The 112,710-nt window shown below is 60.9% G+C and carries 109 protein-coding genes and 1 tRNA gene (2 of these 110 only partly in view); 40 read left to right on the forward strand and 70 right to left on the reverse strand.

The window, feature by feature from the left end; translation table 11 throughout:
• The 3 genes from O3S81_RS14200 to O3S81_RS14210 form a co-directional block, all read right to left on the reverse strand.
• Positions 1 to 654 carry the 5' portion of an ABC transporter permease gene (locus tag O3S81_RS14200; protein WP_269344118.1) on the reverse strand. The gene continues 165 nt to the left of window position 1, outside the view, so the window shows 654 of its 819 coding nt (coding positions 1–654); its start codon is at positions 652 to 654; its stop codon lies off the left edge, out of view.
• Positions 651 to 1,439 (reverse strand): ABC transporter ATP-binding protein, encoded by a 789-nt coding sequence (locus O3S81_RS14205; RefSeq protein WP_269344120.1) that lies wholly within the window; start codon positions 1,437 to 1,439, stop codon positions 651 to 653. The genes O3S81_RS14200 and O3S81_RS14205 overlap by 4 nt, the downstream gene beginning before the upstream one ends.
• A gap of 141 nt (positions 1,440 to 1,580) precedes the next feature.
• Positions 1,581 to 2,624, reverse strand: coding sequence for an ABC transporter substrate-binding protein (locus O3S81_RS14210; RefSeq protein WP_269344121.1), 1,044 nt, complete (start codon positions 2,622 to 2,624; stop codon positions 1,581 to 1,583).
• 291 nt (positions 2,625 to 2,915) lie between these two features.
• On the opposite strand from O3S81_RS14210, the gene O3S81_RS14215 reads away from it, so the two are divergent.
• The 6 genes from O3S81_RS14215 to O3S81_RS14240 all read left to right on the forward strand — a co-directional run bounded on the left by O3S81_RS14215 (position 2,916) and on the right by O3S81_RS14240 (position 10,920).
• Complete coding sequence (locus O3S81_RS14215; protein WP_269344122.1) at positions 2,916 to 4,475, forward strand: VOC family protein; 1,560 nt, start codon at positions 2,916 to 2,918, stop codon at positions 4,473 to 4,475.
• Between the two features lie 166 nt (positions 4,476 to 4,641).
• Positions 4,642 to 7,416, forward strand: coding sequence for a DUF2339 domain-containing protein (locus O3S81_RS14220; RefSeq protein WP_269344124.1), 2,775 nt, complete (start codon positions 4,642 to 4,644; stop codon positions 7,414 to 7,416).
• 61 nt (positions 7,417 to 7,477) lie between these two features.
• Entirely contained in the window at positions 7,478 to 8,119 is a 642-nt protein-coding gene (locus tag O3S81_RS14225; protein WP_269344126.1) for an HD domain-containing protein, read from the forward strand.
• An 11-nt stretch (positions 8,120 to 8,130) separates the two neighbouring features.
• Positions 8,131 to 8,982, forward strand: a complete 852-nt coding sequence (locus tag O3S81_RS14230) for an MOSC domain-containing protein (protein WP_269344128.1) — start codon at positions 8,131 to 8,133, stop codon at positions 8,980 to 8,982.
• 63 nt (positions 8,983 to 9,045) lie between these two features.
• Positions 9,046 to 9,552: a hypothetical protein gene (locus O3S81_RS14235; protein ID WP_269344130.1), complete on the forward strand. Its 507-nt coding sequence runs from the start codon at positions 9,046 to 9,048 to the stop codon at positions 9,550 to 9,552.
• A gap of 153 nt (positions 9,553 to 9,705) precedes the next feature.
• The gene (locus tag O3S81_RS14240; protein WP_269344132.1) at positions 9,706 to 10,920 is read left to right on the forward strand and encodes an MFS transporter; all 1,215 of its coding nucleotides are present in this window, start codon (positions 9,706 to 9,708) and stop codon (positions 10,918 to 10,920) included.
• A 30-nt stretch (positions 10,921 to 10,950) separates the two neighbouring features.
• Here O3S81_RS14240 and recO read toward each other — a convergent pair whose 3' ends face one another.
• The 11 genes from recO to rpoZ form a co-directional block, all read right to left on the reverse strand.
• Positions 10,951 to 11,715, reverse strand: a complete 765-nt coding sequence (recO, locus tag O3S81_RS14245; protein ID WP_269344134.1) for a DNA repair protein RecO — start codon at positions 11,713 to 11,715, stop codon at positions 10,951 to 10,953.
• Positions 11,716 to 11,771: 56 nt separating this feature from the next.
• On the reverse strand, positions 11,772 to 12,149 hold the full coding sequence (locus tag O3S81_RS14250) for a response regulator (protein WP_269344135.1): 378 nt from the start codon (positions 12,147 to 12,149) through the stop codon (positions 11,772 to 11,774).
• A 135-nt stretch (positions 12,150 to 12,284) separates the two neighbouring features.
• Complete coding sequence (locus O3S81_RS14255) at positions 12,285 to 13,037, reverse strand: Crp/Fnr family transcriptional regulator (protein ID WP_269344136.1); 753 nt, start codon at positions 13,035 to 13,037, stop codon at positions 12,285 to 12,287.
• A 365-nt stretch (positions 13,038 to 13,402) separates the two neighbouring features.
• On the reverse strand, positions 13,403 to 14,353 hold the full coding sequence (gene era / locus O3S81_RS14260) for a GTPase Era (RefSeq protein ID WP_442864921.1): 951 nt from the start codon (positions 14,351 to 14,353) through the stop codon (positions 13,403 to 13,405).
• A gap of 85 nt (positions 14,354 to 14,438) precedes the next feature.
• Positions 14,439 to 15,152, reverse strand: coding sequence for a ribonuclease III (gene rnc / locus O3S81_RS14265; RefSeq protein ID WP_269344139.1), 714 nt, complete (start codon positions 15,150 to 15,152; stop codon positions 14,439 to 14,441).
• Complete coding sequence (lepB, locus tag O3S81_RS14270) at positions 15,149 to 15,895, reverse strand: signal peptidase I (protein ID WP_269344141.1); 747 nt, start codon at positions 15,893 to 15,895, stop codon at positions 15,149 to 15,151. The genes rnc and lepB overlap by 4 nt, the downstream gene beginning before the upstream one ends.
• Positions 15,896 to 16,105: 210 nt before the next feature.
• Positions 16,106 to 16,510, reverse strand: coding sequence for a holo-ACP synthase (acpS, locus tag O3S81_RS14275; RefSeq protein WP_269344143.1), 405 nt, complete (start codon positions 16,508 to 16,510; stop codon positions 16,106 to 16,108).
• A complete protein-coding gene (locus tag O3S81_RS14280) occupies positions 16,507 to 17,085 on the reverse strand; it encodes a DUF2062 domain-containing protein (protein WP_269344145.1) in 579 nt (192 codons plus the stop codon). The genes acpS and O3S81_RS14280 overlap by 4 nt, the downstream gene beginning before the upstream one ends.
• 436 nt (positions 17,086 to 17,521) lie before the next feature.
• Positions 17,522 to 17,668: a hypothetical protein gene (locus tag O3S81_RS14285; RefSeq protein ID WP_003496944.1), complete on the reverse strand. Its 147-nt coding sequence runs from the start codon at positions 17,666 to 17,668 to the stop codon at positions 17,522 to 17,524.
• 197 nt (positions 17,669 to 17,865) lie between these two features.
• Positions 17,866 to 20,100: a RelA/SpoT family protein gene (locus tag O3S81_RS14290; protein ID WP_269344149.1), complete on the reverse strand. Its 2,235-nt coding sequence runs from the start codon at positions 20,098 to 20,100 to the stop codon at positions 17,866 to 17,868.
• Positions 20,101 to 20,232: 132 nt separating this feature from the next.
• The gene (rpoZ, locus tag O3S81_RS14295; protein ID WP_020009554.1) at positions 20,233 to 20,625 is read right to left on the reverse strand and encodes a DNA-directed RNA polymerase subunit omega; all 393 of its coding nucleotides are present in this window, start codon (positions 20,623 to 20,625) and stop codon (positions 20,233 to 20,235) included.
• Positions 20,626 to 21,018: 393 nt separating this feature from the next.
• Between rpoZ and O3S81_RS14300 the strand changes: the two genes are divergently transcribed.
• Positions 21,019 to 21,588, forward strand: a complete 570-nt coding sequence (locus O3S81_RS14300; protein ID WP_003509957.1) for a LabA-like NYN domain-containing protein — start codon at positions 21,019 to 21,021, stop codon at positions 21,586 to 21,588.
• A gap of 216 nt (positions 21,589 to 21,804) precedes the next feature.
• Positions 21,805 to 23,304: a methyl-accepting chemotaxis protein gene (locus O3S81_RS14305; RefSeq protein ID WP_269344151.1), complete on the forward strand. Its 1,500-nt coding sequence runs from the start codon at positions 21,805 to 21,807 to the stop codon at positions 23,302 to 23,304.
• Positions 23,305 to 23,491: 187 nt separating this feature from the next.
• Here O3S81_RS14305 and smpB read toward each other — a convergent pair whose 3' ends face one another.
• Positions 23,492 to 23,974 carry an SsrA-binding protein SmpB gene (smpB, locus tag O3S81_RS14310; RefSeq protein WP_269344152.1) on the reverse strand — a complete coding sequence of 161 codons (483 nt, stop codon included), beginning with the start codon at positions 23,972 to 23,974 and terminating at the stop codon, positions 23,492 to 23,494.
• 224 nt (positions 23,975 to 24,198) lie between these two features.
• Complete coding sequence (gene dapA / locus O3S81_RS14315; protein ID WP_269344153.1) at positions 24,199 to 25,083, reverse strand: 4-hydroxy-tetrahydrodipicolinate synthase; 885 nt, start codon at positions 25,081 to 25,083, stop codon at positions 24,199 to 24,201.
• A gap of 361 nt (positions 25,084 to 25,444) precedes the next feature.
• On the opposite strand from dapA, the gene O3S81_RS14320 reads away from it, so the two are divergent.
• Complete coding sequence (locus O3S81_RS14320) at positions 25,445 to 27,517, forward strand: lytic transglycosylase domain-containing protein (protein ID WP_269344154.1); 2,073 nt, start codon at positions 25,445 to 25,447, stop codon at positions 27,515 to 27,517.
• Positions 27,518 to 27,681: 164 nt separating this feature from the next.
• Here O3S81_RS14320 and O3S81_RS14325 read toward each other — a convergent pair whose 3' ends face one another.
• The 3 genes from O3S81_RS14325 to O3S81_RS14335 all read right to left on the reverse strand — a co-directional run bounded on the left by O3S81_RS14325 (position 27,682) and on the right by O3S81_RS14335 (position 31,108).
• Positions 27,682 to 28,746, reverse strand: a complete 1,065-nt coding sequence (locus O3S81_RS14325; RefSeq protein ID WP_269344155.1) for a porin — start codon at positions 28,744 to 28,746, stop codon at positions 27,682 to 27,684.
• Positions 28,747 to 29,318: 572 nt separating this feature from the next.
• Positions 29,319 to 30,386, reverse strand: coding sequence for a porin (locus tag O3S81_RS14330; protein WP_269344156.1), 1,068 nt, complete (start codon positions 30,384 to 30,386; stop codon positions 29,319 to 29,321).
• A 631-nt stretch (positions 30,387 to 31,017) separates the two neighbouring features.
• Positions 31,018 to 31,108, reverse strand: a tRNA-Ser gene (locus O3S81_RS14335).
• A 161-nt stretch (positions 31,109 to 31,269) separates the two neighbouring features.
• Between O3S81_RS14335 and O3S81_RS14340 the strand changes: the two genes are divergently transcribed.
• Together O3S81_RS14340 and O3S81_RS14345 are read left to right on the forward strand one after the other, a co-directional pair.
• Positions 31,270 to 31,611, forward strand: a complete 342-nt coding sequence (locus O3S81_RS14340; RefSeq protein WP_269344157.1) for a hypothetical protein — start codon at positions 31,270 to 31,272, stop codon at positions 31,609 to 31,611.
• 90 nt (positions 31,612 to 31,701) lie between these two features.
• A complete protein-coding gene (locus O3S81_RS14345) occupies positions 31,702 to 31,878 on the forward strand; it encodes a hypothetical protein (protein ID WP_269344158.1) in 177 nt (58 codons plus the stop codon).
• 1 nt (position 31,879) lies between these two features.
• Here O3S81_RS14345 and O3S81_RS14350 read toward each other — a convergent pair whose 3' ends face one another.
• Both O3S81_RS14350 and O3S81_RS14355 read right to left on the reverse strand, forming a co-directional pair.
• Positions 31,880 to 32,680, reverse strand: coding sequence for an HpcH/HpaI aldolase/citrate lyase family protein (locus O3S81_RS14350; RefSeq protein WP_269344159.1), 801 nt, complete (start codon positions 32,678 to 32,680; stop codon positions 31,880 to 31,882).
• Between the two features lie 7 nt (positions 32,681 to 32,687).
• Positions 32,688 to 33,905: an NAD(P)/FAD-dependent oxidoreductase gene (locus O3S81_RS14355; protein ID WP_269344161.1), complete on the reverse strand. Its 1,218-nt coding sequence runs from the start codon at positions 33,903 to 33,905 to the stop codon at positions 32,688 to 32,690.
• 329 nt (positions 33,906 to 34,234) lie between these two features.
• Between O3S81_RS14355 and O3S81_RS14360 the strand changes: the two genes are divergently transcribed.
• Positions 34,235 to 34,579: a hypothetical protein gene (locus O3S81_RS14360; protein WP_269344163.1), complete on the forward strand. Its 345-nt coding sequence runs from the start codon at positions 34,235 to 34,237 to the stop codon at positions 34,577 to 34,579.
• A gap of 137 nt (positions 34,580 to 34,716) precedes the next feature.
• Here O3S81_RS14360 and O3S81_RS14365 read toward each other — a convergent pair whose 3' ends face one another.
• Positions 34,717 to 35,910: a ZIP family metal transporter gene (locus tag O3S81_RS14365; protein WP_269344165.1), complete on the reverse strand. Its 1,194-nt coding sequence runs from the start codon at positions 35,908 to 35,910 to the stop codon at positions 34,717 to 34,719.
• On the reverse strand, positions 35,910 to 37,049 hold the full coding sequence (locus O3S81_RS14370) for a multicopper oxidase domain-containing protein (protein WP_269344166.1): 1,140 nt from the start codon (positions 37,047 to 37,049) through the stop codon (positions 35,910 to 35,912). Before O3S81_RS14370 ends, O3S81_RS14365 begins: the two co-directional genes overlap by 1 nt.
• A 364-nt stretch (positions 37,050 to 37,413) precedes the next feature.
• Between O3S81_RS14370 and O3S81_RS14375 the strand changes: the two genes are divergently transcribed.
• The gene (locus tag O3S81_RS14375; RefSeq protein ID WP_269344167.1) at positions 37,414 to 38,526 is read left to right on the forward strand and encodes a pyridoxal phosphate-dependent aminotransferase; all 1,113 of its coding nucleotides are present in this window, start codon (positions 37,414 to 37,416) and stop codon (positions 38,524 to 38,526) included.
• Positions 38,527 to 38,965: 439 nt separating this feature from the next.
• Here the strand turns inward: O3S81_RS14375 and O3S81_RS14380 are convergent, their stop codons facing one another.
• Entirely contained in the window at positions 38,966 to 39,229 is a 264-nt protein-coding gene (locus O3S81_RS14380; protein ID WP_080825472.1) for an SEL1-like repeat protein, read from the reverse strand.
• Between the two features lie 609 nt (positions 39,230 to 39,838).
• On the opposite strand from O3S81_RS14380, the gene O3S81_RS14385 reads away from it, so the two are divergent.
• The 7 genes from O3S81_RS14385 to vapC all read left to right on the forward strand — a co-directional run bounded on the left by O3S81_RS14385 (position 39,839) and on the right by vapC (position 43,752).
• Positions 39,839 to 40,177 (forward strand): DUF2147 domain-containing protein, encoded by a 339-nt coding sequence (locus O3S81_RS14385; protein ID WP_269344171.1) that lies wholly within the window; start codon positions 39,839 to 39,841, stop codon positions 40,175 to 40,177.
• Positions 40,178 to 40,342: 165 nt separating this feature from the next.
• A complete protein-coding gene (locus tag O3S81_RS14390) occupies positions 40,343 to 40,939 on the forward strand; it encodes a hypothetical protein (RefSeq protein ID WP_269344172.1) in 597 nt (198 codons plus the stop codon).
• Between the two features lie 158 nt (positions 40,940 to 41,097).
• Positions 41,098 to 41,280, forward strand: a complete 183-nt coding sequence (locus O3S81_RS14395) for a hypothetical protein (protein ID WP_035218142.1) — start codon at positions 41,098 to 41,100, stop codon at positions 41,278 to 41,280.
• A gap of 10 nt (positions 41,281 to 41,290) precedes the next feature.
• Positions 41,291 to 41,464, forward strand: a complete 174-nt coding sequence (locus O3S81_RS14400) for a hypothetical protein (RefSeq protein WP_003509979.1) — start codon at positions 41,291 to 41,293, stop codon at positions 41,462 to 41,464.
• Between the two features lie 100 nt (positions 41,465 to 41,564).
• Positions 41,565 to 43,070 (forward strand): AMP nucleosidase, encoded by a 1,506-nt coding sequence (gene amn / locus O3S81_RS14405; RefSeq protein WP_269344174.1) that lies wholly within the window; start codon positions 41,565 to 41,567, stop codon positions 43,068 to 43,070.
• A 65-nt stretch (positions 43,071 to 43,135) separates the two neighbouring features.
• Entirely contained in the window at positions 43,136 to 43,366 is a 231-nt protein-coding gene (locus O3S81_RS14410) for a type II toxin-antitoxin system VapB family antitoxin (RefSeq protein ID WP_269344175.1), read from the forward strand.
• Positions 43,363 to 43,752: a type II toxin-antitoxin system VapC family toxin gene (gene vapC / locus O3S81_RS14415; protein ID WP_269344176.1), complete on the forward strand. Its 390-nt coding sequence runs from the start codon at positions 43,363 to 43,365 to the stop codon at positions 43,750 to 43,752. The genes O3S81_RS14410 and vapC overlap by 4 nt, the downstream gene beginning before the upstream one ends.
• Positions 43,753 to 43,755: 3 nt before the next feature.
• Here vapC and O3S81_RS14420 read toward each other — a convergent pair whose 3' ends face one another.
• The 3 genes from O3S81_RS14420 to O3S81_RS14430 all read right to left on the reverse strand — a co-directional run bounded on the left by O3S81_RS14420 (position 43,756) and on the right by O3S81_RS14430 (position 46,856).
• Positions 43,756 to 44,226, reverse strand: a complete 471-nt coding sequence (locus O3S81_RS14420; RefSeq protein WP_269344177.1) for an OsmC family protein — start codon at positions 44,224 to 44,226, stop codon at positions 43,756 to 43,758.
• Between the two features lie 64 nt (positions 44,227 to 44,290).
• Positions 44,291 to 45,664, reverse strand: a complete 1,374-nt coding sequence (locus O3S81_RS14425) for an aspartate aminotransferase family protein (RefSeq protein WP_269344179.1) — start codon at positions 45,662 to 45,664, stop codon at positions 44,291 to 44,293.
• 283 nt (positions 45,665 to 45,947) lie between these two features.
• Entirely contained in the window at positions 45,948 to 46,856 is a 909-nt protein-coding gene (locus O3S81_RS14430; protein ID WP_269344180.1) for a diacylglycerol/lipid kinase family protein, read from the reverse strand.
• 241 nt (positions 46,857 to 47,097) lie between these two features.
• Between O3S81_RS14430 and O3S81_RS14435 the strand changes: the two genes are divergently transcribed.
• Both O3S81_RS14435 and mgtE read left to right on the forward strand, forming a co-directional pair.
• Positions 47,098 to 48,342, forward strand: a complete 1,245-nt coding sequence (locus O3S81_RS14435; protein WP_269344181.1) for an MFS transporter — start codon at positions 47,098 to 47,100, stop codon at positions 48,340 to 48,342.
• Between the two features lie 286 nt (positions 48,343 to 48,628).
• Positions 48,629 to 50,002 carry a magnesium transporter gene (mgtE, locus tag O3S81_RS14440; RefSeq protein WP_269344184.1) on the forward strand — a complete coding sequence of 458 codons (1,374 nt, stop codon included), beginning with the start codon at positions 48,629 to 48,631 and terminating at the stop codon, positions 50,000 to 50,002.
• Positions 50,003 to 50,067: 65 nt separating this feature from the next.
• Here the strand turns inward: mgtE and O3S81_RS14445 are convergent, their stop codons facing one another.
• Positions 50,068 to 50,904 carry an undecaprenyl-diphosphate phosphatase gene (locus tag O3S81_RS14445; RefSeq protein ID WP_269344185.1) on the reverse strand — a complete coding sequence of 279 codons (837 nt, stop codon included), beginning with the start codon at positions 50,902 to 50,904 and terminating at the stop codon, positions 50,068 to 50,070.
• 120 nt (positions 50,905 to 51,024) lie between these two features.
• On the reverse strand, positions 51,025 to 51,414 hold the full coding sequence (locus O3S81_RS14450) for a winged helix-turn-helix transcriptional regulator (protein WP_269344187.1): 390 nt from the start codon (positions 51,412 to 51,414) through the stop codon (positions 51,025 to 51,027).
• A gap of 104 nt (positions 51,415 to 51,518) precedes the next feature.
• Between O3S81_RS14450 and O3S81_RS14455 the strand changes: the two genes are divergently transcribed.
• A complete protein-coding gene (locus tag O3S81_RS14455; protein ID WP_269344189.1) occupies positions 51,519 to 52,535 on the forward strand; it encodes a zinc-binding alcohol dehydrogenase family protein in 1,017 nt (338 codons plus the stop codon).
• 84 nt (positions 52,536 to 52,619) lie between these two features.
• Here the strand turns inward: O3S81_RS14455 and O3S81_RS14460 are convergent, their stop codons facing one another.
• Entirely contained in the window at positions 52,620 to 53,360 is a 741-nt protein-coding gene (locus O3S81_RS14460) for a pentapeptide repeat-containing protein (protein WP_269344191.1), read from the reverse strand.
• Positions 53,361 to 53,792: 432 nt separating this feature from the next.
• Positions 53,793 to 55,457: an electron transfer flavoprotein-ubiquinone oxidoreductase gene (locus tag O3S81_RS14465; protein ID WP_269344192.1), complete on the reverse strand. Its 1,665-nt coding sequence runs from the start codon at positions 55,455 to 55,457 to the stop codon at positions 53,793 to 53,795.
• A 326-nt stretch (positions 55,458 to 55,783) separates the two neighbouring features.
• Here O3S81_RS14465 and O3S81_RS14470 point away from each other — a divergent pair, with 326 nt between their 5' ends.
• Positions 55,784 to 56,455: a hypothetical protein gene (locus O3S81_RS14470; protein ID WP_269344193.1), complete on the forward strand. Its 672-nt coding sequence runs from the start codon at positions 55,784 to 55,786 to the stop codon at positions 56,453 to 56,455.
• A gap of 132 nt (positions 56,456 to 56,587) precedes the next feature.
• Positions 56,588 to 57,100, forward strand: coding sequence for a GNAT family N-acetyltransferase (locus tag O3S81_RS14475; protein WP_269344445.1), 513 nt, complete (start codon positions 56,588 to 56,590; stop codon positions 57,098 to 57,100).
• A 50-nt stretch (positions 57,101 to 57,150) separates the two neighbouring features.
• Here O3S81_RS14475 and O3S81_RS14480 read toward each other — a convergent pair whose 3' ends face one another.
• A complete protein-coding gene (locus tag O3S81_RS14480; RefSeq protein WP_269344194.1) occupies positions 57,151 to 58,071 on the reverse strand; it encodes a cation diffusion facilitator family transporter in 921 nt (306 codons plus the stop codon).
• Between the two features lie 181 nt (positions 58,072 to 58,252).
• On the opposite strand from O3S81_RS14480, the gene O3S81_RS14485 reads away from it, so the two are divergent.
• Complete coding sequence (locus tag O3S81_RS14485; RefSeq protein ID WP_269344195.1) at positions 58,253 to 59,041, forward strand: SDR family oxidoreductase; 789 nt, start codon at positions 58,253 to 58,255, stop codon at positions 59,039 to 59,041.
• Positions 59,042 to 59,061: 20 nt separating this feature from the next.
• Here O3S81_RS14485 and O3S81_RS14490 read toward each other — a convergent pair whose 3' ends face one another.
• Positions 59,062 to 60,039, reverse strand: coding sequence for a GGDEF domain-containing protein (locus tag O3S81_RS14490; RefSeq protein WP_269344198.1), 978 nt, complete (start codon positions 60,037 to 60,039; stop codon positions 59,062 to 59,064).
• Between the two features lie 420 nt (positions 60,040 to 60,459).
• Here O3S81_RS14490 and O3S81_RS14495 point away from each other — a divergent pair, with 420 nt between their 5' ends.
• The 3 genes from O3S81_RS14495 to O3S81_RS14505 all read left to right on the forward strand — a co-directional run bounded on the left by O3S81_RS14495 (position 60,460) and on the right by O3S81_RS14505 (position 63,045).
• Positions 60,460 to 61,758 carry an Hsp70 family protein gene (locus tag O3S81_RS14495; RefSeq protein WP_269344199.1) on the forward strand — a complete coding sequence of 433 codons (1,299 nt, stop codon included), beginning with the start codon at positions 60,460 to 60,462 and terminating at the stop codon, positions 61,756 to 61,758.
• A 43-nt stretch (positions 61,759 to 61,801) separates the two neighbouring features.
• Positions 61,802 to 62,701, forward strand: a complete 900-nt coding sequence (locus tag O3S81_RS14500) for a uracil-DNA glycosylase family protein (RefSeq protein WP_269344200.1) — start codon at positions 61,802 to 61,804, stop codon at positions 62,699 to 62,701.
• 152 nt (positions 62,702 to 62,853) lie between these two features.
• Positions 62,854 to 63,045 (forward strand): hypothetical protein, encoded by a 192-nt coding sequence (locus tag O3S81_RS14505; RefSeq protein ID WP_269344202.1) that lies wholly within the window; start codon positions 62,854 to 62,856, stop codon positions 63,043 to 63,045.
• Between the two features lie 346 nt (positions 63,046 to 63,391).
• Here the strand turns inward: O3S81_RS14505 and O3S81_RS14510 are convergent, their stop codons facing one another.
• Positions 63,392 to 64,327, reverse strand: coding sequence for a DMT family transporter (locus O3S81_RS14510; RefSeq protein WP_269344204.1), 936 nt, complete (start codon positions 64,325 to 64,327; stop codon positions 63,392 to 63,394).
• A gap of 561 nt (positions 64,328 to 64,888) precedes the next feature.
• Here O3S81_RS14510 and pepN point away from each other — a divergent pair.
• The 3 genes from pepN (at position 64,889) to O3S81_RS14525 (ending at position 70,570) form a co-directional block, all read left to right on the forward strand.
• Positions 64,889 to 67,537, forward strand: coding sequence for an aminopeptidase N (gene pepN, locus O3S81_RS14515; protein WP_269344206.1), 2,649 nt, complete (start codon positions 64,889 to 64,891; stop codon positions 67,535 to 67,537).
• Positions 67,538 to 67,673: 136 nt separating this feature from the next.
• A complete protein-coding gene (locus O3S81_RS14520) occupies positions 67,674 to 67,994 on the forward strand; it encodes a carboxymuconolactone decarboxylase family protein (RefSeq protein ID WP_269344208.1) in 321 nt (106 codons plus the stop codon).
• A gap of 239 nt (positions 67,995 to 68,233) precedes the next feature.
• The gene (locus O3S81_RS14525; RefSeq protein WP_269344210.1) at positions 68,234 to 70,570 is read left to right on the forward strand and encodes a PAS domain-containing sensor histidine kinase; all 2,337 of its coding nucleotides are present in this window, start codon (positions 68,234 to 68,236) and stop codon (positions 70,568 to 70,570) included.
• Positions 70,571 to 70,763: 193 nt separating this feature from the next.
• Here O3S81_RS14525 and O3S81_RS14530 read toward each other — a convergent pair whose 3' ends face one another.
• A complete protein-coding gene (locus O3S81_RS14530; RefSeq protein WP_269344211.1) occupies positions 70,764 to 73,733 on the reverse strand; it encodes a bifunctional [glutamine synthetase] adenylyltransferase/[glutamine synthetase]-adenylyl-L-tyrosine phosphorylase in 2,970 nt (989 codons plus the stop codon).
• Positions 73,734 to 74,059: 326 nt separating this feature from the next.
• On the opposite strand from O3S81_RS14530, the gene O3S81_RS14535 reads away from it, so the two are divergent.
• Positions 74,060 to 74,917: a MipA/OmpV family protein gene (locus O3S81_RS14535; RefSeq protein WP_269344212.1), complete on the forward strand. Its 858-nt coding sequence runs from the start codon at positions 74,060 to 74,062 to the stop codon at positions 74,915 to 74,917.
• Positions 74,918 to 74,974: 57 nt separating this feature from the next.
• Here the strand turns inward: O3S81_RS14535 and O3S81_RS14540 are convergent, their stop codons facing one another.
• The 17 genes from O3S81_RS14540 to O3S81_RS14620 form a co-directional block, all read right to left on the reverse strand.
• Entirely contained in the window at positions 74,975 to 76,384 is a 1,410-nt protein-coding gene (locus O3S81_RS14540; protein WP_269344447.1) for a sensor histidine kinase, read from the reverse strand.
• A 9-nt stretch (positions 76,385 to 76,393) separates the two neighbouring features.
• Positions 76,394 to 77,152: a response regulator transcription factor gene (locus O3S81_RS14545; RefSeq protein WP_442864922.1), complete on the reverse strand. Its 759-nt coding sequence runs from the start codon at positions 77,150 to 77,152 to the stop codon at positions 76,394 to 76,396.
• A 299-nt stretch (positions 77,153 to 77,451) separates the two neighbouring features.
• Positions 77,452 to 79,008 carry a Do family serine endopeptidase gene (locus O3S81_RS14550; RefSeq protein ID WP_269344214.1) on the reverse strand — a complete coding sequence of 519 codons (1,557 nt, stop codon included), beginning with the start codon at positions 79,006 to 79,008 and terminating at the stop codon, positions 77,452 to 77,454.
• A 153-nt stretch (positions 79,009 to 79,161) separates the two neighbouring features.
• On the reverse strand, positions 79,162 to 79,629 hold the full coding sequence (locus O3S81_RS14555) for a cytochrome c-type biogenesis protein (protein WP_269344216.1): 468 nt from the start codon (positions 79,627 to 79,629) through the stop codon (positions 79,162 to 79,164).
• A 125-nt stretch (positions 79,630 to 79,754) separates the two neighbouring features.
• Entirely contained in the window at positions 79,755 to 81,746 is a 1,992-nt protein-coding gene (locus O3S81_RS14560) for a heme lyase CcmF/NrfE family subunit (protein WP_269344218.1), read from the reverse strand.
• A complete protein-coding gene (ccmE, locus tag O3S81_RS14565) occupies positions 81,743 to 82,255 on the reverse strand; it encodes a cytochrome c maturation protein CcmE (protein WP_269344219.1) in 513 nt (170 codons plus the stop codon). Before ccmE ends, O3S81_RS14560 begins: the two co-directional genes overlap by 4 nt.
• Positions 82,252 to 83,415: a c-type cytochrome biogenesis protein CcmI gene (gene ccmI, locus O3S81_RS14570; protein WP_269344221.1), complete on the reverse strand. Its 1,164-nt coding sequence runs from the start codon at positions 83,413 to 83,415 to the stop codon at positions 82,252 to 82,254. The genes ccmE and ccmI overlap by 4 nt, the downstream gene beginning before the upstream one ends.
• Before the next feature lie 159 nt (positions 83,416 to 83,574).
• Complete coding sequence (locus tag O3S81_RS14575) at positions 83,575 to 84,003, reverse strand: hypothetical protein (RefSeq protein WP_269344451.1); 429 nt, start codon at positions 84,001 to 84,003, stop codon at positions 83,575 to 83,577.
• Positions 84,004 to 84,210: 207 nt separating this feature from the next.
• Positions 84,211 to 85,611, reverse strand: a complete 1,401-nt coding sequence (locus O3S81_RS14580) for a sensor histidine kinase (protein ID WP_269344223.1) — start codon at positions 85,609 to 85,611, stop codon at positions 84,211 to 84,213.
• On the reverse strand, positions 85,601 to 86,272 hold the full coding sequence (locus O3S81_RS14585) for a response regulator transcription factor (protein WP_003509815.1): 672 nt from the start codon (positions 86,270 to 86,272) through the stop codon (positions 85,601 to 85,603). The genes O3S81_RS14580 and O3S81_RS14585 overlap by 11 nt, the downstream gene beginning before the upstream one ends.
• Positions 86,273 to 86,365: 93 nt before the next feature.
• Entirely contained in the window at positions 86,366 to 86,620 is a 255-nt protein-coding gene (locus O3S81_RS14590) for a hypothetical protein (RefSeq protein ID WP_003497070.1), read from the reverse strand.
• A 138-nt stretch (positions 86,621 to 86,758) separates the two neighbouring features.
• Entirely contained in the window at positions 86,759 to 86,965 is a 207-nt protein-coding gene (locus O3S81_RS14595) for a hypothetical protein (RefSeq protein ID WP_269344224.1), read from the reverse strand.
• Between the two features lie 34 nt (positions 86,966 to 86,999).
• The gene (locus O3S81_RS14600) at positions 87,000 to 90,497 is read right to left on the reverse strand and encodes a baseplate multidomain protein megatron (protein WP_269344225.1); all 3,498 of its coding nucleotides are present in this window, start codon (positions 90,495 to 90,497) and stop codon (positions 87,000 to 87,002) included.
• A 17-nt stretch (positions 90,498 to 90,514) separates the two neighbouring features.
• On the reverse strand, positions 90,515 to 90,949 hold the full coding sequence (locus O3S81_RS14605; RefSeq protein ID WP_269344226.1) for a C40 family peptidase: 435 nt from the start codon (positions 90,947 to 90,949) through the stop codon (positions 90,515 to 90,517).
• Positions 90,942 to 91,829, reverse strand: a complete 888-nt coding sequence (locus tag O3S81_RS14610; protein ID WP_269344227.1) for a DUF2163 domain-containing protein — start codon at positions 91,827 to 91,829, stop codon at positions 90,942 to 90,944. Before O3S81_RS14610 ends, O3S81_RS14605 begins: the two co-directional genes overlap by 8 nt.
• On the reverse strand, positions 91,826 to 92,464 hold the full coding sequence (locus O3S81_RS14615; protein ID WP_269344228.1) for a TIGR02217 family protein: 639 nt from the start codon (positions 92,462 to 92,464) through the stop codon (positions 91,826 to 91,828). The genes O3S81_RS14610 and O3S81_RS14615 overlap by 4 nt, the downstream gene beginning before the upstream one ends.
• 210 nt (positions 92,465 to 92,674) lie before the next feature.
• Positions 92,675 to 93,256, reverse strand: a complete 582-nt coding sequence (locus O3S81_RS14620; protein WP_269344229.1) for a phage tail tape measure protein — start codon at positions 93,254 to 93,256, stop codon at positions 92,675 to 92,677.
• A 114-nt stretch (positions 93,257 to 93,370) separates the two neighbouring features.
• Here O3S81_RS14620 and O3S81_RS14625 point away from each other — a divergent pair, with 114 nt between their 5' ends.
• Together O3S81_RS14625 and O3S81_RS14630 are read left to right on the forward strand one after the other, a co-directional pair.
• The gene (locus tag O3S81_RS14625) at positions 93,371 to 93,598 is read left to right on the forward strand and encodes a DUF4160 domain-containing protein (RefSeq protein WP_269344230.1); all 228 of its coding nucleotides are present in this window, start codon (positions 93,371 to 93,373) and stop codon (positions 93,596 to 93,598) included.
• Positions 93,591 to 93,995, forward strand: a complete 405-nt coding sequence (locus O3S81_RS14630) for a DUF2442 domain-containing protein (protein WP_269344231.1) — start codon at positions 93,591 to 93,593, stop codon at positions 93,993 to 93,995. The genes O3S81_RS14625 and O3S81_RS14630 overlap by 8 nt, the downstream gene beginning before the upstream one ends.
• 5 nt (positions 93,996 to 94,000) lie before the next feature.
• On the opposite strand, the gene O3S81_RS14635 is transcribed toward O3S81_RS14630, so the two are convergent.
• Genes O3S81_RS14635 through O3S81_RS14645 form a run of 3 tightly spaced genes read right to left on the reverse strand, consistent with a single transcriptional unit; the run spans position 94,001 to position 94,973 of the window.
• On the reverse strand, positions 94,001 to 94,210 hold the full coding sequence (locus O3S81_RS14635; RefSeq protein WP_269344232.1) for a rcc01693 family protein: 210 nt from the start codon (positions 94,208 to 94,210) through the stop codon (positions 94,001 to 94,003).
• Positions 94,207 to 94,566 carry a gene transfer agent family protein gene (locus O3S81_RS14640; protein WP_269344233.1) on the reverse strand — a complete coding sequence of 120 codons (360 nt, stop codon included), beginning with the start codon at positions 94,564 to 94,566 and terminating at the stop codon, positions 94,207 to 94,209. The genes O3S81_RS14635 and O3S81_RS14640 overlap by 4 nt, the downstream gene beginning before the upstream one ends.
• Entirely contained in the window at positions 94,566 to 94,973 is a 408-nt protein-coding gene (locus O3S81_RS14645) for a phage major tail protein, TP901-1 family (protein WP_269344234.1), read from the reverse strand. The genes O3S81_RS14640 and O3S81_RS14645 overlap by 1 nt, the downstream gene beginning before the upstream one ends.
• Before the next feature lie 88 nt (positions 94,974 to 95,061).
• On the opposite strand from O3S81_RS14645, the gene O3S81_RS14650 reads away from it, so the two are divergent.
• Positions 95,062 to 96,261 (forward strand): MFS transporter, encoded by a 1,200-nt coding sequence (locus tag O3S81_RS14650; protein WP_269344235.1) that lies wholly within the window; start codon positions 95,062 to 95,064, stop codon positions 96,259 to 96,261.
• A gap of 7 nt (positions 96,262 to 96,268) precedes the next feature.
• Here the strand turns inward: O3S81_RS14650 and O3S81_RS14655 are convergent, their stop codons facing one another.
• The 11 genes from O3S81_RS14655 to O3S81_RS14705 form a co-directional block, all read right to left on the reverse strand.
• On the reverse strand, positions 96,269 to 96,664 hold the full coding sequence (locus O3S81_RS14655; RefSeq protein WP_269344236.1) for a DUF3168 domain-containing protein: 396 nt from the start codon (positions 96,662 to 96,664) through the stop codon (positions 96,269 to 96,271).
• Entirely contained in the window at positions 96,661 to 96,996 is a 336-nt protein-coding gene (locus O3S81_RS14660; RefSeq protein WP_269344237.1) for a phage head closure protein, read from the reverse strand. Before O3S81_RS14660 ends, O3S81_RS14655 begins: the two co-directional genes overlap by 4 nt.
• A gap of 3 nt (positions 96,997 to 96,999) precedes the next feature.
• The gene (locus O3S81_RS14665) at positions 97,000 to 97,569 is read right to left on the reverse strand and encodes a head-tail connector protein (protein WP_269344238.1); all 570 of its coding nucleotides are present in this window, start codon (positions 97,567 to 97,569) and stop codon (positions 97,000 to 97,002) included.
• Positions 97,570 to 97,760: 191 nt separating this feature from the next.
• Positions 97,761 to 99,029, reverse strand: coding sequence for a phage major capsid protein (locus O3S81_RS14670; RefSeq protein ID WP_269344239.1), 1,269 nt, complete (start codon positions 99,027 to 99,029; stop codon positions 97,761 to 97,763).
• A gap of 31 nt (positions 99,030 to 99,060) precedes the next feature.
• Positions 99,061 to 99,633 carry an HK97 family phage prohead protease gene (locus O3S81_RS14675; protein WP_269344240.1) on the reverse strand — a complete coding sequence of 191 codons (573 nt, stop codon included), beginning with the start codon at positions 99,631 to 99,633 and terminating at the stop codon, positions 99,061 to 99,063.
• A gap of 40 nt (positions 99,634 to 99,673) precedes the next feature.
• The gene (locus tag O3S81_RS14680; RefSeq protein WP_092769526.1) at positions 99,674 to 99,994 is read right to left on the reverse strand and encodes a DUF6107 family protein; all 321 of its coding nucleotides are present in this window, start codon (positions 99,992 to 99,994) and stop codon (positions 99,674 to 99,676) included.
• A 198-nt stretch (positions 99,995 to 100,192) separates the two neighbouring features.
• Positions 100,193 to 101,359 carry a phage portal protein gene (locus O3S81_RS14685; protein WP_269344241.1) on the reverse strand — a complete coding sequence of 389 codons (1,167 nt, stop codon included), beginning with the start codon at positions 101,357 to 101,359 and terminating at the stop codon, positions 100,193 to 100,195.
• A 220-nt stretch (positions 101,360 to 101,579) separates the two neighbouring features.
• A complete protein-coding gene (locus O3S81_RS14690; RefSeq protein WP_006700091.1) occupies positions 101,580 to 101,888 on the reverse strand; it encodes a Dabb family protein in 309 nt (102 codons plus the stop codon).
• 58 nt (positions 101,889 to 101,946) lie between these two features.
• The gene (locus tag O3S81_RS14695) at positions 101,947 to 102,585 is read right to left on the reverse strand and encodes a hypothetical protein (protein WP_269344242.1); all 639 of its coding nucleotides are present in this window, start codon (positions 102,583 to 102,585) and stop codon (positions 101,947 to 101,949) included.
• Between the two features lie 549 nt (positions 102,586 to 103,134).
• On the reverse strand, positions 103,135 to 104,394 hold the full coding sequence (locus O3S81_RS14700) for a DNA-packaging protein (RefSeq protein ID WP_269344243.1): 1,260 nt from the start codon (positions 104,392 to 104,394) through the stop codon (positions 103,135 to 103,137).
• A 3-nt stretch (positions 104,395 to 104,397) separates the two neighbouring features.
• Positions 104,398 to 104,922: a hypothetical protein gene (locus tag O3S81_RS14705; RefSeq protein ID WP_269344244.1), complete on the reverse strand. Its 525-nt coding sequence runs from the start codon at positions 104,920 to 104,922 to the stop codon at positions 104,398 to 104,400.
• Between the two features lie 303 nt (positions 104,923 to 105,225).
• Here O3S81_RS14705 and O3S81_RS14710 point away from each other — a divergent pair, with 303 nt between their 5' ends.
• A complete protein-coding gene (locus tag O3S81_RS14710) occupies positions 105,226 to 106,866 on the forward strand; it encodes an alpha/beta hydrolase (RefSeq protein WP_269344456.1) in 1,641 nt (546 codons plus the stop codon).
• Positions 106,867 to 106,889: 23 nt separating this feature from the next.
• Here the strand turns inward: O3S81_RS14710 and O3S81_RS14715 are convergent, their stop codons facing one another.
• Positions 106,890 to 107,729, reverse strand: coding sequence for an SDR family oxidoreductase (locus O3S81_RS14715; protein ID WP_269344245.1), 840 nt, complete (start codon positions 107,727 to 107,729; stop codon positions 106,890 to 106,892).
• A 142-nt stretch (positions 107,730 to 107,871) separates the two neighbouring features.
• On the opposite strand from O3S81_RS14715, the gene O3S81_RS14720 reads away from it, so the two are divergent.
• Positions 107,872 to 108,240, forward strand: a complete 369-nt coding sequence (locus O3S81_RS14720; protein ID WP_269344246.1) for a winged helix-turn-helix transcriptional regulator — start codon at positions 107,872 to 107,874, stop codon at positions 108,238 to 108,240.
• A gap of 31 nt (positions 108,241 to 108,271) precedes the next feature.
• On the opposite strand, the gene O3S81_RS14725 is transcribed toward O3S81_RS14720, so the two are convergent.
• On the reverse strand, positions 108,272 to 108,703 hold the full coding sequence (locus O3S81_RS14725) for an Lrp/AsnC family transcriptional regulator (protein ID WP_269344247.1): 432 nt from the start codon (positions 108,701 to 108,703) through the stop codon (positions 108,272 to 108,274).
• A gap of 147 nt (positions 108,704 to 108,850) precedes the next feature.
• On the opposite strand from O3S81_RS14725, the gene O3S81_RS14730 reads away from it, so the two are divergent.
• On the forward strand, positions 108,851 to 109,951 hold the full coding sequence (locus O3S81_RS14730; RefSeq protein ID WP_269344249.1) for a saccharopine dehydrogenase family protein: 1,101 nt from the start codon (positions 108,851 to 108,853) through the stop codon (positions 109,949 to 109,951).
• A gap of 79 nt (positions 109,952 to 110,030) precedes the next feature.
• Here the strand turns inward: O3S81_RS14730 and O3S81_RS14735 are convergent, their stop codons facing one another.
• Positions 110,031 to 110,492, reverse strand: a complete 462-nt coding sequence (locus tag O3S81_RS14735) for a hypothetical protein (RefSeq protein WP_269344251.1) — start codon at positions 110,490 to 110,492, stop codon at positions 110,031 to 110,033.
• Between the two features lie 66 nt (positions 110,493 to 110,558).
• On the reverse strand, positions 110,559 to 112,019 hold the full coding sequence (locus O3S81_RS14740; RefSeq protein ID WP_269344458.1) for a protein adenylyltransferase SelO: 1,461 nt from the start codon (positions 112,017 to 112,019) through the stop codon (positions 110,559 to 110,561).
• A gap of 203 nt (positions 112,020 to 112,222) precedes the next feature.
• On the opposite strand from O3S81_RS14740, the gene O3S81_RS14745 reads away from it, so the two are divergent.
• Positions 112,223 to 112,710 carry the 5' portion of a sensor histidine kinase gene (locus tag O3S81_RS14745; protein WP_269344253.1) on the forward strand. Its footprint extends 553 nt past the window's final position, so only the first 488 of its 1,041 coding nucleotides appear in the window; it begins with the start codon at positions 112,223 to 112,225; its stop codon lies beyond the right edge, outside the window.

The raw sequence follows: 112,710 nt of genomic DNA on the forward strand, positions 1-112,710 counted from the left end.
GTAATTGGAGGCGACGGTTTCCGAGACGACCGAGCCGACGAAGGCGAGCGTGATGGCGATTTTCAGCGAGCCGAAAAAGTAAGGCATGGAGCGCGGAATGCCGACCTTCAGCATGATGTCCATCTTCTTTGCGCCGAGTGCGCGCAACACGTCTTCCGTCTCCGGCTCGATAGTGGCAAGGCCGGTGGCGACATTAACGACGATGGGAAAGAAGGAAATCAGGAAGGCGGTCAAAACGGCGGGAACCGTGCCGATGCCGAACCAGATGACGAGGATGGGCACCAGCGCCACCTTCGGAATGGCGTTAAAGCCGATCATCAGCGGATAAAGCCCCGCATAGATGGTTTTCGACCAGCCGATGAACAGGCCGATGGCGAGACCGGCGGCGACGGCAATGGCGAAACCCAGCGTCGTGGTGTAGAGCGTCTGCAGCGAATTTTTCCAGATCGGCGACCAATACTGCACGATGGCCTGCCCGACCCTGACCGGCGACGGCAGAATGGTCGGCGGCATTTTCAGCGCGTAGACGAGCAGTTCCCACAGCACGAAAAGTGCCAGCGTATAGAGCCACGGCGCGGCCTTCACCCAGTTGACCCGGGCAATCAGTGGCTTGCGCGGTTCGGTCGTCACGGCGCTTTCCATGATCGCGCTCATGCCGCCACCCTCGCCTGCGCGATTTCGCCATGCAGTTCCTGTACCATGTCGTTGAAACCCTTGTCATACATGATATCGAGCTGGCGCGGGCGGGCAAACGGCACGCGGTGTTCCGCGAGCACTCGGCCGGGCCTTGCACTCATCACGAAAATCTTGTCGGCCAGAAAGGTCGCTTCGCGCAGATCATGGGTCACGAGGATGATGGTGACGCGCTGCGCGGCGTGCAGATCGCGGATGACGCACCACAACTCCTCGCGGGTGAAGGCATCGAGCGCGCCGAAAGGCTCGTCCAGCATCAGCAGTTCCGGTTCGTGGATCAGCGCGCGGCAGAGATTGGCGCGCTGCTGCATGCCGCCGGAAAGCTGCCATGGATATTTGGAACCAAAGCCCTTCAGGCCGACGATTTCCAGCAGGCGCTCGGCTTTCGCGACATAGTCCGCCTTGTGGGCACGCAGCCGGCGACGGTGTTTCTCGACGATTTCGAGCGGCAGCAGGATATTTTCCAGCGTCGTGCGCCAGGGCAGCATCGTCGGGTTTTGAAAGGCCATGCCGACGATGGAGACCGGTTCGGTGACCTGTCGCCCGGCAACGATGACATTGCCCTTTTGTGGAATATGCAGCCCCGTCACCAGCTTCATCAGGGTGGACTTGCCGCAGCCGGACGGGCCGACGACCGCTGCGAATTCACCCTTGTCGACCGTCAGGTTCAGACCGGATACGGCAAGCGTGCCGGCGGAGCCGCCATAGCGCATATCGACACTGTCTATTTCCACGAGATGTGACATCGCAGTCCCCTATGTCTTCGGCGGGAACGGGCGCTTATGGCCTTCGTTTTTCCTGCCCATTTCCAAGGCTGCCGGCTATACCGGCCTTGCCGTTCGTTTCTTCTCCCCGCCGGGGAGAAGAAATTTGCCGTACCCGCTCGCTCAGGGAAGCATGCGTTCTTCCTTGGCCGGCAGATATGTCGCGTCGAAGACCTGCTCCGCCTTGACGTTGCCCTTCAGGCCAAGCGAAACCTTCAGCGTCTCGATGGAGGCCGCAAGCCGGGTCGGATCGACCCCGCCCATGCCGTTTTCCACCACATAGGGCGTCTTGATATTCATGCTGTTCGCCATATTGAGGCGTTCGAGCTCAATGGTGCTGTCGAGCGTCTCGTTGCGCTTCAGCACCGCCGCCACGCCCTCTTCCGGGATCTTGACGGAATCGGCGAAGCCCTTGGCCAGCGCCTTCAGGAAACCCTTCACGGCATCAGGATTTTTCTCAGCGAAATCAGTGTTTACCAGCACCGCATTGCCATAGAGATTCAAGCCGTGCTCGGCCATCAGGATGGTCGAGATATCGTCATCGGCAATGCCCTGTTTCTTGAGATTGAGGATAACCGAAAAGGCAAAGCCGAAAACAGCATCGACATCGCCCTTGGCGAGCATCGGTTCACGCACCGGAAAACCGATCGATTCGATCTTGATCTTGCTGTCATCGAGGCCAGCAACCTGCTTGAAGGCCGGCCATTGTGCAAAAGCGCCATCCGGCGGCGGTGCGCCGAGTTTCTTGCCTTCCAGTGACTTCGGATCGCCGGTGACACCGAGCGACTTGCGGCCAACCACGGCAAATGTCGGGCGCTCATAGACCATATAAACGGCCTTGATTTTCTGGCTCGGATCTTCGTCGAGGAACTTCATCACCGAGTTGATATCTCCGAAACCCATCTGGTAGGCACCGGTCGCAACACGCGGGATGGCCTCGACCGAGCCGTTGCCGCTATCGATGGTGACATCCAGCCCTTCGGCCTTGAAATACCCCTTGTCCAGCGCCAGCAGGAAACCGGCAGCCGGCCCCTCGAATTTCCAGTCGAGCGTGAATTTCACCGGCGTTTCGGCACGAGCACCCGTTACCGGCAGCGAAACGCCCGTGACCGCACCGATGGCGGCAATGGCGAGCGTCTTCGACAACAACCTGCGCGTTAAAATCATCTATTCCCCCTGATGGTTTTGCTGGATTGGTTGTATAAGACCCAATTCCAACCCCCAAGGCAAGATAAAATTGCATACAAAATAGCCATTATTTTGTATGCTTATTTTATGCGCACCAATGATCGATATGCGGGCAAAAAGGCGGAGATTCTGCTCATCCCGCGTGCAACGAAGGCGCGGAAATATCGTTCACACAGAGAACACATCGTTCTCATTTGCCGGGGTTGCGGATCAGGGGCAGCGTGAGACAAATAGGGCCTCAAACAGCAGGCGAAACGGCGGGACGGCGACATGAATTCTGCACTTGGCATACACCACATCACCATGATCACCCGGAAGGTGCAGGCGAATGTGGATTTTTACGCCGGTTTCCTGGGGCTGCGGCTCGTCAAGCGGACGGCCGGTTTCGAAGACGCCATGCAGCTGCACCTGCTTTACGGCGACGACACCGCCTCGCCCGGTTCGCTGCTGACCTTTCTGGTCTGGGAAGATGGCGGCCAGGGCCGCGTCGGGTACGGACAGACATTGGAAATCTCCGTGGCGATCGATCCCGCCGCAATCGGTTTCTGGCTGACGCGGGCGCTGAAATTCGGCATGCGCGCCGAAGGTCCGTCGGATGAATTCGGCGCCCCCGTCATCCGGCTGAAAGACCCTGATGGCCTGATTGTGAAGCTTGTCGGCACCCATGCCTTTGCCGATGCGACGCCGCATGTGACGGCCGATATCTCCGCCGAAGACGCCATTCGCCGGATCTATGGCGCAACCATGCTGAGCGAGGTGCCGGAAGAAACCGTGGCGTTTCTGGAAAAACACTTCGGTTACCGGCAGGAAAGCCAGTCGGGCGCGATCCGCCGGCTTACCTCCGACAGCGGCGACATTATCGACGTGCGCGACGCGACCGGTTTCTGGTCCAGCGCGCCCGGCACCGGCACGGTCGACCACATCGCCTTCCGGGCGAAGGACATGGATGAGCTGAACACGGTTCTCACCGGGTTGAAATCGCTGAATTCCAGCACCACCAACGCCCATGACCGCAAATATTTCCACTCGCTCTACGTCCGCGAACCGGGCGGCGTGCTGATTGAAATGGCGACCGATGGGCCCGGCATGACGGTGGACGAACCGCTGGCAACGCTCGGCAAAGAATTGTTCATTCCGCCGCTTTTCATGAAGGATGAGGCGGATGTGCGCGTCGCCCTGCCGCAATTTGCAATGCCGGGTGAAGAGCGGATCGTTTATCGCGACCTGCCCTTCGTGCACCGTTTTTATACGCCCGAAGAACCTGACGGCAGCACCATCATCCTGCTGCACGGTTCCGGCGGCAGTGAAACGAGCCTGATGCCGCTGGCGCACCGGGCGGCACCCGGCGCCACCCTTCTCGGCGTGCGCGGCCGCAGCACGGAAGAGGATATCGCCCGCTGGTTCCGACGCTTCCCGGATTTCAGCTTTGACCAGAAGGATATCGTCTCAGAAGCGGAGGCCTTCGCCGCCTTCGTGGAAGGAGCAATCCGCGCCTATGGTCTCGATCGCTCGAAACTGCGGTTTATCGGCCATTCCAATGGCGCGAACTTCTACGCGGCCTTTGCGGCGCTTTATCCGGAGCTTGCCGGCAACGCCCTGCTCTATCGCCCGATGCCGGTTCTCGACACATGGCCGGAGGCCGATCTTTCCGGCCGCGATTTCCTGCTTGTTGCGGGAGAACGCGACAAATATCGCGACAAGGCGGGCGAGTTGCAGGGCAGGCTTGCGGCAAGCGGCGCAAGGGCCGAGATGAAAACGGTCGAGGACGGGCACGAGCTGGGGCTTACCGATATCGAGGCGGCGCGGCACTGGCTGGCGGATGCTTCCTGATTGGAGTGCGCATGGGGTCGAGCGAATGCGCCTTGCGTTCTTCTCCCCGCCGGGGAGAAGAACGCGGCACTCGCTCGCTCTCCCCGTTACCACACCTCCATCAACCGGGCCTTGCATAAACTCCCCAAAAGAGCTTTAAAAACAGCTTGGTAATTGGAGAGCCCGTTTGGACATCCCGCTGTTTATCCTCGCCCTTGTCGCGGCCTTCATCTACACGCTGGTCGCGAGCATCCGCAATTCAAGCCGAATCAAGTCTCTGGAACGGGAGGTTCACAGCCTCAAGCGATTGATGGCCGCAGGCGTTGCGGCTCCGCTGATGACGCAGGCAGAGAGCGCGGAAACCGCGGAAGCGGAAAGCGAAGCCGCGCCGGAAGCAACAGCCTTCCAGGCTGAATACGCATCCAAGCAGGAAGAAGCCGCAGCCACGGCAGCACCGGAAGAGGTCGTGCGAGACGAAGCCCAGCCTGCGCTTGCCGCAACGGCCGTTGAAGCACCGGCGGCGAAGGAAAGCTTCGAAAGCCTGCTCGGCGCGCGCTGGGCGGTTTGGGCCGGCGGACTGGCGCTGGCGCTTGGCGGTATTTTCCTCGTCAAATATTCGATCGAATCGGGTCTCTTGAGCCCGGCGGTCCGGCTGTCGCTCGCCGCCATTTTTGGCCTTGTGCTGGGGCTTGCCGGCGAGGCGATCCGCCGCAAGGCGGTTCCGGGCATTGCCACCACCTATTCCAACGCCATGATACCCGGCGTGCTGACGGCGGCCGGCGCATTGACGCTGTTCGGCGTGGTTTATGCAGCCTATGGCATTTACGACTATATCGGCCCGGGCACGGCATTTATCCTGCTTGGCCTCGTCGCCTTCGCCACCATCGGCCTGTCGTTGCTGCACGGACAGGCGCTGGCCGGTCTCGGCCTTCTCGGTTCGATGCTGACGCCGGCGCTGATTTCCACCGAGACGCCGAATATCTGGGCGCTTTTCGTCTTCCTGACGGTCGCGTGGCTTGCCACGGCAGCGGCCGCACGCCGGCAGGGCTGGACCGTGGTTCCGTCGCTTGGCAATGCCGGCCTCGGCCTCTGGGCGCTCGGCTATATCGGGTTTTCCGATACGATCAGTGCCGAACCGCCGACACTTGCCCTGCTCATCATGCTGGCCGGCACGATCTTCCTCTGGCCCGGAAAACAGCTCGACACCCCGCCCGCAGAAACGGCCGAAACAGCAGTTCCCGAGCGGCGCGCGGTTCGTATCATGCGGCTTCTGCTGCGTCCGTCGCTCGCCATCAATCTCACGGTATCCATGGCCGTGATCCTGCCGGCCATCGGCGTCCTCTTTGCCGAGGGCAGCATCGACACCCATCCGGCTGTGGTCGTTTCGGCGCTCATAGCTGCACTTGCCGCCCTTGGCGCTGCCCGCCACTATGCGGTCTGGCCCGCCATCATCGCCGCGCTCGGCGCGCAGACTGCGGTATCGCTGATGTCGCGGCAGGGCATCGACTTCATCGGTCTCATCAATGATACCGGCGTAACGCTTCCGCCCGTCGGAACAGGTTACACCGCGGAAATAGCCATGGCACTCGGCCTCGGCGCGATCCTGGTGCTGTGCGCCTTCTCCTTCCTGAAACGCAAGGGCGCCGAAGATGCGGATTTCGCCCAGCTCTGGGCCGGTATCGCAGCACTTTTCCCGGTCTGGCTCGCGACGGCAAGCTTCGTCGAATATGGCAATCTCGGCCGTGACTGGCTGCACGCTGCCTACGGTCTCGGCCTCGGCTTCGTGCTGATCGCAGGTGCCGAATGGCTGCACCGGCAGAACAACGAGACCTACCGCAAGCCGCTCAACATTCTCGTGCTCGGCTCCTTCGCCGCCTTCGCGCTTTGCCTGCACACGCTGACGGAAGGGCTTGTGACAACCGTGTTGCTTTCCGTCATTGGCTTCGCCTATGTGCTGGCAAGCCGCCAGCGCAACTGGGAGGTTCTGCCCTGGGTGATGGCGGTGGCAAGCGTTGCCGTTCTCGGCCGCATCGCCTGGGAACCCACCATCGTCGGCCCGCAAAATCTCGGCACCACGCCGGTCTTCAACGCGCTTCTGCCGGGTTATGGCATTCCCGCCCTTCTGGCCGTCGCCTCTGCCTGGCTGCTGCGTGACTGGCCGGGTGTCCGCGCCAAGAACTTCCTGCAGGCGATTGCCAGCGTCATGGGCCTTCTGGCTGTGGCCATCCTCATCCGCCACGCGATGAATGGCGGCACGCTGGATGACAGCGTACCGACACTTGGCGAACAGTCGATCTATACGCTGCTGACCATTGGCTTCTCAGGTGTCTTGATGACGCTCGATCTCAAGAGCCCCAGCCCCGTCTTCCGTTACGGTTCGATGATTGCCGGCGTGATTGCCGTCATCAATGTGCTGACGATGCATTTCTTCACGCTCAACCCCTATTTCACGGGCGAGAATACCGGTCGCATCCCGGTCCTCAACCTGCTGCTCATCGGTTACCTGTTGCCGGCGCTCGCCTATGGCGGCCTTGCCTATTATGCGCGGGGAAAACGTCCGCCGCCCTATGTCAGCATGCTGGCGGTGGCGGGTGCGGCACTCGGTTTTGCCTGGGCCACGCTTTCGGTGCGCCGTTTCTGGCAGGGCGAAAACATCGCCGACTGGAAGGGCTTCCTGCAGGGCGAGACCTACAGCTATTCGGTGGTCTGGCTGCTGATCGGTGTGCTGCTGCTCGTGCTCGGCTCGCGCTTTAATGCCCGCAGCCTGCGTCTGGCATCGGCCGCCTTCGTGCTGATCTCCGTCGCCAAGGCCTTTCTGATCGACATGAGCAATCTGGAAGGTGTGCTGAGAGCACTGTCCTTCATCGGGCTCGGCGCGGTGCTGATTGGCATTGGCTTGTTTTACCAGAAAATCCTCACCCGGAAGCCTGCCCTTCGCGACCCGCGACAAGCCGATACATGATGTCAATTGCGCGGGCGCGATTCCGCCTCTAAACAGCATTGCCAAAGCCGATGGAGTAGCAATGCAGGCCCAATCTTTCGCGCCTTACGAATCGCTTGCCGAAGCGCTGATACCGCATGCCGCGGATAGCGGCGACGGCTCGCACGATCTCGCCCATATTCACCGCGTCTTCCGCAACGCCATGCGCATCCATGAGCAGGAAGGTGGCAATGGCACCGTGCTGGCGGCGAGCGTGCTTTTGCATGATTGCGTGGCCGTGGAGAAGAACTCGCCCTTGCGCGCGCAGGCCTCGCGGCTGGCGGCGGAAAAAGCCTCGGGCATTCTGGACGGGCTCGGCTGGCAACGGCAGGATATCGACGCCGCCGCGCACGCCATCACCACCCACAGCTTTTCCGCCAATATCGAGCCGCAGACACTGGAAGCGAAAATCCTTCAGGATGCCGACCGGCTGGATGCCATCGGCATGATCGGGGCGGCGCGCTGCTTTTATATTGCCGGGCGCATGGGCTCGGCGCTTTATGATCCGGCCGATCCGCTGGCGAAGGAACGGCCGCTGGACGACCGCGCCTTCGCCATCGACCATTTCGAAACCAAGCTGTTCAAACTGGCCGACGGCTTTCGCACCGAAACGGGACGGCAGATGGCAGAAGCCCGCCATGAGCGGTTGAAACAGGTGCTGGACCTGTTTCTCGATGAGATTTGAGGAGACCGAAAATGCGTGTGACCGAACTCAACATCTATCCGCTGAAAAGCGCGCGCGGCATCGCCCTCTCCGAAAGCCACGTTTCGGCGGAAGGCCTGCCGGGCGACCGCCGCGCCATGCTGACCGACCCTTCCGGCCATTTCATCACCCAGCGTGAATTGCCGGATATCGCCACCGTGCTGGCGCGGCATGTGGATGGCGGCATGGCGCTTTCGCGCGAGAAGAACGGTGAGATTTTCGCACGCCCCTCCGGGCAGCGCATGGATGTGGCCGTGTGGAAATCGATCGTCAGCGCCAATATCGCCGATGACGACACCAACGGCACGCTTTCGGCATGGCTCGGGCGCGAGGTGAAGCTCGCCTTTTTCGACGATGCCTCCAACCGCATTGCAAGCCTTGAATGGACGGGCAATGAAACGCCCGTCACCTTTGCCGATGGCTACCAGATCCTCGTCACCACCACCGCCTCGCTTGCCGCACTGAACGACAATATGCGCGACAATGGCGAGGACGCCGTGGGTATGGAACGGTTCCGGCCGAATATCGTGCTGGATACGGACGAAGCATGGGCGGAGGATCGCTGGGCGGCCATCGAGATCGGCGGCATTCGTTTCGATCTCGTCAAGCCCTGCGCCCGCTGCATCATGACCACGCAGGACCAGATGACCGGCTCCCGCGACGTGCCCTCCCCCATGAAGGCCATGGGCCGCATCCGCATGTCCGGAGACCGGCGCGTGCCGGGCCCGCTGTTCGGCTGGAACGTGACGCCGCGCGGTCAGGGCAGGCTCTCGGTCGGCGATGTGGCAAAGGTGGTGGAGGAACGGCCAGAGGGCTGGGCGATCAAGCGGCGGCAGGCGGAGTGAAATTATAAGTTGATTTCTAAAAAATAAAAATCAATCATGGGTTATATTATCGGAGATAATGCCATGATCGATTTTCTCAACGCCATTTCGAATAATCACATATCTGTCGTTGCCACGATAGGGATATTGATGTGCGTGGCGGGCTTACTTTTATGCTTCTTTTCCGCAGGCAAAACCCATGGCGTGGTGCTTGCACTCGTCGGCGCGGTTTTCACCGCACTACCCTTTATCACCAGCATGAAGGTCAATAAGGACGGGCTGGAAATTCTGACGAACAGCCAGGAAGTCAACACCAAGCTGGCGGCTTCGGTTGCGCAACAAACAAAGGCGATAGAAGAACTCAAGCTCGGTCTCGCGGCACTTGATACTGTTGTCAGGACCTTTGCAAAAGAGCCGTCGCTCAGCTCCAACAATTCCTTTGTGCCTCAGGTAGACTGGTCGGTTGTTCAGCAAAATCTGGGCACGTCAATCAACAATTCCGATACGCTTCTCGACGATATCCAGAAACGGCAGCAGAGCCTTGAAGGAATTCTCAACCGCAATGGCGCGCTGATAAACAAGATGTATTGAAGACGCCGTCCCATCAGCATCACGAATAGTGCCGTCAAGAAAAGTCGCTAGTGGGGTCGGCTGACAAAAGATAATATTCATCCCATCATAGAGGAATCCGCAGCAAGCCATCTCCCTTTCTTTTGGGCGCGGCGCTGTGATGGGGGAATGTTCATGTCGCAAGCCACACGCCAGACCATGCCCTGGCTGATCATCGCAGCCGGGTCGCTGATTGCGGTCATGACCTTCGGTCCCCGCTCGGCCATGGGCTTCTTCCAGTTGCCGATGCTTGCCGATACCGGCTGGGATCGCTCCACCTTCGGTCTCGCCATGGCCCTGCAGAACCTGTTCTGGGGCCTTGGCCAGCCATTCTTCGGCGCAATCGCGGATAAATATGGCACGGGCCGCGTGCTGGTGCTTTCCGGCATCCTTTATGCCGCCGGCCTCATCTGCATGTCCTTCGGCACCTCGCCCTTCTGGCTGCATTTCGGCGGTGGCGTGCTTGTCGGGCTCGGCATTGCCGCCGGTTCCTTCAGCGTCATTCTCTCTGCCTTTGCGCGTCATGTCACGCCGCAGCAGCGTTCGCTCGCCTTCGGCATCGGCACGGCGGCGGGTTCGGCCGGCATGTTCCTGTTTGCGCCCATCAGCCAGGGGCTGATTTCCGCCTATGGCTGGTCGGACAGCCTCGTCTGGCTGGCCGCCATGATGATGCTGGTGCCGCTGCTTGCTTTTCCCATGCGCGGCAATGCCTCCTCCGGCAGCCAGTCGCAGGCGCAGTTCCAGCAGACCGCCGGCGAAGCACTAAAGGAAGCACTTGGCCACAAGAGCTACCTGCTTCTGACCACCGGCTTTTTCGTCTGCGGCTTTCAGGTGGCCTTCATCACCGCGCATTTCCCGGCCTATCTCGGCGATATCGGCATCGAACCGCGTTACGCCGTCATTGCCATGGCGTTGATCGGCTTCTTTAATGTCATCGGGTCGCTCGCCGCCGGGGTTATCGCCCAGCGTTATTCGAAACCCTATCTGCTGGCCTATATCTATATCGCCCGTTCGGTCGTGGTCACGGCCTTCCTGCTGCTGCCGCAATCCCCGCTTTCGGTCATCCTCTTCGCCTCCGTCATGGGCGTTCTGTGGCTTTCCACCGTGCCGCCCACCAATGCGCTGGTGGCGATCATGTTCGGTACGCGCCATCTCGGCATGCTGGGCGGCGTGGTTTTCCTCACCCACCAGATCGGCTCGTTCCTCGGCGTCTGGCTGGGCGGTTTCCTCTACGACAGGTTCGGCACCTACGATATCGTCTGGTGGCTCGGCGTCGGCATGGGAATTTTTGCGGCCATCGTGCACTGGCCCATTCAGGAGCGGCCGGCGCCGCGCCCGGCAATGGCCTGAGATCAGAGCGCTTTCGCTTTTTGGAAAGGCCTATCCGGCCTTATCGAGCGCGGGCGGTGACGCCCTGCCTTCCAGCGCCTTCAGCGCCGCCTGCACGAAACCGTCGCGGGCGGCGTTTTCATTGAGGCCGCGCGGATCGTAGACATGCCGGTTGAGGAAGTGCGCCGTCAGCCGGAAGGCGGCCGCGAGGCTCTCGCGATCGGCCGCCTTGGATTGCCCCTCGCCGAGAAAGGCGGGAAGCGCAAGCATCCTCTCCGCATAGGGTGCGCCCGCCGTGCGGCACACCGCCCTGCCCGTCTTCGGCGAGACATAGATGAGATCGGTGCGCAGCCCCGTCGCCGCACATTCGGTAAGATCGAGGCCGAAACCGAGCTCGTTCAGCACCGCCAGTTCGAAGCGCACGAAGAGTTCGCCGGCGTCGACGGGATCGTGGAGATTGTCGAGAATGATATCGAGCGCCTGGTAAAGATGCGGATGCGGATCACGCTCCGGCAGAAGCCTGAGCAAAGCGCCCATGGCCTGCACGCCAAAAACGGCGGTCGCCGTCTCCATCAGCTGTGCTGCGCGCAATTGCAGCGGCTCGATGCGGAATTCGCCGAGATGGTCATGAAGCCGCGCCCGCCAGATGACATCCACCCGGTTTCCCGCCTGCAGCACCGGCTGCATGGTGCGAGACCGGCCGGAGCGCACCATTCCCAGATGGCGGCCGCGCGAAGGCGTCATCACCTCGGCGATGACACTCGTCTCGCCATGGCGTTTTACGCCGAGAATGATTGCCTCATCCTGCCACTGCATGAAACCTGTCCGAATTTCGATTCAAGCCCGATCATAACCGATCTGGCGGCGAAACGTTATTCTTTTACGGCATTTCCGGTGACGCCGACGAGGCTGAGGACAAAACCGATGACTTCGTTTTCACCGAAAGGCTTGCTGAGCAAGGGCGTATGCAGGAGATCTTCCGGAAAACCCGTCGTATCGCCGTAACCGCTGACGAAACCGAAGGCGATGCCCGCCTCACGCAGCCCCCGCGCGAAATCGAAGCTCTTGCCGTCCGTCAGGCTGACATCGAGAAGCACACAGTCGGCGCTGTCCTCTTCCACGGCCTGCCTGGCCTGTGCCAGCGTGGTGGCGATGACGACGATTTCCACACCCATGGACTGGAGAACCGCTTCGACATCAAGCGCCACCAGATATTCATCCTCAACGATGATAACCCGTTGTGGCACCATATGTTTTCTTCTTCCTAAATGAGGGATCCGCCGGGCTTGAGCCGCGTCTCCGAAATGATTCTCCAATGAGATATCACCACAGGAGTCGCAAATTACGGCCCCACCGTCATTTAAAAAAGACATGTCGAAACAAGATCAGATGAAGGGTCTTTGACGCTTCTCGTCGCTTTCCCAGCCGGCCACATTGGCCAGCCCGGCGTTATCCAGCACCAGACAACCCTTGTCCGTCCAGCGGATCAGGTCGCGATCGACCAGCTTTCTCAAGGTCTTGTTGGTGTGCACGATGGAAAGGCCGAGCGTATCTGCCACATGCTGCTGGGTGACGGGGATAGGCGTTTCGCCGCGCACGAGATTAACCGCCTTCGCCTTGCTATACAGGAATGCGATGAGATAGGCCGCACGCTCCAGCGCGGTGCGCCGGCCGATGCTGAGGAGATGGCTGTCGAGCATGCGTTCCTCACTTGCCGCGATCCAGGTCAGGTCATAAGCAAGGCTTGGATGATCGGTGAAAAGGTTGTTGAGGCGCGAGCGCTCGAAGACACACAGCGTCACCGGTGAGAGCGCCTCCACCGAATGCTGCATTTCCCCCATCACCGTGCCCTGCAGACCGACGAGATCACCCGGCATGACATAATTGAGGATCTGCCGCCGGCCGTCCTCCAGCGTCTTGTAACGGAAGGCCCAGCCCTGCAGGACGGTATAAAGATGGGCGCTGTGCGAACCTTCCATCAGGATGACCGAGCCGCTTTCCACCGCAAGTTCTCCGGTCTTGAAACGCGAGACGAAATCGAGCTCGGAAGAGGAAAAATCCCGGAAATGCGGCAAGTCACGCAGGGGACAGTGCTGGCACGGTGTGGTGGAAATTCCGTTCGGTTTTTTTGGCGACATGAATATCCGTCATCGAAAAAGGTTGCGCCCAATTGTTTTGGAACAACCCGCCCGAAGGGTATTCGGTTCCCGATGAGGGGTGAAGATATTCAGATCGTTCGGAAATCCCGATATCTGCCCGCGAGATAGGACGCAAAAGCAGTATTTGAGGACAGCCACAACCCTGCATCGGCTCCAAACGCTCCCCGCCGTCATTCCGGCCCTGAGCCGGAATACAGCCGGCACGCGTCGGCGCGACGGGAGGGTCCTTTTCAGCCCAAGGATCTGGGCCGGCCGGATACCGGCTCAAGGCCGATATGACGGTTGTGTCGGCGATCCGCCGTTGCCCTGCGCCTATCCGGCAATTTTCAGCGCGAGGCCGAAATTTAACCCCGCGGGAACTCCAGTCCCATTTCGCGGAAGCGCTCGGGGTCGTCGCCCCAGTTTTCGCGCACCTTGACGAACAGGAACAGATGCACCGGCTGTTCGAGGATTTCCGATAGTTCCTTGCGCGAGGCGGTGGAAATGGCCTTGATCGCATCGCCATTCTTGCCAAGCGCAATCTTCTTCTGGCTGTCGCGCTCGACATAGATCACCTGCTCGATGCGCACCGAGCCGTCCTTGCGCTCCTCCCACTTTTCCGTCTCGACATGCGAGGCATAGGGCAGTTCCTGGTGCAGCCGCAGGAAGAGTTTTTCGCGGGTGATTTCGGCGGCGAGCTGGCGCATCGGCAGATCGGAAATCTGGTCTTCCGGATAATACCACGGGCCTTCCGGCAGTTCGGCGGCCAGATAGTTCATCAGGTCTTCACAGCCCGAGCCATTGGTGGCCGAGATCATGAAGGTACGGTCGAAAGCAACCGTTTCATTGGCGGCGGCGGCAAGCTTCAGAAGGTCTTCGCGCTTCACCTGGTCGATCTTGTTGAGGCAGAGGATCTTCTTCTGCGGAACGTCCTTCAGGCCTTCCAGAATGGTTTCCGCATCGCCCTTCAGCCCGCGCTCGCTATCGATCAGCAGCAGGATGAGGTCGGCATCCTTGGCGCCACCCCAGGCGGAGGTGACCATGGCACGGTCGAGCCGGCGGCGCGGCTTGAAGATGCCGGGCGTGTCCATGAAGACGATCTGTGCATTGTCGTGAATGGCGATGCCGCGCATGACCGCGCGCGTCGTCTGCACCTTGTGGCTGACGATCGACACCTTGGCGCCCACCAGCCGGTTGACCAGCGTCGACTTGCCGGCATTGGTCGGGCCGATAAGGGCCACAAAGCCGGAGCGGGTCGGAAGGGCGGCATCTTCGCCTGTTACGGCGGGGTTTTCGTGATCGGTCATGGTATCCATTCAAGGTCAGAGGTATTCAACATGCGGCCAAAGGGTCCGCCATGCGCTCGATTGTCAGCACCCGGTCGTCGCCGGGCGCTCAGTCTCAGGTGGAGGACTTCTGCCAGACGCCTTCGCGTTCCAGCAATCTGGTTGCCGCCACCTGCTCGGCCGCGCGCTTGGAGCGCTCGACACCGGTTTCCGGCTTCACGCCGGGAATTTCCACCGTCACGGTGAAGCGTGGATCGTGATCCGGTCCGGAGCGATCGTCAACCCGGTAAGAGGGCGTGGTCGCAAATCTCGCATGCGCCCATTCCTGCAATTCCGTCTTGGCGTCGCGCCGCCCGGCATCCACGCTTGTCGCACGGCTCTGCCAATATTTCAGAATGAATTTGCGCGATGCTTCCAGCCCGCCATCCAAATAGATGGTGGCGATCAGGCTTTCGACCACATCGGCGCGCACGTTGAGCATCGCCTTGCCGGTGAGCTTCTTCACGTCCGATCCGGTGCGGATGAAATTATGCAAACCCATCTCGTCGCCGATCGAAGCACAGGATTCGGCGCTGACAAGCTGGTTCAGGCGAACGGAAAGCTCGCCTTCGGTGGCGTTGCGAAAGATGGAGAACAACAATTCGGCAACGCAGAGGCCGAGAACGCGATCGCCCAGAAATTCCAGCCGCTCGTAATTGCCGGCCGCGGCAGAGCGCGCACTGGCATGGGTCAAGGCCCGGTCGAGCCGGGCCTTGTCCTTGAATTCATATCCGATCAACGCTTCCAGACGGGAAATCTCGTCCGCCGAAAGCGGCTTGCTCTTGCTCATCCCACAACCTTGAACAGGCGGTCCCAACGCATGTTGGCCGGCCATTCCCAAATGCGGCTGAACGGCGTGTCGTTGCCCAGCGAGAAGAAGATGACGCTGGCGCGGCCGATCAGGTTTTCTTCCGGCACGAAACCGACGTCGAAGCGGCTGTCGAGCGAATTGTCGCGATTGTCGCCCATCATGAAATAATGGCCTTCCGGCACCACGAATTCGCGGGTGTTGTCGCCGCGCGAGTCGGGCGACTGGTCGAGCGTGTCGTAGGTTACGCCATTGTCGAGCGTCTCGCGGAAGACCGGCACATTGGTGCCCGGATCCGCACGGTAATCCGAGGTGAAGGCGCCATCCGGCTGCTTCGGAACCGGCTGGCCGTTGATGAACAGCACGCCGTTCGTCACCTGGATGCGGTCGCCCGGCAGGCCTACGAGGCGCTTGATGTAATCCACTTCAGGATTGGGCGGCAGGCGGAAGACCACGACATCGCCGCGCTTCGGCTTGCTGAATTCAAGAATGCGGCCGGAGAACAGGTTCGGCGAAAAGGGCAGCGAATATTTCGAATAGCCGTAGGAGAACTTGTTGACGAAAAGATAGTCGCCAACCAGAAGCGTCGGCATCATCGAGCCCGACGGGATCGTGAAGGGCTGAAACAGCACGGTGCGGATGACCATGGCCAGCAGCAGCGCCTGAATGATGACCTTGACGTTCTCCCAGAGGGCGTTCTGCTTCTTCTCAGCTTTTTCCGACACTTATAGACCTGCCTGATTGTGTTTCCCGGCTTCTTCGGCTTCACGAAGCTCTCCGGGCCGTTGTTTGTCGCGCCTGCGGCGGGTGAAGCGGTTTCACGCAGCCGGCAACGCTTTCATATTTCTGCGACTTCTCTAGAACCTTTCCAGCCCGAAGGGAAGCGCTTCTGTCATACGCCAGCAAATAGAGCGCCAATGCGGCCTCCCCGGGTCTCAGCCGTTCACGGGAACCGCCTCGATAATCACAAATGCCTGAGCGTAAGGGAAATCATCCGTGATCGTCAGATGGATATTGGCGCGGTGGCCGGCGGGCAGCATGGCCGCCAGCCTCTGCCCTGCCCCATTGGTCAGGATCATGGTCGGCTTGCCGCCCGGCAGGTTGACGACGCCCATATCCTTCCAGAAAACGCCGTTTGCAAGGCCGGTTCCAAGCGCCTTTGAGCAGGCTTCCTTGGCGGCGAAACGCTTGGCATAGGAAGCAGCGCGGTTTTTCCGGCCATCCGATTTCGCCCGCTCGATATCGGTGAAACAGCGATGGGTGAAGCGCTCGCCGAAACGTTCGATCGATTTTTCGACGCGGCGGATATCGATCAGGTCGCTGCCCAGTCCAATGATCATTTCAACATCTCCAGGGAAGCATTCTTGTTGGCGGCGCGGTGCGCGAGATTTTCCATCTTGCGCCGCTGGAAACCGCTGATGAGGCCGTAAACGGCGATATAGGCGATGACCGCGCTGATGGCGGCCGGAAACACCGCACCGATGGTCATGGGTTCCAGAACCGGTGTCCATATCTGCCGGAATTCGAGATGGCTGAACAGCGCAACGAAATCCACATGCGCCGCACTTTCCGTCTTCTGCCGGCCAAGGATGAAATGCCCCAGCTCCCAGGTGGATGCCCAGATGAAGGGAAATGTCAGCGGGTTGGCGAAGGTGGTGCCGAGTGCTGCCGCCACGAGATTGACGCGCATCAGAAAACCGAGCGCCATGGCGATGAGGATATGAACACCGAGAAACGGTGTCCACGCCACGCCGACACCGAGCGCAACGCCGGCGGCAACCGAATGCGGAGAGGCGGACAGCCTGAGCAGACGCAGCTTCATATAGCGCAGCGAACGGGAAAAACCCGTGCGCGGCCAGAAGAGGTCGCGAATCTTCTCTGAAAAACCAACGGGTTCACGGCGGCGAAACGGCATGGAGGGCAGTCTATTTCATCGCCCGGGCCGAGCCAAGTGCATCGTAGACGACGCAGGGATTCTTTTGCAGGCGCATTTTCTTCCGTCATTCCGGCCTTGATCCGGAATCCAGCCGAAACGCGTCCGCGCGGCGAGAAGAATTCTTTCAGCCCAAGGACTTGGGCTGGCTGGATGCCGGATCAAGTCCGGCATGACGGACGCGGGATCTTACGAATGCAGTGGATATCGCACCTTCGATATCAGTCCCGATTTATTGTCGTACGTTACGAAGGGGACTGAGCCGGTTTTTCTGCGGCACATTTGTCTACCTGTTCGGGACAACCGCCTGAAGCGCACATTCACATAGTTTTACGAGACACAGGTGCACAAGCACGACTGCTGCCGTGCACCTTTTCAGTCCATACGCATGGCGAAAGTCTGCCATGCGCTGAGTGCATTACCGGCGGAACAGGCCGCGGTCGATTTCGCGCTGGCGGAACTCGAGGTCGACATTCGATACCGAGCCGCTGAGATATTCGAATTCGCGTTCCTGGGTGGTCTTGCCACGAACGGCGCGGGCGATCTTGCGAAGCGGAGTAAACATGATTTTCGGTCCTTTCGGTTTGGAACTGGCGTTTCTCATCGGTGTTCATCCACCGGCACGCCGCGTTTCCTTCTCTTCAATTTCTGAAAGGAAGATAGTCGCAAACCGCCCCTGCGACCAGAGACAGGAAAAGGCCGCTGCCATGCACTCAACGCATAACAACAGCCTTTCTGAATATATGAACGCTCAAAAATGCCTCAATCGAAGGCACGCGTCACGGTCGAAACGCAATCAAGGTCCTTGAGCTGCGACAGGAGCTGGTTCAGCTGCCGCAAATCCCAGACTTCGACATCCAGCGCCAGCTCGGAGAAATCCGTGCCGATGCGGACCATGTTGAGCCCACGAATATTGACATCCAGCGTCGCGATCGATTGCGCCACGGAGGCGAGCGTGCCCGGCTCGTTCAGCGCATTGATCATCACCCGTGCCATGAAGCGAGACTTGTTCGCCTCATCGAGGTCCCAGCGCACATCGATCCAGCGCTCCGGCTCGTCGTCGAAGCGTTGCAGCGCCGGCGCCTGGATGGGATATATGGTGATGCCCTTGCCCTTTTCCATGATGCCGACGATGCGGTCACCCGGAACGGCGCCAGCCGCACCGAAATGCACGTCGACATTGCCGGAAAGACCACGGATGGGCAGCGGGTCCGGCCCATCCAGCATCTCGGCCGCACCGTCGTCTTCCAGAGCGGAGCGTGACTTGCCGGGGATCTTGAAGACCATGCCGGAGGCGCTGCGCATGTTGAACCAGCCATCGTCGCCGGTCATCTTCACCGTCACGCGCTCATCCTGATAATCCGGATAGACCGCACGCAGCACGTCGAGCGAAGAAACCTCGCCGCGGCCGACGGCGGCGATGGCGTCCTCCACATCCTTCTGCGCCAGACGATGCAGCACGGGCTTCAGCGCTTCACGCGAGAAGGCCTTGCCGGCGCGCTCGAAGGTGCGCTCCAGAATACGATAACCGAGGCCGGAATATTGCTTGCGGATGGCCATGCGGGTGGCGCGGCGAATGGCCGAGCGAGCCTTGCCCGTCACCACCACCTCTTCCCACGCGGCAGGGGGCACCTGCACGCCGGAGCGGATGATCTCGACTTCGTCGCCATTGTTGAGCCGGGTCACGAGCGGCATGATCCGCCCGTTGATCTTGGCGCCAACGGTGGTGTCACCGATATTGGTGTGAACGGCATAGGCGAAATCGATGGGGGTCGCACCGCGCGGCAGCGCAATCAGCTTGCCCTTGGGCGTGAAGCAGAACACCTGGTCCTGGAACAGTTCGAGCTTGGTATGCTCAAGGAACTCTTCGGGGCTGTCGCCTTCGGCCAGCGATTCAATGGTGTGGCGCAGCCAGGAATAGGCATTGCTTTCTTTCGAAAGCAGATCGCCCTCCCCGTTTTCACCATCCTTGTAAAGCGCATGGGCGGCGATGCCGAATTCGGCGATCTCATGCATGCGTTTGGTGCGGATCTGCAGCTCGATACGCTGGCGCGACGGGCCGACGATGGTGGTGTGAATGGAACGATAGTCGTTCTGCTTCGGGGTGGAGATGTAATCCTTGAAGCGGCCCGGCACCACGCGCCAGCGTGTGTGCACGATGCCCAGCGCCCGGTAGCAGGAGGGAATGTCGTCCACCAGAATGCGGAAACCGTAAACATCGGAAAGCTGCTCGAAGGAGAGCGACTTCGACTGCATCTTGCGGAACACCGAATAGGGCTTCTTCTGCCGCCCCTTGACATTGGCGCCGAGCAGGCCGTTTGCCACCAGCAGCTCGCGCAACTCGTCCTCGATCTTCTTGATTAGGCCCTCATTGCGCGTTTCCAGTTCCTGCAGGCGGTTGGTCACCGTCTCATAGGCTTCCGGATTGAGATAACGGAAGGACAGGTCCTCCAGCTCGTCGCGCATGTCCTGCATGCCCATGCGGCCGGCAAGCGGCGCATAGATTTCCATCGTCTCCTCGGAAATGCGGCTGCGCTTGTCAGCCGGCATGTATTCCATGGTACGCATATTGTGCAGGCGGTCGGCGAGCTTCACCAGGAGAACGCGCACATCGTCGGAAATGGCGAGCAGCAGCTTGCGCAGGTTTTCGGCCTGCTTGGCCTTGCGGGTGACGAGATCGAGCTTCTTGAGCTTGGTGAGCCCCTCCACCAGCCTGCCGATGTCCTCGCCGAACAGTTCATCGATTTCAGCGCGGGTGGCGGTGGTGTCCTCGATCGTATCGTGCAGCAGCGCCACCGCTATGGTCGACTCGTCGAGATGCATTTCGGTGAGGATGGCGGCAACTTCCAGCGGATGCGAAATATAGGGGTCGCCATTGGCCCGCTTCTGCTGGCCATGCTTCTGCATCGCGTAAACATAGGCCTTGTTCAGCAGGGCCTCATTCGCATCCGGTTTATATTTTTGAACCCGCTCAACGAGTTCGTATTGCCGCATCATGCGATATTCCACAAAAAGAAAGCGCGCCAACCTGAGGGTCGGCGCACAATGCTGCATCAATAGGGATCAGATTATGACGGCAACTATTGACAGACGGTAACCGCCGCCTGCCAAAGGCATCATAAAATCCTATCAATAGTCGTCATTTTTTTCCGGCGGCACAAGGCCTTCGATACCGGCCAGCAGTTCTTCTTCCGACATCTGGTCGAAAGTGACGGTTTCCGGCTGGTCGTCGTCTTCGCCATCGGCAATGGCGGAGGCAGCGAGCGTGACCGGATCGGGCTCGGGCTCGTCAACCTCCACGTGCTTCTGCAGCGAATGGATCAGGTCTTCCTTCAGGTCGTCGGGAGACAGCGTCTCGTCGGCGATTTCGCGCAGCGCCACAACCGGGTTCTTGTCGTTATCGCGGTCAACCGTGATGGAAGAGCCCTGGGAAATCTGGCGCGCACGGTGGCTGGCGAGAAGCACGAGCTCGAAACGGTTGTCTACTTTATCAATGCAATCTTCAACTGTGACGCGGGCCATTGCCTGTCCTTTGCGGGTCGTAATGTCGTGGATCAGAGCGCCGTGCGGTCTTCAGGATGCACAAGGGTTGCTCTAACCTATTGAATCTGCGCTTCGTGCCTTGCGAAAAACACTTGCGATTTTTCGCGACGAAGCTTTCCAGCTTCCGATACAGCCATTGGCCGCGGAATTCAAGTTTTTCCTGTCTTTGGCGTCTTTTGACACCTTATTCACCATGTTTGGCGTCTGATGAACAAAATGTCCAGAAGAATTGTCTTGGAATACGGGGGAAGGTAGCTTACTTAAATCGCAACGGCTTTGCGCGAAATTCGTTGATACGACAATGATTTTTCGCGTCATCGACCGGATATAAAAGCCAGATAATGGCCTTTCCAAAAAAAGGAATGGGATGGAATGTTCGATCCACGGGAGAAAATTGCGCTCTTTATAGATGGAGCCAATCTTTATGCAGCATCGAAAAGCCTGGGATTCGATATCGACTACCGCAAGCTTCTGAAAGCGTTTCAGAAGCGTGGATACCTGCTGCGTGCCTATTATTACACCGCACTCATCGAAGATCAGGAATATTCCTCGATCCGTCCGCTGATCGATTGGTTGGACTATAACGGCTACAAGGTCGTGACAAAGCCGGCGAAGGAATTCACCGACGCGCTCGGCCGCCGCAAGATCAAGGGCAACATGGATATCGAACTGGCAGTCGATGCCATGGAGCAATCCGAGACCGTCGATCATCTGGTGCTGTTTTCCGGCGACGGCGATTTCACCACGCTGGTGGACGCGCTGCAGCGCAAGGGCCGCAAGGTGTCCGTTGTCTCCACCATGGCAACGCAACCCGCCATGATTGCAGACGATCTGCGCAGGCAGGCCGACCACTTCATCGATCTGATGACACTGAAGGCCGAAATCGGGCGCGACCCGAACGAGCGCCCTGTTCGTCACGCCGAAGGCCCCGAGACGGTCTGATCCGGCTTTTCTGATCGCCGACATTACCCTGACGCGCCCGTCTGAAAACGGGCGCGTTTTTGTTTGAAGCCTTTCCGGCAAGGCAAAAATTCCTTTTAAAATTAACAAACATCAAATCAGACCAGTCAAAATTATACCTTGGTTAATTTTAGACGTGTCTAAATCACGCAACGGTACCAGAGACGTTATTTGGGTGCCAAAGCAGGATGACAAGACATGCACGGCCAAGCAAAAACCGACCACCAACTCAATGAAAGACTGGATTTTCTGGGCCTTGGCCAGGAACAACGGCAAAATCTTTCGGATGTGAAGAATGTCATTGTCGGCTCTCTCGATGCGTCTCTCGATCGCTTCTACGCAAAGGCGCGTGCCGTGCCGGAAACGGCGAAGTTCTTCGCCAACGAAGCGCATATTCAGCACGCCAAGAGCATGCAGCTCAAACATTGGGAACGAATCGCTTCCGGCACCTTCAACGCCGATTACACCAATGCGGTGACGACCATCGGCCGCACCCATGCGCGGCTGGGTCTGGAGCCGAGATGGTATATTGGTGGTTACGCGCTGATACTGGACGGCATCATCAAGGCCATCATCGATTCCGGTGTGAAGGGCATCTTCATGGAGAAGAAGGCCAGAAAAACCAGGGATGCGCTGTCCGCGACCATCAAGGCCGCCCTTCTCGACATGGATTATTCCATCTCCGTCTATCTCGATGTGCTTGCCACTGAACGGCAAAAGGTGGAGGCCGAGCAGGCGCAGATGAAGAAGGAGCAGGAGCATGTTCTGGAACTGCTCAACAGTGCCCTTGGCAGGCTGGCGGATGGCGACCTCGCCACCGGCATCAGCGAAAAGACCGCCCCGCAATTCGAAGGGCTGATCGCCAATTTCAATGCCGCCGTCGGCAATCTCTCCGGCACCTTCGCGCAGATCATCGAGGAAGCGAACAAGGTTTCAGGCAATACGCGTGAACTCACCTCCGCGACCGACGACATGGCGCGCCGGACCGAGCAGCAGGCGGCCGCCCTTGAGCAAACTGCCGCCGCCGTCGAGGAAATCACCACCATTTCCAAACTCTCGGCGCAACGCTCCGAAGAGGCCAAGGCCATCGTCGAAAGCTCCGCCGTCGAAGCCGCGCGCTCGCGCGATGTGGTGACGGATGCGGTGAAGGCCATGGGCGCCATCGAGGAATCGTCGCAGAAGATCACCCAGATCATTTCCGTCATCGACGAGATTTCGTTCCAGACCAACCTTCTGGCGCTGAATGCCGGCGTGGAAGCGGCGCGTGCCGGAGAGGCCGGCAAGGGCTTTGCCGTCGTCGCCCAGGAAGTGCGCGAACTCGCACAGCGCTCCGCCACCGCCGCCAAGGAAATCAAGACGCTGATCGCCAAGTCTTCCGAAGATGTGATGCAGGGTGTTTCACTGGTCAACAAGACGGGTGAATCCTTGAATACGATCGGCAACAAGGTGGATCACATCCAGGAACATATCGCCTCGCTGACCAAGGCGGCGCAGGAACAGTCCGTCGGCATTCAGGAAATCAGCGCTGCGATCAACAGCATGGATAATCTGACCCAGAAGAATGCGGCCATGGTGGAAGAAACCAATGCGGCGACGCATAATCTGAGTGATGTCAGCGCCAATCTGGCGGCACTTGTCAGCCGGTTCAGCGTTTCGGCAACAAGGGCGCATGTGGAGCGGACGTACCGGGCGGCGTGAAAGACGACCTGGCTACATCCACCTCGTCATCCCGGCCTCGAGCCGGGATCCAGCCAGCCCAAGTCCTTGGGCTGCATAAACCCTTCTCACGGCGCAGACGCGCCGTGACTGGATGCCGGATCTAATCCGGCATGACGGAGGGAAGATGCGAGTAGCGCAGTAAACCCTCCCCGCCACTCACTGCTACTTAGGCAGCCCCGCCCTTCAAGAGCCGCGACTTCTGCCGGTTCCAGTCGCGTTCCTTCTCGGTCTCGCGCTTGTCGTGCAGCTTCTTGCCCTTGGCGAGCGCCAGTTCCAGCTTCGCACGGCCCTTGTCGTTGAAGTAGACCTTCAGCGGCACCAGCGTCATGCCTTCGCGGTTGATGCCGGCGCGCAGGCGGTTGATCTCCCGCTTGTTCAAAAGCAGCTTGCGGCGGCGGCGCGGCTCGTGGTTGAAGCGGTTGGCCTGCAGATATTCCGGCAGGTGGGAATTGATGAGCCAGATCTCATCGCCCTCGTCCGAGGCATAGGACTCGGCGATATTCGCCTTGCCTTCGCGCAGCGACTTGACCTCGGTGCCGGTCAGCACCAGCCCCGCCTCATAGGTGTCGATGATTTCGTAGTTGAAGCGAGCCTTGCGGTTTTCCGCAACGATCTTGTTCACCACGCGCTGGCTGCCTTTGGGGGCCATGATCTTTCAATCCCTTGTTTTTCTTATTGCGCCCGCAGCCTTTCGGCCGGAGCGGTTTTCGAGATGTCGTTCTTGCTTTTCCGCATGTCCCTATCCCAAAACCGGTGCCCGCTTTTGGGCGACATGCTCTATTTAGTATCGTCGCCGCAAAAAGAAAAGGCGCGCCGAACGGCTTCTGTCTCGAAGCGGTCCATGGCGCGCCTTCAGGGCTTTTCAGGCCTGTCTCAGTTCATCAGGCCGGCATGTTTCAGCGCCGCATCGATCGCCGCTTCCGTTGCCGGTTCCAGCGTGCTCATCAGGGGCGAACGAACCCGGCGGTTGCCGCCGCGCGTCTTCGACAGCGCATATTTCGTGCCGCAGACACCGGGCTCCATGAAGATCGCCTTGTGCAGCGGCATCAGACGATCCTGATAATCCAGCGCCTTGGCGTAATCACCGGCCAGCATCGCCGCCTGGAATTCCGCACAGAGGCGCGGTGCGACATTGGCGGTGACCGAAATGCAGCCGACGCCACCATGGGCGTTGAAACCGAGCGCCGTGCCATCCTCGCCCGAAAGCTGGATGAAATCCTTGCCGCAGGAAATGCGCTGTTCGGAAACGCGGTCGAGCTTGCCGGTCGCATCCTTCACGCCAACAATGTTCTTATGCGCCTTGACCAGCGCGCCCATGGTTTCCGGCGACATATCCACCACCGAGCGCGGCGGGATATTGTAGATGACGATCGGCAGTCTCACCGCTTCGGCAACCGCGGAAAAATGGGCAAACAGGCCCTTCTGGGTCGGCTTGTTGTAATAGGGGGTGACGACCAGCAGCGCATCCGCGCCGGCTTCCTGCGCATGCAGGGCAAGCTCGATCGCTTCATCGGTATTGTTGGAGCCAGCACCCGCGATGACCGGAACCCGTTTCGCCGCTACCTCGATGCACAGTTCAACGACCCGTTTGTGTTCGTCGTGGGAAAGCGTCGGGGATTCCCCCGTCGTGCCCACGGGCACAAGGCCGTTGCTGCCTTCGGCGATCTGCCATTCCACATGGGCGGCAAAGGCCTGTTCGTCCACGGCGCCGTTGTCCGTGAACGGGGTAATGAGGGCGGGAATAGATCCCTTGAACATGCAAAGCTCCTGGCGCCGAGCCGGTTCATGCTTCGGCCGCATTCGATGGTTAAAACCGGCACACATTAGTGCCAGCCCTTGGCGCCGACAAGCGCAAAGGCAGCCTATTTTGTCCGAAATTGTCGGAAGTGTGACAGTCTTTGCACCGTGATCGGCAGGCATGAAAAGCAAGTGCCGAAAAGAAACGTCGCTCGCGGGCCGGTGAATAAAAGTTGATTGAATTGCAAGGCGGCCATTAAGATTTCATTAAGCCTGAAATCCCAAGATTTCCAGGTGGGACTTGCGACCGTTTCGGCAATCCCGCTGCAATGAAGCGATATTACAAGAAAGTCGGCAACTCCATTACACGATGAAGAACGGCATGAAAAAGACAGTCTGGGGATTGATGGCGGCGGGTCTTGCCGCAACCGTGTGGAACGCGCTGGCCGGGCCGCTGCCTGAGGGTGCGGCGCCCCTTCCCTATGTCAAGCCGAATGCGCCGACCGTTCCGGCCTTCATGCCGGCCTCGCCCGAGATCACCGGCGCGATACCGCGCCTCAACCGCCCCGATGATACCAGCCAGTTGAAGGCCGGCCTCGACGCGCTTTCCAGCCGCGACGCGGCCCGGGCGATTGCCCTGCGCAACACCATGCCGACCGGCAGCCTCGACCGGCATATTCTCTCCTGGGCAATCGCCGTTTCCGGCCAGAAGGATGTGCCTTCCACCGAGATCGCCGCCGCCCAGCGGGAGCTTTCCGGCTGGCCGGGTGCGGCCACCCTGCGAGCCAATTCAGAAAAAGCACTCTATCGCGAGGATCTGCCGGCCGCGCAGGTGCTTTCAGCCTTCGGCAGCAGTCGCCCGGAAACGGCGGAAGGAACCGTCGTGCTTGCCAAGGCGCTTGCCTCCTCCGGTAAAACGGCCGAATCCCAGAACCTCATTCGCCAGCTCTGGGTCAGCGAAGGCATGGACAAGGACATGGAAGACCGTGTGCTTGCCGAATTTCCTGCCTATCTGACGCCCGCCGATCACAAGGCACGCATGGATTATCTGATGTATCGCAGCCGCATCAGCCAGGCGAAGCGTTTCGGCGATCTTGGCAAGGCGCAGTCGCTTTATAATGCCTGGGCGGCCGTGCTGCAGCGCTCCGCCAATGCCGGCGCATTGCTCGGCAAGGTCGACACCTCCTGGCGCAGCGATCCGACCTATCTCTTCGCGCGCATCGAGAACCTGCGCAACCAGCAGAAATACACGGAAGCTGCCGTCCTCCTGCGGCAGGCGCCGAAGGAGACGGCCAGGCTTGTCAATCCCGGCGAATGGTGGAACGAACGACGCATCATCGCGCGCGGCGTCGCCGATCTCGGCGATTTTGCCGAGGCCTATCGCATCGTCGCCAATCATTCGGCCACCTCTTCCGTGGATATCGCCGATGCCGAGTTCCACGCAGGCTGGTATGCGCTGCGGGCGCTGCGCGATCCGGCGGCCGCTTCGCGCCACTTCAATACATTGCTGCAAACCTCGAACCGCCCGCTTTCGGCTTCCCGTGCCTATTATTGGCTCGGTCGGACGGCGGAAGCCGGCGGGCCCGGCAATGCCCGTGATTTCTTCATCAAGGCGGCAGCCCATCCCGGCACATTTTATGGCCAGCTTGCCGCCGCGCGAATCGGCGCCAAAACACTGAATGTGACCTACCCGAACCCCAGCAATGAAGACCGGGACCGTTTCGCCGGCCGCGAGGCGGTGCGCGCCATCGACCGGCTGGAGGCGGCTGGTTACGGCTGGCGCGCCGACAGCCTTTACCGGTCGCTTGCCGAACAGCTCGACAGTCCCGGCGAACTTGCCATTCTGGCGGCGCGTGCGGAAGGTACCGGCAACCACCAGGTTTCGCTGCAGATCGGCAAGACCGCCTTCAGCCGTGGCATCGATGCGGCAGCTCTCGCCTATCCGCTCGGCGTCATTCCGGCCAGCGCCAATATTGCTGGCTCCGGCAAGGCGCTTGCTTATGCCATCGCCCGGCAGGAAAGCGCCTTCAACCCGGCCGCCATCTCCGCCGCCAATGCCCGCGGCCTGCTGCAATTGCTGCCCGGAACGGCCAAGGGCGTAGCCGGACGCCACGGCCTGCCCTACACGCAGGCAATGCTGACGACGGATGCGGGCTACAACGCCACGCTCGGCGCGCATTATCTCGGTGAGCAGATCGACAGCTTCGGCGGTTCTTATATCCTCACCTTCATCGCCTATAATGCCGGGCCAAAGCGCGTGCCGGAATGGATCTCCCGTTATGGCGACCCGCGCGGCAAGCCGATCGATGAAGTGGTCGACTGGATCGAGCGCATCCCCTTCCCTGAAACACGCAATTACGTGCAGCGGGTGATGGAGAACTATCAGGTCTACAAGACACGGCTAGGCCAACAGGCCGACATCGTCGATGACCTGCGCCACGGGCGGGCGGGGTAAAGGCCGGAACTCACCGTCCGATCATCGTCAGAGCATTCAGGCACCGGCTGGCCCGGTGCTTTTTTATTGTCATTACCTGGCAAAGCAGCTTTCCGCCTTGCAAAAGAAAAACCCCGGCATTTCTGCCGGGGTTTCCATCACTGACAATGTCAGATCAGATTAGATTAGAACGAACGCTGAAGGCGAACGAAACCGGTCCACTGGTCGCCAGCGCCGCTGTCAACACCTTCGGTGCCGTCAACGTCCTGGTAGTTAACAGCAACCTTGGTAGCGAGGCCCTGCGTGATCTGGTAGTCAAGCGTTACACCAGCGCGCCATGCGTCGCGATCGCCAACGAAGTCGTTGTCAGCGCCGATATCAACCGTACCGAAGTACTGTGCACCGGGGGTGATGGTCAGCTTGTCAGTTGCCTTGATTGCGTATTCAGCAGCAACAGTCCACTCAGACTCTTCGTAGTAAGAGTTTGCACCGGAAGCCCATGCGCCGGAAAGGCCGAACGTGCCCGGACCGATGTCAGCCGTGACGATTGCACGGATTGCACCGTTTTCCTGGTCCGTGTCGTAAGAACCAAGCAGGTTTGCGCTAACTGCACCGAACTTCGCACCGATGATACCGCTGATACCAACGTTGTTCGGGCCTTCGATGAAGCCACCCTTGGTAATGCCGAGGTTCGAAACGCTGTCAAGCGCGGTTTCCAGTTCTTCAACCGAGATACCTGCATAGAAGGAGCCGGCATCGTAGGTGTAACGCAGAGCGTTCGAACGGGTGGAGTTCGAAGACAGGATGTCGGTTTCGCCGGAGAGATCGTCATCCCACCAGGTGTACATGTAACCGACCTTCAGGCCGCCGAGTTCGATGAAGGCCTGGTCAACGTTGACGCCACGGTTGCTGTCGTTGTCAGCCTGACCGCGCAGACCGATGAAGCCACGCAGAGCGCCGAGCTCGGTGTCGGTGCGGGTGTCGATTTCGAACTGAGCGCGCGTGAACGAATCCCAGTCAGACGAACCGGACTGGTTACGGCCGAAGTCGGTCTGGAAACGGATGTAACCGCCGAACTTCAGGCAGGTTTCGGTGCCGGGGATGTAGAAGAAGCCGGTGCCGAAAGCGTCGCAAACGCGAACGTATTCCAGGGGCTCAGGCTCAGCAGCGACGATAGCGTCGGCAGCGTGAGCGCCGGATACTGCTGCGAGAGCTGCAGCGGAGCCGATGAGAAGGCTCTTGATGTTCATGGTTGACCTCCAGTCAAACGCTTAATCTTCTAAGCAGCGGGTGGGAAAGCACTTACAAATGCGTGCCGCTTATGGAGATGATTAGAGCCAAAACCGGCCGGACAGGCAATCGTAATCATGACAGAAGGAAGACAGTAAGGTGTCCTTAGTTTCTCATTGTTGCGAAATAGCTACAATTCTAATCGACCGGACCCCATTCCTTAAAAAACCGTTAATAAATAATGCTTTTCAAACACTTAACGAGCAGAATCGCTAGCCTGGCAGCCTAAAGCCAATCCCTTCTCCAAAATCCTGACACAACCGGGCCATGAGAAATTGTCCAAAAGACGATTGCAGCGCCTGAGACTCAGCCCTTCGTCCACACCAAGAGAATCAATCCGCGGAGCAACTCTTGCGGCTTCCAGTGTGAGTTTCCCCTGATAGCGAATCACCAGACGAACGGCAGCCAGATCGCAAAACCGGGCGAAGCATCGATCCGTGCGCCGATACTGCTTTGCGCCATAGTCGGCATTGCAAAAGAAAAACCCCGGCATTTCTGCCGGGGTTTCCATCACTGACAATGTCAGATCAGATTAGAACGTGCGCTGAAGGCGAACGAAACCAACCCAGCTGTCGCCAGCGCCGGTGTCAACACCTTCGGTGCCGTCGACGTCCTGGTAGTTAACCGAAACGAGCGTGGAGAGGCCCTGGGTGATCTTGTAGCCAACAGCTACACCAGCGCGCCATGCGTCGCGGTCGCCAACGAACTGGTTGTCAGCACCGATGTCGATCGTACCGAAGTACTGGAAGCCGGGGGTGATGGTCAGCTTGTCGGTTGCCTTGATTGCGTATTCAGCAGCAACAGTCCACTCGGACTCTTCGTAGTAGCTGTTTGCGCCAGAAGCCCAAACGCCGGAGAGGCCAAGGGTGCCCGGGCCGATGTCAGCCGTTACGATACCACGGATTGCGCCTTCTTCCTGGTCGGTGTCGTAACCGCCGAGGATGTTAGCGTTTACGCCGCCGAACTTGGCACCAACGATAGCGGAGATACCAACGTTGTTCGGGCCTTCGAACGAGCCGCCCTTTGCGAAGTCGCTGGAGATGTTGGAGGAGCCGCGCTGGCCTTCCAGTTCTTCAACAGCAACGCCAACGTAGAACGAGCCAGCGTCGTAGGTGTAACGGATAGCGTTCAGGCGGGTAACGTTCGAAGAAAGGCTATCAACTTCGCCGGAGAGACCGTCGTCCCACCAGTTGTAGTAGTAACCGACCTTCAGGCCGCCGAGTTCGATGAAGGCCTGGTCAACAACAACGCCACGATTGCTGTCGTTGTCAGCCTGACCGCGGAAACCGATGTAGCCGCGCAGAGCGCCGAGCTCGGTGTCGGTGCGGGTGTCGATGTTGAACTGAGCGCGCGTGAACGAATCCCAGTCAGACGTGCCGGACTTGTTGCGACCGAAGTCGGTCTGGAAACGGATGTAACCGTCGAACTTCAGGCAGGTTTCGGTGCCGGGGATGTAGAAGAAGCCGGTGCCGAAAGCGTCGCAAACGCGAACGTATTCCAGGGGCTCAGGCTCAGCAGCGACGATAGCGTCGGCAGCGTGAGCGCCGGATACTGCTGCGAGAGCCGCAGCGGAGCCGATCAGAAGGCTCTTGATGTTCATGGTTGACCTCCAGTCAAAGTTTTTAAGTGGGTCTGGGTACTTTCGCTGAAGGACAGCATTCCCTGCCCCATTCCCGTGTTCTTAGAAGCCAAACGATCCACCGCCTCGCTTCTGGTGGTGAAAATACAAAAGGTTTCGCCGCTTGCAATCGCCAACATCCGATAAATAGCATTTACGTATATGCTTCATTTCGGTTTGTTGCGGAAACAACACACAGCGCCCCGCCGGCCGATTGCGGCTTTTACAATGTGTTAAGAATTCCCTTGAAAATCCGTTAGTTAGTTGAGTTAACAAGGTCTTTCTAAACTACCGGCGTTTTCGGCCATCCCTTGCTCTGTCATTCGAAGATGTGGGAATTTTTTGCTTTGATCTATCCCGTCCCGAGGCACAACACAGATGCGCATGCGAGGAAACCGCGGGAAAAGCTCTTTCGGCCCCGGACTGATTCACCGGGCAACGATTCGACGGGCCGGACAGATCGGTGATTTGGCAAATTGATTTGCCTTCAGCAAACCCACCGCGCGGACACCACAAGGCATCGCAGTCGAGCCATATTCGACGTCGCCGGGGGAAGCCAGCGGCTGGGCTACTGACGTGTGGTGTTTCAATCTGTGGGGATAAACTTGGCAAGTGGCGGAGAGGATGGGATTCGAACCCACGATACGCTTTTGACGTATACTCCCTTAGCAGGGGAGCGCCTTCGACCACTCGGCCACCTCTCCGGTGCGGCCTGATTATTGCGTAAAAAAAATGAATGCAAGGCTTTTTCGCCAATAAGCCGAAAAAGCTGTTGGCGGAACATGGTTCCGCGAAACTTTGCGGGCTTTCGGGAACTTCTTCACCCACCGGGCGTTCTGGCTTCGGTAACAAAAGAGGTGTTCTAATGGCTCAGACCAAACTGAATGTTGTCGAAGACACGATCGAAAACCAGATTGCCGAGCTGCGCTCGCAAATTGCGTCGCTCTCCAAATCCGTCTCCGCCCGCGCGGAGGGCGTCAGCGAGGATGCGTCAGAATTTCTGGACGAGGCACGCGGCCGCGTTCGCAAGGCCGCGCATAATGTCCGCGCCCAGGGCCAGAACGTGGTGGAAGCCGTCAAGGAAAATCCGGGCACGGCAACTTCGTTGCTGACGATCGTCGGCGCACTCGGTTTTGCGATCGGTTACGCGGTCGGCACGAGCACACAGCAGAGCTCGTCCAACAGCAGCCTGTATCGCTGGCGCTGATCGCCATATAGATTGAAAGTCAGGCAAGGCGGGTCATTCCTGCCTTGCCTTTGCCTGTGGGTTTGAAGCGCGATGAAAATGGGGGTGGATATGCGGTTCAGTGACGATCTTGAAGCGGCATTGTCGGATTTTGCGAGAGATCACGACTTGGACAGGGATGAAGCCATCCAGCGCATCATTCGCGCCGCCCTTATCAACACCGGCTATCTCGCCTCCGGCGAAGAAGGCATTCCGCCGGAAAAGCTGAACGCCAGCAACGACGATTGAATCAATAACCCGACCGGGATGGCTGCGGTGCCGCTCCGCCCTTGTAACGGGCCGAGAGCGCGCGGAGCGTATTGGCGAATTCCGTGACATCGGCACCGACCGCCACGAAGGACGCGCCGAGCTCGAGATAACGGCGATTATAGGTTTCATTAAAGGTCAGAATACCAGCAGCCTTGCCCGCCGCGACGATCTTGACGATCGCTGCTTCGATCACGGCCTGCACCTCCGGCTCGTCGATCCGGCCGAGATGCCCCATGTCGGCGGCGAGATCGGCCGGGCCGATGAAGACGCCGTCCACGCCATCCACCGCAAGAATATTGTCGAGATCATCGATCGCCGCCCGCGTTTCGGCCTGCACCAGCAGGCAGACGCCATCGGAAGCGCTGTCGGCATAATCGGCGATGGTGTTGAACGCCGATGCGCGGGCCACGGCAGCACCCATGCCGCGAATACCACGCGGCGGATAATGCATGGCGCTGACCAGATCCCTGGCCTCATCAGCCGAATCGACCATCGGCACGAGGAGCGTGCGTGCACCTGCATCCAGCAGCTGCTTGATCATCCAGCTTTCACCGACGGGCACGCGCACCACCGGCTCGGCCGGCGACGTGGCAAGCGCCCGCAGCTGGTCGATGATGCTGCGCAGATCGTTCGGCCCATGCTCCCCGTCGATCACCAGCCAGTCGAAACCCGCAGTGCCGGCGATTTCCGCCGTGATGGCCTCGCCCATGTCGAGCCAGAGGCCAATCTGCGGTTTGCCCGCATGGATGGCGGTTTTGAAACGGTTTTCGGGAGCGGGCATGATATCCTCAGGAAAGCAGTAATTTCAGATCGGCGGTGGCGTCCGCCAGGATGGCACGATCCGGCTCCGCGCCGGTATCGAGCAGTTTTTTGCCGGCGACATAGGCCTTGGCATCATTGACGGCATCGACCGCCAAGAATCGCCCGTCGCGGAAATACCAGACGGACCAGCTGCCTTCACGCGCACCGGGCCTCAGCATCGTTTCGTCATAACCGAGGTTGAAGCCGGCAATTTGCAGCTTCGTGTCATATTGGTCCGACCAGAACCAGGGTTTCGCCTCATAGGCAGTTTCGGTGCCGGCCAGCACGGCAGCGGTGCACTCAGCCTGATCGACGGCATTCTGTACCGATTCGAGACGCACATGCTGGCCGCGCCACGGCAACATGGCGCAATCGCCGACGGCATGAATGTCTGGATCGGAGGTACGGGTATAGTGGTCCACCACGATGCCATTGCCGACATCGAGGCCCGATTCGCGAGCAAGCCGGTCATTCGGCGTCACGCCGATGCCGACGATGACAAAATCGACATCAAGCATCGAACCGTCGGAGAGTTCGGCAGCCGCCACCCGGCCATCCATGCCGACAAGGCGCACGAGGCCGGTCTTTTCGCGGATGGAGACGCCCTGGGCTTGATGGATGGCGCGCATGATATCAGCGGTTTCCTTCGCCGCCACGCGCTGCAGAATTCGGTCGGCCATTTCGATCAGCGTCACCTCAAGGCCGAGCTTGCGGGCAACCGCCGCTGCCTCGAGGCCGATATAACCGCCGCCGATCACCAGCAGCCTGCGCCCCGGCTTCATCTCCTCCATCAGCCGGTCGGCATCGCGCTTGTCGCGAACCGTCAATACCCCTTCCAGATCGCCACCGATGCTGGCGGGCAAAAGACGGGGTGCCGCCCCGGTCGCCAGTACCAGCTTGTCGTAGGAAAGCGTGCTGCCATCCTGCGTGCGCACGGTTTTCGCAGTACGGTCAATCTCCTCCACCCAGGTGGAAAGCCGGATATCGACATTATGCTCCGCATACCATTCTTCAGGGCGGAACATCAGCCGGTCGAAGCTCATCTCGCCGAGAAGGTATTTTTTGGAGAGCGGCGGCCGTTGGTAGGGATAGGCATCCTCGGAGCCGATGATGGTGATGGGGCGCTCGTCTTTCAGCGCCCGAAGCTTCGACGCCAGCGCGAAAGCGGCCTGCCCCGCCCCGACGATTACCAGCCTTCCCGTCACAGTCCACTCCCAGAAGAATCACGAAGCGCCGATCCTGCCGCACTTTGCGAAGCCATATTGCAGGGATCAGGCGTAACGCCAAGTACGGCTCCAGTCAACCGCGCAGCGACACCAGCCCTGTGCAAGCGTGACACATTATCTGGATAGGCTGCGGCGCCGCTGCAACCGCAGGGAGCAGAACGCATTTTCACGAGTGGAAACATCGGCTTCCCCACGGAAGATTGGTCGAGATCGACACAGACTAGAGAGAATTGCGCGGATTTCCTTCATGTGCTGGCAAGGAAGCCGCGTTAAAATCGACACCAAGAGAGGCAATCCGGGAGGTTGTCATGGCTTTACATATGGATCCCCGTCAGAGCGTCCCGCAGGACGAGATGTACGAGAAATTTCAGATCGACCGACCCGGCAAGATCACCTTCATCGGGCATCATCTCAGCGCCAGGAACACCATGCGCTGCCTGGTGCGCACCATTTCCCTCTATGGCGCGGAGCTGGATGTGAACCCTGAACTGGAAATGCCGGCCAATTTCTATCTGGAGATTCTCGGCATTCGCGATGAGATCGGCTGCACGCTGATCCGCCGGGAGGAAGAAAAGGTCACCATCGGTTTCAACATGCTGATCGATGCGGAATTCCTGCACCATGTAAGGCGTCTCAGCTTCGAGACATCGTGACGGCCACCACAAAACCGCGGTTCGAGGAATGAGAATGCGAAGCGGCGTAACCGCCACTTCGCTGTATCGATTGTCGCCCTGCCCTTCCGGTTGACTTCGATCTCCACCAAAGGCCGAAAGGATGAGGGCGTTCACCATCATAACTTCACGATTGCCGCGGTGACGTACATGAACATTATTCCCGCTCCGAGGCCGCCAAGGACTGCGGGAGACAGGGACAGAGATGTGAAGTTCCGCGCGTTGGTGCGAACCATGTAGGCCGAAACCTCGACGATCACCTGGAGGATGGCTCCGGCCCCGATAGCCAGCGCGAAGGCCGTCCATTGCGGCGCATAGGCGAGACTGCCGAGCCACATGCCAAGCACCGCCGGGCCGCCGGCCAGAAGGGTCAATCCGGCGAATACCCACAATGATGGCCGCTTTTTCAGGATCGGCGCGGCAATGCCGATGCCTTCGGTGATGTTGTGAATGGCAAAGCCGAGCACGAGGAAAGCGCCGAGACCCGCAGAGCCCGCGGCAAAGGCCGCGCCTATCGCCAGCCCCTCGCCGAAATTATGCAGGCCGATGCCGAGTGCTATGTAAGTCGCGAGCGCCAGCCCCGTGGGCGTGCCGTGCCGGCGGCCGACCGCCATCAGGATCAGGAAGGCCGCAAAGGCCCCAAGCACCACCATCACCCGTCCCTGAAACAGCGCGGCCGTCGCACCGGCGATTTCCAGCGCCTCTTCCGTCATATCGATGAGAAGATAAAGCAGCAGACCGATCGTCAGCGCCAGGAGGAAATTCATGCCGCCCTGACCGACATTGCGCAGGGCAGGATAAAACATCAAGCCGATGGCGACGGGCACGACGCCGACAATGATGCCGACCATTGCCTGCGCCCACAATTGTCCGGATGTCGCCGTGGGAGTGGGTACGGCCACGGCGATTTCATGCTCAAAGCTTACCCCCGAACCGGTCATGACTGTGACGGCATGGGTATCGGCGAGATTCCACGGAAAATCGATATTGAGCCAGGCCGTCGAACCCCTTGGAATTTCCCCCGGAGGCGACTGGGTGAATGTCCAGTAGGCAGAGTCCACCTGTATCTGGGCGATCGTCATCGGCTCTGAACCGCCGGCGCGAACCAGCAATTGTAGACCCTTGTCGTTGATGACCGTGCGCTCGAAGGTGAGATTTTCGATGGGAGGCGCGCCATTATTGAGCCGCGCCACCGGATTGGCAGTAAAAATCCAGGCGATTGCGGCGGCCAGCGCCAGAAGCGGCAGGATGATCCAGACAAGATTGAGGCCGGAGCGGGCAGATGCGGTTGTATTCGTTTCCAGGACATTCATCACAGCGACTCCACGACGTCGAACATGCCCATCCAGCCGAGTTCGGTGAATTCAGTCTGGTGAGGGTGGAACATATAAAGACCGGGCTCATGCTCGGCGAAGGTAAACTCCAGAATGCCACGTTCAGCCTGGCACTGGGTGATGAGGTCGACGGTCCGCAATGTCGGCGTCAGCGTCGTTCCCTGATTGAAATAGTTGAAGAAATTACCATGGAGATGGAACGAGTTGATCGGATCGAATTCGAGCACATTGATGAGATAGATGCGCACCGGCTTTGAGCGGAGAATTTTGATCGGCTTTTTGGCATAGGCATGCGCGACGGTGTTGACGGCGTAGAACTCGTTCTCCTCGTCGAAATTGGTGTCGAATGCGTTCGACACCATCACCATTTCCTGCCAGTCCGCATTTTCGGGCGTGCCGAGCAGGCGTGAGCGTGCGACATCGGCATGTTCGGGATGCCGGTCCGGATCCGGATCGATGATGAAGGCGCCATACATGCCCTTGTGCATGTGCCGGCGCAGCGGCACGTTATGGCAATGATAAAGGTGGCAACCAAAGGGTTTGGCGTCGAATTCGTAAGTGAATTCGCCGCCCGGATCGACCATACCCGGCGTGCCGGGAATGCCATCCATGCGTGCCGAATGGATGCCGTGAAAGTGAAGGGAATGCGGGTGGGAGCCGTAATTCTTGAAATTCACCCGGATACGGTCGCCCTCCTTGGCGCGCAGGGTCGGCCCCGGCACACGGCCATTATAGGTCCAGGCCGGAAAAACGACACCGGGCGCAACCTCGATGTCCTTGTCTTCGCCAGTAATCTCGAAGGTGCGAAGGGTGCGGCCGTCGGCGGTGCGTTCCACCGTGCCGGTCTCCCAATCCGCCAGCATAATGTGAGGGTCGAAACCATTGGTTTGCGGATCGACCTCTCCGACCGTCATCATCGATCCATGCGCGCCGTGGGCCGGTGTCGCGCCATTCGCCGCGGCGGAGGCCGTCTTTGTCGCGTGGCCTGAATGCGTTGTCTGGCCGGAAGCGTTCGTTGCCAGAAACGCTCCCCCGCTTGCGGCGACCAGCCCACCGGCAAGCAGCCCTCTGCGGCTGACCAATTCGCTCACGGGTTGCGTTGGTGACTTCTTCTCCATTTGGGACTTTCTTTCCGTGTTTATCTCTTGTGGCGGCGAGTGTCGTGAAAACCGACGATTTCGTTCGCCTTGTTGCTAATAAGAATTACTTGCAAAATATAACTACATCATCACCCGATTCATATTCTGCAATTAGGAATTAATTGCAACAAGGTTTTGCGGAAAGAACGGAATATCACCGCCGTCGATCGCTTCCCCGCGAGGGTCTTCCAGCCGAACTGCTCGATTTTCCACGCAGTGGCACTACAACAGGGGCGCAAATTCCGGCATGCAGGGGTTCCCAAACCGTCGGAAATCTGACCCATTGTGACAAACTGGGCCTTTGATCAGGACCGGCCTTTCCAACCGCATATCGGATTTATCAATGTCAGCCTTTTCTCGCCTCACGCCGCTTGCCGTCTCACTTCCTTCAACCGTTCCTTTCGTTGGCCCGGAAGCCATCGAGCGCAGCCGCGGCCTCAAGGTGGAAGCGCGAATCGGCGCCAATGAAAGCGGCTTCGGCCCCGCCCCTTCCGTGCTTCTGGCCATGCGCGATGCGGCGGCAGACACCTGGATGTACAGCGATCCGGAAAATTTCGAACTGAAGGAAGCGCTGGCCATCCACCACGGCGTTGCACGCGGCAATATTGCTGTTGGCGGCGGCGTTGATGGATTGCTGGGCGAGATCGCCAGGCTGATCGTCGAGCCGGGCACGCCTGTCGTCACCTCGTTTGGCGGCTATCCCACCTTCAATTACCATGTGAACGGTTTTGGCGGAAAACTCGTCACCACGCCCTATGTCGACGATCATGAAAATCTGGACGGGCTTCTCGATCTCGTCATCCGGGAAAATGCGCCGCTCGTCTATTTCGCCAATCCCGACAATCCGATGGGAAGCTGGTGGGAGGCAAGCGAAGTCGTCGCCTTCGCCCGCGCACTGCCGGAAACCTGCCTGCTCATTCTGGACGAGGCCTATTGCGAAACCGCGCCTGCCAGTGCCGTGCCGGCCATCGATGCGCTGATCGGCCAGCCGAATATCCTGCGCATGCGCACCTTCTCGAAAGCCTATGGGTTGGCCGGCGCGCGTGTGGGTTATGCCATCGGCACGCTCGGCAATGTCGAAGCCTTCGACAAGATCCGCAACCATTTCGGCATGGCGCGCATTTCGGTCGCCGGTGCCCTGGCGGCACTCAAGGATCAGGCCTATCTCAATGAGGTGGTCGGCAAGATTTCCGATGCCCGCGATCGTATTTCCACGATCGCCCGCAATAACGGCCTTTCGCCGCTGCCCTCCGCCACCAATTTCGTCACCATCGATTGCCACCGCGATGGCGCTTATGCGCGTGCCATCGTGGATGGGCTGATGGAACATGGCGTGTTCATCCGCATGCCGGGTGTGGCTCCGCTCAACCGCTGCATTCGAGTAAGCGCCGGCACCGCCGACAAGCTCGATCTTTTCGAGCAGGCGCTGCCGAAGGTTCTCAAGGCGCTGGGCTGATATTGAGTATCTTCCCGTCATTTCGGCCTTGAGCCGGAATCCAGCGCGATCAAGCCCTTGATCGCGAAAGACCCTTTCATGCCGCAGACGCGTCGTGGCTGGATGCCGGATCAGGTCCGGCACGACGGAGGCAGGAAGCGATTCGAAAACCGCAGGTGCATGCCGGCCGTAGCGGGTTCATCCTCATTACAGGGTGATGCGAATGCGATTCAGCATCCTCCCGCAAACCTCTGCCCGCGAATCATTTTCCGGCAATGGAACTTCGCCAAACATAAGAAAACCGCGCCGGCCTTGTTCCTGCCGGTCGCGGTTTGATGTGTCAGCGCAAAAGCCCTTTTCAAGGCCCTCGCCGCATTCCCCTTCGGGTTTACTTTCCTTTGCACCGGTCATCGGGACTGGAGGGAACCGGACCGGAAATCTCAATGATGGCTTGGGTAAATCAGTGCATCGTCATCCAGTCGCGGGCGGCGCGCAGCGCTTCGGCCAGTTCCGCCTTCGTCATGTTGCGGGCGAGATCGGCGCGCAGTGAGGCGGCTCTTTCCGATCCGCGGATCGCGGCGATGTTGAGCCATTTGTGGGCCGCGATCAGGTCCACCTTGCAGCCCCGGCCGGTCGCATAGACCAGGCCGAGATTGCAAAGAGTGTCGGCGCGGGTTTCGCCACCGGCAGCCATTTCGATATCGCGAATTTCAAAGCGTGCCATCGTTTTTATCCCTGTCTTCTGCCTGTTTCATCATTCGCCTTCTTGTCGAGGCTATCGTCCGGACCTGCCGTCTTTTGCGGCTTTTTCGTCCTTCCGTCCGGCAGGTTTTCCCTGCGCTTTTGATGAGTTCACTATGCCACCGGGCTTTCAACGCTCGCTTAAAAGGCATGATTAATGCGCCGCAAACAAACTGCAAACGATTGGTAAAATTGGGTTTTTGTTAAATATCACGGACCGCGGAAATTAAGGACTTTGCGGCGAATTTTACGAAAGCTTTACAATTGGATTTAAACTCTTCCTTCACCACGATCAAAACAGCGATTTTCGAATTTCCCCTCTTCGGCTCTTTCCACATCTGCGAATACCGCCCCGCAGCCGCAAATTTCCTATTTCCTTTTACGTTAACGTTAACGTAAAATAATATCCGCCCTGCCTGTCATGAGGATGAAACAGGCACAGGATAGCGCGGTGTGAGGAGCAATCGTTGCGCCGCAAGGCGGCTTTGGGCCGGAAACGGCACATGGGCAGGCCGAAGGATTTGGATCTGCGCATATATCACTTCGGGCAGTCCGGCCCGGGATTGTCTGCGCGAATTTCGGGAGGAACTCTATGAAGCGTATAATGACGATTGCCGCCGCCCTCATGATGAGCGGCAACCTTGCCTTTGCCGGCGAGGCGATCGAAGGCAACTGGAAGACCGCCAGCGGCGAAACCGCCGCAATCGGCCCGTGCGGCGGCGCCTTCTGCGTGACGCTGAAGACCGGCAAACATGCCGGAAAACAGATCGGCAAGCTTTCCGGCAAGGGAAACAGCTATTCGGGCGAAATCACCGACCCCGCCAACGACAAGACCTATAGCGGCTCCGGCACTGTTTCCGGCAATTCGCTGAGCATGAAGGGCTGCGTGCTGAAGATCCTGTGCAAATCGCAGACCTGGACGCGGCTTTAATCGAGAAGGCGGCGGGGGGCTTGTGTCCTCCCGCCCGCAGGCCCGCGCCCGATGGCGCGATGCCCAGTCAAAAGATCGCGTCCGAAAACTACGGACGCACGCCGCATGGAAGCCATATATCCGTTGATGTATCGTTGCCCCAGCCGAACACAACGAAAGCGACGCATGCGCCCCACCCTTTCGACAATCCTGATCGCAGGCACCTCCCATGTCGGCAAAAGCACCCTTGCCGGCCTGCTGGGCGAAAGGCTGCGCTGCGAGGCAACATCGACCGACAGTCTCGCCCGCCATCCGGGAAGGCCGTGGCCGGGCATTCCGGCGCCGGTGGAGGAATATTACACACGGCTCTCAGCCGAAACGATCCACTGGTTCCTGAAGATACACCATCAGAACATCTGGCCGCTGATCCGCACGATGATCGACAGCAGGTCCGGGACCGGCAATCCCGCCATCTTCGAGGGCGCGGCCTTGCGGCCGGAATTCATATCGCCCCTACTCGGCAGCGGGGCCGCCGGTGTCTTTCTCCATGCCGACAATGATTTTCTTCTCGAGAGAATGCGCTCTCACGCGCGATATGAAGATGCGACGGCTGGCCAGCGGCGGATCATGGACGCTTTCATCGAACGCTCGCTGCGTGAAAACACCGAGATGCTGGCATCTGCGCGGGAACACCGCGTTCCGATTGTCGATGTCAGCGAGGCAGATGCGTTCGAGAGCCTTGCGAGCGACCTTGTAGCGCGCGCGGAAACCTCCCTGTCCTGATCGAAAAGCGGTCGCTGCATGCGAACTCATCGCCATTGCGGCATCAATCCGCCATGTCACCGCCCGTTAACATCCCTGAACACCATATGAACCGGGGTCTCAGGGTCCGTTCAGTCCGAGTGTGGCAAAACTCTGTCCATCAACTCCAATAAAGGGGAATGGACATGGCAAAGCTGATCAGCCGACTGGCAATCTTCGCGTTTCTCATGGCGATCTTCGCCATGTCCTTCGCCTCGCTCGTCGTTAATCCGAACCGCAGTTTCCAGCGGGTGAATGCCGGTGCGGCAATCGCCTGCCAGCACAGCCCGGCGCCCGCCGCCAATTGCCCCGTTGTACTGTGAGGACCGGCCGATGACGACGAGCTTTTCCAACGGCCTGTTCTCCGCCCTGCGGCTGGTGCTGATGGCCTCGATCTTTCTCGGCCCGGTGGCCGGACTTGCCGTTTACAAGGCCGATCCCCGCCCCGCCTCCAAAGGCGCCGGTTTCGTGCTTCTGATGAGCCTGCAGCGCGGCGCGCTCGGCTGATATTGCCGCCGCCCTTCTATCCCGACCGTTTTTCCGTTTCTTTTCAGTTTCTTCGTATTTCTGTCGCTTGCCTGTCGAAATTGGCCTCTTATAATGGGCCATGACAATAGCAAAACGAACGATTCCGCCCCTCACCTTCATCAGCCCCGAGCCTTTCGCGCCGCAGACATTCACGGACCCGAAAGAAGCTGTGGCGGCTTTGACCGCGCTTTACGAACGCAATACGGCGTTCCTGATCAATTCCTTCACCGACCTTGCCAAGGGTGCGCCGATTGCCGGCCGTTACCGCGCCTGCTACCCGCAGGTGAGCCTCGAGACCGCAACCTTCGGCCATGTCGACTCGCGCCTCTCCTATGGCCATGTCACCGCACCCGGCGTCTACACGACGACGATCACCCGGCCGGAGCTGTTCCGCCATTACCTGAAAGAGCAGCTGGGCCTTCTGATGAAGAACCACGGCGTTCCGGTCACGGTGTCGGAATCGGCGACGCCCATTCCGCTGCATTTCGCTTTCGGCGAAGGCGCCTATGTCGAGGCGGCAGCGGCCTCCTCGCTCTCCGACGTGCCGCTGCGCGATCTGTTCGATACGCCCGATCTCAACAATACCGACGACCTCATCGCCAATGGCGAATATGATCAGGTGCCGGGCGAACCCGCACCGCTTGCGCCTTTCACGGCGCAGCGCATCGATTATTCGCTGGCCCGCCTCAGCCACTATACGGCGACCAGCGCCAGCCATTTCCAGAACTTCGTACTCTTCACCAACTACCAGTTCTATATCGACGAATTCGCCACCTGGGCGCGGCAGCTGATGAAGAATGGCGGCGAAGGTTACACGGCCTTCGTGGAGCCGGGCAACATCATCACCCCCGCCGGCTCCGACAAGCCGGAGACGGATGCCGTGCTCGCTCGCCTGCCGCAGATGCCGGCCTATCACCTGAAGAAAAAGGGCCATGCCGGCATTACGCTGGTCAATATCGGCGTCGGCCCTTCCAACGCCAAAACGATCACCGACCACATCGCGGTGCTGCGCCCGCACGCCTGGCTGATGGTCGGCCATTGCGCCGGCCTGCGCAACAGCCAGCGGCTGGGCGACTATGTTCTGGCCCATGCCTATGTGCGTGAAGACCACGTTCTCGATGACGACCTGCCGGTCTGGGTGCCCATCCCGGCGCTCGCCGAAGTGCAGCTGGCGCTGGAAGGTGCTGTCGCCGAAGTCACCGGTTACGAGGGTTTCGAGCTGAAGCGCATCATGCGCACCGGCACGGTCGCCACCATCGATAACCGCAACTGGGAACTTCGTGACCAGGCCGGCCCGGTGAAGCGCCTGTCCCAGTCGCGCGCCATCGCACTCGACATGGAATCGGCGACCATCGCCGCCAACGGCTTCCGCTTCCGCGTGCCCTACGGCACCCTGCTCTGCGTCTCCGACAAACCGCTGCATGGCGAATTGAAGCTGCCCGGCATGGCGACGGAGTTCTACCGCACTCAGGTTGCCCAGCATCTGCAGATCGGCATCCGCGCCGTGCAGAAGCTTGCCGCCATGCCGACGGAAACGCTGCATTCGCGCAAACTCAGAAGCTTTTACGAGACGGCGTTCCAGTAAAAACAGTATCGCGAATCCTACCCTTGGTGTATAATTTCGAAGATACATACACCAAGGGTAGGTCCATGCGCACCAATATTGAACTTGATGATGCCTTGATCGCCGAGGCGATGGAAATCACCGGCCTTCCGACGAAAAAGGCGACGGTTGAGAAGGCGTTGCGGGATCTTGTGGAAAATCTCGGACGACGCAAAGCGTTGGAAGAACTGCGAGGCATCGGCTGGAGTGGCAGTCTGGACGATATTCGCAATAGCTGGAGCGCAGACGACATCAAAGCGCAAGACGCCGCGGAATGATCGTCGTCGATACTTCTGTCTGGATAGACTGGTTTCAGAATAAATTCACGCCCCAAGGCAGGACGCTCAACGATATCGACGATCTGAGCGACGTCATTATCGGCGACATCATTCTTCTCGAAATCCTGCAGGGCGAACCCAACGACAAACGGGCGGCAGCGATACATGACCGGTTAAAGCGTTTCGGTTTTGTCTCGATGCTGACGCCCGAACTTGTCGTGAAATCCGCCGCAAACTATCGGAAGCTTCGAAGCGTCGGGAAAACTGTGCGTAAGACGGCCGACCTCATCATCGGTACCTACTGTATCGAGCACGGACATAAATTGCTGCATAATGACCGGGACTTTCAGCCGATGGCCGATCATCTCGGTCTGCAATTTGTCTGAACCTCAAACCACCTTCACCGTCCCCTCCACGCGGATGGGGAAATTCACAGACCGCGCGATGAAGCATTTCTCATGCGCATCATGGTGCAGCTCATCCGCCCGGGTGGGATCGCCTTTCGAAATGGTGATGACCGGTTTCAGCACCACCTCGCTGAACTGCCCGGCGCCATCCTTTTCCATGACAAGCGTGCCTTCGGCATTGTCTACATAGTCTTCGACAATGATGCCGTTGACGGAGCAGAAATGCAGGTACCAGAGCTTGTGGCAAGCCGAGAGCGAGGCGACGAGCATGTCTTCCGGGTTCCAGCGGGAGGGATCGCCGCGGAAGGCGGGGTCGGAGGAGCCGGCAATATCGGCCTTGCCCGCCGTGGAAATCGTGTAGTCGCGCTCATAATCGCGGTAACCCGAAGTACCCTTGCCACGATTGCCGGTCCATTTCACCTGCACGGCGTAATGATGTTCCTGTCCTGCCATGTGATTATTCCTCCCTTAGAGTATTTTGTCGCATTTCCGGACGGAAAGCCGGAATCCACCTTTCCTAGAAATGCTCGCGTGTATCGCGCAGGTGGTCGAGCCCCTTGCGCAACGTCTCCATGATCTGGTCGACTTCCGACCGGCTGATGGTCAAAGCCGGCGAGGCCAGCATGCGGTCGCCGGTGGCGCGCATGACGAGGCCGTTTGCCAGGCAATGGTTGCGTACTGCGGTGCCGATATCGTCGGGTTTGGCGAAGCGCTTGCGGGTCGCCTTGTCCGCCGTCAGTTGCAGGCCGCCCATCAGGCCGACATTCACGGCTTCCCCCACCAGTTCATGGTCCGTCAGGCTTTTCCAGCCTTCGGAAAAATAGGGGCCGATATCATCCCGCACCCGCTCCACCAGCCCTTCAGCTTCAATGATGCGGAGGTTTTCCAGCGCGGCGGCGGCGCAGACGGGATGGCCGGAATAGGTGAAACCGTGATTGAAGTCACCAACCTCCGACAACATCACCTCCGCCACCCGGTCGGAGACGATGACGCCGCCGATCGGCAGGTAACCGGAAGAAAGGCCCTTGGCGACGGGCGCCAGATCGGGCTCAACGCCAAAATGCTGATAACCGAACCATGAGCCGAGACGACCAAAACCGCAGATCACCTCGTCCGATACGAGGAGGATATTGCGCGCCTTGCAGATGCGGGCGATTTCCGGCCAATAGGTTTCCGGCGGCACGATGACGCCGCCTGCTCCCTGAATGGGTTCGGCCACGAAGGCGGCAACGTTTTCTTCCCCGAGTTCATCGATCTTCGCCTCCAGTTCGCGCGCCACCTTCAGGCCGAATTCGGCCGGTGAGAGATCGCCACCCTCAGCATACCAATAGGGCTGGCCGATATGGGCTACACCCTCGATCGGCAGGTTGCCCTGCTCATGCATCCACTTCATGCCGCCGAGCGAGGCACCTGCCACCGTCGAGCCGTGATAACCGTTGCGCCTTGCGATCACCCTGGTTTTCGTCGGATGGCCAAGCGCCTTCCAGTAGACCCGCGCCATGCGGAACCAGGTGTCGGTGGCTTCCGAACCGGAATTGGTGAAGAACACATGGTTCATCTTCGGCCCGGCGCGCGAGGCAATCTTCTGCGCCAGAAGTGTCGCGGGCGGCGTGGTAGTGCCGAAAAAGGCATTGTAATAGGGCAACTCGTTCATCTGCCGCTGCACGACATCGGCGATCTCGCGGCGTCCGTAACCGATATTCACGCACCAGAGGCCGGCAAAGGCATCGAGATATTTCTTGCCGGTGCTGTCATAGATGAACACCCCTTCGGCACGCTCGATAATGCGGGTGCCGGCGGCATTCAGCTTGCCCATGTCGGAAAAGGGGTGAAGGTGATGGGCGGCATCGATGGCGGCGAGATTGGACATCGGCTTGGAGACTTCATTCATGACAGATCGCACTCCCATAAAGGCAACGGCGCTCACGCCACCGCGCCCGCCGAACATGGCCGGGCAGCTTCGATTTGGCAAGCTGGCGTTTTTTGGGGGGATATTGGACGAGAGGGTGCCGCTTGTTTCCTCTCCCCGCCGGGGAGAAGGTGGCCCGAAGGGTCGGATGATGGGGCAACGGTAGAGATATTCGGCAACGTTCCCCCCTCATCCAGCTGCCGCGGACTTCTCCCCGGCGGGGAGACGAAACATGCGGCAATCCCTCAATTCATAGGCGATTGCGCTATGCGAAAAACGCCCGTCCCACCAGCACCTTCAATTCACCGGCATGAACCTTGAGCGCCACGTCCCGTTGCATCGGCAGCAATTCGCCATCGATGACGCAGCGCAGGTCATGGCGTTTCTTCGGAAAATGCAACTCCACATCCGTCACGGCCATGGCCGTCACGGCGGCGTTTTCCTTCAGCCTGCCGCGCAGAATGTCGAAGGCGAGTTTTGCAACACCCGAAGGGCGCAGCGGATCGGTGAGGTAAAAGCCGAGATGGCCGCCCGAGACATTGTCCGCCACCAGTAGCGAACTCTGCCCGAATTCGTTGTTGGAGACGGAGATGGCCGAGACCTTGCGGTGCTGTGTCCTGCCATTGACGGTATATTGCACCTCGAAGACCGGAGGATTGAGGATGACGCTGATGGCGGCGCGGATGCTCGCATTGATCTTGCCGATACGCGAGGCGAAGGCGAGATTGTTGCGGTAGCGTACCATGCGCGAATGCAGGCCGGCGGAAAACTGGTGCACGAAGAGCCGGCCATTGGCGCTGGCGATATCGACGCTGGCAATCTCGCCATTCGCCAGCGTTTCCAGTGCCTGACGGATATCGAGCGGCAGCTTCAGCGAGCGGGCGAAGAGGTTCATGGTGCCGGCCGGAACGATGCCCAGCGCGATGCCATGTTTCCAGGCAATGGCCGCCGCTGCGGAAATCGTGCCATCACCGCCGCCGGCAATGATGCCTTCAATGCCCGACTCGTCGGCGGCGCGTTCCATTTCCTCGACAATGTCCTTGCCGGAGACCAGGCGGCAATCGATCGTGTGGCCGGCGCGGGAAAAAACCTCGCGGGCCTGGTCGCAATAGGCGTCCATATCGGTGGTGCGGAATGTGCCACCGTCGCGATTGAAAATTGCAATGAGCTTCATGTTTTCGAACCCGGTCCCGTAACATTCGCGGCCGCGCGTAAATGCCTGGCCTCAATATAGAGTTCCGAACACCATCGCGTGAAGATCGTCTTTTGCCGAGAATCGCTCTACCGCAACGCATCATTTCATGTTAGGGATCACTTAAGGTCATTTTCATGACCGCGCATCTCCAGTCAGGGCAGACCGCTCCCATACGGTCTTGCCCTTTTTTCTGTGGGCCCTTCCCGCTTCTCAGGTCACGATGAGCCAGTCGAATATTTCCGAAGCCCGCCTCGGCGCGGAGAATGAAACCGTTTACACGGCCGCGCCGGCCATGGCGCTGTCGCCGCTTGCCATCGCGCTGATCGAGCTTGCGCTTGCCGCCGGCGGCTTCGGCATCGGCACCGGTGAATTCGCCATCATGGGCCTGCTTCCGGATGTCGCCACCACCTATGGCGTCACCGTTCCGCAGGCGGGTTATGTCATCACGGCCTATGCGCTGGGTGTCGTCATCGGCGCGCCGATCATCGCCATCCTGGCTGCACGCATGACACGCCGCGCGCTGCTTCTTGGCCTGATGGGCCTTTTTGCAGCCGGCAATATCCTGAGCGCGCTTGCGCCGGATTTCCTGAGCTTCACCCTGCTGCGTTTCATCACCGGCCTGCCGCATGGCGCCTATTTCGGCGTTGCGGCACTGGTGGCCGCCTCCATGGCGCCCATCCACAAGCGTGCCCGCGCCGTTGGCCGCGTCATGCTCGGCCTCACCATCGCCACCCTGCTCGGCACACCACTTGCCACCTTCTTCGGCCAGCTCATGTCCTGGCGCGCGGCCTTCATGCTGGTCGGCGGCATCGGGCTCTTGACTGTCGCCCTGCTCTGGCTGTTCCAGCCGCGTGACAAGGTGGAGGAAGGTGCAAGCGTCTGGCGTGAACTCGGCGCTTTCCGGCGCGTGCAGGTGTGGCTGACGCTCGCCATCGCGTCTGTCGGTTTCGGCGGCATGTTCTCGGTCTTCAGTTACATCGCCAAGACAACGACGGATGTCGCGATGATGCCTGTCTCCACCGTCTCCATGGTGCTGGCGCTGTTCGGCATCGGCATGAATGTCGGCAATGTGGTCGGCTCGCGTCTCGCCGATATCTCCCTCAATGGCACGATTGGCGGCATGCTGGCCTTCAACGTACTTGTCATGGCGGTGTTCGGCATGACGGCGGACAATCCATTCATGCTGTGCCTCTGCGTGTTCCTGATCGGCTGCGGTTTCGCCGCCTGCCCGGCCGTGCAGACCCGGCTGATGGATGTGGCGCAGGATGCGCAGACGCTGGCGGCCGCCTCCAACCATTCCGCCTTCAACATTGCCAATGCGCTCGGCGCCTGGCTTGGTGGCCTCGTCATCGCCATGGGTTTCGGTTACGCCTCGACCGGTTATGTCGGCGCGGTCCTCTCCCTTCTCGGGCTTGGCGTTTTCCTCGTTTCCGTCACCGTCGAACGGCGCGCGAAAGCCGGCTGAAAGCCGGTTTTTCAGCGGTCAGAATGCCCTTTCCGGCGCCCGCTCAAAACCTTACGGAAATTTCACAATCGGCTCGCTTGACTCTTTTTCGTTTCAGGCGCAACACGGCGTTACGCACCGGCCGTGACCCGGCACAGTGCGGATTTCAACGGAGCATCATTAGATGTCTAGCGACAGTAGTAGTCGATTGCCTTTGCCGAAAGCGGCGAACGGGAACTGATCCGACCTCTGTCGGCTCACCACCGCGTTCGTCGTAATCGGCGAATCGACGGAAAGGTGAGCAATCATGAACTTCCACACTCTCTCCCAGAGAGCCAGCAAGGCCGCACGTCTTCTCCGCAGCGGAAATGCCGGTTCCACCACCATTGCAGAACGTGTCGAGCACCTCAACACGCTTGATACCGACGCAGCCGTAGCAGCACTGCTTGCCATGCCGCAGGCAAAGGCCGTTGCCATTCTCGACCGGCCGGAGCTGCATGACGCAGCCGCCATCATTGCCGGCATTCCGCTGGAACAGGCCGCCCGCTTCGTCAACCTGATGTCCGACGACCGCGTCGCCGACGTCATGGCCGACATGGAAGAAGAACCGCGTGCCAAGCTGTTTTCCCGGCTGGACCGCACGACCGCGCTCTCCATCCAGCACCTGATGGGCTATCCGCCGCGCACGGCCGGCTCGATCATGACCACGGAATTCGTCAGCGTGCCCGACAGCTGGACGGTGGAACAGACCCTTTCGCACATCCGCGTCGTCGAGCGGTCGCGTGAAACGGTCTATGCCATCTATGTGCTGGCGCAGGACGGGACGCTCACCACGGTCGTGACGCTGCGTCGCCTGCTGACCGGGGAGCCCGGCGCTTCCATCCTTTCCGTCGCCTCGAAGGAAGGCATTGCCTATGCAAGCCCCCTGATGTCGCAGGAAGATGTGGCCCGGCTGATCCGCAAGCACGATCTTCTGGCGCTTCCCGTCGTTGATGACCACTCGCATATCCTCGGCATCGTCACCGTTGACGACGTGATCGACACCATGATCGCCGACACCACGGAAGATGCCCACAAGTTCGGTGGTATGGAAGCGCTCGGCAAGCCCTATATGACGATCGGCTTTCCGGACATGATCCGCAAGCGCGCCGGCTGGCTCGCAGCACTGTTCCTCGGTGAAATGTTGACGGCCAGCGCCATGCAGCATTTCGAGGGCGAGCTGGAAAAGGCCGTTGTGCTGACGCTGTTCATTCCGCTCATCATGTCGTCGGGCGGCAACTCCGGTTCGCAGGCCACCTCGCTTATCATCCGGGCGCTGGCGCTCGGCGAGCTGAAGCTTTCGGACTGGTGGCGGGTACTGCTGCGGGAAATCCCGACGGGCCTGACGCTCGGCTGCATTCTCGGTGCCATCGGCTTCCTGCGTCTCAGCCTCTGGCAGCAGGCCGGTTTCTACGATTACGGCGAACATTGGCTGCTGGTCGGCGCCACCGTCTTTGCGGCACTTGTCGGCATCGTGACCTTCGGTTCGCTCGCTGGTTCCATGCTGCCCTTCATCCTGCAGCGCCTGCGGCTCGACCCCGCCAGCGCCTCTGCCCCCTTCGTCGCTACGCTGGTGGATGTCAGCGGCCTCGTCATCTACTTCTCGGTGGCGCTGGTTATCCTCAGCGGCACGTTGCTCTAAAGACAAAAGGCCCGCTCGAAAGAGCGGGCCTTTTCATTTGCTGCGGAAAACCCAAGGGCCTCTCCTTAGCCACCTGCATTGATGACGCCCGTTCCCAGAAGCGCGAGCAGGATGAAGCCGATGACCACGCGGTACCAGACGAAGGGCATGTAGCTCTTGGTCGAAACCAGCTTCAGGAAAACGACGATCACGGCGTAACCCACCACAAAGGCGATGAGCGTTGCGAGCCCCGTGGGGCCCCAGCCAACCGGGTTGTCCTCACCGATGCTCTTGAAGAGCTGGTAGAAGCCGGAGCCGAAGACGGCGGGAACGGCGAGCAGGAAGGAATAACGCGCCGCCGCCTCGCGGGTATAGCCTAAGAGCAGGCCGGCGCTGATGGTGCCGCCCGAACGCGAGACGCCGGGGATGAGCGCCATGGCCTGCGCGAAACCGAACAGGATGCCGTCGCGCCAGATCAGCTGGTTCAGCTTGTAACGTTTTTCACCGATCCTGTCGGCAATGCCAAGGACGATACCGAAGACGATCAGCATCACGGCGGTGATATAAAGGTTGCGCAGCGAATGTTCGATGGCATCCTTGAAGAACAGCCCGAGAAACACAATCGGCACCGAACCGACGATGATGAGCCAGCCGAGCCGGGCATCGGCCTTGTTATACTCGCCAAGGCGAAGGTTCTGCCTGAGCCAGGCGGCCGCAATCCGCATGATGTCGGACCAGAAATAGACCAGCACCGCCGCTTCCGTGCCGATCTGCGTGATTGCGGTAAAGGCGGCACCCGGATCCGCGCCGGAGGGCAGGAACTCCCCGGCAATCCGCAGATGCGCGCTTGAAGAAATCGGAAGAAATTCCGTAAGTCCTTGCAAAAGGCCGAGAAATGCGGCCTCCAACCAACCGATGCTCATATGTCTTGATGTCCCTGCTGCGAATCGAGATGGCAGCATTATGCATCAATCGGGGCAAATACATGTTGCATCGCACCATGAAAAAGCCGCGTTGCGGGGCGTGCTTTTACCCGTGATTTTTCAGGCGGCCTTTTCCGTCGCTTCGGGAAGCTGGGTATATTTCGCGCCGTTCTTGCACACGACATGGGCGTCGCCCCAGCTTTTCAGCGCCGAAATCACCGGCCGCATCGTCTCGCCAAGCGGCGTCAGCGCATAATCCACCCGCGGCGGCACCACCGGGAAGACGGTGCGCGAAATCAGGCCGGCCTCTTCCAGTTCCCGCAGCTGCTTGGTCAGCATGCGCTGGGTGACGCTCGGAATATGACGGCGCAATTCGTTGAAGCGCAGCGTGCCCTCATTGATGAGGTGATAAAGGATCACGCCCTTCCATTTGCCGTCGAGAAAACTCAGGGTCGATTCCACCGGGCAGCCGGGAAAATTGCCGGTGAGCTTGGCGCGCGGTCGCGACATTTACAGTATCCTTTTTGTATGTATCGTCAAAAAATGTGCATTCTTGCGATCGATGTTCATATGTATCAAGTAAGAGGCACGCGAACAAGCAAAGGAGACTGTTCATGCGCGCCATCGGTTACAAAACGAGCCAGCCCATCACCGCCACGGACGCCCTCATCGATATCGACCTGCCCCAGCCGGAGGCGAAGGGACACGACATTCTGGTAGAGGTGAAGGCGGTTTCGGTGAACCCTGTGGACACCAAGGTGCGCCGCAACCAGTCGCCGGAAAATGGCGCCACCCGCGTGCTGGGTTTTGACGCTTCGGGCGTGGTGAAGGCCGTCGGCGACAAGGTCTCGCTGTTCAGGCCGGGAGACGAGGTATTTTACGCCGGCGTCATCAACCGTCCGGGCTCCAACAGCGAATTCCATCTGGTCGATGAGCGCATCGTCGGCGCCAAGCCGAAATCACTGAATTTCGAAGAGGCCGCCGCCCTGCCGCTGACGGCAATTACAGCTTATGAGACCCTGTTTGACCGGCTGCGGGTGAAGGAGCCGGTTTCGGGTGCTGCCAATGCTATTCTGGTGATCGGCGGCGCCGGCGGTGTCGGCTCGATCGCCATCCAGCTTCTGAGAGCGTTGACGGATCTCACCGTCATCGCCACGGCGTCGCGGCCGGAAACCATGGAGTGGGTGAAGGAACTGGGCGCGCATCATGTCGTTGATCACAGCAAGCCGATCGCCCCGCAGGTGGAAGCACTCGGTCTCGGTGCGCCGGGCTTCGTATTCTCGACCACCCATAGCGATATCCACGCCGCCGACAGCGTGGCGGCCATTGCACCACAGGGCCGTTTTGCGCTGATCGATGATCCGGCCGGCGGTTTCGACGTCATGGCCTTCAAGCGCAAATGTGTATCGATCCATTGGGAAATGATGTTCGCCCGCGCTGTTTTCGGAACCCCTGACATGATCGAGCAGCACAGGCTGCTGAACCATGTCGCGCAACTGGTGGACGCAGGCAAGATCAGGACGACGCTGACCGAGGTTTTTGGCACCATCAATGCCGCAAATCTCATCAAGGCGCACGCCCTGATCGAGAGCAACACGGCCAGGGGCAAGATCGTGCTTTCGGGCTTCTGATCGACGCGGAAGCGTCCGTCTCGCGGACGCCTCTGCCCCTTTGGGGATATCCGTGCCGCGCGCGAAAACCGCGCGGCCATTCCATCAATCGTCGTCCGGATCTTCCGGGCAAGGCCAGGAGGCCGGTGCGGTCAGGCCATTCGGCAATTTGGTCTTGGCGTCGCCGCAGGCAATGTCGATCTGCTTCTGGTCGAGCCCGGTGGCTGTCGAAAGATCGACCCCTTCGATACGGGTGAGCAGCAGGAAGGCGCTGGTGAAATCCACCGGCCCGCCAAGCGTGGCCCCGCCGAAACGGGCGCGCGACAGGTTGGTCAGGGAAAATTTCGAGCCGTTCAGCGATGCGCCTTCGAAATCGGCCCGCCCGAGTTCGGCCTTGGTGAAATCCGTACCGTCAAGCTTGGTCTTCTCAAATTTGGTCCGCTGCATTTCGGCATTGATGAATTTGGCGTTGGTGGCGTCGGCGGCGGAAAAATCGCTGCGATAGGCTTCCACCTTGGTCAGATTGGCGCCCTGCAGATTGGCCTCGCCCAGAGCCGCGCGGATGAGCTTTGCCTTTTCCAGATTGGCGCCCTTCAGCGACGAGCCGCGCAGATCGGTATAGGTGAAATCCGTGCCGTAAAGCATCGCCGAATCGAGATTGCTGCCGCCCAGCATCAGCAGGCGCTTGTTGCATTCGCGCCAGTCGATGCCGGCCATGGCGTCGGTGCGGCAGCTGGCTGCCGCCAGCGGGCCGCCGCTGAAAGAAACAGCAACCATGGCCACCGCCGCGGCACCTGTGATGAACCTTGTCTTCCGAACGATATTCAGCCTTTGAAAGCCGGACATTCTCTCACTCCCTGCCGCCGGGCGACAGCATCTAGGACCCTATGGACATTCAAGGCGTTACCGCATTGCCGGCCCGCAAGCCACGGGCGACGCGACGTTACAACACCCCAACATCCTATATGTAAGAAATCGAAGAGCAATCCACAAATACTGACGGGAAAGCGGCCGTGGGCGCTGCTCCTGCGTCGTGGCAAACGCAATGCAGCGGCCGGCGCTTGCGCGCCCGGGTTGCAGGAATGAGTTTCCGCGGACAGAAACGGCGCGCTCCGCAAAGGCCGCCATCATCTCCGGTCGCGTAGAACAGTCGCGAGCGGTGCGAACAAACTCGACGTCATCCTCGGGCCTATCCCGAGGATCCATCCACATATCGTAAAATCATCCGTTGCAGATGCTCGGGACAAGCCCGAGCATGACGAACGGATGTTCACCTCATCACATATTGGCGTAAACCGGCCCCTCGCCGCCCTGCGGCGGCACCCAGTTGATGTTCTGGTTCGGGTCCTTGATGTCGCAGGTCTTGCAGTGCACGCAGTTTTGGGCGTTGATGACGTAAACTTGCCTGCCGTCCTTCTCCACCCATTCGTAAACGCCCGCCGGACAATAACGCGTGGAGGGCCCGGCATAGACGTCATGTTCGGAGCGCTTCTGCAACTCCATGTCCTTCACCTGAAGATGCACCGGCTGGTCCTCTTCATGGTTGGTGGAGGACAGGAATACCGAGGACAGGCGGTCGAAGGTCAACACGCCATCCGGTTTCGGATAGGCGATCGGCTTGTGCTTCGAAGCCGGTTCCAAGCTCTCAGCATCCGTCTTGCCGTGCTTCAGCGTGCCGAAGAAGGAAAAGCCGAACAGCTGGTTGGTCCACATGTCGAGACCGCCGAGCCCGACGCCGACCAGCGTGCCGAATTTCGACCACAGCGGCTTGACGTTACGCACCCGCTTCAGGTCCTTGCCGATATCGCCTTCACGCCATTCGGCCTCGATCTCGGCCACCTCGTCATGGGCGCGGCCTGCGGAAATCGCCGCGGCGATCTTTTCCGCCGCCAGCATGCCCGAAAGCACCGCATTATGGCTGCCCTTGATGCGCGGCACATTGACGAAACCGGCCGAACAGCCGATCAGCGCGCCGCCGGGGAAAGTGAGCTTCGGCACCGACTGGTAACCGCCCTCGGTGATGGCACGCGCGCCATAGGAGATGCGCTTGCCGCCCTCGAATGTGTCGCGGATCGCCGGATGCGACTTGAAACGCTGAAATTCCTCGAAGGGATAAAGATAGGGGTTCTTGTAGTTGAGGTGCACCACGAAGCCGACGGCGACGAGGTTATCTTCCAGATGATACAGGAACGAGCCACCGCCGGTCTTGAAACCGAGCGGCCAGCCAAAGGAGTGCTGCACGAGGCCCTGCTTGTGGTGTTCCGGCTTGACCTGCCAGAGTTCCTTGATGCCGATGCCGAATTTCTGCGGCTCGCGGTCCTTCGACAAGTCAAATTTGGCGATCAGCTGCTTGGCAAGCGACCCGCGCACGCCTTCGCCGATCAGCACATATTTGCCGTGCAGCTCCATGCCGCGGGTGAAGTTCGGACCCGGCTCGCCGTTCTTCTCGATGCCCATATCGCCGGTGGCGACGCCGATGACGGCGCCTTCGTCGTTATATAGCACTTCGGTTGCGGCAAAGCCCGGATAGATCTCGACGCCGAGCGCTTCCGCCTTTTCGGCTAGCCATCGACAGACCAGCCCGAGCGAGACGATGTAATTGCCGTGATTGTTCATCAGGGGCGGCATCATGAAATTCGGCAGGCGGATGGAGCCGGCCGGGCCTAAGAACATGAACTGGTCGTCCTTGACCTCGGTCTTGAAGGGGTGCCCCTCCTCTTCGCGCCAGCCCGGCAAAAGCCGGTCGATGCCGATCGGATCAACCACCGCGCCCGAGAGGATATGCGCGCCGACTTCCGCGCCCTTTTCGAGAACGACGACCGAAAGCTCCGGCTCCACCTGCTTCAGCCGGATCGCCGCGCTGAGACCCGCAGGACCCGCACCGACGATCACAACGTCGAATTCCATCGCTTCGCGTTCGGGCAGTTCCATCGCTTCCGTCATCTCATCCTCTCAGATCGCCGGTCCCATCCGGCTGTTGTTATATATCCGCTTGCGGCCATCCCCGGCGCATCGCCTGCGCCGGACAAAAAGCCATCCGCGACACCGCATTCACCAGCGCCTGTCTTCGCAAAGCAGGACGCCTTTGTCGAGCTACCATAGCGGCAAAACATGTCGCACGCCAGTCAATTGTCAGACAACCTGATGATAGCTTTATTACTTTTACGTTCACGTAAGTTTAGAATAGAGCTGAGAAGGGAAAGCGTCAAGGGTTTCGGGTATTTGGAGGCCGTTCTCGGTTAGATAGTCAAGCAGCGGAAAGTCCTGAAATGAGAACGCTTTCAAATATCAACTATGGATTTTGTTGTGCGCCAACTGCAGACGAAATACGCGACATCATTGATAAGCCCGGAGCAACATTGGCAATCCAAGCTAGTGCCATGTCCGAGACAAACGAGGCGATCATTGTGAATAGGAATAATTGCACAGCCCTATGGCTCGCCACATCTGTCACGATATTGTTCGGCGGTTTCGACCCCTCCCACGCGATGCAACCTTGTCCGCCAAGAGCGGAAATGCGTGAGAACGCGCAGATAATTGTTGAAGCCCGGTTGAGGTCGCTATTTATCGGCGAGTCCGGGTTGCTTGCAAAAAACGACACGTTCCCGACCCGGATGGCTCGAGCCGAACTCGAAATCAAACGCGTCATCAAAGGGGCGTTTCCAAAAAAGGAAGTCGTTGCCATTGGCTCCATGTACCCGCCAGGGCCTTATCAAGAACTCACCCTGATGGCGATGTCCTATGGCGCTGGCGGTGACACCGATACGTTTGAACTGGAGCTTGCCCGCGTAGAACCAACTGACGACTTTGGCTTCTACCCTCTGAACTCTTGCGTGTACTACAAGTTTCCGGACAATATAGAGGAGCTTACCGGGTGGAAAGATAATCCCCCTAGATTACCGAACGTCCCGCTTGTTAATCCCCCTTCATCAACCCCTTGAATGGCCGCTTGGGGCCGATCAACGTCTTCTGCTTAGCGCCAGTTTCGGACGAAAGCCTTTCATCTGCCGCATCGACGGTATACTCTCAACAGTGGCCGACGGGCGAGATGAGAGGTTTGCGTGTCAACTATTATGAGGACTAACCGACTGCTTCTCAGGGAAGTCGAAAAACAAGACCTAGCCGCGTTGAGCAAGATTTACGCCGACCATGAATGCATGAAATTCTATCCAAGCACCAAGTCGTCATCAGAAATCCGGACTTGGTTTCAGGAACTTTCATTCGATAGCTACCTCAAGCACGGCTTCGGCCTTTGGGCAGTAGTTGACCCTTCTTCTGGACAGGTCATCGGCGACTGTGGGATTACCCTCCAAGAGACCCCTGAAGGCACCGAACCGGAAATAGGATATCATCTGTGGCGTGACTTCTGGGGCAAAGGCTTTGCGACTGAGGCTGCTACAGCTTGTCGGGGCCATGCGCTGAACACCCTTGGCTTGGGCAGGGTGGTCAGCATAACAAGCCCGGAGAATATACCGTCGCAGAAAGTCGCGGAAAAAGTCCATGACCGAATGGAAATCTACCAAAAACGGCTCCAGAGCAGCGGGCGCATCGTAAATCGATACCTGTATATTAGCCAAGCTCAATGACCGCTACGGGCCCAAAAACGGACGCAGCTTAAACCTCCCCCGAACTCCACTCAAACCGCCCATTCCTCATCGGTCGTGAACACGATCGTCAGCCAGCGGTCACTCCCCTCACCACCCAGTGCTTCGCCGACCTCGTCGCGGATCGCGTCCCATTCCTCGAGACGCCGGGGCGGCCAGTTCTTGGGGACGATGAAGAAGAGTTCGATCTGCCGGCCGCGACCAACGCGGGCGACATAGGAATAATGCGAGGAGAAGCCGAACTTCGTCACGATCTCGCCCGCCACCCCGTCCACATGCTGCTTGAACTCCAGCGGGGTCACCAGGAGAATGTCGGCAAGCGCCTGTTTCACATTGGCGAGCGGCATGGGGATGATGACGAGGCAGACCAGTGCCAGTACGGCCGGGTCGATATAGGGCGAAAGCCAGGCCTGCGAGGTGCCCGTCAGCCTATAGCCCACGGCGAAGGCGAGAAAGAGCGCCACGCTCAGAAGCGCACTCATCAGCCAGCTTTTGGCGTCCAGCGCCACGAAGGCCGATTTCAGCCTGCGGTTCTGCCCTCTGACGAACCATGCCATGGCAAGCGAGACAGCGAAGCTGACAAAGGTGACAAGGATGGCGTAATCGAATTCGATCAAACGTCCTCCATCCATCAGGCTGTCGATAGCATTGATGAGCGCATAGATCGCCGCCCCCATCAACAGCGTGCCGTTGAGGCCGAGCACCATCGGCTCCAGATGCCAGAACCCCATGGTGAAACGCTCCACCAGCCGGCCACCGGGCTTAGGTGCTGCGGAAGCGGCGATCAACCGCGCGACGAGCAGCGCCAGCACCGTCATGAAAGCATCGGTGAGCGCATAAACACCGTCGAAAACCACCGCGAAGGAACCGGAGAACAGGCCCGCACCGATGCCGAAGAGCGCCAGGACAACCGTGACGGCAATGGAGAATTTGAGCAGGGATTGTTCTGTCATGACGTGTATTTTACCTTCAAAACCGGACGCCACCTTATAGAGGTTTTTCGCTTTTCTGCGAATCGCGGAAAATCTCTAACTCTTTGTTTTGTCGCATTTCCGGACGGAAAACCGGGGTCCACTTTTCCTGGAAATGCTCTATAAACAGCACATACGGCACTCACAAGACAGGACAGAACCCATGGATTTCGGCATTTCCGGCAAACGCGCCCTCGTTCTCGCCTCCTCTCGCGGCCTTGGGCTGGGCATTGCCACCGCGCTGGCGAAAGAAGGCGCAAATGTCCTTCTGGTTGGCCGAAGCGGTGAAAAGCTGGCGGAAAACTGCAAGGCGATCAATGCGCTCGGCAAGGGCAAGGCCGACTGGGTTTGGGGTGATCTTGCCGACGACAATTTCATCGAGGCCATGGTTCAGGCCGTCAAGGACAAGCTCGGCGGCATCGATATCCTCGTCAACAATACCGGCGGCCCGACGCCCGGCCTCGCGCAGGACATGACGGTCGACAAGCTCGATACCTTTTTTCAGTCGATGGTGCTGCGGGTCATCACGCTGACCAATGCGCTGCTGCCGCAGATGAAGGAACAGGGTTTCGGCCGCATCCTCACCGTTGCCTCCTCCGGGGTGTTTGAACCGATCCCGAACCTCGCCCTTTCCAACACGCTGCGCGGCGCGCTTGTCGGCTGGAGCAAGACGCTGTCGAGCGAAGTGGCCTCCTTCGGCATCACCTCCAACCTGCTACTGCCCGGCCGCATCCACACCGACCGCATTGACGAGCTGGACGGCGCCAATGCCAAGCGCCTCGGCAAAAGCGTCGAGGAAATCCGCGAGGCCTCCGTCAAGAGCATTCCGGCCGGCCGTCTCGGCACGGTGGAGGAATTCGCCGCCGCCGGTGCTTTCCTCTGCTCCGTGCCGGCGAGCTATATTACCGGCACGATGCTGCGTGTGGATGGCGGCGCGGCGAAATCGAACTGACGACTGTTACGCCAGGCGCATCAGGAAACCGCTTCGTAAATCACGAAGCGGTTTCGGCCGGTGTTCTTGGCTTCGTAGAGGGCCGTATCGGCACGCCGCAGTACGTCGCTGGCGCTCTCCCCGGGATTTGCGAAGGCAATGCCGGCCGAGCAGCTGTAGCGGAAATCCGGCATGTCCCCGAGCGGGGATGCCTGCGCCAACGACGACAGCAACCCCTGCATGACAGCCTGGACGCCCAGCATCCTCGAGCCGCTGAGGACCAGCAGAAATTCCTCGCCGCCAATCCGCCCGACAAGATCGTCCCGGCACGCCGCGGCCGAAAGCCGGGCGGCAAAATCCTTGAGGACCATATCTCCGCAGGCGTGCCCGAAACGGTCATTCACCGCCTTGAAGTGGTCTATGTCGATGATGGTGACGGCCAGCGCCTGGGCCTTGTTGGGGCCAAGCATCTGATTGAGACTGTCCATCACGTAGCGGCGGTTGCCGAGACCGGTCAGTTCGTCACTCAGCGCCGATTTCAGCGCCCTGTCCCGCTCCTGCCTGAGATCGCGCAATTCGACGCCGAGTTCGGAAACATCGGTAACGACGCATAACATCCAGCCGCCGGGCAATGTCGTTTCGGTCGTCAATATCCAGCGCCCGTCATTGAGGCTGGTCTCGATGGTGCGGAAGGGCAGCTTGCCGCGCCTCGTCTTGGCGGAGCGCAGCCACAATTCGAAATCGGTGGTTTCAATGGCCGTGCCGGTACTGTTGCGATAGCCGTTGCGCATCAGCTCCAGCCAGCTCGGAAACTCGTCATGCGGCACATCCAGCGCCTTGCGGAACGCGGCATTCGCAAAGCGCAGCCTGTCTTCGCCATCAAACAGGGCATAACCCTGCTGCGAGGCCTCCAGGAGGTGCATGAGCTGGCGGTTGAAAACACCCACATCGCCCCGAACGAGGCCGGAATGGTCCAGCGGCACTTCTTCGAGGGTGGAACGGGCCGGCTTGCGGGGCATCGAATTTCCCAGGCTACGAAAACAACGGGCAACCAATATAGTTCGCCTAGAAATACATCCTACGATTACAAAAATATTTAAATCACGCGGCATTTTCCGTGATTTCGACAGTCACTACTTCTAATATGCGCCACCATAGCAGCAACCCCCTAAGAATATTACAGAAAACTGCGACGCTCTTTCGTGAGAACATAATCAGATCGTTTACCATCCCCTTCCCCGGCAATTGCCTCACCTCCCGCCAGGGCCGGCCAGCGCGTCACGCAGGGCTTAAAAACAATGGTCGGCGCTTGCCATTCCGTCGGCCCTGTGCAATCAACCGCCCTCCTCTGACATCGGGACGCCAAGGGCATCCCTTATTTTCACGCCGGGCCGCCCAAGGGCCGGGCGGGTTCTTCTTTCGGCAACAAGGATATGGCGATGACGCAAAAGCGGGCTCTCGGTCTCGATTTCGGCACGACAAACACGGTCATGGCTCTTTCCGACGCGGGCGGCGAAAGCCGCTCCATGCGCTTCACCAGCAGCGCCGGCACGGATGACAGCATGCGCACGGCGCTTTCCTTCATGAAGGATGCCGGCCTTGGTGCGGCCGCGCTGCATGTGGAAGCGGGACACGCCGCCATCCGGCAATTCATCGACAATGCCGGCGACTGTCGTTTCCTGCAGTCGATCAAGACATTTGCGGCCTCGCCGCTGTTTCAGGGCACGCTGATCTTCGCCAAGCGCCAGAGCTTCGAAGATCTGATGGATGTGTTCCTGCGCAAGCTGAAGACCTATGCGGGCGATGAGTGGCCGGGCGATGTTTCCACCGTCATCGCCGGCCGGCCGGTGCGTTTTGCCGGCAGCAATCCGGACGAAACGCTTGCGCTTGCCCGTTACAACGAAGCGCTGGGCCGGGCCGGCTTTCCGGAAATCCACTATGTCTACGAGCCCGTGGCGGCCGCCTATTATTTCGCCCAGAGCCTGAAGAAGGACGCCAATGTGCTGGTGGCGGATTTCGGTGGCGGCACCACCGACTATTCGCTGATCCGTTTCGAGACCCATGCCGGCAAGCTTTCCGCCACCCCCATCGGCCATTCCGGTGTGGGTGTCGCAGGCGACCATTTCGACTTCCGCATGATCGACAATCTGGTCTCGCCGGAAATCGGCAAGGGCAGCAAGTTCAAGAGCTTCGACAAGGTTCTGGACGTGCCTTCGGGTTATTACGTGAATTTCGGCCGCTGGAACCAGCTGTCGATCTTCAAGACCTCGAAGGAATTCACCGACCTCAAATCGCTGGTGCGCTCGGCACTGGAACCGGAAAAGCTGGAACTCTTCATCGATCTCGTCGAACATGACGAAGGTTACCCGCTCTATCAGTCGATTTCCGCCACCAAGATGGCGCTGTCTTCGGCCGAGGAGGCGGAATTCAACTTCTCGCCGCTCGGCAAGGCCGGACGCAAGATGGTGAAGCGCAGCGATTTCAACGCGTGGATTGCCGAAGACCTCGCCAAGATCGAGGGTGCGCTGGACGAGGTGCTGGAGAAGACGCAGGTTTCGCCCGATGCGATCGACAAGGTGTTCCTGACCGGCGGCACCTCTTTCGTGCCGGCGGTGCGAGAACTTTTCACCCGCCGTTTCGATGCCGACCGGATCGAAAGCGGCGGCGAGCTGCTCTCGATTGCCCATGGTCTCGCCATGATCGGCGAAAGCGGCGATATTCAGCGCTGGACAGCGTGATTTGCGGGTTTCCCGCGCGGGGAACATGGGGTAATTTCCGCCCATGATCGCCGCTCACGACCTCTCCCCGGCCGAACTCGCCGCCCTTCTGCATTTCCATGCGGATGCGGGCGTGGACTGGCTGCTGGAAGAGGAGCCGGTCGACCGTTTCGCCGAATTCGCCGCCGCCCGCCCTGCCCGTCCCATGCCGGGGCAGGAGGCGGCCGCAGCGTCACGCCAGATGGACAGGCCGGCGGATCGCCGTGCCGACGCGCCGCAGCGGCAGGCCCCCGGCCGGAGCGCCCCGGCGCGCGGCGCACCATCGGCCCCCGCGGTTCAGCAGAATGTCGCCATGCCGGACGAGCAGGCCGTCTCCGCGGCACGTTTTGCCGCCGAAAGCGCGCGCTCGCTTGCCGAACTGAAAACCGCACTCGAGGGTTTCAGCGGCTGCAATCTGAAAAACAGCGCCCGCAATACGATCTTCAGTGAAGGCGACCCCGCCTCCGCCATCATGGTCATCGGCCCCATGCCGGATGCGGATGACGACCGCGAAGGCCTGCCCTTTGCCGGCAAGACCGGCCTGCTGCTCGAGCGCATGCTGGCGGCCATCGGCCTTGAACGCAGCACCATCATGCTCGGCAATGTCGTGCCCTGGCGGCCGCCGGGCAACCGCCCGCCGACTCAGGCCGAAATGGATATTTGCCGGCCCTTCATCGAACGCCAGATTGCGCTGGCGGAGCCAAAACACCTGTTGCTTCTCGGCAACTTCACCTCACGTTTCTTCTTTGGCGGCACCGGCACCATCCATACGTTGCGCGGACAGTGGCGTGATGTCGCAGCCGGCCACCTTGTTTTGCCGGCGCTGGCCAGCCTGCACCCGCAGGAACTGTTGAACGCACCGGCCAGCAAGTCCTTGGCATGGCAGGATTTATTGGCTTTTCAGGCAAAGATTGCTGAAGGCTGATTGCCTCATTCTTATCCAATGTAAATGAATTATGAAAAAAGCCATGCGCATTACGCATAACAGCGGCGCATTTGGCCGGCTTGCCGAATCCATGCTGCGCTGCGATATAGCGATCATGTCTTGGGAGGAATTCGGTTTAAGGAACCAAGGCAATGACCACTCGCTTCCGTCCGGTACATTCCGGCTTTGAATCGCTCCGCCTGGCGGGCCTCGGCCCTCGCTCCAGTCAGGGCTACCATCGTTTCGGCGCTGCCGCAAACGAACAGATGACCGCACGCGCTGCCATGCAGCAGGTCCGCGTGACGCGTCCCTCGGCAGTCTTCGCGGATTTCCGCGAGCGCTGAGAAGCACTCAGGCCAGTTTAGTCGCTGGTCCATAGATATGATTGCGCGCTGGCGTCTTTCTTCGGGAAGGCGCCTTTTGCTTTTGTGGCGTCTGACGTCATCCTCGAGTTTTCCTGGCGCTGTCCGATTCAGACTTTTGCACGCTACGTGACATCAAATTGAGGGCGTAGGGCGCGCATTTTCCGCGACGTCATCCTCGGGCTTGCCCCCCGAAGATCTAAGCACCTCAACAAAATCAAACGTTGGCAGATCCTCGGGACAGGCCCGAGGATGACGCCGAGAGAAGAGAGACTCGTCGTCGCCAACTTCAAGAGAACGGCACAACCATACCGTGGGAGCAGCAACCTCACCCCTGTGGCGTCGAAGCCTTGCGCGCCGCGCGTCTCGCCAGACCCAGTTGATGCTCACGGAAGATGATGAAGATGCCGGCGAGAATGACGATCGCCGTGCCGATCAGCATCGTCACCGTGGGAATATCGCCGAACAGAATGTAGGAGACCACAATCCCGAAGACGATGGAGCTATATTCGAAGGGGGCGATGACGGAGACTTCGGCGTGACGGTAGCTTTCCGTCAGGAAAATCTGTGCAACGCCGCCGCAGATGCCGCTGGTAATCAGGAGCATGGCCTGCGTCATCGTCAGCGCGTTCCAGCCGAAGGGCACGCTGATGAGCGATAACAAAGTGGCGGTCAGCGAAAAATAGAGCACGATGGTCGGCGTCTTTTCGGTTTCCACCAGCTGCCGCACCTGGATCATCGCCAGCCCGCCCAGCGCCGCGCCGCACAAAACGGCTATGGCGCCCAACCCCTCACCCGCGGCAAAACCGCCTTCCTGCAAAAGCGTCATCTTCGGCCACAGAATCACCAGCACGCCCATCATGCCCACGAACACCGCGCTCCAGCGATAGACCCGCACCTTCTCATGCAGAATGACGGCGGCGAAGACGACCGCAAGCAGCGGCGAGGCATAACCGATGGCGATGAATTCCGGCAGCGGTAGCATGGTCAGCCCGTAAAAACCGCAGGCCATGGAGAGAATGCCGAGAAAGCCGCGCTTGAAATGGCCGAGGAGATTATTGGTGTGCAGCGCGCTTGCCAGCGCATGCAGCCAGGCGAGATAGACGATGATGGGCAAAATGGCGAAGGCAGAGCGGAAGAAGGTGATCTGGCCGGCCGGCACATCGCCTGCGGCCTTGATACAGGTCTGCATGACCAGAAAAAAGCCAACCGAAATCAGCTTCATGCTGATCCCGCGGAAGGGATTCATCGGTTCGGCGTTCATTGGCAGTTACTCATATCGGCTGCGCAGACACGCCATCGGGGGATTTTCATGCGGGAGGACGACGCGGGGGGACTGGATTAGCGCAAGGCTAGAGCATTCCTCCGGCGCTTTACAACAAAAAATGTTATTTACCCATGAATTCGGTTGATCCGGTCAGGGATTGTTCCCGCGGCTGTTGCCTTCCCTCCTTCATTCCTGCCTTGAGCCGGAATCCAGCCAGCCCAAGTCTTTGTGCTGAAGAGCCCCATCCGACGCGTAGACGCGCATCGGCTGGATGCCGGATCCGGCCGGCATGACGAAGAAAGAACCAGACCAAAAGTGACACGCGCTAAAATTTGAAGAAAATAAAATATAATTTCAGCAATCGTTCAACATTTGCTGCGATGGTCCACGGGTCCGGCGGCGGGAGGATCGTCTGCACGGCCGGCAAAGCCTTCCATGGCGGGACAGAACGTCCTCCCACGCGCACATGAACGTGACGAATATTCTACCCATTTTACATCCGGGCCTTATGGCGACATGATGCCGGGAAGACCGCGACAAAGTTATTCAGGAACAGTCATGCGAACAGACACGGGCCAGATCGTTCACCTGGCAGATTACCGCCCCACCGATTTCGTTCTGGAGCGGGTGGATCTCACCTTCGAACTCGACCCCAAGAATACCAAGGTCGAAGCCCGTCTGATCTTTCACCGCCGCGAAGGCGCTGACCGGCAGGCACCGCTGGTTCTCGATGGCGACGAACTGAAACTCTCCGGCCTGCTGCTCGACCAGGTGGAGCTTCCCGCTGGCCAATATGAAGCGACGCCCGACGGCCTGACAATCCGCGACCTGCCGGCCGAATCTCCCTTCGAGATTTGCGTCACCAATTACATCAATCCGCAGGTCAATACGCAGCTGATGGGGCTTTATCGCACCAATGGCGTTTATTGCACGCAATGCGAGGCGGAAGGTTTCCGCCGCATCACCTATTTCCCCGACCGCCCGGATGTTCTGGCGCCCTATACGGTGACGATCATCGCGGCGAAGGAAGGCAATCCGCTGCTGCTTTCGAACGGCAATTTCCTCGGCGGCGGCAATTACGATGAAGGCCGTCACTTCGCGGCCTGGTTCGATCCGCACCCGAAGCCAAGCTATCTCTTCGCACTTGTCGCCGGCGATCTCGGTGTGGTGGAAGATACCTTCACCACCATGTCCGGCCGCGAGGTGGCGCTGAAGATTTATGTCGAGCACGGCAAGGAGCCGCGCGCGGCCTATGCCATGGATGCGCTGAAACGTTCGATGAAGTGGGACGAAGAGCGCTTCGGTCGCGAATACGACCTCGATATATTCATGATCGTCGCCGTGTCCGATTTCAACATGGGCGCAATGGAGAACAAGGGTCTCAACGTCTTCAACGACAAATTCGTGCTGGCCGACCCGGAAACCGCCTCTGACGCTGACTACGCCAATATCGAGCGCATCATCGCGCATGAATATTTCCACAACTGGACAGGCAACCGCATCACCTGCCGCGACTGGTTCCAGCTCTGCCTGAAGGAAGGCCTGACGGTCTATCGCGATCAGGAATTTTCTTCCGATATGCGCTCGCGCCCGGTCAAGCGCATCGCCGATGTGCGCCATCTGAAATCGGAACAGTTCCCGGAGGATTCCGGCCCGCTGGCGCATCCGCCGCGCCCGGATAGCTACCGCGAAATCAACAACTTCTACACGACGACCGTTTATGAAAAGGGCGCCGAAGTCACCCGCATGATCGCCACCATTCTCGGCGCGGATGACTTCAAGAAGGGCATGGATCTCTATTTCGAGCGTCATGACGGCGAAGCGGCGACCGTCGAAGATTTCGTCAAGAGCTTCACCGATGCCAGCGGCCGCGATCTTTCACAGTTTTCGCTGTGGTACACGGAAGCGGGCACGCCGCTCGTCTCCATTTCATCGGCCTATGATGCGGGCAACGCCACCTTCAAGCTGACGCTGGAACAGACCGTGGCACCAACGCCCGGCCAGCCTCTGAAGCAGCCGCGCCACATACCGCTGTCGCTGGCGCTGATCCTCGACAACGGCCAGATCGCCGAGCCGAAGACCGTCGAAGGCGGCGACTATCGTGATGGCGTGTTGCATCTGACCGAACGCAACCAGACCTTCTCCTTCTCCGGCATTTCCTCGCGGCCGGTGCTGTCGATCAACCGCAGCTTCTCGGCGCCGATCAATCTGGATTTCGAACAGAATGCTGATGATCTGGTACAGATCGCCCGGCATGAAACCGACATGTTCGCCCGTTTCCAGGCGTTGACCGATCTTGCCCTGCCGGCGCTGATTGCCGCCACCAGGGCGGTGCAGAACGGCGAAGAGATACGCACGGATGCGGCCCTCTCCGCCACGCTCATCGAGATCATCGGCAACGACGCGCTTGAGCCGGCATTCCGGGCGCAGGCGCTGGCCCTGCCAAGCGAAACGGATATCGCCCGCGAACTCGGCGGCAACACCGATCCGGACGCCATCCACAAGGCGCGCAATGCCACGATCACGGCAATTGCCACGGCCGGTCTCGAAACGCTGCGGCGCCTTGCCGACAGCGCCGCCAATGGTGAAGCCTACAGCCCCGATGCCGACAGTGCCGGACGCCGTTCGTTGCGAAACGGTGCCCTCAGCTTCCTCGCCTTTGCCGAGGGAACACCGGAGCGGGCAGCCAAGGCCTATGCTGACGCCACCAACATGACCGACCTTGCGCATGCGCTCAGCGTCCTGACGCAGCGTTTTCCCGACAGCGCCGAGACGAAGGAAGCGCTTGCCGCCTTCGAAAAGCGCTTTGCCGACAATGCGCTCGTTCTCGACAAGTGGTTCTCGCTGCAGGCCGCCATTCCCGGCGAAGGTGCGCTGGATCGCATCAAGGCACTGATGAAATCGAAACATTTCATCGCCACCAATCCGAACCGGGTGCGCTCGCTGGTCGGTACGCTCGCCTTCTCCAACCCCACCGGTTTCCACCGTGCGGATGGTGCGGCCTATCGTTTCCTCGCGGAGCAGATCATCGCCATCGACAAGCGCAATCCGCAGCTTGCCGCGCGTATCCTCACGTCCATGCGCTCCTGGCGTTCGCTGGAGGCAAGCCGCGCCGAACACGCGAAAGCAGCGCTTTCGACCATCGCAGAGGCCAAGGGTCTCTCGACGGATGTGAGCGATATTGTCGGTCGTATCCTGAAGGGCTGATGTCCGGCAAAGCTCAACCACGTTTCTGATCCAGGCCACGACGCCGTCTTGATTTCCATCAAGGCGGCGTCGTGCATTGCGCAGCATCATGCTGTGCAAGGGGCCAAAACGGCTCGGGATCAGAAAGGAAATGCGGATGACGGACATGTCGAGGACCAGCGCTTCGTTTCAGCGCTTCATAACCGATGCCCCGGCCCACAAGGCGGCGTGGCTTCAGGCGGTGCAGGGTCTCGGTACTGCCTCCACGCTCGATGTGAAGACGCAGAGCCTGATCTATATCGGCATTCTGGCCGCACTTCGCCTGGAAAGCGGCATCGGTTTTCATGTGATGGAAGCCAAGGCGCGCGGTGCAAGCCGTGAGGATATCATCAGCGCGGTGCTCACCGGCCTCCCCGCCGCCGGCAATGGCGTAATCGGCGCGCTCGCTCCCGCACTTGATGCTTTCGACGGAGCCTGAAACACCTTCCAGACGGCATCCCGAAGCAGCCGGAATTGACGTGCCGGCTCACTGATTTCCTTCATGAATCCCGCTTTTCCCAAAGCGGGAAGAGATTGTCCCGAAAAAATACGGAGTCGGTTCAAAGGGTTAAAATTCTTTTAACTTTTGCCTCTGGACACGGCGAATCGCATTTGATTCATTAGGGATATTCGAGCGGCGGCGCTTCGAATCACGAGGGACTTCTAAAAGGCGGGACAATGACGAACGTGCGGCGGGCGACTGCGGGCGATGAGCGGCCGTATGCCAAATTTTCTGATCTTGCGGCCTGGGGCGAAAGGCTTTCCAGCGACCTGATGGGTTTGATGAATGGCGCCGACCGACCGATGCCGCAGGTCGAGACCCTGCTGAAACGCCTGATCCCCATTCTCATCCTCGCTTTCCTCGTCGTTGTTGCCGCCTCGCGCATGCTGGGCATCGTCGCCGAATATGGCCGCATGGAAGAGGCCGCCCGCCACTCCACCGCGCTGACGGCACTGACCGCCAAGGCAGCGCTTCTCAACAATGATACGATCTTCACCGCGCAGGATCGTACCCGCGCCGAAGCGAACCTTGTCGCCGCATTGCCGTCGGGCAGCCTTGCCGATGGCACCATGGTGCTGCTCTCCGGTAGCAATGGCCGCATCTTCGCCGGCGCCGGCAAGGACGCCACGCTTTATATCGGCACCTCGCTGCCGGCCCTGCTTCCCGAAATCGCCATCGTGCAGCGTTTCCCCGGCGCGCCTGGCACCATCGAGACCAACATCGATGGCCAGCAGCATTATGCGACGATGATCCCCTTCGGCGACGACGGCGCGATGGTGATCGCAGCGCGTTCGCTGCAGCCCATCCGTTCCTTCTGGCGCAGCGAAATCGCCATGAACGTGACGCTGTTCGCCGGCATCTCCTCCATCCTGCTCGTCGTGCTTTATGCCTATTACATGCAGGTGAAACGCGCCCGCGACGCCGATGACATCTTTGCCGAATCCAACCTGCGGGTGGAGACGGCACTGTCACGCGGCCGCTGCGGCCTGTGGGATTTCGATCTTTCCAGCCGGCGCATGTTCTGGTCCGGTTCGCTTTATGAAATCCTGGGCTTGCCGCCGAAGGCCGCGCCGCTTTCCTTTTCCGATGCGGCCCGCATGATGCATTCCGAAGACGGCAATCTCTACGAACTCGCCCGCGCCGTCGGATGCGGCAACCTGCGCCAGATCGACCAGATTTTCCGTATGCGCCATGCCAAGGGTCATTATGTCTGGCTTCGCGCCCGCGCCCAGGTTATTCGCACCAATAACGGTCCGCGTGTCATCGGTATCGCCATGGATGTCACCGAACAGCACCGCCTTGCCCAGCGTTATGCCGAGGCCGACCAGCGCCTTGCCGACGCCATCGAATCCACTTCGGAAGCCTTTGTTCTCTGGGACAAGAACGATCGCCTCGTGATGTGCAACACCCATTACCAGAAGGCCTATGGCCTGCCTGACAGCGTGCTGGTGGCCGGCACGGAAAAAAGCACGGTCTATGCCGCAGCAGCCCGCCCGGTCGTTGAGCGCCGCGTTGCCGATCCGGACCAGTCCGGCCTGTCGCGCACCACGGAAGTGCAGCTTGCCGATGACCGCTGGCTGCAGATCAACGAACGCCGCACCCGGGATGGCGGCCTCGTCTCTGTCGGCACCGACATCACGCTTTTGAAGCGTCATCAGGAACGGTTGCGCGATTCCGAGCGCCGGCTGATGGCCACCATCGGCGATCTCTCGGCCTCGCAGCACAAGCTGGAGCGGCAGAAGACCGAGCTTTCCGACGCCAACACCAATTACCTTGCCGAAAAAGAGCGCGCCCAGGCCGCCAACCGGGCGAAATCGGAATTCCTCGCCAATATGAGCCACGAGCTGCGCACGCCGCTCAACGCCATTCTCGGCTTTTCCGACATCCTGCAAAACGAGATGTTCGGGCCGGTCGGCTCGCCGAAATATTCCGAATATGCCCGCGATATCCACGACAGCGGCAAACACCTGCTCAACGTCATTAACGACATTCTCGACATGTCGAAGATCGAGGCGGGCCATATGCGCATCAACCGCGAGACGATCGATCTCGCGCCGCTGATCGAGGAAACCCTGCGTCTGACCGCCATTCAGGCGGAACAAAAGAACATCACCGTGCAGCAGAAGGTCTGCGCCGGGCTGACCATGCAGGGCGACCGCCGGGCCATGAAGCAGATCATGCTCAACCTGCTGTCAAACGCCGTGAAATTCACCGGTAACGGCGGCCGCATCGCGCTGCGCACCCATGTGCATCAGGCCGCCATGATCCTCACTATTGCGGACACGGGCATCGGTATTCCCGCCCAGGCGCTCAACAAGATCGGCCAGCCCTTTGAGCAGGTGCAGAGCCAATATGCCAAGAGCCAGGGCGGCTCCGGCCTCGGGCTTGCGATTTCCCGCTCGCTGGTGAAGCTGCATGGGGGGACGATGAAAATTCGCTCGTGTGAGGGCCGCGGGACGGTGGTGACGATTATCATTCCGCATGCGGCGGGGGTTTGTGGGACGGTGCATTGAAGCTTGGTGGGTGTGGTTCACCCCCCTCTGCCCTGCCGGGCATCTCCCCCACAAGGAGGGAGATCGGCAAGACGCACTGTCACCACTTCATACTCTAACGTCGAGATGGGCAAAACCTCGCCGCATATCGATCTCCCCACCTGTGGGGGAGATGCCCGGCAGGGCAGAGGGGGGTAAGCCACACCCACCGACATCACCCCCCATTCTTCACCACCGCCACAAACGCCTTCCGCACCGCCTTCGCCAACCGCTTCACCTCTCCCTCCAGCGTCGGAATATCCGGGCAATCCCCGGCCCGGCAAACGAGATCAGTGAGGCCCGCCGGCGCCTCCTTCGGATTAAACGCGCCATCGATGCACAGCCGCACGATCTGCGAGATTTCAGTGTAAAGCCCCATCGCCGCCATGCAGTCATCGAAAGCCTGCGGCTCCATGACAGGCGCGGCCAGCACCTGCAGGGCCTCGGCCGTATTGCGACCGGGTTCATGCGCCACAAGCCCCTTCACCGGCCCGACCAGCGCCAGATATTGGGCGATGAATTCGAGATCGATCAGCCCGCCATTGATGAGCTTGAAGTCCCAGTTGTTTTCCGGCGGCTTTTCCTGCTCGATGAGATTACGCATTTCCAGCACATCGGCGGAAACCTTGGCCACGTCGCGTTTCTGCGAAAGGATGGAGGCGATGATGCGGCGCGCATCCTCCATCAGCGAGGCGTCGCCGCAGATGAGGCGGGCGCGCGACAGCGCCATGTGCTCCCAGGTCCAGGCCTCCTCACGCTGGTATTTCTCGAAGGCGGACATGCGGGTGGCCACCGGTCCCTTGTTGCCGGAGGGGCGCAGCCGCATGTCGACCTCATAGAGCACGCCTTCCGCCGTCGGGGCCGAGAGCGCTGCGATCAGCCGCTGGGTGACGCGGGTGAAATAACGCACGACATCGAGCGGTTTTGCACCGGTGGATTCATGGGCGGTGTCGTCATAATCGTAAAGCAGGATGAGATCGACGTCCGAACCCGCGGTCAGCTCGAAGGAGCCGAGCTTGCCCATGCCCATGACGGCCACGCGCCCACCGGGGTAAGGCCCATGCGCCGCCTCCATCTCCGAAAGGACGGCATTCAGCGCCGCCTCGATCACCAGATCGGCAAGATGGGTGAAGGCGCGGGCGGCAACCTCGCCGCGGATCGCGCCGGTCAGCAGCCTGACGCCGATGAGGAACCGCTGTTCGGCGGCGAAAATGCGCAGGCGGTCGAGAATATCCTCGTAATGACGGGCATTGGAGAGGAAATTGCCCATGCGGTGGGCGAGATAATCGCGGGTCGGCACGTCGCTCATCAGCGCCGGGTCGAGCATGCCGTCGAAGACATGTGGGCGGGCCGCGATGATTTCGGCAAGGCGTGGGGCCGAAGACATGATCGTCACCAGCAGATCGAGCAGCGCCGGATTGTTGCCGAGCAGCGAGAAGAGCTGAATGCCAGCCGGCAGGCCCGAGAGAAAATTATCGAACCGCAGCAGCGCCTCGTCCGCCCGCTTGCTTTCGCCAAAGGCGCGCAGCAGATCCGGCGTCAGCTCCGTCAGCCGTTCGCGTGCTTCGACCGACTGCGTCGCCCGGTAACGGCCATTGTGCCAGGTGCGGATGACGCGGGAAATATCCTCCGGCCGCTGAAAACCAAGCGTGGAAAGCGTCTTCAGCGTATCGGGATCGTCCTTCTGGCCGGTAAAGACCAGATTGCCCGCCTCGCCTGACAGTTTCACTTCCTGCTCGAACAAAGCCGAATAACGCCGCTCCACCAGCCGCAGCACTTCTTCCAGCTTTTCGGAAAAAGTTTTTGTGTCCTCAAAACCGAGCATGAAGGCGATGCGCTTCAATTCGGCTTCTGTGTCCGGCAGCACATGGGTCTGCTCGTCGCGCACCATCTGGATGCGGTGCTCCACCTCGCGCAGGAACCAGTAGGCTTCCGTCAGGCTGTCACGGGTCTCGGCGTCGATCCATTTCGCCTCGGTCAGCGCTGCCAGCGCCTCCTCGGTCGCACGCACCCGCAGCGGCGGCATGCGGCCGCCGGCGATCAGCTGCTGGGTCTGGGCGAAGAACTCGATCTCGCGGATGCCACCGCGCCCGAGCTTGACATTGTGGCCCTTCACCGCAATCGCACCGTGGCCCTTATGGGCATGGATCTGCCGCTTGATGGAGTGGATATCGGCAATCGCCGCATAATCGAGATATTTGCGGAAGATGAAGGGCGTCAGTTCGCGCAGGAAATTTTCGCCCGCCTTGATGTCACCTGCCACCGGCCGTGCCTTGATATAGGCGGCGCGCTCCCAGTTCTGGCCCCTGCCCTCGTAATAAAGCAGCGCCGCTTCCACGGGAATGGCAAGCGGTGTCGAGCCGGGGTCGGGCCGTAGCCTCAGATCGGTGCGGAAGACATAACCATCGGCCGTGCGCTCCTGCATGATGCGCACGAGGCGTCGCATCATGCGGCCGAAATTCTCCGTCGCATCATAGGGATCGTCCATGATGCCGGCCGAAGGCTCGAAGAACACGACGGCATCGATATCCGAGGAATAGTTGAGCTCACGCGCGCCGAGCTTGCCCATGCCGAGCACGATCAGGCCGGAACCCTCGCTCGGCGCGGCAGTGTTCTTCAGTTTCAGCTTGCCGCTTTCATGGGCGGCGAGCAGCAGGTGATCGATGGCGGCGGAGAGCGAGGCATCCGCCATGTCGCTCAGCCAGCGCGTCGTATCGCGGGCGGTGAAGATGCGCGCCAGATCGGCAAGTGCGGCAATGAAGGAAAGCCGCCGCTTGGCGATCCTCAGCCGTGACATCACCTCGTTTTCGGTGGGCACCCCGCCCTCTTCACCCGGCTTCCAGCACGCGCGCGCCTCACCGACGAGATCGGTGAGCAACGGCTCGAGCGGCCTGGAAATGGCCAGCGACAAAAGCCCCTCATCCGCCGCCGCCATATCACGCAGATAGGGCGACAGGGTGAAAGCCGCAGCGATGAAGTCCTTCAGCTGACTTTCGCCGGCGAGGAGCGCGGCCACCGCCGGCTCCGCCTTGCCGATATCCTTCAGCGTCGAAAGAACGGATTTCAGTTCCGTCTGCGTATAGGGGCGGATCACGCCCGGCAGAACCTCGCTCAGCCGCCTCTCGACGGTTTCCCGTTTCGTCACTGTCTCTCTCCCTCTTCCGAGCCCATCTTTGCGCTTCGGTTGTGCCTGACGTTCAGGACGGACCGCTCCCCGCGAAAACCCTCCCGCCGCCACACGTCAACGAAGCCTGCGGGCGCATATACTCCGCGTTGTAACAAATGCGGGGCGCTTTGCGATCAGGAAAACCGCTTTTGCCGATCTTTTCCAGGGACTGGCACGCGGAAGCGCCATTTCATCCGCCAATGGCAATCTCGCGTAATGTCTCCGCAATTGTGCCCGCGTAGCGTCCTCCCCAATGGAACCCACTCCCTGGTTTTCCAAGGCCCGGTGCTGCAACGGATAGGATCATGAAACAGTTTTTTACAGTGAAATGGCAAAAGAACCTGCGCGCCATGGCGCTCTGCCTGACGACGCTGTCCGCGGCGCAGGCCGTCTGCACGCCCGTCTTCGCCGCCGATATCGGCAAATCGAACCGGGTGGTCGACCCGCAGGGCAATTTCGACGATGCGCGTTACAGCAGTTCCAGCGACTGGAAGATCACGCTCGGCGTGGGTGCGGCCTATGCCCCGAAATATGAGGGTTCGGACAAGCTGGAAGCCGGCGCCGTTCCGCTGGTTTCCGTGCAATATGGAGACACGCTGAGCATCGATTTCAGCGGCGCTACCGTCAATCTGCTGAACAATAACGGTTTCAGGCTGGGCATCAAGGGCGGCTGGGAAGCGGGACGCAAGGAAAAGGACGACAGGAAGAACCTGCGCGGGCTCGGCGACATCAAGGCCGGCGGCGTGGTCGGCGGCGTGATCGCCTATGGCGTGGAACCCTTCGAAATCTACGCCAAGGTGGACAAGACCATCGGCGGCAGCGAAGGCCTGACCGCAACCGTCGGCGCCAGCGTCTCGCACAAGGTCGACCAGTTCATCCTCGGGGCTGACCTCTCCGCCACCTGGGCCGACGACAACCACATGAAATCCTATTTCGGCGTCACCTCGGCCCAATCCGCCCGCTCCGGCCTGCGCCGTTATGATGCGAAAGCCGGTTTCAAGCGCATCGACGCCAGCGCCTCGGTCTCCTACATGATGACCGAAAACTGGATGATCACCGGCACGGGCGGCGTCGGCTTCCTGCTGGGCGACGCGAAGAACAGCCCGGTGGTGAAGAAGGATATTCAGCCCTTCGCGATGATCGGCGTGGCCTACACGTTCTGAATCTCGAAAACAGCCCGGCGGGGATATCTTCCCCGCTGGATACGCTCCCGATGCTCCTCAGCGATTATTGTCGGGAAACACCATTGAAACCGTCAGGCCCGGGCAGGCCGCATTTGTCACATCCGTGTCGGAAAGCACCAGCGATCCGCCGTGCAGCTCCATCACGGCTTCCACCAGCGACAGGCCAAGCCCCGTACCGGGTTTGGAACGGCTCTCATCCAGCCGGACAAAACGTTTCAGCACCTCGCCACGCTTGTCGGCGGGAATGCCGGGGCCACTATCGGCGACGGAGAGCACGATCGCCTCCGGCTCCTTTGCCAGTCGCACGACGAGCTTTTTGTCACCCTCGCCTTCGCAGGCATATTTCATGGCATTGTCGATGAGGTTCGAAAGCGCCTGGCCGATCAGTTCGCGATTGCCCTTGACGGTAAGGCCCGGTTCGATTTGCGCTTCCAGCGCAAGCCCCGCATCCTCTGCCACCGGCTCGTAAAGCTCGGCGCTGTCGGCGGCAATCGCCGAGACATCCACATCGGTCATTTCTGCTGCGATGGAGCCTGCCTCAACACGGGAAATCATCAGCAGCGCGTTGAAGGTGCGGATGAGCTGGTCGGATTCGGCGATGATGCCTTCAAGGGCGGCCCGCCGCTTCGTCTCGTCATCGTCGTCAAGGGCTGCGGCGGCCTTGTTGCGCAGCCGCGTCAGCGGTGTCTTCAGGTCATGGGCGATATTGTCGGAAACCTGCCGCAGGCCTTCATTGAGCTTTTCGATGCGGCCGAGCATGGCGTTGAGCGAGCCGGACAGCCGGTCGAATTCATCACCGGAGCGGCCCTGCGGCAGACGCTGGGAAAGGTCGCCGGCCATGATCTTCTTCGTCGCCGCCGACATGCGGTCGATGCGTTTCAGCGCATTGCGGCCGATGCCGAACCAGATGAGCAGCGCGCCGCCGCCCATGATGGCGAGCGCCACCATCAGCGCATTGCGCACCAGCGCACGGAACTTGGTCGGCTCGCCAAGGTCGCGGCCGATCAGAATGCGCAGGCCGTTATCCAGCATGAAGACATTGGCGGTGGCAAGATGCTGTACGCTGTCGCCGCTTTCGGAATAACGCTCGTAACGGAACGGGAAGCCCGTCCAGCCTTCCCTGTCGAAGACGCCGGGCTGCACGGAAGCGACGTTGCCGGCAAGGATTTCGCCATTCGGCCCGGCAATGACGTAAAGGCTCGCCCCCGGCTGGCGGGCGCGGCGCTCCATCATCCTCAGCAGCGGGTTGATGCCGCCGCGATTATAGATGCGCTGTACATCCGAGACTTCCTGCAGGACGGCATCGCGCGTCTGCTGGTTCAGCAGCCGTTCGGAAAGGGCGGTGACGTAAAAAACGAGGAAGGCGGCGCAGAGTGCGAACAGCAGGATATAGAGCGCCGAGAGGCGCACCGCCGTCGATCTGAACACTATTCTGAGGCGGGCCATCTTCGCCAATCAGCCCTCGTCCTTCATCATGTAACCGGCGCCGCGAATAGTCTTCAAGAGCGGCTTCTCGAAGTCCTTCTCGATCTTCGAGCGCAGGCGGGAGACATGTACGTCGATGACATTGGTCTGCGGATCGAAGTGGTAGTCCCAGACGTTTTCCAGAAGCATGGTGCGGGTCACCACCTGGCCGGCATTCTTCATCAGATATTCCAGCAGGCGGAATTCGCGCGGCTGCAGCAGGATTTCCTTGCCGCCACGGCGCACATCATGCGACAGCCGGTCGAGCTCCAGATCGCCGACCCGGTAGATCATGTCCTGCTCGGGTTTGCCCTTGCGGCGGCCCAGCACCTCGATACGGGCGAGCAATTCGGAAAAGGCATAGGGTTTCGGCAGATAGTCATCACCGCCGGCGCGCAGGCCCGTCACGCGGTCATCCACCTGTCCCAGTGCGGAAAGGATGAGCACCGGCGTATCGATACCGCGACGGCGCAGCTCGCTGATGACGGAAAGCCCGTCGCGGCGCGGCAGCATGCGGTCGATCACCATAACGTCATAGGCATTCTCGCAGCCCATGAACAGGCCGCTTTCGCCATCGCTCGCGTGATCGGCGACGATCCCGACTTCGCGGAACGCCTTGGTCATATAGGCCGCAGCCTCTAGGTCGTCTTCAATGACTAGAATCTTCATGTGCGGGACAATAGCGCCCTCGCCCTTTTCCGCACAACCGGAAACAGATGCGACAGACATTTCCTGAGCCTTGTTTTCCATGAGGTTTCCTCCGAAGATCTGGCCTATTGCGTTATCTCGCCTCAAGACGGGCAATAACCTATGGAGCGAGTGGTCGCCGCTTGTTTCTTCTCCCCGCCGGGGAGAAGTCCGCGGCAGCGGGATGAGGGGGCGACGGTAGAGATATTCGGGGAGCTGGCCCCCTCATCCGGCCCTTCGGGCCACCTTCTCCCCCTCGGGGAGAAGAAACGGGCTGCAACGCCCTGTCATGCTCAACCGCCCATCTGAAGAGCGGGATACGACGCCGGCTCCCGAAAGAACCGGCATCGCCTTTCAGCCTATCAACCCTGGTCGATGTCCAGAGCGATGAAGCGGCTGCCGTCATCCGTCTGGATCTGGAACAGCGCCTTGGAGCGTCCGTCCTTCTTGGCCTGTTCGAGGATTTTCTCGATATCGGCTGCGGAGGCCACCTGCTGGTTGTTGACCGAGGTGATCTTCTCACCCGTCTTCAGGCCACGGGCAGCAGCGTCGCTGTCAGGGTCGACATCGGTGATGGCAAGGCCATTACCGTCATCGGCTGGCGCTACCGTCAGGCCGAGGCTGGACAGCACCTTCTCGCTGGAGGACTGGCTGCCGCCCTTGTCGTCGTTCTGGCTCTGGGTTGCCTTGGAGGCGTCGTCGCTGGTGAGATCGCCGAGCGTCACCGTGACCGACTGCGACTTGCCACCGCGCCACAGCGAGATTTCAACCTTGCTGTTGGGTGCCATGCCGCCGATGCGGCGCGACAGGTCGCGGGCATCCTTGACAAGCTCGCCATTGACGGCGGTGATGATGTCACCCTGCTTGATGCCGGCCTTGTCGCCCGGCGAGCCGGACTGCGGCGAAACGACCAGCGCACCCTTGGCTTCGGAAAGGCCGAGCGATTCGGCGATATCCTTGCTGACGGGCTGGATCTGCACGCCAAGCCAGCCGCGCTCCACCTTGCCGTCCTTCTGCAGGTCGGCGATCACATCCTTGGCGACCGAGGACGGGATGGCGAAGGCGATACCGACGTTGCCGCCCGAGGGCGAGAAGATGGCGGTGTTGATGCCGACCACTTCACCGTTGAGGTTGAAGGCCGGACCACCCGAGTTGCCGCGGTTCACGGCGGCGTCGATCTGCAGGTAGTCGTCATAGGGGCCGGAGCCGATATCGCGGCCACGGGCCGAAATGATACCCGACGTCACCGTGCCGCCGAGGCCGAAGGGGTTACCGACGGCGACAACCCAGTCACCGACACGGATCTTGGTGTCGTCGGCGAATTTCACATAGGTGAACTTGCGGTTCACATCGACCTTCAGGAGCGCCAGATCGGTACGCGGATCGCGACCGACGAGCTTGGCGTCGAGTTCGGTGCCGTCATTCATCACGATCGTATAGGCGGAGCCGTCATCGACCACATGGTTGTTGGTGACGACATAACCATCTTCAGAAATGAAGAAGCCGGAGCCTTGAGCGACCGGGCGCAGCGGACCCTTGCCGTCACGGTGGCGGTTCGGACCACGGTCGGAGCGATCCTGGTTCGGGCCACCGAATTCCTTGAAGAAACGCTTCAGCGGGTGGTCATCCGGCAGCTGGTCGAGGCCACGACCGCCGAAATTGAAGGAGAAATTGCTGGAATCGTCGGAAGCGGGCTGCACGTTCGACTGCACGCGAACGGAAACGACGGCGGGCGAGACCGCATCGACCACGTTGGCGAAGCTCGGAACCTGCGGCGCGGTCACTTCGACGGGAGCGGCAAACGAATGGAGGATCGGTGCGGCGATGCCGGTCGACAGCATCAGAGCGGCAAGACCGCCGACGGTCGTGGCCTTCAAAGCCGTCTTCAGCGAGGAACGTCCGTTTTGCGAATGAGACATGGTGTACCTTCTTTCTTCATTCAGACTGGAACCCGTATGACCGGGGAAGCGGTGGATGATGAAGATATAGGAGGCAACACCTTACGGCGAAGTGTCTGCGGAATGAAAAATCCGTAATGTTGAAAAAGAACCGGGGACGGAAATGGAAACCGTTTATTTTTCAATGAGATTGCGAATTCGCTCTTCTTCGTCCGCGCTCAGTTTCTGCGGTTGTTCCTGACTTGCGCGGCGGCGAGAAAACACGAAGACGGCGAAAATCCCGGCAAGGGTGAGACCGATGGGCGCGCCCCACAAAAGCACGGTGCGCAGGCTGAGGCGTGGTTTGAGCAATACGAACTCGCCGTAACGCGAGACGACATAATCGATGACGGCCTTGTCACTGTCGCCCTGCACCAGCCGCTCACGCACGAGGACGCGCAGATCCCGCGCGAGCTCGGCATTGCTGTCGTCGATCGACTGGTTCTGGCAGACCATGCAACGGAGTTGCGAGGTAAGGTTGCGGGCGCGCTGTTCCAGAACGGGGTCTTTGAGGACTTCGTCCGGGTTGAAGGCGAGAGCGGGAAGCGCGGCGGCAAACAGGAGAGTCAGAAGAAGAGTGAGTCTCACCACACCCTCCCTCATTCCTGTGCCCGCCACAGGCATCCAGCCAGCCCAAGTCCTTGGGCTGGAAAGACTCTCCCGCCGCGCAGACGAGCGGCGGTTAGATTCCTGTGACAAACACAGGAATGAGGGAGCGCGTGTGAACGTCATTCCGCCGCCTCCGGCATCGCCGTTCGCACCGGCTTCGCCTTGCGGGTCGGCGCACCCACCCGCAACCGCCTGTCCGAGAGCGAGATGAAACCGCCCGCCATCATGAACAGCGTGCCACCCCAGATGCAGAGGATGAAGGGTTTCCACCAGATGCGTACCACCATGCCGCCATCGGCCATCGGGTCACCGAGCGAGACATAAAGCTGGCTGAGGCCGAAGGTCAGGATGCCGGCTTCCGTCGTCGGCATGCGCCGTGCGGTATAAAGCCGCTTGGACGACCAGACATCGGCCACCTCGACACCCGCCTTGCGCACGGTGAAATGGCCGCGATCCTCGGTGAAATTCGGGCCGACGGCATGGCGGACACCATCGAAGGTCAGGCTGTAACCGCCCGCTTCCGCCGCCATGCCCTCTTTCATTTCCAGCACGGTTTCGGTCTCGAAGGTGGTGACGATGACGATGCCGAGCACGGTGATGCCGAGGCCGATATGCGCTAGCGCCGTGCCGAAGGCCGAGCGTGGCAGGCCCTTCAGGCGGCGAAACGCGATGCCGAAGGCGAGCTTGCCGAAATTGGCGCGATACCAGAGATCGGTCAGCGCCCCGAAAATCAGCCAGAAACCGGCGGCAATGCCGAGTGCCGCCAGCACCGGGCCGCCATTTTCAATGTACCAGAGTGTCAGCCCTGCAAGCGCGGCAAGCGCTGCCGCCACATAAAGCCGCTGGAATGCGCCGAGGAGATCGCCACGCTTCCACGCCAGCATCGGCCCGAATGGGGTGACGATCAGAATCGGGATCATCAGCAGACCGAAGGTGAGGTTGAAGAACGGCGCGCCAACCGAGATTTTTTCACCCGTCAGCGTTTCGAGAATGAGCGGATAGAGCGTGCCGATCAGCACGGTGGCGGTCGAGACCGTCAGGATCAGGTTGTTGAGGACGAGCGACCCCTCACGCGAGATCGGCGCGAACAGGCCACCGGCCTTCAGGGCCGGCGCCCGCCATGCGAAGAGCGCAAAGGCGCCGCCGATGAAGACGGTCAGAATGCCGAGAATGAAGATGCCACGGCTCGGATCGGTGGCGAAGGCATGCACGGAGGTCAGCACGCCGGAGCGGACGAGGAAGGTGCCGAGCAGCGACAGCGAGAAGGTCATGATCGCCAGCAACACGGTCCAGATCTTCAGCGCCTCGCGCTTTTCCATGACGAGCGCCGAATGCAGCAGCGCCGTGCCGGCAAGCCAGGGCATGAAGGAGGCGTTTTCCACCGGATCCCAGAACCACCAGCCGCCCCAGCCGAGTTCATAATAGGCCCAGTAGGAGCCCATGGAGATGCCCGCGGTCAGGAAGGTCCATGCGGCGAGCGTCCACGGCCGCACCCATCGCGCCCATGCGGCATCGATACGGCCTTCCAGCAGCGCGGCAACGGCGAAAGAGAAACAGACGGAAAAGCCGACATAACCGAGATAGAGCAGCGGCGGATGGATGGCGAGGCCGAAATCCTGAAGGATGGGATTGAGGTCCTGCCCTTCCGCCGGCACCCGCTCCAGCCGCAGGAACGGGTTGGAGGTAAGCAGGATGAACAGCAGGAAGGCGACGGAAATCCACGCCTGTACGGCCAGAACATTGGCTTTCAGCGTCTCCGGCAGGTTGCGGCCGAAAGCGGCGACGAGCGCGCTGAAAAACACCAGAATGAGCAGCCACAGCAGCATGGAGCCTTCGTGGTTGCCCCAAACACCGGTCAGCTTGTAGATCATCGGCATCAGCGAATGGGAGTTCTCCCAGACATTGCGCACGGAAAAATCCGAGACGGCATAGGCCCGCGTCAGCGCCGCGAAGGAAAAGCCCACCAGCAGGAACATCAGGACCGAGCCGAGCGAGGCGACATCCATCAGCGCCCGGTCATTGCGGCGCGCGCCGATCACCGGCAGCGTCGAGACGATCAGCGCCACGCCGAGCGCCAGAACCAGGACATAATGGCCGATCTCGTTGATCATTTCGTCGCTCCGGTCTTGTCGGCCGAAGCCGCGCTGGTCGACGGCGTTGCGGCGGAAGGCTCTTCGCCCTCTCCCGCATGCTGCCACAGGCCCTTGTCCTTCAGCCGGTCGGCCACTTCCTTCGGCATGTAGTTCTCGTCATGCTTGGCCAGCACACTGTCGGCCACGAAACCATGGGTGGCGGCATCGAACATGCCTTCGGTCACCACGCCCTGCCCTTCGCGAAAGAGATCGGGCAGGATGCCGGTATAGCTGACCGGCACATTGGCCTCGCCATCCGTCACCGTGAAGCTGACCGTGCGACCCTCGCCGCGCTTGATCGAACCTTCCGCCACCAGCCCGCCAAGGCGGATACGGGTGCCGGGGTTGACCGGCGTCTTTTCCAGATCGGCGGGCATGTAGAAATAGGCGATCGACTGGCCGAAGGCGAACATCACGAGCAGCACCGCCGCAACGATGAAGCTCATGCCGCCGCCGATGATCGCCAGCCGTTTCTGTTTGCGGGTCATTGCGTCACTCCCTGCGGCGTGGAATCCTTCTGGCCATCCATGCGGATGGGCCCTGCGGAAACGCCCAGTTCCTTCGCCAGCGCCAGAAGCTGCCTGCCCTGTTCGCCCTCCGGCGGGAAAGCCTGCAGCCCGGCCCGCAAGGCTTCACCGGCCTTGGTTTGGTTCTTCAGCACGGAATAGGCGCGGACAAGCCGCATCCACCCTTCGAAATCGGCCGGGTTGTCCTTCAGCTTGGCATCGAGGCTCGCCACCATGCCCTCGATCATCGCCTGCCGGTCGGTGGCCGTCATGTCATTCGCCGCAGCCATGTCCTCAGCGGTCGGGCCGGGCGCGGCAGGGCTCGCCGCGCCACCGGTGCGGGCGATATGTTCTTGCACCAGCGAAAGCCACGGCGCGCCGGCCGGCGCATCGGCCGCCAGCGCTGTAAAGGCCGCGCGTGCTTCTTCCGCCTTGCCTGCCTGTTCCAGCGACAGCGCCAGGTAGAAACGGGCGCGCGGATTGCCGGGCTTCAGCTTTTCGGCCTCAGCAAACGCATCCCGCGCCGCCTCGATGACGATGCCGTCATTGCCTGCCACCAGCGTTTCGCCAAGGCCCGTCAGCCGCTCCGCGCTCGGGCCCAGAATACGAAGCGCATTGCGATAGGCAAGCTCGGCGTCGCCAAGCCGCAATGTCTTGAAATAGATCGGCGCCAGAACATCCCAGCCGCCGCCGTCCTCCGGGTTCTGCGCCAGATGCCTTTCGGCCCGCGCGACCAGCAGGTTCATGTCGTTGCCGGGGTTTTCAAGGCGTGCCTCGAGCGGCATGTCCGGCGTTTCCGGACTGCCGTTCCAGATGTAAAGACAGAGCCCGAGCACTGGCAGCAGGAGGGTGATGAGGCTGGCGGCAAGATTGTGCCGGCGCGGCCGGGCATCCTTCGTCGCCACCTCTTCCGCCTCGGCGGCGGCCAGCAGGCGACGGCCGATTTCGGCGCGGGCATAATCCGCCTCGGTCTCGCCGATCAGGCCGGCGGCGCGTTCGCGGTCCAGTTCGGCCAGCTGGTCGCGATAAACGGCAACCTCACCGTCGCGGCGCGTTTCGGGCACCTCGGTCTTCCGCATCAGCGGGTACATCAGGACGATGGCGACAGCCGCCGTCAATATCGCAACGACAATCCAGAACATAAGGCTCAATTACTCGAATGCGCGGCACATGGAAACACGAAGCGCGGGGATGACGTGAATTTGAGACATCACGCCGCACCGCAGATCCCGTTTCGCTGTTCCGCAGTGCCTCTTCTTGTCACCGCGGAAGGCCCATGACCTTGATTTACGTCAAACTGATCAGATCAGCGGAGACCAGCTTCCATCATCATTGCGGCAGGCCGCGCCGCGCACCTTGATTTCGCGTCCATCGACGGTGAGGCTGTGCGAATATTGCCGGCAGTTCTGGTTACCGACCTGATAGGGCGCATTGGCGACCACCTGACCCTTGGCGTCATCACCGGTCCAGGCGACAGGCGTGCCGACCGGCGCCGTTTCCAGCGCCTTGTATTCCGCCTCCAGCGCCTTGGTCTGGTCGCCCCTGTCGAGCTCCACGCCGCTTTTCCCGACGATGCCGCCTTGCAGATTGGCAAGGAAAGGCGTGGAAGGCTGGGCCGAACGGCCAAAAAGGCTGCCGCCAGCCGGGCGGGTGCCCGTGGTGGTGCAGGCGCTCAGCATCGAAACGCACAGGATCGAGAGAAGTGCCGGGCGTGACACCAGCGAACGCATTGTCACGGAGCGGCAGCCATCATACACGTCAACCAAACCCTGTCCTCTTTCCTACCGCATTGCACCCAGAGCATTTCCACTGTTCCTCGAACCGTGAAAAAACTCTAGCTTTTTGTTCTGGCGCATTTCCTGACGAGAAACCGGGGTCCACTTTCCCTGGAAATGCTCTAATGTACCGGCATTGAATTTCTTGCCTTTTTTCTCGGTTCACGCAAGCTCTTTCGAAAGGCCCGGCAAAATCAGATCGGCTTTCAGCCCACCAATGGCGCTGCGCGACAGCGAAAAGCGGCCATGGTACTCTGACACCACCTCGGAAACGATCGACAGGCCGAGGCCCGTGCCCGGCCGGCTCTCGTCCAGCCGGCGGCCGCGTTTCATCGCTTCGCTGATCTGTTCCGGTTCCAGCCCCGGACCATCGTCTTCCACCGTCAGCTCCACCCAGGAGCGACGTGCCATTTCAGCGTCGGAAGACGGGTGCGTGCCGGCCGCAAGCGTGATGACCACGCGTGTCTGCGCAAAACGCGCGGCATTTTCGAGAAGATTGCCGACGACCTCTTCGAGATCCTGCTGTTCCATGCCGAGCACCGCGCCCGGTTGCTCGAAATTCAGCACGAACTGCTTCTCCGGGTTCAGGCGGCGCATCACCCGCACCAGCCGTTCCAGCGCCGGCTCCGCTTCCACACGGGCAAGGATCGAGCCGCGCTGGGCGGCGATGCGGGCCCGCGAGAGATAGGATTGCACCTGCGCCTGCATGGCATCCGCCTGCGCCCTTACCAGATCGCCATGTTGTGGCTCCAGCGTGCGGGCCTCGTTCAGAAGAACGGCAATCGGCGTCTTCAGCGAATGGGCGAGATTGCCCACCTGCATGCGGGCACGCTCCACGAGGCGGCGGTTGCTGTCGATCAGCGCATTGACCTCATTGGCCAGCGGCTGGATTTCGCGCGGGAATTCGCCTTCGAGGCTTTCCGCCTCCCCGCCCCTGATCTTGCCGAGCGCCACGCGCGCCTGATCGAGCGGCCTGAGACTGTAGAGAATGGCGAGGCCGTTGACGACCAGACTGCCGACACCGAAGACGGCCAGCGCCAGATAAAGGCTATTGGAGAAATCGCGCACATCGTCTTCCACGACGTTCAGGTTGCCGGAAACACGAAACCGCGCGGCACGGCCTTCGCCATCCAGCACGACTTCCGTTTCCGCCACGCGCACCTTGTTGCCGGCCTCATCGGTCACGGCATAAAAACGCTCATATCTGTTGTCGAAGGGCGCATCGAGAATGCTCGGCACCGGCAGCGTAGATACGCCGAGCGAGGAAGAAACCAGCGGCGCGGTCTGGAAATTGCCGAGCGGCTCGACAACCCAGTACCAGCCGGTATCGGGCTGCGAGAAGCGGAGATCGCCGAGCTGCGGGCTGCCGGCCAGCGTATTCTCGTTGGAAATCGTCACCGAGTTGATGACGTTATAGAGCTGCGCCCTCAGAAGATCGGTGAAGCTGCGCTCAACGCCCTGCCGGTACAGCGTCGAGATCACGACGGCGATCACCACCAGCGCCAGCACCGACCAGAGCGAGGCGAGCAGCAGAACGCGGGCGGTGAGGGAATTACTTCGCATCTGCCGGCGCTTGCATCCGGTAACCGAGACCACGGATCGTCTCGATCAGATCAACCCCGAGCTTCTTGCGCAGACGTCCGACAAACACCTCGATCGTATTGGAATCGCGGTCGAAATCCTGATCGTACATGTGTTCGACCAGCTCCGTGCGCGAAACGACCTCGCCCATGTGGTGCATGAGATAAGACAGGAGCCGGAACTCGTGCGAGGTGAGCTTCAGCGTCGTGCCGTTGACGGTCGCCTTGGAGGATTTGGTGTCGAGCCGGACCGGGCCGCACACCAGTTCGGAAGAAGCATGGCCGGCGGCGCGGCGGATGAGCGCGCGCACGCGGGCAAGCACTTCCTCGACATGGAAAGGCTTGGTCACATAGTCATCGGCACCGGCGTCGATGCCGGCCACCTTGTCGCTCCAGCGGTCGCGGGCGGTGAGGATGAGCACCGGCATGGCCTTGCCGGCCGCGCGCCATTTTTCGACGACGGTAATACCGTCAAGCTGCGGCAGGCCGATATCGAGGACGATGGCGTCATAGGGCTCGGTATCACCGAGGTAATGCCCCTCCTCGCCGTCGAATGCCTGATCGACGACATAACCGGCCTCTTTGAGAGCATCGGTCAGCTGACGATTGAGATTGGCATCGTCCTCAACAACGAGAATACGCATTATCCGCCCTTTCCTTACGTCCCGGCCCGCGCGCGTGGCCGGTCATGCTAAATGTGTCGGATTGTTTTCCGATATTTCGGCGATGCGGGCAAGCTACATCGGCACGCGCATCGTTACCTTGCGCGGGCGCTCGCCATTGCCCTGGACGAGAACGGTGACGACACAGGACTGACCGTCGCCGGAAGGATAGACTGAAAGCAGCTGGCCGCCGGTTTCGCGCACCACGCGGGCCACGGCTGCGCCGCAATCGCTGGCAGCCAGAATGTAGTGGCCCTGCAGATCAGCCTCGGGCGCCGTGAAACCGGAAAGCCCGGCTGCAAGCGTCGCGATGATGAGAGGTGATGCCATTCTACAAACTTCCACAAGAACCGGGTGCGTCTCGAACCCTATCGTGACCGAATATGTAGCGCAAAGCGTCTGAATGGCAAATGAATGCCGCCCCCGCCGCAGCGGTGCATGGCGGGAACGGCGTGTTTGCGGGCGGCGTCAGCGGATGGCGCTGGTCGCCGAAAGGCGGCCGTAAAGCGCGATCAGGCCGCCGATTCCGCCCGCGACCGTCACCAGCCCTTCGGCGAGTTCGCCCTGCACGCCGGCGGGCAGATCGAAACCGGCAATGCTGAAAAGCGGAGCAAAAACCGCAATCAGCGCGCCCCAGATCGTGCGGGATTGATACCATGCCTTGGTACTGTCCATAATCTCGTCCTTTGCGTTGTATTTCAGGCACATGTCAGAGCGGGAGAAGGGTCTGCGCCACCACCCCCGAAGGCACCGCGCGGCCGAGCTGGCGGACACGCACGGAAATGTGATCCCGCAGGACCGGGAAATCTGTGAGTTCATCTGCGGCCGGGTAAAACCAGACGGGTTCTGCGACCTCCACCTTGCGCCGCACGGTTTCGCCGTCCAGCACCTCGACGCGGTAAAGCTCGAAGGGCTCCTCCAGCGGGATGTCGCTCGCATCCCAGCCATCGGCCTCCACTCGGCCGCGACGCTTCCACTTGAGGAGAATGCCGTCCCTCCTGCGCTCGCCGGAAAGGTGCACCGGCGCAAGCGGCGTCTGCGCCCGCACGCCACCCTCAAAGGCAAAGGGCCCGGCCGATGCGCCCGCCATGCCCGCCGCTTCCGCAATCCAGTTCAGGCGTCGCCCACGCTCGTTTGCGGCAAGACCGAGCGGCTGCACCGCCGCATCGAGAACCACCACCGGAGCCCCTTTCGGCGCGCCTGCGGCAAGCGCATCCTCCGTGCCGGCGAGACCCCGCAAGAGCGCGGAGAGCTGCCAGCGCGAGTGTGCGATTTCTTCAGCTTTCGCGAAGGCGACGATCTCCCAAACGCCGTTTGCAGCCTTGATGGCGAGACGGTTCTCGCCGTTCAGCACCGAAAGTTCTGCGGCCGATGACACTTCACCGGCGGGAAGATCGATCAGTATGGTGTTCTTGCGGTCGAAACGGCCGGAGGGTCCGGGCGTCAGCGGTTGTGCCAGCGCGCCGATCGTCGCGCGCCGGTCGAGCAGCACGCGCTGGCGATACCCTTCCGTACTGGGCGATGAAGAAACGACAATGGGCCGCCAGGGCCTCGCAAGGGCGGCAATCCGTGCCGATTCTTCCGGCGTGGTGCCATCGTGGTACGGCAGATCGAGAAACAGCACCTCCGGGGCGAAACCTTCGGCACCGCTTGCGCCGACGCTACGCCGCTCCTCCATGCCGTTGGCGACGGCTGAAAAGGCCGGGGAAAAAGCCCGCGCCTCCACCTGCCGCACCGCGCCATCCTCGATGCGGCTGACCAGAAACCGACCGGCCGGCGCCTGCGGAAAGACACCCTCCGGCAGGCGGATGCAATCGCCGGGTTCAAGCGTGATATCGGATGGCGGCAGGGCGAAGCGCAGGCTGCGCCGGGCCTGACGGTTGTCGCGCAACAGCGCTTCCACGGCTACTTCCGCCGTTTCCGCCGGCAAAGCGGCGTTAAGATCGAGCCGCATCACCCGGCTGCCGGCATTGTCGATGCGGCGGGAACGCGCGCTCGCCTGCTCGTAGTCGAGCGCCGGATTGAACGAGGACAGCACGGCTTCTGCTGCGAAATCACTGTCATGGCCGCGATTTTCAGACCAGAGCGGCTCGTCCTCCAGATCGGCCAGCACGGCGATATCGCGGACGGGCATAGATGCCGTATTGCGGGAGCGGAAACGCAACATACCTCCCTCCTCCGCCACATCCACCTGGAACGCCGCCATCAGCGGCTCCAGCAGGTTGCGGGCCGAGGTTATGTCGCCCTGCACATAACCGGTCAGATCGCCGCTGACGGCCGAGACGTCGAAGGCGGAAAAACCTTGATCCGTCAGTATGGCGGCGATGGTGTCGGCAAGAGTGGCCGTTCCCAGCCTCCCGTTCAGCCAGTGGCCGGTGCGCCAGTTGGCGCCATCGCTCCAAACCGCGCCATTCTGCGGAAAGGCGGGGAAAGGCCGCGCATCCCACGTCCAGAGATAGACCCGGTCTTTATCCACCATCGCCGCCTCCCCCTCACCCCAGTGGTCGAGGTGGGCTTCCAGAAACCGCCGCTGCTGGCTGTCGGCGCGGTTGCGGCGAGAAAAATGGGGAAAGGCGTTTTCCGCCGATTTCGGATCGGGAAAGACGTTGGGCCGCGTCGCACTCTTGTCCACCGCCGGGCAGCCGAGTTCGGTAAACCAGATGTGTTTTGCGCCCGGCACCCATGCGGTCGGCGCGGAATTTTCCACGCCGCGCACTCGGTCGTAATGCAGGTTGCCCCACCAGCTGCGAAGGTCCTTGTAACGGAACATCCATGGCTTGCCCGTCAGCCCGTCCGTTATAGGCATGCGCCGCCGCGCCGCGCGGTCGGCATCGCTGGCATAATACCAGTCGAAACCCTCGCCCGCCGTGATGGCGTAGCTGAAGGCGCTGGCATCGTCCGGGCCGCTCATGCCATCGGGATTGCCGTTGGTGGCATCCTCGTCACGCCAGTCGGAAAGCGGCATGTAATTGTCGATGCCGATGGCGTCGATATCAGGGCTCGCCCAGAGCGGATCGAGGTGGAAGAACACGTCGCCTGAACCGTCCGCCGGCTGGTGGCCGAAATATTCGCTCCAGTCCGCCGCATAGGTGAGCTTCGTCGCTGGCCCCACGATGCCGCGCACATCGCCCGCCAGCCGCACCAGCTCCTCGACGAAAGGAAAGGCATCGTTCTGGCCGCGGAGTGCGGTGAGCCCGCGCAGTTCCGAGCCGATCAGGAAAGCATCCACCCCGCCCGCCTTGGCCGCCAGCCCCGCATAATGCAGCACCATGCGGCGGTAACCGTCCTCGCGGTTGCAGAAGGCTGAAACCTGTGCCCGCGCAGCAGCGCTGCGATCCGGGGAGCCGGCCCTGCCGGGTGCAGGAAAACAGGTAATGCGGCCGCGCCAGCCATAGGCGGCCTGCTCGCCATCGCCATAGGGGTCCGGCAGGCCGTTGCCGGCGGGCACATCCATCATTACGAAAGGATAAAGGCAGACCCGCAGGCCCCGGGCCTTGAGATCGGCAATGGCCTGCAACACGCTGTCATCATCCGGTGTGCCACCATAACCGTGTTCGGTCGCGCCCGGAATGACGGTGATAGCGCGGATCTGACCTTCGAGCTTTCCGACCGGCCGAACGACCTCGAACTGCATCAGCGGAATGCGGTTGCCATAGCTCTCGAGCGGCAGACGTTCGAAGACCACGTAGGCAAGTCCGCGAAAGGCCGGCGCGTTGCCTGTCCCCTGTTTCGCCTCGATCAGCGGATCGGGCAATTGCGTTTCGCTGCCGGGGTAAAAACGCATCTCTACGCCGGTGAGGTCGATTTCGCGCCCATCGGCCCAGACGCGCCGCACCATGGCCGCCTCGCCTTCGCACAGGCCCACGGCGAAATTGGCGAAATAACGGAAGCGCTCCACCTTCGGGCCGCGATTGCCCTTGCCGCCACGCCGCTCAACCTCGACGTTTTCCTCGAAACGCGTCGCCCAGATCAGCGTGCCGCCGATCCTTGCCGTGCCATAAAGCCGGTTGATCGCGGCCCCCTCATCCGCACCGGGAATACGCGCCGTCGAAAGCCGCGCGCCGGACACCGTCCGGCCGTTCGAAAGCAGTGCGCGGTCGACGGCATTTCCTGCCAGTGCGCCGGCCGCCCGGCCGATGATGGCGCCAACGGGGCCAAAAATGCCGCCGAGTGCCGCGCCCGCCGCCTGAAAAACGATTGTCGCCATGTTTGCCTCGAAAAAATTCAGGGATCAGGAAAACGGAAGGCACCAGCAATACGCCGCTTCCAGCCCGGCACGAGAGCCGACCGCACCACCGCCGCCTGCTCATAGGCATGGATGAAATGCTCTGGCCCGGCGAGGATGCCGAGATGTTTTGCCGCCGCATCGGCCCGCCAGCGAAACAGCAGCAGATCTCCCGGCCGTGCCTCCGATATGCCCGCAAGCATCGTGAAATGGCGTTTCGCCGCCGCCATCAGCCGGTCCTCGCCGCCGCGTTCGGCCCAGTCCGGCGCATAGGGTGGCGGCAATTCCGGTTCGTACCCGTAAAGCCCGCGCCAGACGCCGCGGATCAGGCCGAGGCAATCGCAGCCGACACCCTGCAACGAAGCCTGGTGCCTGTAGGGCGTGCCGATCCAGCTTTCGGCCAGCGCCAGCACTCTTTCTGCCGTATCACTCATGAAACAGCGCTCCGCCGTCATGGCTCTGACCGCCGTTTGCATAGGAATAGGCGAAATCCGCCCCCGGCAGATGCGGAAAGCCCCTGAAATTCAGATGATTGGCGAATTTCGCCCGGCAGGTGGCAAAACTCTTGTCGCAGCCGGCGGTCACCGAAAAACGATCGCCCGGCGATGGCATCCGCTCCGGCGCCAGCCAGAAGGAGAGAAGCACGCCGCCATCACGCCGCTCATGATCGTCGAGGTCGAAAGCCTTGCCGGCGAGGCTGCCGGTCAAAAATCTGAGCTTGCCCCGGTTAAAGAAACCCTCGGCAAAAGCATCGAGCCCTGAGACTCGCAGCTTGCCCGAAACATCCACCGCCGCCACGCTGCCATGCCCGGCAAACCGCACAAGATCAACGCCGCAGCGCCCGTCACCGAGTGCGGCATCGCAACGCCGCCCATAGCTCCTGCCCTGCGGCTGGCCAAGACGGTGGGCGATGCTGCGCAATTCGGCGCGGAAGGCCCCGCCCGCCCGCGTCACCTCGCCGATCTCGCGCAGGCTGAGCAGCGCATGTTCGTCCGGCGCCTGCCAGTTGACGAGGAAAAGCTCCACCTTCGCGCCATCGAAACGCCCCGCGGCAAGATCGTCCTCCACAATCGCCTCGCTCGAAAAACCGCCCGCCACCTCGCCGGCGTTCGCGCCCAACCCCGTTTCGCTGTCGCTGTCGCTGGCCGAAAATCCGCTGGCGGCAAGGAAGGCTGTGCCGCCGAAGGACAGCGTCTCGTCATGATCGGTAAAACCCATCACGACGCCGTCCGCCAGCGTCACCCGCCAGCAATGGCAGGTGGTCGTGGCATCCCCCTTCAGATGATCGGCAAGGGCAGCAGGCATGGTCTTCATGGCAGGATTTCCATCAGCGGAATGGAGGGAATGCGGCCGGCTTCAAAGGCGGTCACGTTGATATCGATACGGTCGATGGCAAAGCGCACCGGCACGTCGAACTCAAAACCGGCGCGGACGATGGCACCGGCAGGCGGCACCCGCCCGGTTCGGAATGCCACCATGCCGGTCATATGATCGACCGACAGATCGGACGGCGCGGCCTTCACCCCCTCGACCGAAACGATGACCGACCCTTCGACCGGCTTGTCGATGCGGCGGGAAAACGAGCCGCCGGCATCCGCATAGGTCTTCATCAGTTGAAAACCCGCCGTCGCCCCGTCGCCGGTGCCGATCGCCTGATCGGTCGCGGCGGGGGTCTCTCCCGGCGCACAGGATTTGAAATCCACGGGATCGCGAAAGCGAAAACCGTAGAGTTCCCCGCGCCTTGCCTCGAAAAAGGCCAGCGCCTCATAAAGATCGGCAACGGAGCGGATGCCGGAGCCGGCGTCATAGGCGCGTCTGGCGTTCCTCCAGCGCTGGTTGCGATTCTCCCGGCCGTTGGAAAGATTGACGATATCAGTCCGCCGCACCGGCCCGCCGCTGACGCCGAGCGCCAGCCGCAGCGGAAACCGCACTTCATGAAATGCCGCCATGTGGTTGTTCCTGGATTCGTTTTGATGGTTGGGAAATGGGAAGGACGACGCGCGGCAAGAAGGAGGAGCGGAGGAGCCCATGCGTCGTTCGCTCTCCTCTCCTCATCCCTGTGCTAACCACAGGGCGGCGAGGCAGTCCTTTCAGCCCAATGACTTGGTTGGCTGAATTCCTATGTCAGGCACAGGAATGGAGATGGGCGCGCGCCTGTGTCACAATCCCCGCTGGCCACGCCCGACGCTGCGCGCCAGCATCGCGGCAATCTGCCCTTCGCTTTTCCGGAAGCTCGCCGCATCCGTGGCCGTCACGTTAAAAACGATCTGCGCCCCACTCCCGCCCGAGGGTGCAGCGACACCGAGAGCACCGTCCGAACCGCGCTTCAGCGGCAGGATCGCCTCCGCGCCCGCTTCCCCCATCAGGCCAAGCCCACCGCCCATCGGAAAGAAGGTGGGGCTGGAGACCACGCCGCTCTCCGCAAAAGGCGTGATGGCCCGCCCCGGCACACCGCCATCGGCAAAGGCGAAGAGCGAACCGCCGCCGTTCAACAACCCGCCGACGGCGTTGCCGATCATGTTCTCCAGCGGTTTCAGCCCGGCCGAAAGCGCGATGCCCGACAGCCGCTGCCCGAGCCCGCGCAACACATCATCGAGCCCCCTGCCACCCGTCGTCGCCGCCTGGAGCGCGGAGGTCAGCGCCGCCCCGAACCGCTCCGAACGCCGCTCGAGATCACCCATCACCTCGAAGAGCGCTTCCGCCTCCTCCCGGTTCTCCGCAATCGATCCTTCGCCCGCCATCGCGCTTGCCTTTCTGATTCAACTGGGGAATGCATGGTGCTGAAACAGCTTTTTAAAAATCCATTGCCTCAGCCCAAATCCTTTTAAAACCCAACTTCTTGGGTTATGGTTCTCATGGTCACCGTTCTGCGCCAGCATGGCATGCGTTTCGTCATCTACACGGCTGATCACGAGCCGCCGCATGCCCATGTCTACGGAGAGGGTGAAGCCCGTATCGATATCGTCAGCCTCACCGTTCTCACACAGGGCGGTATGTCGGACCGGGATGTGCGGCGCGCCGTTGCCGTTATCGAAGAGAACCGGACGCTGTTTATGGAAATCTGGAGACGATATCATGGTTGAAATCAGCGACGCCGAACTCACAGCCGCCAAGGAGCGCTGGCAAAAGGAACGTGCCGGGCGCCCCATTCCGGTCTCCGTGCGTTTCGAAGCGGCGTCGGCGCACGTCATCGTCGATTTCTCCAATGGCGCCTGTTTCATGTTTCCGGCCCGGGCACTGGAAGGCTTGCAGGACGCCACGGCAGAGCAGCTCGCCGAAGTCGAACTTCTCGGCGAGACGGGCCTGCATTGGGAAAACCTCGATATCGACTATACGATCGCCGGCCTGATGAACGGCATCTTCGGCAGCCGCACATTCATGGAAGCGCAGCGCAAGGGCGGGCAATCCCGCTCCCCGGCCAAGGCGGCTGCCAGCCGCGCCAACGGTGTGAAGGGCGGCCGGCCGCGAAAGATGCCCTGACGCCCTCACCCATCCGGAAACCGCCGCATCATCGCCTCCATCGCCTGACGGTCAGGGCCGCGCGGAACGGCGTTGCCGCCCGTCATCGCGAAGAACTCCCTCGGCGTCAGCCGCCAGAAGATTTCAGGGGAAAGCCGCAGCAGGCAGAGGCCGGCATGGATGGCCGCCGGCCAGGGAAAGGGGCGTGTTGTCGCCTCACCTGCTGCGGCGCTCAAGGGTCCGGCGTTGCATCACCTTTGAAGCCGCCGAAGGTTGCAGTCAGAAGATCGGCGACGATCGCGGCGTGGCCGGCAATGCCGCCTTCCACCGTCGCGGCCGCCACATCCTCGTCGGAAAACACGTTGCCCGCGCCGCGCAGGCCCGCGCCGATGACCCGGATCATGTCGGCCGCCTTCATGCGGCCGCTGGCGAAACGCTCGGCGAGCGCCGTCAGATCATCGGTAGCAAAGGCGGTTTCGAGTTCGGCGAGAGCCCCGAGCGTCAGGCACAGGATGCGCCTTTCGCCGTCGATCAGCGCCTCTATCTCACCGCGATGGCGGTTCGCCCGCCCGTAACGCAAACGCTCAGGCATCACAGCACTCCGAAAGTGAGGAGACCGGCGGATTCCAGCGCGATCTCGAATTGCACCTCGCCATCGTGGCGGCCCGAATATTCGAGCGCGACGATCTGGAACGGTCCGGCAATGGTGCCGAAATCGGGAATGACGATCTGCCAGCCCGGAATGGTGCCGGCGAAAAACGCGCCGCGCACCAGCGCATCGCTCGTCTGGTCCTTGAAGATGCCGGAGGCCGTCAGCGATGCACGCTGCACGCCGGCGCCGGAGAGAAGCTCGCGCCAGCGGCCGGCACTTTGTGCATCCGTCACGTCGACCGCCTGCGCATTGAAGGCCAGCCGCTTGGTTCGGAGGCCGGCCACCGTTTCATAGGAACCGCCATTGTCGATCTTCAGCAGCAGGTCCTTGCCCTTTTGCGCCACCATGTTGTTTTCCTTTCTCGATTGCTGTTGCGGGGGTGCGGTGGGCCTGCTACCAAATGGTTTCCAGCCCCTCGCACCCCGCGATTTCACCATGTCCGACGCTTCCCCCACGACGTCCCGCGTGCGCCTTATCGGTGTGCTGGCGCTTGGGCAGATCGTCAGCTGGGGCAGCGGTTTCGACATGCTGGCCATTCTGGCGCCACGCATCGGCAGCGAACTGGCGATCGGCAACGAGATCGTTTTTGCCGGCCTCACCATCATGATGCTGATCAGCGCATTTTGCGGCCCGCTGCTTGGAAGAACGCTCGTCCGCCGCGGCGCGGCACCCGTGCTGGTGGCGGGTTCGCTGCTTTTCGCAGCCGGTTTTGCCGTGCTCGCCTTTTCGGGCGGTGTCACAAGTTATCTTTTCGGCTGGGCCGTGATGGGTCTGGCTGCAACCTGCGGGTTGACGACGGCTGCCCATACCGCCGTGGTGGAACGCGTGGGTGCGGAAGGTGGCCGGTTGCTGGCGCTCCTGATGCTGTTTACCGGGCTTTCCGGGGCGGTTTTCCTGCCCCTCACCGCGCTTGTGGAACAGCACCTTGGTTGGCGCGGCACGCTTTTGCTCTATGCCTGTCTGCAGATCTTCGTTCTTCTGCCGCTCTATCTCTTCGTCCTTCCCGGCCGCCCGGCGCGCACGCAGGCAAAGCGGCAGAAAGCGGATGCCCTTTCGCCCTCACCGGTCGATACACGCCGGGCCTTTCTGCTCCTGGCGGCCATGACGACGATCAGCGCCTTTACGACCTTCGGTCTGTCGCCGCTGCTGCCGCTGTTCCTGGTGCAGGCGGGCGCGTCGCAATCGTTTGCCGTGCAGCTGGCATCGGCGCGCAGCCTGCTGGCAATTACCGCACGCGGGCTGGATTTCCTGCTTGGAAAACGCGGCAGCCCCTTCGTCACCGCCGCGATTGGCCTCTGTCTCCTGTTCCTGTCGCTGCTGCTGTTGCTTGGCTTTGCCCCGGCCATGCCGTCCTTCATCGGTTTCATCGTGTTTTTCGGTTTCGGCGCCGGCGTGCTCACCGTCAGCCGTGCGGTGCTGCCGCTCGCCGTGTTTTCGCCGGAGGACTATGGGCTTCAGGCTGCGCGCATCTCCCTGCCGCAGAACCTTGCCATCGCCGTCGCGCCGGTCATCTTCACGCTGGCGCTGGATCGCGGCGGGGTGGCGGCCATGCTTGGCATCGCCGCCGTGCTGATCGGCATTTCGTTTGTGCTGCTGATCGCTCTGTGGCGAACCGTGCGCAGACAAGGCTTCTGAAACAGCGCTATTCCGTCACCGCCCGGAAACGCATCTCCGTAACAAAATTCCGGGTCTTCGCCTCGCGCCGCGAGCGGCTGGAGACAAATTGCAGATTGACGAGAGAGACGCCGGCAATCGACAGCGCCGCATCGTCGAGCAGGTTCTTCACCCGAGCGGCGATCTCCCCCGCACCCTTGCGGCCATTGGCATCGCTCCAGATTTGCAGCGACAGGAAATGTTCCTCGGCCTTTTCCGTCGCCGTCGAATAATCCCGGCTTTCAAGATCGCCGATAACGATGCATGGCAGAACCGCGCGTGGAAGAAGCCGGTCGACCATGCCGCCGGGGATGAGTGCCGTCAGCGCCGCATCGCCCGTCAACCGCGCAAAAATCGCCTGCAGCAATGGGTTGGCAGCGCTCATCGGCTTTCCTCCTCGCAACGGCAGACGATGAAGCGGCGGGTCTCATCCGGATCCATCACCGCCCGGATCGCCAGAATCCGGTTGCCTTTGCGAAAGCGCATGCCGACGGTAACGTCGCTGCGAAAGGCCAGCCAGATACGGTGCGTGATCGTCACACCCTCGGCCGAGGCCCGCTCGTGGGAGGCCTCGGAAACCGGTTCGATGGCCGCCCAGAGCGACCGCAGCACAGTCCAGCCTTCCGTCGCACCGCCCTGCCCGTCCGGTATTTCTGTGTGCAGCTCCAGCTCCAGCCGCGCCGTCAGCTTGCCAGGGTCGATAAAAACGAGGTTCATGGCTCAAAGCCCCAGGCGGCAGAAAGGAGCCAACAGCCGCTCGTAACCGGCAGGAATCGCCGCAGGCTGGTTTTCCGGGGCAACCGCACCGCGAAAGGCGAACATCTGCGCCACATGCATCAGCATGGCGCGTTTCAGCGTGTCGGGCACCTCGGTGCCAGCCTCGCCGTAACCGGCGATGAAATCGATCTCGATGCCGTTCATCGCCCGCCCCGGGCTCGGCGGGTCACGCAGCCACAGCCGTGCCGGGCGCGCCGTGCCGTCGAGCAGCCTGTCGGCGCCGGTAATGTCCGCCGCGCGGCCTTCACCATCAAAAACCAGAATCGTTTCGATGGCTTGCACCGGTCCCTTGCCAATCAGAATCACGCCCTTCTCAGGCCACCGGTCGAGATAAAGCCGCCAGGTCTGGCGGATGAGGCAAAGCCCGGTCGCGCGTTCCAGATGCTCGCGGGCAGTGCGCAGCAGCGCGGCAAGCAGCGCGTCCTCGTCGCTACCATCGAGACGCAGATGCGCCTTGACCTCGGCAAGCGTCAGCGGCTCCGCCTTTGGCGGATGAATGAGGGCATAGGTCATGGGGTCTCCGGAGAAGAAGGTAGTCGAGTGGGCGAGTGGGTGCGTCTTTCGCCTTCTCCCCGCCGGGGAGAAGGTCGCGGCAGCGGGTTGAGGGGGCAAGCTCTCCGACATCCGGCAAGGTTGCCGCCTCATCTGTCCCTTCGGGACATCTTCTCCCCGACGGGGAGAAGAAAAGGCCAATACTGCGGCTATCAATTCACCCCGAATTTCACCAGCTTGATCGCCTCGAAACTCTGCACGCCGCCACCCACACGTTTGGTGGTGTAGAACAGCACATAGGGTTTCGCCGAATAGGGATCGCGCAGGATGCGCACGCCGGTACGGTCGACGACGAGGTAACCGGCGCGGAAATCGCCAAAGGCGATGGCGAAGCTGTTGGCCGCCACATTCGGCATGTCCTCCGCCTCCGTCACCGGAAAGCCCATCAGCGAGGCCGGCTGGCCTGCGACGGCTGGCGGGTGCCAGAGATAGGCGCCGCTGGTATCCTTGAAGCGGCGCAGCGCCCCTTGCGTCTTTCGGTTCATCAGGAAAGTGCCGTTCTGGCGATGGCCGGCCTTCAGCGCGTAAACGGCATCGAGCAGCACATCCATCGGACCAGAGGAGGCGAAACCGGCCGAAACGCCGGTCGCGACATAACCGATATTGCCCCAGCTCCAGCCATCATTGGCGACGGTGGTATAGGAGAGAAAACCCTTGGGCTTGTTGACGCCATCACCGGCGATGAAGGCGGCGGCCTCCTGTTCGGCAAATGCGATGTCCACCTCCGAGGCGATCCAGGCTTCGATATCGACCGCCGCATCATCCAGCAGCCCCTGGGTCGCCGCCGGCATGGCGTAAAGCTCCATCGTCGGGAAGGACAGTTCGGCAAGCTGCGGCGTTGCCGTCTGCGGGCGTGCCGCCGTTTCGGAGACCCAGCCGGTCGTCATGCCGCCGGGCGCGAAGGGTTTCTTCAGCACGGCGGCGGAAACCTGCCGCACGGTCGCCAGCGCCCGGATCGGTGAAATCGCCGTCATTCGCCGGCCGATCTCGCCATCCGTCTCGCTCGGCAGCAGAAAACCGCCATCCGCCCCGGTCGAACCGGCAAAGGCCTTTGCCTCCAGGTCGCGCAGCGCGCCCTCCTCACCGCGGCGGATATAGGCCTCGAAAGCCGCCTTGTGCTCCTCGGCATCGTGGGAAAGCGCATCCTTGCGGCCAAGCGCGGGTCGCGCCTTCTTGAGCGCCAGATCGTCCATGATCCTGCGGTTGTCGTCGAGCGCCTTGTCGATGCGGTCGAGCTTGTCGCGGGTCACGACATCCGACCCCATCTTGCGCTCGATATCGGCAAGCCGCTGGTCGTTGGTTTCACGGAAGGTTTCGAAAGCTTCCATGAAGTCGTCGAAGGCGGCTGTCACCGTATCGGGCACGGCTTTTACCTGCGGGGCGACGGTCATCGGGGCCGGTTTCGTTATCTGGTCTGTCATGTCGGTTTCCTTGTTCTTGGATGCCTGAAGGTCAGCGCTTGAAGGTGGTGTCGAACAGCGAGCGGGCGGCGCGGCGCATGGTTCGCACCAGTTCGGTCTCGCGGTCGCGGAAGAAGCGGGCATGCTTGACGTCGGAGACGCGAGCCGAGGGCAGCATCGGGAAGGTCACGACCGAGATTTCCCACAGATCGGCTTCCAGAATGCGCCGAACGCCCGAGCTTGCCGCCTTGCCGGAGCGAACGGTGCGAAAGCCGATCGACAGCCCGTCCAGCGCGCCGGTCTTCATCAGCGAATGCACCTCGCGGGAACGGGCGACGCCGGGCGCGAGGATGCCTTCGACGTAAAGACCGCGCTCGTCCTCACGGATGGTACGCCATGCGCCGATCGGCTCGGCCGGATCATGCTGGTAAAGCATGCGGATACCGCCCGCACTGCGCTCCTCGATGGAGCGGCGGAAAGCCCCGCGCTCGATCACATCCTTGCCGAGATCGACCTCGCCGAAGACGCTGGCATAACCGGAAAACGTGCCGTCGCTGGTAATGCCGCGCAGCTCCAGATTGGCGAATTTGCGCGTGGCGGGACGCGGCCCGCGATAAACGTGCATGAAAAACTCCTGCGATATGAAGGGGAAAGGGCGGTGCCTGTCAGGCGCGCGGGCGCGTGCCGTATCGGTCGGCGATGCGCACCAGAACACCCAGCCCCCACCAGGCGCCCATGCTGGCGGCGGCCGAGCCGGCCACCATGATTTCCCGGCCCGAAAGTGCCCCGGCAATATCGAGCTGCTGCACGATCCACAGGCCGATCGGCCCGCCGAAGATCATGCCGCAGGAAACGCCGGTGACGAAACGGCTCGCCGCCTCGCGTTTGCTTTTCGGCAGCAGGTAAACGAGTGACACACCCGCGCCCGCCACGGCGCCGGTGATGCGGGCGGCCCAGATACCGGCCTCATTGGCGAATTCAGACATGGGTAATCATTCCCGTTTAGGATGTTGCAATCGGGCGAACGCATCGCGCCGCCCGCAGGCGCTTTTTGCGCGCCTGCGCTTCTGTGATTTTACGAATCTTCGGAATCGCTTGGGCGGAAGAGCTCACAGAGAGAGTCCGCTTCTTCAGAAAATGATTCAGCTGAACATCACACACTTCCAGAACGTGGTTTCGGCCGCTCAGTAACCGACGGCTTCGCGTTTTTCCTCGTCGCTCAGGAAGGATGCCGCACCGATGCGTGTCCAGAGCGCATCCCGTTCGCCGGCAAGCCCGGCGATCCTGTCGAGATCGGGCTCGAGCCTCAAGCCAGCGCCGAAAACCGGTGCCAGCCAGCCGCAGAGCCTTGCCGCCGTGCGATGAACGAGCGGCAGCACAGTGAGGCGATAAAAGGCGCGGTTCGCCTCCTGATAATTGGCGTAGGTATTGTCGCCGGGAATGCCGATCAGCATCGGCGGCACGCCGAGCGAGAGCGCGATATCGCGCGCCGCACCGTTGCGTGCCTCAAGAAAATCCATGTCGCGCGGCGAAAGACCCATGGCCTTCCAGTCCAGCCCGCCCTCCAGAAGCAGCGGTCGGCCGGCATTCATCGCTCCCTGATAGCCCTCCTCCAGCTCACGCTTCAGCCGCTCATATTGCTCGGTGGAGAGATTGCCACCCTCCTTCGGCTGATAGACCAGCGCGCCGGAAGGCCGGGCGGAATTGTCGAGCAGGCGCTTGTTCCAATGGCTGGCCGCATTGTGAAGATCGAGTGCCGCACCGGCGGAGGCGAGCGGCGCAAAACCCACCCGGTCGTCCAGCGGATGGAAAAGCTTCAGATGCAGAAGCGCCAGCCCATCCCGCTCGGCGGCGATGCGGCGGGCGGCGCGGCCCTCGGCGCGGTATTCATAAGCCACCGGCCAGCCATCCGGCCCCTCGACGATGCTCACCCGGTCGGGCCTCAGAAGATGCAGCTCGCGCAACCGCCCGCCGACCGTGAGCGGTTCGATATAGGCGTTTCCGGCCAGCATGAGATGGCCATAAAGCGCCTCGAAAAAATCCGGCCCGCCCATATGGGCGCTCGGCTGCGACAGCAGTGCCAGGAGCGGGTGATCGACCAGTTCCTCATCGCCGTCATAAACCAGCCAGCTCATGGAGGCGGACGCCTCCGCCACCATGCGGGCGGCGCGGTGGGCGACTGGGTTTTTCATGAAGCCTTCGCGGGCAAGGGCGGCATAGGAACGGCCGGACCAGAAGGCCTGCCCGCCCTGCACCGCCACCGCCATAAAGCCCTCGGCCATCTTCCGGCTTTCAGGCACGGCTTTGCCATCCGCCGGGCGCCGCCGCGGCAGGGAGAAAGGAAATCGCATGGAGTTGTCCTTGTTGTGATGGCTTACAGCGCCCCTATGCCGTCACCCCGGACCGGAGCCGGGGTCCAGCCAGTCCAAGTCCTTGGGCTGAAAAGGCTCTTCCCGCCGCGCAGACGCGCGTCGGCTGGATGCCGGATCTAGTCCGGCATGACGGAGGAAGGTTTGCGCCCGTTGTCAGCAGCGTGCGCATGCGCCTTGCCTTCGCAGACGAAAGCAGACGTTACCGGATCGGCGCCTTAACCGCGGTATCGCTGTCGAAATCGGCGGCAACACGGGTCTCGCGCAGCGGCTTTACCGTGCGGGTGGAAAGATCATAGGCGGGGTCGGCCTTGTAGGCCGCCAGCGCCGCCTCGTTTTCGAACTCGCCATAAACGATGAAATCGACCGAGTTGCCCCATTGGTCCTTCTTCACATTCTCGCCGATTTCAAGCTTCAGCGCATGCGGTATCGCGGTGAGGCCGGAAAGCCCCTTGCGCACGGCGTCGCGGTTTTCCTCGGGAACGGTGAAAAAGACGATATGGCGGATCACGGTGTCACCTGTCATGCAAACTTAAAAGGCGGCCTTTTCGGCGCCGTGTAACGGGTTATCATCTGGCCCGCCCCGGTTCAATCCGCGCAGCGACAAGCGCGTGATGAAATGCGCGCCCATAACCGCCGACGAGCCGCGCCCGGTCACTGCCATTGATGATGGCACGCACGCCATCCCAATCCTCACGCGCGCCACTGAAGAAATCCGAAAGCTTGCGACCGGTAAAGCTGCCGCCCGCCATGCCGTGGATCAGGATCGCCGTCGCCACTTCCGCCTCCATGGCCCGCTCGGGGCGTTCCACAAGGTCTATGCCGGTGAGCGCTGACATGGCCTCGTAATTGCGGCGATGGGTCAGTTGCACGAAACCGCGCCCCAGCCAGCTTTTCCCGTCGGCATCGGGCCGCCAATAGGGTTTGCGCACCATCGGCAGCCGGCCAGCTGCAAAGGCGCGGTCGAGCCTTGCGATCGCCTCCGCATCGCTTGCCGCCAATGTCTCGCGCACCGGCTGCATGGTCGCCGCCGTCTCGTGAAAGGCTGTCGCCAGCATATAGGCCAGCCAGCGGGGGTCGCCGCCCGGCATCGCCTTTTCGAACCCCGCCAGCATTATTTTCGTACCGGCAAGCTGGGCGGCGCGCAGGCGGCCGCCGAAGATGGAACTTCGCACCGACGCGAAGAATCGCGCCTCGTCATAGGCCATGGACGGCTCCTGAAAATGACGGGCAATATGACACCCGGTTTTCCACATGACGGCCATCGGGACTAAATCGATTTGAAAAAACCTTAATCGATTTTAATCTGTCAGCCGGGGTTTTGAGGTAAAAAATTCCTTGAATTCCGGAACCTTAGCGCGCTAACTCCATTCACCGCGCAATCTTGCAGCGTTAACCATTCAAGGAGGAATGCCACCATGACAGCGACAATCCCCCAGACCGTTTATGACCGCCTCGAAAACGAATGGCGCCAGATGCGCGAAACCGGCTCGCAGCCGAAACCGGCGCAATCTCCGAAGAAGTAAGACCTGCCGGGCGCCCGCTTGTGGGCGTGGATGGCACCGCGAATTTCTTCTCCCCGCCGGGGAGAAGATGGCCCGAAGGGTCAGATGAGAGGGAAACCTCTCCGAATATCTTTGCCCTCGCCCCCTCATCCCGCTGCCGCGACCTTCTCCCCCGCAGGGAGACGAAACAAGCGGCATACGCTCGCTTGAAAGCCAAGTGGCTCTCATGCGCGGAAGCGATGATTGAACGGCTCACATCCCCCGCACCCTCGGCTCACTCGCCACCATCGTCGTCAGCGCCGTGATCGCCCAGACGAGCGCGTCCAGCCGGTCCGGCGAGCGCCCGGATGACAGGCCATCGGGGCCGAAATCCGTCATCTGGTCCTCCAGCTTTTCAAACCGGCCCGCGTGGCGCACCCGGCCCTGCTCGTAAAGGGCCGCGACCGGCTCGGCGCGGGTGAATTTGCCACGGCTTGCCCGCACCAAAGTCAGAGGCAGGTTCGCGTCTATGCTCTGCAGCATGGCCCGCACCATTTCGCCACCCTGATTGACCTCGGCCACCACCCGGTCGGCCTCCTGGCGGCGGAAGGCGGCAACCACGGCGCGGGCCCAGCCCGCCGGCGTTTCACCTTCCACCGAACAATCCGCCAGCACCATGAGCCGCCCGGACATGCCGAGCCCCGCCACAACGATGCCGCAGCAGGAATTCTCGCCCATTCCGGCGGGAGGATCGACTGCCACCACGATCCGCGACAGCGGCTCATGCGCCGCCTCGATTATTGCCTCCAGATCGGCACGTTTCCACAACGCGCCCTCCCGTTCATCGATCAGCTCGCCGCCGATTTCCTGACGGCCGAGCCGCGTGCCGCCGTAACGCTCCTCCATGGCCTTCAGGAAGCCGGGCGAGAGGTTCTGTGCATTCATCGCCGTCGGCATCCGCGCCACCCGGCTTGTCGGATCGGAAAGCAGCGCCTTCAGCAAGGGAATGGGCCGCGGCGTGGTGGTCACCAGTTGCCTTGGCGTCTCGCCCAGGCGCAGGCCGAATTGCAGCATGTCCCAGGTTTCCTGCGGATATTTCCATTTGCCCAGCTCATCCGCCCAGGCCATGTGAAATTGCGGGCCGCGCAGGCTTTCCGGGTCTTCCGAGGAAAACACATGCGCCATCGCGCCATTTGGCCAGATAAGCCGGCGGCGCGACACTTCGAAGGCGGGGCGATTGCGGCGGGCAATGCGGCAGATGCCGGAAATGCCGTCGATCATCACCTCGCGGGCATCGCCCAGCGTTTCCGCCACCAGCGCGATGCGCAGATCCGACTGCTTGCCGGCGGAAGCGACGGCGTGCACCCATTCGGCCCCCGCACGGGTCTTGCCGGAACCGCGCCCGCCGATCAGCAGCCATGTCCGCCAGTCGCCTTCCGGCGCCTGTTGCGGCAGGTTGCCGATGAAACGCCAGTCGCGCAGCAGGTTGAAGACCTGCTCCTGCAGGCCGGCTTCCATGGAAGCGTTCACCATTCTTCAGTCAGACCCCGCCGCAGTGCCGGATGCGGCTATCGTCTCCAGCCTCTCGCGACATTTCTGCTCGGCCAGTTCGTCGATACGTTTGAGGAAATGCGCCACCGCCGCCTCGTAATCTTCCGTATCGGTTTCATCCTCGTCCATAAGCGCCTGCCGCTCCTCCGCCAGCACCCTTTGCAGGGCGTCGATCCGCTCCAGCGTGCGAACGATGAGCGACAGCTGATCGGTTGCGATTTTCACATCGGCGCGCGCCTGCTTGGCATCCGTATCGTCGGTGCCCGGCAAGAGCCCCGCCTCGCCCGCTTCGCGCAGATTGCGGTACATCGAGAATTGCTCGCGCATCTCCACCGTCAGCTCGTTCAGCAATTGCCGCAGACTGCCGTTGCGCGCCGCATCCTCTGCGGCCAGCCTGTCGGCCCGCGATTTGGTTTCGGGCGCGGCTTCCGGCATGTCCTCACCGGCATAAGCGGGCGTCTCCGGCCAGGCTCCGTAGAGCGCCGGGTCGCAATTGTGAGAGCTTGTCATGGGATTGGCCTGCGGAGAAATAAGATGGACAGGGGATGGGCGCAAAGCGGTTTATCCAGCACCCTCTTCCCTGTGCTTGTCACAGGAATGAGGGCAGCGGGCAAAACTCTCTGTCAGCCGCAAATCTCCGACCGTAACCAAACACTATCAAACCACCGTCACGCTGTAAAGGATTATTTTCCTATTATCGTGATTTTTATCCTGACGCCGGCATTTGCACCCTGGCCCGCCACATATTACACTCGCGCCGCAAGCGGTGGACAGAAGGGGCAAGTCAAGTTGGTAAAACAATGGGTTGAGCGGTTGTTTGCGGGTCTTTCGGCAACCGGCATCGTCTTCGGCACGGTTCTCTTCTGCGCTTCACTCACGCCCTCGCTGCTGCCGCGCACATGGCTGATGCAGGGCGTTCTGTGCGGTTTTTCCTTCGCGATCGGTTATCTGATCGGCGTCGCCTTGCACGCCATCTGGGCCTATCTGGAGCTGCCCGAACCCTCGCGCCACAATGCCCGCGGCGTTCGGTTTCTCATCGCCCTTGCCGCAGCGATTACGGCGATCGCGTTCCTGTGGCAGGCGAAGGACTGGCAGAATTCCATTCGCGTGCTGATGGAGCTCGATCCGCTGCCGAGCGCCCATCCCACCAAGACCGGCGGCCTTGCCGTGCTGGTTGCGGCCCTGCTCATCGGCGCCGGCCGGCTTTTCCAGCTGATCCGCCGGTTCTTTGCCGCACGCAGCCAGCATTTCCTGCCGCGCCGGCTCGCCAATGTTCTCGGCATCACCGCCGCCATCGTGCTGTCATGGATGCTGCTCAACGGGCTGATTTTCGATATCGGCCTCAGATTTGCCGATTCATCGCTGAAACAGGTAGATTCGCTGATCGAGCCAGATGTGCCGCGCCCGTCCGATCCGCTGAAAACCGGCAGCAGCGCCTCATTGATGACATGGGAGTCGCTCGGTCGACGCGGGCGGGAATTCGTAGCGGAAGGACCCGCCGGCACGCAGATTTCCACCTTCACCCATCGCCCCGCCAAGGAGCCGCTGAGGGTCTATGCGGGCCTGAATTCCGCCTCCACACCCGAAGAGCGGGCCTCCCTTGCGCTGGAGGAGCTGAAGCGGGTCGGCGGTTTCGAGCGCAAGGTGCTGCTCGTCGTCATCCCCACCGGCACCGGCTGGATCGACCCGGAGGCGCTTGATACGGTGGAATATCTGCACGATGGCGATATCGCCAGTGTCGCCGTGCAATATTCCTATCTCTCCAGCTGGATCGCGCTGCTGACCGAACCGGATTACGGCGTCGAGACGGCACGCGCCCTGTTCGAAGCCGTTTATGGTTACTGGACCACATTACCGAAGGAGACGCGGCCGAAGCTCTACCTGCATGGCCTCAGCCTCGGTTCGCTCAATTCGCAGAAGTCCTCTGATCTCTATGATGTGCTGTCCGACCCGTTCCAGGGCGCTTTGTGGAGCGGCCCGCCCTTTTCCAGCCCCACCTGGCGCATGGCCACCAATGGCCGGGTGAAGGACACGCCGGAGTGGCTGCCACGTTTCCGCGATTCCTCCGTCATCCGCTTCGCCAACCAATATACGACAGCCCATATGCCGGGTGTGAACTGGGGGCCGATGCGGATCGTCTATCTGCAATATGCGAGCGACCCCATCACCTTCTTCGAGGCCGCCTCGCTTTACCGGCGGCCACAATGGATGGTGCATCACGGCCCTGACGTTTCCACGTCCTTCCGCTGGTTCCCGGTCGTCACCCTGCTGCAGCTCGGTCTCGATGTTGCCGCCGCCACCACCGCGCCGATGGGGTATGGCCATGTCTATGCGCCGGAGCACTATATCGATGCGTGGATGGAGGTGACCCAGCCGCAGGGCTGGAATGCGGAAGAGATCCAGCGGCTGAAGATGCTCTTCAAGGCCCGCCGCGGCTCCACCGATCCGGCGTAAGCGCGGCGGGCCTGCTTTGAGCCTCAGCCCTTCAGCAGGTCCAGATTGTCGGCGATATAGGTTTCGAGCGAACGCGGCGCATGGCCGGTCAGCGTTTCCACGTCGCCGGTCACCACGGCCGTCCAGCCTTCACGCACGGGATAGAAGATCGAGGCGAGGAAGGAAGCGTAGTCCTGCGGCACACCGGCGCCGGTGAGAATGCCGATGAAGACTTCATCCGAAACGGCGCTGTAAGACACCGGCTTGCCGATAGCCTGCGAAATCAGCGCGGCTGCCTCGGCGTAACCGAACGCCTTCGGGCCCGTGAGGTTGAAGGCCTTGCCGTTGAAGGCGTCAGAGGTGAGCGCCGCGGCAGCACTGTCGGCGATGTCACGCACATCGATGAAGCTCGACTTGCCCTCGCCAGCAGGCACGGCGATCTGACCGTGTTCGATGCCAGCCTTCCAGTAGCTGTGGAAATTATCGGCGAACCAGTTGGGGCGCAGGATGACGTAAGGCGTGCCGGACGCGATGATCTTCAGTTCGATCTGGCGATAGGGAATGGAATCATCGGCATCTACACCCAGCACGCTGAGGAACACGATCTTCACCTTGCGGCGCGCGGCCTCTTCAACAACGGGGGTCAGCGCATCGATCGCATCGAGACGCCCGCCGGCAAGGATCAGGAACAGACGGTCCACGCCTTCGAATGCATCGGCGTAAGTGGTGTGGTCGGTATAATCGAAGCGCACGCCTGCCGCGCCATTCGTTGCGATGCCGGTGCGCGAAGCCGCCTTGACGCTTTCACCCTTGGCCACCAGCGCCTTGACCAGCGGCGTGCCGATGGTGCCTGTCGAACCGATTACGAGTATCTTGCCTGTCATCTCAAATCTCCTTAGTATCTAATGGAAACCATGTTTCGAAAACACAGATACTGCGTGATCGAAATCATGAAAAGAGAGCACTTTTCGGTTATCTGGTTTCCTCGTGGAAACCGGCAAGACCCTGAAAGCACGGAACAAACCGATGGAACGCATCTATGACGTCTATGAGGATCGCTGCCCCACCCGCATGGTGCTGGACAGGATCGCCGACAAGTGGGCGCTGCTGATACTCGACAAACTGCGGGTGGATGCGGTGCGCTTTAACCTGCTGCGGCGGGAGATCAAGGGCATTTCGCAGAAGGTCCTGTCGCAGACGCTGAAGAAGCTCGAACGGGACGGGCTGATTTCACGGCAGGCCTTTCCGACCGTGCCGGTAACGGTCGAATATTCACTGACGCCGCTGGGGCGGACGCTGACCGAAACGGTGGCGGCGCTTGCCCATTGGGCGGAGGGCAATATCGATGCGGTCATGGCGGCGCAGAGGGCTTATGACGAGCGGGCGGTGGTTTAGTCGGCGGCAGCCCCCTATTCCCCACAAACCCCTACCGCGAAATCCGCGTCGATAGAATGATCGACGACAGCGTGCGCTCCACGCCATCCAGCGCGCCGATGCGGTCGATCAGCCGGTCGAGATCGAGGATGGATGGCGCAGCAAGGATGGCGATGAGATCGAAGGTGCCGCTCACCGAATGCAGCGTCGTCACCTCCTTGATGGCGGTGAGCGCCGCCGTTACCGCCGGCAGCGCCTTCGGGCCGATGGTGATCAGCACATGGGCACGCACCAGTCCGGAAAGATAACTTTCCGAAAGCCTCAAACCATAACCCGCAATCACACCGTCAGCCTCAAGCCGCTCGATTCGCGCCTGCACCGTGGTGCGAGAAAGGCCGAGCCGGCGCGCCAGTTCCGCCACCGGCATGCGGGCATTTTCGGAAAGCAAAGCGAGCAGCGCCCGGTCCTTGTCGGCGATCGTCATAGTGATCAATCCTGTCGTCTAACTGTCCAATAATAGACCGCTATCTGCACATAGTGAAGCTGCGAATCGTCAATAAAAGCTGGCATTCTGTCTTTGGAGCGCATTCGTTGCGCAGACACATGCGAATTTACTGCGGGGAACAAAAACATGAAAAACATTGTCGTCATCGGTGCGGGCAATATCGGTTCGGCCATTGCCTGGATGCTGGCCGCCACCGGCGATTATCGCATCACCGTCGCCGACCGTTCGACCGATCAGCTGGCCAATGTGCCGGCGCATGAGCGCGTCGACACCGAGATCGTCGACATCACCGACCGTCCGGCGCTCGAAGCACTGCTGAAAGGCAAGTTCGCCGTGCTCTCCGCCGCCCCCTTCCATCTGACGGCCGGCATTGCAGAGGCGGCGGTCGCGGTCGGCACCCATTATCTCGATCTGACCGAAGACGTGGAATCCACCCGCAAGGTCAAGGCCTTGGCGGAAACGGCCGAGACCGCGCTCATCCCGCAATGCGGCCTCGCCCCCGGTTTCATCTCCATCGTCGCCGCCGATCTCGCCGCCCGCTTCGACAAGCTGGACAGCGTGAGGATGCGTGTCGGCGCGCTGCCGCAATATCCCTCCAATGCGCTGAACTACAATCTCACCTGGAGCACGGACGGGCTGATCAACGAATACATCGAGCCCTGCGAAGCCATCGTCGAAGGCCGTCTCACCGCTGTTCCTGCCCTTGAGGAACGCGAGGAATTTTCGCTCGACGGCGTCACCTATGAGGCATTCAACACCTCGGGCGGCCTCGGCACGCTCTGCGCCACGCTGGAAGGCAAGGTGCGGACCATGAATTACCGCACCATCCGTTACCCCGGCCACGTGGCAATCATGAAGGCGCTTTTGAACGACCTCAACCTGCGCAACCGCCGCGACGTGCTGAAGGACCTGTTCGAAAACGCCCTGCCCGGCACCATGCAGGATGTGGTCATCGTCTTCGTCACCGTCTGCGGCACCCGCAACGGCCGTTTCCTGCAGGAAACCTATGCCAACAAGGTCTATGCCGGCCCGGTTTCCGGCCGCATGATGAGCGCCATCCAGATCACCACCGCCGCCGGCATCTGCACGGTTCTCGACCTTCTGGCCGAAGGTGCCCTGCCGCAGAAGGGCTTCGTGCGGCAGGAGGAAGTGGCCCTGCCGAAATTCCTCGAAAACCGGTTTGGCCGTTATTATGGCTCGCATGAACCGCTGGCCCGGGTGGGGTAATTCAAGGATATCCATCGGGGCGGCCGCTGATGCGGCCGCAACCGGCCTGCCTTATGGAAGAAGCGCCCGCTGCAATGCGCTAGGGCGCGCAGAACAACTGGCTGTCGAAGGTGTTCGAACCTGAACGGAAGCGCACCGCCACGACCTTCTTCGAACCGTCTGCGTCCGTTTGCAGCACGGCACGGACCTGCCCGGCCTCCGTGGGCGTCTCAATCTGGCTATAGCTCACGAGACCGGGCACAATATCCACCTTCTCCACGTACCCTGTTATCTCAAAGCTGTAAGGCACATCTGCCGAGATGAATTGCAGATTCACGACCTCGCCCGCGGGCAAGGTGATTTTGTCACCAATGGCGCACTGCATTGAAGGATCGTCTCCAGGACGCTCGCCCGGTTTGTGATATTGGAGCGTGAGCGCCCCTTTTTCGGCCGTCATCAAGATGGTCAGATCACCATGGCCGGCATCCGCAGACGCCAGATTTGGCGACGCCGCGGTCATGGTCAGGCCAAGCAGGAAAACGAGCTTTGATGCGTCATTCATTCTTCATGGCCCCTGATACCCCTTGCCCCACCCCGCTCGTTCCAGCGCTGTGGATCGGCTTTTCGCTTACGTCCCGCAAAACGTCCTGAACACCCGCTCATGGCTCATCGGCGGCTGCATGTAGACGAAATTATCCGGCCGCTCCTCGAAGGGTTTCGCGGTTGCCGCCAGCATGGCATGGAACGGTTCGAAATCACCCTCCTCCACCGCCGCCTCTATCAGCTCCTCGATACGGTGATTGCGCGGAATGATGGCCGGATTGACGGCCAGCATCTCCCGTGACCTTTCGGCATCGGATATCCCTTCCCGCCCGGTCCTTTCCCGCCAGCGGGCCAGAAATTCATCCGCCCCGGCAATATCGATGAACATGCCGCGGAACGGCTCGGCATCGCCATTGGCCGCATGGGAAAGACGCCGGAAGGTCAGCGTATAATCCGCCTCCGATGCCTGCATCAGCGAAAGAAGCGCCTGCACCAGATCGACATCGCCCTCTTCCTCCTGCCTCAGGCCGAGTTTTTCGCGCATGCCGGTAAGCCAGCGTTTCGGGAAATCAGCGGCGAAATCGGCGAGCACGGCATTGGCGCGTTCCGCAGCCTTCTCCACCTCCGGGTCGAGCAGCGGCAACAGGCATTCCGCCAGCCTTGCGATGTTCCACTGGGCAATGCCCGGCTGGTTGTTGAAGGCATAACGGCCCTGCGCATCGATGGACGAGAACACCTTGTTCGGATGGTATTCGTCGAGAAAGGCGCAGGGGCCGAAATCGATGGTCTCGCCGGAGACCGCCATATTGTCGGTATTCATCACCCCATGGATGAAACCCACCATCATCCAGCGGGCGATAAGCTCGCATTGCCGCCCAGCGACCCCCTGCAACAGGGCGAGATAGGGATTATCGGCGTCTTTCGCCTCGGCATAGTGGCGGTCGATGACGTAATCGGCAAGGTTCCTGATCGCCTCGTCGTCTTCGCGCGCGGCAAAGAACTGGAAGGTGCCGACGCGGATATGGCTTGCCGCCACGCGGGTGAAAACGCCACCCGGCAGGCCCACTTCCCGCTGTACCCTTTCACCCGTCAGCACCGCCGCCAGTGCCCGCGTGGCGGGAATGCCGAGCGCATTCATCGCTTCCGAAACGATATATTCGCGCAGCACCGGGCCGAGTGCGGCGCGCCCATCGCCCCTGCGCGAAAACGGTGTGGGGCCGGAGCCTTTAAGCTGGATATCCCGCCGTTTGCCGTTCCTGTCGATCACCTCGCCGAGAAGAATGGCGCGGCCATCACCGAGCTGCGGCACGAAACCGCCGAACTGGTGGCCGGCATAGGCCATGGCCAGCGGTTCGGCCCCCTGCGGCACCACATTGCCGGAAAAGATCGCCGCCAGCCTGTCATCGTCAAGGCCCGAAACATCGAGAAGGAGCTCATCCGCAAGCGCGCGGTTGAAGGCGATGAGGCGCGGCGCCTTCACCGGCGTCGGCAGCACGGCGGCACTGAAACGCTCCGGCAGGCGGGCATAGGAATTGTCGAATTTCATCACGGGTAAACTCCCTGCTTTTGCCTGATATGGCGGTTTTTACGCCGGGTTGCGAGAGTGCCTGCGGCAAATTCGACAGGCCATATCGGACTTTAGTGAAATTCAGTTTGAACTGGGGATACCTTTATCCCTACATAGGCACGGTAATCAGCCCCGTACCGCAGGATGAATTAGTGCCGCATTTCCCCGATGACGATAGTGAAATGGGCAAAGCCATCCGGCTTTTCGACTGGGCATCAACGGCGGCGGGACCGGTGGAAACATGGCCCGTTGCGCTGAAGACAACGGTGCGGACGATCCTGAAGCAGGGCCATGCCATCTGCCTGTTCTGGGGGCCGGATCTCAACATCATCTACAATGACGCCTACCGGCCGTTTCTCGGGCTGAAGGAACGGGACGCCCTCGGCAAACCGTTTCACATCATCTGGTCGGATGTCTGGGACGACGTGAAACCCTTTGTGGATGAAGCGCTGTCCGGCAGAGGCACCTTTGCCGAAGACCTGCATCTGGTCATGGACCGCAACGGCTTTCCGGAAGATACCTATTGGACCTTCTCCTACAGCCCGCTTTATGACGATGACGGCAATATTGCCGGGTTGATCAACATCACGGTGGAGACGACGGCAACGGTGGAAGGCCGCAAACGGGAAGAGGTGCTGCGCCGCGAACTCGTCCACCGGGTGAAGAATAC

It is taken from the genome of Agrobacterium sp. SOY23, from assembly GCF_027212525.1.
Classification (GTDB): domain Bacteria; phylum Pseudomonadota; class Alphaproteobacteria; order Rhizobiales; family Rhizobiaceae; genus Agrobacterium; species Agrobacterium tumefaciens_I.

Excerpts from the sequence above, each read along its gene's own strand:
- O3S81_RS14595 (WP_269344224.1), bottom strand. The coding sequence starts at position 86,965 with ATGGACAGTACCAAGGCATGGTATCAATCCCGCACGATCTGGGGCGCG.
- O3S81_RS14420 (WP_269344177.1), bottom strand. The coding sequence starts at position 44,226 with ATGGCAGGACAGGAACATCATTACGCCGTGCAGGTGAAATGGACCGGC.
- O3S81_RS14370 (WP_269344166.1), bottom strand. The coding sequence starts at position 37,049 with ATGGAGAAGAAGTCACCAACGCAACCCGTGAGCGAATTGGTCAGCCGC.
- O3S81_RS14555 (WP_269344216.1), bottom strand. The coding sequence starts at position 79,629 with ATGAGGGAGGGTGTGGTGAGACTCACTCTTCTTCTGACTCTCCTGTTT.
- O3S81_RS14305 (WP_269344151.1), top strand. The coding sequence starts at position 21,805 with ATGCACGGCCAAGCAAAAACCGACCACCAACTCAATGAAAGACTGGAT.
- O3S81_RS14460 (WP_269344191.1), bottom strand. The coding sequence starts at position 53,360 with ATGTCCGGCTTTCAAAGGCTGAATATCGTTCGGAAGACAAGGTTCATC.
- O3S81_RS14615 (WP_269344228.1), bottom strand. The coding sequence starts at position 92,464 with ATGGCGGCATTTCATGAAGTGCGGTTTCCGCTGCGGCTGGCGCTCGGC.
- O3S81_RS14730 (WP_269344249.1), top strand. The coding sequence starts at position 108,851 with ATGAAAAACATTGTCGTCATCGGTGCGGGCAATATCGGTTCGGCCATT.
- O3S81_RS14685 (WP_269344241.1), bottom strand. The coding sequence starts at position 101,359 with ATGCGATTTCCTTTCTCCCTGCCGCGGCGGCGCCCGGCGGATGGCAAA.
- O3S81_RS14525 (WP_269344210.1), top strand. The coding sequence starts at position 68,234 with ATGACGAACGTGCGGCGGGCGACTGCGGGCGATGAGCGGCCGTATGCC.
- O3S81_RS14360 (WP_269344163.1), top strand. The coding sequence starts at position 34,235 with ATGGCTTTACATATGGATCCCCGTCAGAGCGTCCCGCAGGACGAGATG.
- O3S81_RS14705 (WP_269344244.1), bottom strand. The coding sequence starts at position 104,922 with ATGACAAGCTCTCACAATTGCGACCCGGCGCTCTACGGAGCCTGGCCG.
- O3S81_RS14240 (WP_269344132.1), top strand. The coding sequence starts at position 9,706 with ATGTCGCAAGCCACACGCCAGACCATGCCCTGGCTGATCATCGCAGCC.
- O3S81_RS14510 (WP_269344204.1), bottom strand. The coding sequence starts at position 64,327 with ATGAACGCCGAACCGATGAATCCCTTCCGCGGGATCAGCATGAAGCTG.
- O3S81_RS14475 (WP_269344445.1), top strand. The coding sequence starts at position 56,588 with ATGAGGACTAACCGACTGCTTCTCAGGGAAGTCGAAAAACAAGACCTA.
- recO (WP_269344134.1), bottom strand. The coding sequence starts at position 11,715 with ATGCAGTGGCAGGATGAGGCAATCATTCTCGGCGTAAAACGCCATGGC.
- O3S81_RS14435 (WP_269344181.1), top strand. The coding sequence starts at position 47,098 with ATGAGCCAGTCGAATATTTCCGAAGCCCGCCTCGGCGCGGAGAATGAA.
- O3S81_RS14225 (WP_269344126.1), top strand. The coding sequence starts at position 7,478 with ATGCAGGCCCAATCTTTCGCGCCTTACGAATCGCTTGCCGAAGCGCTG.
- O3S81_RS14630 (WP_269344231.1), top strand. The coding sequence starts at position 93,591 with ATGGTTGAAATCAGCGACGCCGAACTCACAGCCGCCAAGGAGCGCTGG.
- O3S81_RS14480 (WP_269344194.1), bottom strand. The coding sequence starts at position 58,071 with ATGACAGAACAATCCCTGCTCAAATTCTCCATTGCCGTCACGGTTGTC.
- O3S81_RS14280 (WP_269344145.1), bottom strand. The coding sequence starts at position 17,085 with ATGCCGTTTCGCCGCCGTGAACCCGTTGGTTTTTCAGAGAAGATTCGC.
- O3S81_RS14250 (WP_269344135.1), bottom strand. The coding sequence starts at position 12,149 with ATGGTGCCACAACGGGTTATCATCGTTGAGGATGAATATCTGGTGGCG.
- O3S81_RS14600 (WP_269344225.1), bottom strand. The coding sequence starts at position 90,497 with ATGGCGACAATCGTTTTTCAGGCGGCGGGCGCGGCACTCGGCGGCATT.
- rpoZ (WP_020009554.1), bottom strand. The coding sequence starts at position 20,625 with ATGGCCCGCGTCACAGTTGAAGATTGCATTGATAAAGTAGACAACCGT.
- O3S81_RS14395 (WP_035218142.1), top strand. The coding sequence starts at position 41,098 with ATGGACATGGCAAAGCTGATCAGCCGACTGGCAATCTTCGCGTTTCTC.
- O3S81_RS14700 (WP_269344243.1), bottom strand. The coding sequence starts at position 104,394 with ATGGTGAACGCTTCCATGGAAGCCGGCCTGCAGGAGCAGGTCTTCAAC.
- O3S81_RS14585 (WP_003509815.1), bottom strand. The coding sequence starts at position 86,272 with ATGCGTATTCTCGTTGTTGAGGACGATGCCAATCTCAATCGTCAGCTG.
- O3S81_RS14575 (WP_269344451.1), bottom strand. The coding sequence starts at position 84,003 with ATGCGTTCGCTGGTGTCACGCCCGGCACTTCTCTCGATCCTGTGCGTT.
- O3S81_RS14645 (WP_269344234.1), bottom strand. The coding sequence starts at position 94,973 with ATGGTGGCGCAAAAGGGCAAGGACCTGCTGCTGAAGATCGACAATGGC.
- O3S81_RS14330 (WP_269344156.1), bottom strand. The coding sequence starts at position 30,386 with ATGAACATCAAGAGCCTTCTGATCGGCTCCGCTGCGGCTCTCGCAGCA.
- O3S81_RS14465 (WP_269344192.1), bottom strand. The coding sequence starts at position 55,457 with ATGACGGAAGCGATGGAACTGCCCGAACGCGAAGCGATGGAATTCGAC.
- pepN (WP_269344206.1), top strand. The coding sequence starts at position 64,889 with ATGCGAACAGACACGGGCCAGATCGTTCACCTGGCAGATTACCGCCCC.
- acpS (WP_269344143.1), bottom strand. The coding sequence starts at position 16,510 with ATGATCATTGGACTGGGCAGCGACCTGATCGATATCCGCCGCGTCGAA.
- O3S81_RS14450 (WP_269344187.1), bottom strand. The coding sequence starts at position 51,414 with ATGTCGCGACCGCGCGCCAAGCTCACCGGCAATTTTCCCGGCTGCCCG.
- vapC (WP_269344176.1), top strand. The coding sequence starts at position 43,363 with ATGATCGTCGTCGATACTTCTGTCTGGATAGACTGGTTTCAGAATAAA.
- O3S81_RS14695 (WP_269344242.1), bottom strand. The coding sequence starts at position 102,585 with ATGGCCTATGACGAGGCGCGATTCTTCGCGTCGGTGCGAAGTTCCATC.
- O3S81_RS14520 (WP_269344208.1), top strand. The coding sequence starts at position 67,674 with ATGACGGACATGTCGAGGACCAGCGCTTCGTTTCAGCGCTTCATAACC.
- rnc (WP_269344139.1), bottom strand. The coding sequence starts at position 15,152 with ATGAGCAAGAGCAAGCCGCTTTCGGCGGACGAGATTTCCCGTCTGGAA.
- O3S81_RS14340 (WP_269344157.1), top strand. The coding sequence starts at position 31,270 with ATGGCTCAGACCAAACTGAATGTTGTCGAAGACACGATCGAAAACCAG.
- O3S81_RS14610 (WP_269344227.1), bottom strand. The coding sequence starts at position 91,829 with ATGAAGACCATGCCTGCTGCCCTTGCCGATCATCTGAAGGGGGATGCC.
- O3S81_RS14375 (WP_269344167.1), top strand. The coding sequence starts at position 37,414 with ATGTCAGCCTTTTCTCGCCTCACGCCGCTTGCCGTCTCACTTCCTTCA.
- O3S81_RS14210 (WP_269344121.1), bottom strand. The coding sequence starts at position 2,624 with ATGATTTTAACGCGCAGGTTGTTGTCGAAGACGCTCGCCATTGCCGCC.
- O3S81_RS14605 (WP_269344226.1), bottom strand. The coding sequence starts at position 90,949 with ATGAGTGATACGGCAGAAAGAGTGCTGGCGCTGGCCGAAAGCTGGATC.
- O3S81_RS14640 (WP_269344233.1), bottom strand. The coding sequence starts at position 94,566 with ATGCCTGAGCGTTTGCGTTACGGGCGGGCGAACCGCCATCGCGGTGAG.
- mgtE (WP_269344184.1), top strand. The coding sequence starts at position 48,629 with ATGAACTTCCACACTCTCTCCCAGAGAGCCAGCAAGGCCGCACGTCTT.
- O3S81_RS14670 (WP_269344239.1), bottom strand. The coding sequence starts at position 99,029 with ATGACAGACCAGATAACGAAACCGGCCCCGATGACCGTCGCCCCGCAG.
- O3S81_RS14660 (WP_269344237.1), bottom strand. The coding sequence starts at position 96,996 with ATGAACCTCGTTTTTATCGACCCTGGCAAGCTGACGGCGCGGCTGGAG.
- O3S81_RS14535 (WP_269344212.1), top strand. The coding sequence starts at position 74,060 with ATGAAACAGTTTTTTACAGTGAAATGGCAAAAGAACCTGCGCGCCATG.
- O3S81_RS14350 (WP_269344159.1), bottom strand. The coding sequence starts at position 32,680 with ATGCCCGCTCCCGAAAACCGTTTCAAAACCGCCATCCATGCGGGCAAA.
- ccmI (WP_269344221.1), bottom strand. The coding sequence starts at position 83,415 with ATGTTCTGGATTGTCGTTGCGATATTGACGGCGGCTGTCGCCATCGTC.
- O3S81_RS14205 (WP_269344120.1), bottom strand. The coding sequence starts at position 1,439 with ATGTCACATCTCGTGGAAATAGACAGTGTCGATATGCGCTATGGCGGC.
- O3S81_RS14590 (WP_003497070.1), bottom strand. The coding sequence starts at position 86,620 with ATGGCATCACCTCTCATCATCGCGACGCTTGCAGCCGGGCTTTCCGGT.
- O3S81_RS14715 (WP_269344245.1), bottom strand. The coding sequence starts at position 107,729 with ATGACAGGCAAGATACTCGTAATCGGTTCGACAGGCACCATCGGCACG.
- O3S81_RS14410 (WP_269344175.1), top strand. The coding sequence starts at position 43,136 with ATGCGCACCAATATTGAACTTGATGATGCCTTGATCGCCGAGGCGATG.
- O3S81_RS14675 (WP_269344240.1), bottom strand. The coding sequence starts at position 99,633 with ATGCACGTTTATCGCGGGCCGCGTCCCGCCACGCGCAAATTCGCCAAT.
- O3S81_RS14400 (WP_003509979.1), top strand. The coding sequence starts at position 41,291 with ATGACGACGAGCTTTTCCAACGGCCTGTTCTCCGCCCTGCGGCTGGTG.
- O3S81_RS14325 (WP_269344155.1), bottom strand. The coding sequence starts at position 28,746 with ATGAACATCAAGAGCCTTCTCATCGGCTCCGCTGCAGCTCTCGCAGCA.
- O3S81_RS14550 (WP_269344214.1), bottom strand. The coding sequence starts at position 79,008 with ATGTCTCATTCGCAAAACGGACGTTCCTCGCTGAAGACGGCTTTGAAG.
- ccmE (WP_269344219.1), bottom strand. The coding sequence starts at position 82,255 with ATGACCCGCAAACAGAAACGGCTGGCGATCATCGGCGGCGGCATGAGC.
- O3S81_RS14385 (WP_269344171.1), top strand. The coding sequence starts at position 39,839 with ATGAAGCGTATAATGACGATTGCCGCCGCCCTCATGATGAGCGGCAAC.
- O3S81_RS14625 (WP_269344230.1), top strand. The coding sequence starts at position 93,371 with ATGGTCACCGTTCTGCGCCAGCATGGCATGCGTTTCGTCATCTACACG.
- O3S81_RS14215 (WP_269344122.1), top strand. The coding sequence starts at position 2,916 with ATGAATTCTGCACTTGGCATACACCACATCACCATGATCACCCGGAAG.
- amn (WP_269344174.1), top strand. The coding sequence starts at position 41,565 with ATGACAATAGCAAAACGAACGATTCCGCCCCTCACCTTCATCAGCCCC.
- O3S81_RS14235 (WP_269344130.1), top strand. The coding sequence starts at position 9,046 with ATGATCGATTTTCTCAACGCCATTTCGAATAATCACATATCTGTCGTT.
- O3S81_RS14445 (WP_269344185.1), bottom strand. The coding sequence starts at position 50,904 with ATGAGCATCGGTTGGTTGGAGGCCGCATTTCTCGGCCTTTTGCAAGGA.
- O3S81_RS14300 (WP_003509957.1), top strand. The coding sequence starts at position 21,019 with ATGTTCGATCCACGGGAGAAAATTGCGCTCTTTATAGATGGAGCCAAT.
- O3S81_RS14345 (WP_269344158.1), top strand. The coding sequence starts at position 31,702 with ATGCGGTTCAGTGACGATCTTGAAGCGGCATTGTCGGATTTTGCGAGA.
- O3S81_RS14680 (WP_092769526.1), bottom strand. The coding sequence starts at position 99,994 with ATGTCTGAATTCGCCAATGAGGCCGGTATCTGGGCCGCCCGCATCACC.
- O3S81_RS14665 (WP_269344238.1), bottom strand. The coding sequence starts at position 97,569 with ATGACCTATGCCCTCATTCATCCGCCAAAGGCGGAGCCGCTGACGCTT.
- O3S81_RS14390 (WP_269344172.1), top strand. The coding sequence starts at position 40,343 with ATGCGCCCCACCCTTTCGACAATCCTGATCGCAGGCACCTCCCATGTC.
- O3S81_RS14430 (WP_269344180.1), bottom strand. The coding sequence starts at position 46,856 with ATGAAGCTCATTGCAATTTTCAATCGCGACGGTGGCACATTCCGCACC.
- O3S81_RS14495 (WP_269344199.1), top strand. The coding sequence starts at position 60,460 with ATGACGCAAAAGCGGGCTCTCGGTCTCGATTTCGGCACGACAAACACG.
- O3S81_RS14290 (WP_269344149.1), bottom strand. The coding sequence starts at position 20,100 with ATGATGCGGCAATACGAACTCGTTGAGCGGGTTCAAAAATATAAACCG.
- dapA (WP_269344153.1), bottom strand. The coding sequence starts at position 25,083 with ATGTTCAAGGGATCTATTCCCGCCCTCATTACCCCGTTCACGGACAAC.
- O3S81_RS14720 (WP_269344246.1), top strand. The coding sequence starts at position 107,872 with ATGGAACGCATCTATGACGTCTATGAGGATCGCTGCCCCACCCGCATG.
- O3S81_RS14725 (WP_269344247.1), bottom strand. The coding sequence starts at position 108,703 with ATGACGATCGCCGACAAGGACCGGGCGCTGCTCGCTTTGCTTTCCGAA.
- O3S81_RS14365 (WP_269344165.1), bottom strand. The coding sequence starts at position 35,910 with ATGAATGTCCTGGAAACGAATACAACCGCATCTGCCCGCTCCGGCCTC.
- O3S81_RS14485 (WP_269344195.1), top strand. The coding sequence starts at position 58,253 with ATGGATTTCGGCATTTCCGGCAAACGCGCCCTCGTTCTCGCCTCCTCT.
- O3S81_RS14650 (WP_269344235.1), top strand. The coding sequence starts at position 95,062 with ATGTCCGACGCTTCCCCCACGACGTCCCGCGTGCGCCTTATCGGTGTG.
- era (WP_442864921.1), bottom strand. The coding sequence starts at position 14,353 with ATGGATACCATGACCGATCACGAAAACCCCGCCGTAACAGGCGAAGAT.
- O3S81_RS14455 (WP_269344189.1), top strand. The coding sequence starts at position 51,519 with ATGCGCGCCATCGGTTACAAAACGAGCCAGCCCATCACCGCCACGGAC.
- O3S81_RS14545 (WP_442864922.1), bottom strand. The coding sequence starts at position 77,152 with ATGGAAAACAAGGCTCAGGAAATGTCTGTCGCATCTGTTTCCGGTTGT.
- O3S81_RS14500 (WP_269344200.1), top strand. The coding sequence starts at position 61,802 with ATGATCGCCGCTCACGACCTCTCCCCGGCCGAACTCGCCGCCCTTCTG.
- O3S81_RS14505 (WP_269344202.1), top strand. The coding sequence starts at position 62,854 with ATGACCACTCGCTTCCGTCCGGTACATTCCGGCTTTGAATCGCTCCGC.
- O3S81_RS14740 (WP_269344458.1), bottom strand. The coding sequence starts at position 112,019 with ATGAAATTCGACAATTCCTATGCCCGCCTGCCGGAGCGTTTCAGTGCC.
- O3S81_RS14540 (WP_269344447.1), bottom strand. The coding sequence starts at position 76,384 with ATGGCCCGCCTCAGAATAGTGTTCAGATCGACGGCGGTGCGCCTCTCG.
- O3S81_RS14470 (WP_269344193.1), top strand. The coding sequence starts at position 55,784 with ATGAGAACGCTTTCAAATATCAACTATGGATTTTGTTGTGCGCCAACT.
- O3S81_RS14490 (WP_269344198.1), bottom strand. The coding sequence starts at position 60,039 with ATGCCCCGCAAGCCGGCCCGTTCCACCCTCGAAGAAGTGCCGCTGGAC.
- smpB (WP_269344152.1), bottom strand. The coding sequence starts at position 23,974 with ATGGCCCCCAAAGGCAGCCAGCGCGTGGTGAACAAGATCGTTGCGGAA.
- O3S81_RS14655 (WP_269344236.1), bottom strand. The coding sequence starts at position 96,664 with ATGAGCGCTGCCAACCCATTGCTGCAGGCGATTTTTGCGCGGTTGACG.
- O3S81_RS14560 (WP_269344218.1), bottom strand. The coding sequence starts at position 81,746 with ATGATCAACGAGATCGGCCATTATGTCCTGGTTCTGGCGCTCGGCGTG.
- O3S81_RS14285 (WP_003496944.1), bottom strand. The coding sequence starts at position 17,668 with ATGTTTACTCCGCTTCGCAAGATCGCCCGCGCCGTTCGTGGCAAGACC.
- O3S81_RS14425 (WP_269344179.1), bottom strand. The coding sequence starts at position 45,664 with ATGAATGAAGTCTCCAAGCCGATGTCCAATCTCGCCGCCATCGATGCC.
- O3S81_RS14230 (WP_269344128.1), top strand. The coding sequence starts at position 8,131 with ATGCGTGTGACCGAACTCAACATCTATCCGCTGAAAAGCGCGCGCGGC.
- O3S81_RS14735 (WP_269344251.1), bottom strand. The coding sequence starts at position 110,492 with ATGAATGACGCATCAAAGCTCGTTTTCCTGCTTGGCCTGACCATGACC.
- O3S81_RS14255 (WP_269344136.1), bottom strand. The coding sequence starts at position 13,037 with ATGTCGCCAAAAAAACCGAACGGAATTTCCACCACACCGTGCCAGCAC.
- O3S81_RS14620 (WP_269344229.1), bottom strand. The coding sequence starts at position 93,256 with ATGGCGGGCGAAGGATCGATTGCGGAGAACCGGGAGGAGGCGGAAGCG.
- O3S81_RS14580 (WP_269344223.1), bottom strand. The coding sequence starts at position 85,611 with ATGCGAAGTAATTCCCTCACCGCCCGCGTTCTGCTGCTCGCCTCGCTC.
- O3S81_RS14320 (WP_269344154.1), top strand. The coding sequence starts at position 25,445 with ATGAAAAAGACAGTCTGGGGATTGATGGCGGCGGGTCTTGCCGCAACC.
- O3S81_RS14380 (WP_080825472.1), bottom strand. The coding sequence starts at position 39,229 with ATGGCACGCTTTGAAATTCGCGATATCGAAATGGCTGCCGGTGGCGAA.